Source organism: Oscillospiraceae bacterium MB08-C2-2 (genome assembly GCA_035621215.1).
Taxonomy (GTDB): domain Bacteria; phylum Bacillota; class Clostridia; order Oscillospirales; family Ruminococcaceae; genus WRAV01.
Window position 1 is genome coordinate 1787442 of sequence record CP141729.1, and the last position, 115343, is coordinate 1902784.

The 115343-nt window shown below is 51.5% G+C and carries 105 protein-coding genes, 1 tRNA gene, 2 riboswitches and 1 other annotated feature (2 of these 109 cut by a window edge); of the genes, 43 read left to right on the top strand and 63 right to left on the bottom strand.

What is annotated here, in order from left to right; all coding sequences use genetic code 11:
• From U6B65_07905 to U6B65_07970, 14 genes are all read right to left on the bottom strand, one after another.
• On the bottom strand, positions 1-973 hold the 5' portion of the coding sequence (locus tag U6B65_07905; GenBank protein ID WRS26277.1) for an ABC transporter substrate-binding protein. Its footprint begins 617 nt before the window's first position; the window shows 973 of its 1590 coding nt (coding positions 1-973); it begins with the start codon at positions 971-973; the stop codon falls past the left edge of the window.
• 18 nt (positions 974-991) lie between these two features.
• Positions 992-1822, bottom strand: a complete 831-nt coding sequence (locus tag U6B65_07910; protein WRS26278.1) for an ABC transporter permease — start codon at positions 1820-1822, stop codon at positions 992-994.
• The gene (gene nikB / locus U6B65_07915) at positions 1819-2757 is read right to left on the bottom strand and encodes a nickel ABC transporter permease (protein ID WRS26279.1); all 939 of its coding nucleotides are present in this window, start codon (positions 2755-2757) and stop codon (positions 1819-1821) included. Before nikB ends, U6B65_07910 begins: the two co-directional genes overlap by 4 nt.
• A gap of 194 nt (positions 2758-2951) precedes the next feature.
• Positions 2952-3128, bottom strand: a riboswitch (cobalamin riboswitch).
• A 118-nt stretch (positions 3129-3246) separates the two neighbouring features.
• Positions 3247-5280 carry an alpha-amylase family protein gene (locus U6B65_07920; protein ID WRS26280.1) on the bottom strand — a complete coding sequence of 678 codons (2034 nt, stop codon included), beginning with the start codon at positions 5278-5280 and terminating at the stop codon, positions 3247-3249.
• A 101-nt stretch (positions 5281-5381) separates the two neighbouring features.
• On the bottom strand, positions 5382-7439 hold the full coding sequence (locus tag U6B65_07925; GenBank protein WRS26281.1) for an alpha-amylase family protein: 2058 nt from the start codon (positions 7437-7439) through the stop codon (positions 5382-5384).
• 23 nt (positions 7440-7462) lie between these two features.
• Positions 7463-8650 carry an acetate/propionate family kinase gene (locus U6B65_07930; GenBank protein ID WRS26282.1) on the bottom strand — a complete coding sequence of 396 codons (1188 nt, stop codon included), beginning with the start codon at positions 8648-8650 and terminating at the stop codon, positions 7463-7465.
• A gap of 15 nt (positions 8651-8665) precedes the next feature.
• Complete coding sequence (locus U6B65_07935) at positions 8666-8845, bottom strand: fdrA domain protein (GenBank protein ID WRS26283.1); 180 nt, start codon at positions 8843-8845, stop codon at positions 8666-8668.
• The gene (locus tag U6B65_07940; GenBank protein WRS26284.1) at positions 8842-10392 is read right to left on the bottom strand and encodes an FdrA family protein; all 1551 of its coding nucleotides are present in this window, start codon (positions 10390-10392) and stop codon (positions 8842-8844) included. The genes U6B65_07935 and U6B65_07940 overlap by 4 nt, the downstream gene beginning before the upstream one ends.
• A gap of 1 nt (position 10393) precedes the next feature.
• Positions 10394-11653 (bottom strand): DUF1116 domain-containing protein, encoded by a 1260-nt coding sequence (locus tag U6B65_07945; protein WRS26285.1) that lies wholly within the window; start codon positions 11651-11653, stop codon positions 10394-10396.
• A gap of 53 nt (positions 11654-11706) precedes the next feature.
• Positions 11707-12657 carry an oligopeptide/dipeptide ABC transporter ATP-binding protein gene (locus U6B65_07950; protein ID WRS26286.1) on the bottom strand — a complete coding sequence of 317 codons (951 nt, stop codon included), beginning with the start codon at positions 12655-12657 and terminating at the stop codon, positions 11707-11709.
• Positions 12650-13639: an ABC transporter ATP-binding protein gene (locus tag U6B65_07955; protein WRS26287.1), complete on the bottom strand. Its 990-nt coding sequence runs from the start codon at positions 13637-13639 to the stop codon at positions 12650-12652. Before U6B65_07955 ends, U6B65_07950 begins: the two co-directional genes overlap by 8 nt.
• Before the next feature lie 12 nt (positions 13640-13651).
• Positions 13652-14542 carry an ABC transporter permease gene (locus U6B65_07960; GenBank protein ID WRS26288.1) on the bottom strand — a complete coding sequence of 297 codons (891 nt, stop codon included), beginning with the start codon at positions 14540-14542 and terminating at the stop codon, positions 13652-13654.
• A gap of 15 nt (positions 14543-14557) precedes the next feature.
• Complete coding sequence (locus U6B65_07965) at positions 14558-15487, bottom strand: ABC transporter permease (GenBank protein ID WRS26289.1); 930 nt, start codon at positions 15485-15487, stop codon at positions 14558-14560.
• Between the two features lie 89 nt (positions 15488-15576).
• A complete protein-coding gene (locus tag U6B65_07970) occupies positions 15577-17181 on the bottom strand; it encodes an ABC transporter substrate-binding protein (protein ID WRS26290.1) in 1605 nt (534 codons plus the stop codon).
• 329 nt (positions 17182-17510) lie between these two features.
• On the opposite strand from U6B65_07970, the gene U6B65_07975 reads away from it, so the two are divergent.
• The 10 genes from U6B65_07975 to U6B65_08020 all read left to right on the top strand — a co-directional run bounded on the left by U6B65_07975 (position 17511) and on the right by U6B65_08020 (position 27204).
• A complete protein-coding gene (locus tag U6B65_07975; GenBank protein ID WRS28926.1) occupies positions 17511-18218 on the top strand; it encodes an FCD domain-containing protein in 708 nt (235 codons plus the stop codon).
• A 376-nt stretch (positions 18219-18594) separates the two neighbouring features.
• The gene (locus U6B65_07980) at positions 18595-18906 is read left to right on the top strand and encodes a hypothetical protein (protein ID WRS26291.1); all 312 of its coding nucleotides are present in this window, start codon (positions 18595-18597) and stop codon (positions 18904-18906) included.
• Positions 18907-18966: 60 nt separating this feature from the next.
• A complete protein-coding gene (locus U6B65_07985; GenBank protein ID WRS26292.1) occupies positions 18967-20955 on the top strand; it encodes a V-type ATP synthase subunit I in 1989 nt (662 codons plus the stop codon).
• A 3-nt stretch (positions 20956-20958) separates the two neighbouring features.
• Complete coding sequence (locus tag U6B65_07990) at positions 20959-21441, top strand: V-type ATP synthase subunit K (GenBank protein WRS26293.1); 483 nt, start codon at positions 20959-20961, stop codon at positions 21439-21441.
• An 18-nt stretch (positions 21442-21459) separates the two neighbouring features.
• Positions 21460-22035, top strand: coding sequence for a V-type ATP synthase subunit E (locus U6B65_07995; GenBank protein ID WRS26294.1), 576 nt, complete (start codon positions 21460-21462; stop codon positions 22033-22035).
• A gap of 17 nt (positions 22036-22052) precedes the next feature.
• Entirely contained in the window at positions 22053-23018 is a 966-nt protein-coding gene (locus U6B65_08000; protein WRS26295.1) for a V-type ATPase subunit, read from the top strand.
• Complete coding sequence (locus U6B65_08005; GenBank protein ID WRS26296.1) at positions 23011-23334, top strand: V-type ATP synthase subunit F; 324 nt, start codon at positions 23011-23013, stop codon at positions 23332-23334. Before U6B65_08000 ends, U6B65_08005 begins: the two co-directional genes overlap by 8 nt.
• 39 nt (positions 23335-23373) lie before the next feature.
• The gene (locus U6B65_08010; protein WRS26297.1) at positions 23374-25140 is read left to right on the top strand and encodes a V-type ATP synthase subunit A; all 1767 of its coding nucleotides are present in this window, start codon (positions 23374-23376) and stop codon (positions 25138-25140) included.
• A gap of 3 nt (positions 25141-25143) precedes the next feature.
• A complete protein-coding gene (locus U6B65_08015; protein ID WRS26298.1) occupies positions 25144-26514 on the top strand; it encodes a V-type ATP synthase subunit B in 1371 nt (456 codons plus the stop codon).
• Between the two features lie 18 nt (positions 26515-26532).
• Positions 26533-27204 carry a V-type ATP synthase subunit D gene (locus U6B65_08020; GenBank protein WRS26299.1) on the top strand — a complete coding sequence of 224 codons (672 nt, stop codon included), beginning with the start codon at positions 26533-26535 and terminating at the stop codon, positions 27202-27204.
• 94 nt (positions 27205-27298) lie between these two features.
• On the opposite strand, the gene U6B65_08025 is transcribed toward U6B65_08020, so the two are convergent.
• Positions 27299-27895, bottom strand: a complete 597-nt coding sequence (locus U6B65_08025; GenBank protein WRS28927.1) for a GNAT family N-acetyltransferase — start codon at positions 27893-27895, stop codon at positions 27299-27301.
• A 119-nt stretch (positions 27896-28014) separates the two neighbouring features.
• On the bottom strand, positions 28015-28197 hold the full coding sequence (locus U6B65_08030) for a YlcI/YnfO family protein (protein ID WRS26300.1): 183 nt from the start codon (positions 28195-28197) through the stop codon (positions 28015-28017).
• Positions 28198-28322: 125 nt separating this feature from the next.
• Between U6B65_08030 and U6B65_08035 the strand changes: the two genes are divergently transcribed.
• Genes U6B65_08035 through U6B65_08045 form a run of 3 tightly spaced genes read left to right on the top strand, consistent with a single transcriptional unit; the run spans position 28323 to position 29366 of the window.
• The gene (locus U6B65_08035) at positions 28323-28499 is read left to right on the top strand and encodes a hypothetical protein (GenBank protein ID WRS26301.1); all 177 of its coding nucleotides are present in this window, start codon (positions 28323-28325) and stop codon (positions 28497-28499) included.
• Between the two features lie 4 nt (positions 28500-28503).
• On the top strand, positions 28504-28989 hold the full coding sequence (locus U6B65_08040; protein ID WRS26302.1) for an N-acetyltransferase: 486 nt from the start codon (positions 28504-28506) through the stop codon (positions 28987-28989).
• Positions 28990-29033: 44 nt separating this feature from the next.
• Positions 29034-29366 (top strand): DUF3784 domain-containing protein, encoded by a 333-nt coding sequence (locus tag U6B65_08045; protein ID WRS26303.1) that lies wholly within the window; start codon positions 29034-29036, stop codon positions 29364-29366.
• 275 nt (positions 29367-29641) lie between these two features.
• Here U6B65_08045 and U6B65_08050 read toward each other — a convergent pair whose 3' ends face one another.
• From U6B65_08050 to U6B65_08120, 15 genes are all read right to left on the bottom strand, one after another.
• Entirely contained in the window at positions 29642-31090 is a 1449-nt protein-coding gene (locus U6B65_08050; GenBank protein WRS26304.1) for an FAD-binding oxidoreductase, read from the bottom strand.
• A gap of 229 nt (positions 31091-31319) precedes the next feature.
• Positions 31320-31862, bottom strand: coding sequence for an FUSC family protein (locus U6B65_08055; protein WRS26305.1), 543 nt, complete (start codon positions 31860-31862; stop codon positions 31320-31322).
• Between the two features lie 119 nt (positions 31863-31981).
• A tRNA-Gly gene (locus U6B65_08060) sits at positions 31982-32055 on the bottom strand.
• 139 nt (positions 32056-32194) lie between these two features.
• Positions 32195-32986, bottom strand: coding sequence for a bifunctional 4-hydroxy-2-oxoglutarate aldolase/2-dehydro-3-deoxy-phosphogluconate aldolase (gene eda, locus U6B65_08065; protein ID WRS26306.1), 792 nt, complete (start codon positions 32984-32986; stop codon positions 32195-32197).
• A gap of 51 nt (positions 32987-33037) precedes the next feature.
• The gene (locus U6B65_08070) at positions 33038-33418 is read right to left on the bottom strand and encodes a UTRA domain-containing protein (protein WRS26307.1); all 381 of its coding nucleotides are present in this window, start codon (positions 33416-33418) and stop codon (positions 33038-33040) included.
• Positions 33390-33773 (bottom strand): GntR family transcriptional regulator, encoded by a 384-nt coding sequence (locus tag U6B65_08075; GenBank protein ID WRS26308.1) that lies wholly within the window; start codon positions 33771-33773, stop codon positions 33390-33392. The genes U6B65_08070 and U6B65_08075 overlap by 29 nt, the downstream gene beginning before the upstream one ends.
• A 195-nt stretch (positions 33774-33968) precedes the next feature.
• Positions 33969-34889, bottom strand: coding sequence for a ribokinase (gene rbsK / locus U6B65_08080; GenBank protein WRS26309.1), 921 nt, complete (start codon positions 34887-34889; stop codon positions 33969-33971).
• Positions 34890-34902: 13 nt separating this feature from the next.
• Positions 34903-35547, bottom strand: coding sequence for a deoxyribose-phosphate aldolase (deoC, locus tag U6B65_08085; GenBank protein WRS26310.1), 645 nt, complete (start codon positions 35545-35547; stop codon positions 34903-34905).
• A gap of 53 nt (positions 35548-35600) precedes the next feature.
• Complete coding sequence (locus U6B65_08090) at positions 35601-36878, bottom strand: L-serine ammonia-lyase, iron-sulfur-dependent, subunit alpha (protein ID WRS26311.1); 1278 nt, start codon at positions 36876-36878, stop codon at positions 35601-35603.
• Between the two features lie 252 nt (positions 36879-37130).
• A complete protein-coding gene (locus U6B65_08095; protein WRS26312.1) occupies positions 37131-37841 on the bottom strand; it encodes an ABC transporter ATP-binding protein in 711 nt (236 codons plus the stop codon).
• Positions 37834-38628 carry an ABC transporter ATP-binding protein gene (locus U6B65_08100; protein ID WRS26313.1) on the bottom strand — a complete coding sequence of 265 codons (795 nt, stop codon included), beginning with the start codon at positions 38626-38628 and terminating at the stop codon, positions 37834-37836. The genes U6B65_08095 and U6B65_08100 overlap by 8 nt, the downstream gene beginning before the upstream one ends.
• The gene (locus U6B65_08105; GenBank protein WRS26314.1) at positions 38625-39641 is read right to left on the bottom strand and encodes a branched-chain amino acid ABC transporter permease; all 1017 of its coding nucleotides are present in this window, start codon (positions 39639-39641) and stop codon (positions 38625-38627) included. Before U6B65_08105 ends, U6B65_08100 begins: the two co-directional genes overlap by 4 nt.
• On the bottom strand, positions 39641-40516 hold the full coding sequence (locus U6B65_08110; GenBank protein WRS26315.1) for a branched-chain amino acid ABC transporter permease: 876 nt from the start codon (positions 40514-40516) through the stop codon (positions 39641-39643). Before U6B65_08110 ends, U6B65_08105 begins: the two co-directional genes overlap by 1 nt.
• A gap of 129 nt (positions 40517-40645) precedes the next feature.
• A complete protein-coding gene (locus U6B65_08115; protein ID WRS26316.1) occupies positions 40646-41866 on the bottom strand; it encodes an ABC transporter substrate-binding protein in 1221 nt (406 codons plus the stop codon).
• 391 nt (positions 41867-42257) lie between these two features.
• The gene (locus U6B65_08120; protein ID WRS26317.1) at positions 42258-42752 is read right to left on the bottom strand and encodes an L-2-amino-thiazoline-4-carboxylic acid hydrolase; all 495 of its coding nucleotides are present in this window, start codon (positions 42750-42752) and stop codon (positions 42258-42260) included.
• 412 nt (positions 42753-43164) lie between these two features.
• Here U6B65_08120 and U6B65_08125 point away from each other — a divergent pair, with 412 nt between their 5' ends.
• The gene (locus U6B65_08125; GenBank protein WRS26318.1) at positions 43165-43836 is read left to right on the top strand and encodes a GntR family transcriptional regulator; all 672 of its coding nucleotides are present in this window, start codon (positions 43165-43167) and stop codon (positions 43834-43836) included.
• Between the two features lie 78 nt (positions 43837-43914).
• Here the strand turns inward: U6B65_08125 and U6B65_08130 are convergent, their stop codons facing one another.
• From U6B65_08130 to U6B65_08205, 16 genes are all read right to left on the bottom strand, one after another.
• Positions 43915-44553, bottom strand: coding sequence for a precorrin-8X methylmutase (locus U6B65_08130; GenBank protein ID WRS26319.1), 639 nt, complete (start codon positions 44551-44553; stop codon positions 43915-43917).
• A 5-nt stretch (positions 44554-44558) separates the two neighbouring features.
• Positions 44559-46052 (bottom strand): cobyric acid synthase, encoded by a 1494-nt coding sequence (locus tag U6B65_08135; protein ID WRS26320.1) that lies wholly within the window; start codon positions 46050-46052, stop codon positions 44559-44561.
• Positions 46037-47119, bottom strand: a complete 1083-nt coding sequence (locus tag U6B65_08140) for a threonine-phosphate decarboxylase (GenBank protein WRS26321.1) — start codon at positions 47117-47119, stop codon at positions 46037-46039. Before U6B65_08140 ends, U6B65_08135 begins: the two co-directional genes overlap by 16 nt.
• 14 nt (positions 47120-47133) lie before the next feature.
• Entirely contained in the window at positions 47134-48090 is a 957-nt protein-coding gene (gene cbiB, locus U6B65_08145; GenBank protein ID WRS26322.1) for an adenosylcobinamide-phosphate synthase CbiB, read from the bottom strand.
• On the bottom strand, positions 48078-49466 hold the full coding sequence (locus tag U6B65_08150) for a cobyrinate a,c-diamide synthase (protein WRS26323.1): 1389 nt from the start codon (positions 49464-49466) through the stop codon (positions 48078-48080). Before U6B65_08150 ends, cbiB begins: the two co-directional genes overlap by 13 nt.
• On the bottom strand, positions 49459-50673 hold the full coding sequence (gene cbiE / locus U6B65_08155; protein WRS26324.1) for a precorrin-6y C5,15-methyltransferase (decarboxylating) subunit CbiE: 1215 nt from the start codon (positions 50671-50673) through the stop codon (positions 49459-49461). Before cbiE ends, U6B65_08150 begins: the two co-directional genes overlap by 8 nt.
• On the bottom strand, positions 50670-51434 hold the full coding sequence (gene cobK, locus U6B65_08160) for a precorrin-6A reductase (protein ID WRS26325.1): 765 nt from the start codon (positions 51432-51434) through the stop codon (positions 50670-50672). Before cobK ends, cbiE begins: the two co-directional genes overlap by 4 nt.
• A complete protein-coding gene (gene cobJ / locus U6B65_08165; protein WRS26326.1) occupies positions 51431-52180 on the bottom strand; it encodes a precorrin-3B C(17)-methyltransferase in 750 nt (249 codons plus the stop codon). The genes cobK and cobJ overlap by 4 nt, the downstream gene beginning before the upstream one ends.
• On the bottom strand, positions 52177-53187 hold the full coding sequence (locus U6B65_08170) for a cobalt-precorrin 5A hydrolase (protein WRS26327.1): 1011 nt from the start codon (positions 53185-53187) through the stop codon (positions 52177-52179). The genes cobJ and U6B65_08170 overlap by 4 nt, the downstream gene beginning before the upstream one ends.
• On the bottom strand, positions 53184-53948 hold the full coding sequence (gene cobM / locus U6B65_08175) for a precorrin-4 C(11)-methyltransferase (protein WRS26328.1): 765 nt from the start codon (positions 53946-53948) through the stop codon (positions 53184-53186). The genes U6B65_08170 and cobM overlap by 4 nt, the downstream gene beginning before the upstream one ends.
• A gap of 17 nt (positions 53949-53965) precedes the next feature.
• Positions 53966-54658 carry a precorrin-2 C(20)-methyltransferase gene (gene cobI, locus U6B65_08180; protein ID WRS26329.1) on the bottom strand — a complete coding sequence of 231 codons (693 nt, stop codon included), beginning with the start codon at positions 54656-54658 and terminating at the stop codon, positions 53966-53968.
• Positions 54655-55794: a cobalt-precorrin-5B (C(1))-methyltransferase CbiD gene (cbiD, locus tag U6B65_08185; protein WRS26330.1), complete on the bottom strand. Its 1140-nt coding sequence runs from the start codon at positions 55792-55794 to the stop codon at positions 54655-54657. The genes cobI and cbiD overlap by 4 nt, the downstream gene beginning before the upstream one ends.
• Positions 55795-55954: 160 nt before the next feature.
• Positions 55955-56734, bottom strand: coding sequence for a sirohydrochlorin cobaltochelatase (locus U6B65_08190; protein WRS26331.1), 780 nt, complete (start codon positions 56732-56734; stop codon positions 55955-55957).
• Between the two features lie 24 nt (positions 56735-56758).
• A complete protein-coding gene (locus U6B65_08195; protein WRS26332.1) occupies positions 56759-57517 on the bottom strand; it encodes an ABC transporter ATP-binding protein in 759 nt (252 codons plus the stop codon).
• A complete protein-coding gene (locus tag U6B65_08200) occupies positions 57510-58535 on the bottom strand; it encodes an iron ABC transporter permease (GenBank protein ID WRS26333.1) in 1026 nt (341 codons plus the stop codon). The genes U6B65_08195 and U6B65_08200 overlap by 8 nt, the downstream gene beginning before the upstream one ends.
• Positions 58495-59496, bottom strand: a complete 1002-nt coding sequence (locus U6B65_08205; GenBank protein WRS26334.1) for an ABC transporter substrate-binding protein — start codon at positions 59494-59496, stop codon at positions 58495-58497. The genes U6B65_08200 and U6B65_08205 overlap by 41 nt, the downstream gene beginning before the upstream one ends.
• Before the next feature lie 155 nt (positions 59497-59651).
• Positions 59652-59782, bottom strand: a riboswitch (cobalamin riboswitch).
• A 276-nt stretch (positions 59783-60058) separates the two neighbouring features.
• Here U6B65_08205 and U6B65_08210 point away from each other — a divergent pair.
• The gene (locus U6B65_08210; GenBank protein ID WRS26335.1) at positions 60059-60847 is read left to right on the top strand and encodes a C39 family peptidase; all 789 of its coding nucleotides are present in this window, start codon (positions 60059-60061) and stop codon (positions 60845-60847) included.
• 189 nt (positions 60848-61036) lie between these two features.
• Here the strand turns inward: U6B65_08210 and tsf are convergent, their stop codons facing one another.
• Together tsf and rpsB are read right to left on the bottom strand one after the other, a co-directional pair.
• Positions 61037-61951, bottom strand: coding sequence for a translation elongation factor Ts (tsf, locus tag U6B65_08215; GenBank protein WRS26336.1), 915 nt, complete (start codon positions 61949-61951; stop codon positions 61037-61039).
• Positions 61952-62244: 293 nt separating this feature from the next.
• Complete coding sequence (rpsB, locus tag U6B65_08220) at positions 62245-62973, bottom strand: 30S ribosomal protein S2 (protein ID WRS26337.1); 729 nt, start codon at positions 62971-62973, stop codon at positions 62245-62247.
• Positions 62974-63701: 728 nt separating this feature from the next.
• On the opposite strand from rpsB, the gene U6B65_08225 reads away from it, so the two are divergent.
• From U6B65_08225 to U6B65_08260, 8 genes are all read left to right on the top strand, one after another.
• Positions 63702-66125, top strand: coding sequence for a chemotaxis protein CheA (locus U6B65_08225; protein ID WRS26338.1), 2424 nt, complete (start codon positions 63702-63704; stop codon positions 66123-66125).
• A gap of 5 nt (positions 66126-66130) precedes the next feature.
• Positions 66131-66643, top strand: coding sequence for a chemotaxis protein CheW (locus U6B65_08230; protein WRS26339.1), 513 nt, complete (start codon positions 66131-66133; stop codon positions 66641-66643).
• Positions 66644-67085: 442 nt separating this feature from the next.
• Positions 67086-67892 (top strand): protein-glutamate O-methyltransferase CheR, encoded by an 807-nt coding sequence (locus U6B65_08235; protein ID WRS26340.1) that lies wholly within the window; start codon positions 67086-67088, stop codon positions 67890-67892.
• A gap of 4 nt (positions 67893-67896) precedes the next feature.
• Positions 67897-68934 (top strand): chemotaxis response regulator protein-glutamate methylesterase, encoded by a 1038-nt coding sequence (locus U6B65_08240; GenBank protein WRS26341.1) that lies wholly within the window; start codon positions 67897-67899, stop codon positions 68932-68934.
• Positions 68935-69042: 108 nt separating this feature from the next.
• Positions 69043-72081: a flagellar filament capping protein FliD gene (fliD, locus tag U6B65_08245; protein ID WRS26342.1), complete on the top strand. Its 3039-nt coding sequence runs from the start codon at positions 69043-69045 to the stop codon at positions 72079-72081.
• 28 nt (positions 72082-72109) lie between these two features.
• Positions 72110-72520, top strand: coding sequence for a flagellar export chaperone FliS (fliS, locus tag U6B65_08250; protein ID WRS26343.1), 411 nt, complete (start codon positions 72110-72112; stop codon positions 72518-72520).
• Entirely contained in the window at positions 72517-72903 is a 387-nt protein-coding gene (locus U6B65_08255) for a hypothetical protein (GenBank protein WRS26344.1), read from the top strand. The genes fliS and U6B65_08255 overlap by 4 nt, the downstream gene beginning before the upstream one ends.
• Before the next feature lie 287 nt (positions 72904-73190).
• Entirely contained in the window at positions 73191-74558 is a 1368-nt protein-coding gene (locus U6B65_08260) for an extracellular solute-binding protein (GenBank protein WRS26345.1), read from the top strand.
• Here U6B65_08260 and U6B65_08265 read toward each other — a convergent pair.
• Positions 74479-75624 (bottom strand): AI-2E family transporter, encoded by a 1146-nt coding sequence (locus U6B65_08265; GenBank protein ID WRS26346.1) that lies wholly within the window; start codon positions 75622-75624, stop codon positions 74479-74481. The two genes, U6B65_08260 and U6B65_08265, sit on opposite strands and share 80 nt — an antisense overlap.
• Before the next feature lie 871 nt (positions 75625-76495).
• On the opposite strand from U6B65_08265, the gene U6B65_08270 reads away from it, so the two are divergent.
• From U6B65_08270 to U6B65_08285, 4 genes are all read left to right on the top strand, one after another.
• Positions 76496-76936 carry an ACT domain-containing protein gene (locus U6B65_08270; GenBank protein WRS26347.1) on the top strand — a complete coding sequence of 147 codons (441 nt, stop codon included), beginning with the start codon at positions 76496-76498 and terminating at the stop codon, positions 76934-76936.
• A 69-nt stretch (positions 76937-77005) separates the two neighbouring features.
• Positions 77006-78244, top strand: coding sequence for a homoserine dehydrogenase (locus tag U6B65_08275; protein WRS26348.1), 1239 nt, complete (start codon positions 77006-77008; stop codon positions 78242-78244).
• A gap of 11 nt (positions 78245-78255) precedes the next feature.
• The gene (gene thrB, locus U6B65_08280; protein ID WRS26349.1) at positions 78256-79167 is read left to right on the top strand and encodes a homoserine kinase; all 912 of its coding nucleotides are present in this window, start codon (positions 78256-78258) and stop codon (positions 79165-79167) included.
• A gap of 108 nt (positions 79168-79275) precedes the next feature.
• Positions 79276-80481, top strand: a complete 1206-nt coding sequence (locus tag U6B65_08285; protein WRS26350.1) for an aspartate kinase — start codon at positions 79276-79278, stop codon at positions 80479-80481.
• Positions 80482-80590: 109 nt separating this feature from the next.
• On the opposite strand, the gene U6B65_08290 is transcribed toward U6B65_08285, so the two are convergent.
• A complete protein-coding gene (locus U6B65_08290) occupies positions 80591-82378 on the bottom strand; it encodes a PrpR N-terminal domain-containing protein (GenBank protein ID WRS26351.1) in 1788 nt (595 codons plus the stop codon).
• Positions 82379-82641: 263 nt separating this feature from the next.
• On the opposite strand from U6B65_08290, the gene U6B65_08295 reads away from it, so the two are divergent.
• From U6B65_08295 to U6B65_08345, 11 genes are all read left to right on the top strand, one after another.
• Positions 82642-83907 (top strand): four-carbon acid sugar kinase family protein, encoded by a 1266-nt coding sequence (locus U6B65_08295; GenBank protein WRS26352.1) that lies wholly within the window; start codon positions 82642-82644, stop codon positions 83905-83907.
• Between the two features lies 1 nt (position 83908).
• The gene (locus U6B65_08300; protein WRS26353.1) at positions 83909-85063 is read left to right on the top strand and encodes an iron-containing alcohol dehydrogenase; all 1155 of its coding nucleotides are present in this window, start codon (positions 83909-83911) and stop codon (positions 85061-85063) included.
• Between the two features lie 20 nt (positions 85064-85083).
• Positions 85084-85989, top strand: a complete 906-nt coding sequence (gene dapA / locus U6B65_08305) for a 4-hydroxy-tetrahydrodipicolinate synthase (protein WRS26354.1) — start codon at positions 85084-85086, stop codon at positions 85987-85989.
• Positions 85990-86011: 22 nt separating this feature from the next.
• Positions 86012-87097 (top strand): 4-hydroxythreonine-4-phosphate dehydrogenase PdxA, encoded by a 1086-nt coding sequence (gene pdxA / locus U6B65_08310; GenBank protein WRS26355.1) that lies wholly within the window; start codon positions 86012-86014, stop codon positions 87095-87097.
• 34 nt (positions 87098-87131) lie between these two features.
• A complete protein-coding gene (locus U6B65_08315; protein WRS26356.1) occupies positions 87132-88367 on the top strand; it encodes an ABC transporter substrate-binding protein in 1236 nt (411 codons plus the stop codon).
• 156 nt (positions 88368-88523) lie between these two features.
• A complete protein-coding gene (locus U6B65_08320; protein ID WRS26357.1) occupies positions 88524-89402 on the top strand; it encodes a branched-chain amino acid ABC transporter permease in 879 nt (292 codons plus the stop codon).
• 13 nt (positions 89403-89415) lie between these two features.
• Positions 89416-90321 carry a branched-chain amino acid ABC transporter permease gene (locus tag U6B65_08325; GenBank protein WRS26358.1) on the top strand — a complete coding sequence of 302 codons (906 nt, stop codon included), beginning with the start codon at positions 89416-89418 and terminating at the stop codon, positions 90319-90321.
• Positions 90302-91078 carry an ABC transporter ATP-binding protein gene (locus U6B65_08330; GenBank protein ID WRS26359.1) on the top strand — a complete coding sequence of 259 codons (777 nt, stop codon included), beginning with the start codon at positions 90302-90304 and terminating at the stop codon, positions 91076-91078. Before U6B65_08325 ends, U6B65_08330 begins: the two co-directional genes overlap by 20 nt.
• On the top strand, positions 91065-91766 hold the full coding sequence (locus U6B65_08335; GenBank protein WRS26360.1) for an ABC transporter ATP-binding protein: 702 nt from the start codon (positions 91065-91067) through the stop codon (positions 91764-91766). Before U6B65_08330 ends, U6B65_08335 begins: the two co-directional genes overlap by 14 nt.
• 13 nt (positions 91767-91779) lie before the next feature.
• Entirely contained in the window at positions 91780-92535 is a 756-nt protein-coding gene (locus U6B65_08340) for an SDR family NAD(P)-dependent oxidoreductase (protein ID WRS26361.1), read from the top strand.
• 41 nt (positions 92536-92576) lie between these two features.
• Positions 92577-93740, top strand: a complete 1164-nt coding sequence (locus tag U6B65_08345; GenBank protein WRS26362.1) for a sialidase family protein — start codon at positions 92577-92579, stop codon at positions 93738-93740.
• Between the two features lie 147 nt (positions 93741-93887).
• On the opposite strand, the gene U6B65_08350 is transcribed toward U6B65_08345, so the two are convergent.
• Complete coding sequence (locus U6B65_08350; protein ID WRS26363.1) at positions 93888-95024, bottom strand: DegT/DnrJ/EryC1/StrS family aminotransferase; 1137 nt, start codon at positions 95022-95024, stop codon at positions 93888-93890.
• Positions 95025-95233: 209 nt separating this feature from the next.
• Here U6B65_08350 and U6B65_08355 point away from each other — a divergent pair, with 209 nt between their 5' ends.
• From U6B65_08355 to U6B65_08365, 3 genes are read left to right on the top strand one after another with little or no spacing between them, the layout of a single operon-like run.
• The gene (locus U6B65_08355; GenBank protein ID WRS26364.1) at positions 95234-96409 is read left to right on the top strand and encodes an exonuclease SbcCD subunit D; all 1176 of its coding nucleotides are present in this window, start codon (positions 95234-95236) and stop codon (positions 96407-96409) included.
• Positions 96406-99336 (top strand): SMC family ATPase, encoded by a 2931-nt coding sequence (locus tag U6B65_08360; GenBank protein WRS26365.1) that lies wholly within the window; start codon positions 96406-96408, stop codon positions 99334-99336. The genes U6B65_08355 and U6B65_08360 overlap by 4 nt, the downstream gene beginning before the upstream one ends.
• 28 nt (positions 99337-99364) lie before the next feature.
• Positions 99365-100297: a hexose kinase gene (locus tag U6B65_08365; protein ID WRS26366.1), complete on the top strand. Its 933-nt coding sequence runs from the start codon at positions 99365-99367 to the stop codon at positions 100295-100297.
• A gap of 57 nt (positions 100298-100354) precedes the next feature.
• On the opposite strand, the gene U6B65_08370 is transcribed toward U6B65_08365, so the two are convergent.
• The 4 genes from U6B65_08370 to U6B65_08385 all read right to left on the bottom strand — a co-directional run bounded on the left by U6B65_08370 (position 100355) and on the right by U6B65_08385 (position 105188).
• Positions 100355-101545: a cation diffusion facilitator family transporter gene (locus tag U6B65_08370; GenBank protein ID WRS26367.1), complete on the bottom strand. Its 1191-nt coding sequence runs from the start codon at positions 101543-101545 to the stop codon at positions 100355-100357.
• Between the two features lie 211 nt (positions 101546-101756).
• Positions 101757-102275 carry a nitroreductase family protein gene (locus tag U6B65_08375; protein WRS26368.1) on the bottom strand — a complete coding sequence of 173 codons (519 nt, stop codon included), beginning with the start codon at positions 102273-102275 and terminating at the stop codon, positions 101757-101759.
• A 544-nt stretch (positions 102276-102819) separates the two neighbouring features.
• Positions 102820-103332, bottom strand: coding sequence for an amidase domain-containing protein (locus U6B65_08380; protein WRS26369.1), 513 nt, complete (start codon positions 103330-103332; stop codon positions 102820-102822).
• 179 nt (positions 103333-103511) lie between these two features.
• The gene (locus U6B65_08385; protein WRS26370.1) at positions 103512-105188 is read right to left on the bottom strand and encodes an AMP-binding protein; all 1677 of its coding nucleotides are present in this window, start codon (positions 105186-105188) and stop codon (positions 103512-103514) included.
• Between the two features lie 173 nt (positions 105189-105361).
• Positions 105362-105616 (bottom strand) — a binding site (T-box leader).
• 123 nt (positions 105617-105739) lie between these two features.
• Between U6B65_08385 and U6B65_08390 the strand changes: the two genes are divergently transcribed.
• A complete protein-coding gene (locus U6B65_08390) occupies positions 105740-106468 on the top strand; it encodes a hypothetical protein (GenBank protein ID WRS26371.1) in 729 nt (242 codons plus the stop codon).
• Positions 106469-106645: 177 nt separating this feature from the next.
• Here U6B65_08390 and U6B65_08395 read toward each other — a convergent pair whose 3' ends face one another.
• From U6B65_08395 to U6B65_08405, 3 genes are all read right to left on the bottom strand, one after another.
• Entirely contained in the window at positions 106646-107116 is a 471-nt protein-coding gene (locus U6B65_08395) for a hypothetical protein (GenBank protein ID WRS26372.1), read from the bottom strand.
• A gap of 481 nt (positions 107117-107597) precedes the next feature.
• On the bottom strand, positions 107598-108365 hold the full coding sequence (locus U6B65_08400) for a nucleoside phosphorylase (GenBank protein ID WRS26373.1): 768 nt from the start codon (positions 108363-108365) through the stop codon (positions 107598-107600).
• 192 nt (positions 108366-108557) lie between these two features.
• Entirely contained in the window at positions 108558-109895 is a 1338-nt protein-coding gene (locus U6B65_08405) for a DEAD/DEAH box helicase (protein ID WRS26374.1), read from the bottom strand.
• A gap of 334 nt (positions 109896-110229) precedes the next feature.
• Between U6B65_08405 and U6B65_08410 the strand changes: the two genes are divergently transcribed.
• On the top strand, positions 110230-111222 hold the full coding sequence (locus U6B65_08410) for a choloylglycine hydrolase family protein (GenBank protein ID WRS26375.1): 993 nt from the start codon (positions 110230-110232) through the stop codon (positions 111220-111222).
• 204 nt (positions 111223-111426) lie between these two features.
• Here the strand turns inward: U6B65_08410 and U6B65_08415 are convergent, their stop codons facing one another.
• The 4 genes from U6B65_08415 to U6B65_08430 all read right to left on the bottom strand — a co-directional run.
• Positions 111427-112605, bottom strand: coding sequence for a GGDEF domain-containing protein (locus tag U6B65_08415; GenBank protein ID WRS26376.1), 1179 nt, complete (start codon positions 112603-112605; stop codon positions 111427-111429).
• A 96-nt stretch (positions 112606-112701) separates the two neighbouring features.
• Complete coding sequence (locus tag U6B65_08420; GenBank protein ID WRS26377.1) at positions 112702-113211, bottom strand: GNAT family N-acetyltransferase; 510 nt, start codon at positions 113209-113211, stop codon at positions 112702-112704.
• Positions 113212-113607: 396 nt separating this feature from the next.
• Entirely contained in the window at positions 113608-113958 is a 351-nt protein-coding gene (locus U6B65_08425) for a DsrE family protein (GenBank protein WRS26378.1), read from the bottom strand.
• A 150-nt stretch (positions 113959-114108) separates the two neighbouring features.
• On the bottom strand, positions 114109-115343 hold the 3' portion of the coding sequence (locus U6B65_08430; GenBank protein WRS26379.1) for an MFS transporter. 49 nt of this gene lie beyond the right edge of the window; only the last 1235 of its 1284 coding nucleotides appear in the window; the start codon falls outside the window, past its right edge; the stop codon is at positions 114109-114111.

The following is a 115343-nucleotide window of genomic DNA, read 5'->3' on the forward strand; positions in this document are numbered from 1 at the left end:
CAGTTCCCAGTGCAGTGGCGTAACCATTGCCGGCCACCTTGGCTATGACCTCACGGTCCACACCATACGACAGGGCCTGACGCAGCAGCATATCAGAAAGAGGGCTGCCCTCACGACAATTCAGAAGCATATCGTTTTCACGGGTGCCGGTAACCTTCACCGCTTCGATTGCTTGGGTGTTGCCTTCAATGCGTGCAAGGGTGGTAGCGGCGGGGCCTTGGGCAAGGTCAATATCCCCGGCCAGAATGGAATCTGCCTTGGAATCACTGCCAATATTGCGCACGGTAATGGTTTTGATCTCGGGTGCGCCGCCCCAATAGCTTTCATTGGAGGCCAGCTCGATTCTTTCTTCCGAAACATATTCCTCCACGGAATAAGGGCCGGTGCAGACAGGCTTGCTGGCATAATCGCTTGTATCGGCTGTTGTATCCACAATGACAAACATAGGCTCGGTAATGTTGGCTAAGAAAGCGCTGAAAGGCTCTGTGGTTTTGCAGATCAGATACTCACCCTCCACCTCAGCGCTGGCCAGCTTAATGCTTTCACCCCGGGAGTTGGTGGCAACTGTCCGTTCAATGGAAGCTTTGACAATCTCGGGTGTCAGTGCAGTGCCGTTGCTGAACTGCACGCCCTGACGAATATGGAATTTATAGGTCAGGTCATCCAGCTGCTCCCACGAATCGGCCAGCTGGCCTTCAAACTCCATTTTCTCGTTGACTGTGATCAGCGTTTCACCCACGCCACAGCGGGTCAGGTTCCATCCGCACCAGTCAATGGCGGGGTCCATCCCTTCAATGTAGGTGAACAGGGCCACATTAATGTGTGTATCTTTGGGCTGCTGCTCTGTGGATGCCTCTGCCGCCGGGGCAGAAGCATCTGCTCCGGCGCTTTCACCTCCAGGCTGGGAACAGCCGGTAATCACGCTCATCAGCAGTATTGCCGCAAGCAGCATGGAAAGTACTCGTTTTTTCATTGATAAAGCCTCCTGAAATTAATATGTTTCCGGATCCATTCTATCTCTAAGGCTGTCGCCTAACAGATTGAAAACAATCACATTCACCAGTATGGTAAGCCCCGGATAAAAAAGCATCCATGGGGCCAATGTCATATAATTTTTGCCCTCGCTCAGCATAAATCCCCACTCCGGTGTGGGTGGCTGGGTGCCCAAACCAAGCAGCGAAAGCCCCGCAATGGTCAGCAGCTTGCCGCCGATATCCTGCACAATCAGCACCAGAAGTGTGGGAACAACGTTGGGGATGATGTAGTAAAGCAGAATACGGAAGGTACCTGCACCACCCAGCCGAGCCTGCTCGATATAATCATGATGCTTCACCGAAAGCACCAGAGACCGGCTGATACGGGCGTAGTGGGTCCAGCCGGTAAAGGTCATGGCAATGATGAGATTGGGCAGGCCCGTTCCCAAAACGCTGATGAGAGCCAGTATAAAAATACTGCCCGGAAAAGTCATGAGCACATCGGAAATACGCATAATGGCCGCATCGGCAATGCCACCGAAAAAGCCCGCCGCCGTGCCCGTCAGAGTGCCCACGGCGGAAACAATCAGAGTGACCACAAACGCCATCAGCAAGGAGGTTCTGCCACCGTAAAGAATCCGGGAAAGCAAATCCCGGCCAAGCTGATCGGTTCCCAGCAGAAAATCACTGCTGGGCGGCTCCAGCATATGGTCATAGTGGGCTTCCAGCGGATCATAGGGGGCAAGATAGCCCGCAAATAGTGCAAACAAAAGCAGAAGAAGTGCCAGAAAAAGATAAAGCCATAAATCCCACGAAGCAATCGTTCTTTTATCTCTCTGTTTGCTCATAGCGGCTCACCGATTCGGATACGGGGATCAAGGTAACGATAAGAAATATCCACCAGCAGATTGAGCAGCACATAGATGGTGCCCATCCACATCACATAGCCCTGAATTAGCTGATAATCCCGGTTGGCAATGGCTTCTACAGCGGCTCTGCCGATTCCGTTCCAGCCGAAAATTGTTTCCACGATCATGGTTCCCCCTAAAAGTCCCCCAAAGGACATGCCCAGCATGGTTACGATGCTCAGCAACGAATTGGGCAGGATATGGCAGAAAACAATCCGCATACGGGAGGCCCCCCGGGATAGCAGCCCCACGATATACGGCTCCCGGATCTGTTCCAACATGGCTGTGCGGATGCGGCGGATATAGGCGGAAGCCATTCCCAGTGCCAGTGTAACCGTGGGCATAATCAGGTGGGCTGTTGTTTCGGAGCCATTAACCGGGAGCAAACGCAGCCGCACAGAAAAAAGGTAAATCAGCATCAGGCCAATCCAAAAGCTAGGCAGAGAGATACCGATAAAAGAGAGAAAGCGTATGCAGTAATCCGCCGGACGGTTGCGGTAAAGGGCGGAAAGAATCCCCAAGGGGAGAGAAATCATGAGCATAAGCAAAAAAGAGGAGCAAGCCAGCTTGATGGTGTTGGGGAGCTTGCGACTCAGAATCTGTGAAACCGGCTGAGCGTATTTGACTGATTCGCCGAAATCACCGTGAAGGATACCGGCAAGCCAGCTTAGATACTGCTCCGGCAAAGAACGGTCAAGACCATATTGAGTGCGCATTTTTTGGGCAACCACAGGATCCTGCCCTGCTCCCATAGATTCCAAAAGCTGCTGAACCGGGTCGGAAGGCAAAATGTTGGTCAAACCAAAGGCTAAAACCGAAAGCCCAAACAGAATGATCACCAGCGCTCCAAGGCGCCGGACTATGTATTTACCCATAGGCTCCCCCTTTTGGTTCGTTCCCAATACCCAAGCAAATTCAATACAAATTTATCCGCAAAATAAAAAAAGTACCGAACAGGGTCGTCATTCCTGTTCAGTACGCATCAAAAAACACTTAATAAGCCATGGGGAGACAATACTCCTCAAAGCACTAAATGTGATACTTTCTCCCCGCACCCTATGACCCGTAGTGATGCAGAATTCAAACGCATTGGTATCCTGGCTCGAACTTCACCGCATCCACTCCGCCTTCCCGGTTTCCCAGTGGCATTTGGAGGGAGCTCCATTCTTACAGTAGCGGCACTGCGCAGGTTTTTCACCTGCTTCCCAATTTTCTTATGCAAGAAATGCGTTTGCTGATTGTATAGTATTTAATTGTCGAAGTCAGTATAGCCGTTTTGCCAAAAAAAGTCAATGCAGCGGCAAAATATGGTTTCTGAAAGCATCCGGCATAAACTGAAAAGGAAAAGATACGCTTATTCTCGGCTATAGAATTTTCACAGCCTCAAACAGCCCCATTTTATCCACTTGAATTGTAAGCTTTCCATCGGCCAGCTGATAAGGCAAGGGCTTTTTCTGCACCATGCTTTCCACCGACAGGGGCTTCTTTTCATAGGGAATTTCCACCTCAAGATCGTGTAGCTCTATCGGGTCAAAATAGGCATTGATAAAGTAACCGCTGCCATTAACCAAATGAACATAACGGGCATTGCCATCCGGTGCAGCACTGTAATTGACCTCCACCATAGGGGGCAGGTTGCCTGTAATGCGGCTTGTATGCAAAACATTTTCCAGCAGGTCAGCCAGAAAGCGGCAAGTTGCCGGAAAGCCATATCGATAATAATCCGCAGCCGGCTTCCATGGAATATAAACCCCATGCCCTTTGCCATGGCGGTGTATTGTTACAGCGGGATACTCGGTAATATTGGTATGATACGCCCGCTCGGGCGGTGCAAACATATGAGGCGGAATCAGCCGCATGTATTTCACTGTTTCGGAGGTGTAATCAGCATAAACATAATCCCCATACAGGTGAATACGGGTGGTGTTTTCTTTTGCAAACAGCGGGAATGGATCTTCCTGCGAAAGCTGAAAATAAGCCGCTTGGATATTGCGGGCAACAAGACCAACCCGCTCAATACCCAAACAGGCAAGACCCGGGGTATTACGGACTGCATTTTTTTCATCCCGGAGCCCGGCTTCCCCATCGCAGATGAGTGTGCCGCCCCGCTGGGCAAAGGCATCCAGCTTTTGGGTTTCCTGATCGCTGAGCATGGCAATATCGGGCAGAATCACAGTCGCGTATTTATCCAGGCTAATCTTTTCAAGGGCACCGTGTTCAATGCAATCAAACAGATAATGGTATTGGCTCAGAAAGCGGAACCACCCCATATAATCGGCCATCATGGCTCCGTTGCGCACATTAAAGCCTTCCAGCCTCGGCTTGATCAGGGCGATCTTTGCCAGTGACTGCACCCCTGTGGTGTAATCCGCCTCGTTTTCCGCAAGGTAACGGAACATCTCCTGCAATGGCCTGTGGCCGGATTTATCCGGATTGTTATCAAGGCGGGCCATCATATAATAATCCGCCACACCACCGTTGGCCACGGCCTCTGCAATGCGGAGCACCTGCTGCTGAGGAGCAACAGCCGAAAAGCGATAAATCATATCGATAAAATCCACCGTAGTGGAGGCAGGCACCTTGCCCGGAAAGGAGTATTTGGCGGCCTTTGTGATTTCAGCAGCCTTATAGTGGTAGTTCATTTCGGGGATTTCAACCCATGTACCCGCCTCAGTGCGCAGATAATCGATTTTATTCAGGCATATATCCGGCTTGATCGCCCGCATGGCACCGGCTATATCATCATAGTATTCCTGGGTGGTTTCACGCTGGTATTGCAGATATTTTTGATAGACAAGGTTGCTTTCATCCGGCTCTAAGGGGATACGATGGCCGTACCGCCTGAAAAAATCACGCTGGCAATTTTCGCACTGGCATATGCCCATCCATCCCCGGGTATAGTCATAGGACATTTGATACCCGGACATATTCATAAAAAAGCCATCCACATCCAGCAGCTCTACAATTTCCCGCATAATGCTCAGCGCATGAACTCTCTGGTATTCACTGTTGAAGCACATATGAACATCGCCATTGTAGTTGATGATCTCTCCCTTGGGGCTCAGGTATGCCCATTGGGGGTTCTGCTCATAGATCGCCATGCGTACCTTCGAAAAATCCACACGGGCAAAGACCCGAATCCCTGCACTGTGGCATGCTTTTATGATCTGCTCCAGCGAATCTCCCTGAAGATATGGATTCTTATAATGAAAGGGCAGCTGGGTGTTGTAATTAGCCACAATGCCGCCTGTGTTGATCATCACCGTGTTTGCGTGAAAGGACTGCAAATCCTGCACATATTGGTCGGCCGAAATATCCGCCATATCAATTTCACGCAAATTGGTCTGTACCATGCGCCATGCTCGGTTCTCCCACCAATGCTGCTTGTTTTTTGACATATTACCCCTCGCTTTCTTTACCGCCTGCTTATTGTATTCATACCAGAAAGGCCGCTATAAAGCGGCCTTTCTGGTTCTACTCTATAAACCTTGGTGTTCTGCTAACCCAGTGAAACCCGCAGCATATCCCATACTTCCAGAGAGGGGATGGTGATGCTCAGGATATCTTGGTTTGCCTCCCACTCTACTTTGCATCCAGCTATCTTGGAATGCACCCCAACGGCCTTTCGGCCATTCAGACGCAGGTGTATCCGCAGGTTATGGCAGGGAATGGTATCCTGCAAGGGCCGCTGCCCGATGCCGTTGATTAGGTGGAAAAGATAATCCCCCTCCTTTTCAAAGGCAGTCAGCATAACTCTTTGGGGACCTTCAAAGCGGAACAATCTATCCTCACCCAGCAATAGCTTTACATAGCCGCCCACAAGATCAAACATATCCCGCAGGGCATACTGAGCCACCAAACGGCTGGCCTCGTAAGAGATAAACATTATCTTACCCTTCTGGTATTCCCGCAGAGTGCACATAGGCACCTCGGTATGATCAGCAGGGAGGGACGCCCGCTCCGGCGGTAGACCGGAAACATTGGCGGGAGCAAAAGGAGGCACCCAGCTCACCAGTGTCTTTACACCCTCTCCGGGAGTATGGAAGCCCACTGTACCCCGCAAAGGAATATAAACGCTGTCTCCAATGATTTGCTGCAAGGCTTGGCCTTCCTTTTCAATGCGCAGATAGGTGGATTCAAGAGGATTGCTCTGGATAATGCTCTCTGCCTGTGCCCCGATCAAACCCTGAACGGGAGCCAGTGCGGCACCGGAGGTTCCCTCTATAATCAGGCGGCCGCCCTCGGCAACATAACGCTCAAGAATCTCTTTCGAGCCTTGGGGATAGGCAAACCCACGAGGCAGAATGACGACCTTATAACCCTGAATGCGTTCAAAAGTCATCTGGCTGTGGATCAGCATATCAAACTCAATATGCCCGCAGAAAAGCGCCTCTGCCCAGCCCTGCACATTGATGCCTCCATCACTGAACACCGCCACCTGCGCTATGCTTTTGGCACCATCCATATCCCCGGCTACACTTTTCATCATATTGTTCAGCTGGGTCATGGCCCGCAGCATGCGCTTGTCAGTCACTGTATCGGGGAAACCGGTCAGGGTGGTCCAATAAGAACCGCCGTTGGCCGGGATTTGGGCGGCCCAATACAGGAACTCCGCTTCTCCCATGCAAGCATGCCGCCAATCCATACCGGGGCAGGCATGAATAATGCCCACAGGCGGCGCAAAATCGGGAACAGATCGGCCCACCTTCATCCGCAGGGCCGGGGTGCTCCATTCCGGAAGATTGCGGGTGCCGAGGGAAAGAATATCCTGCGCCTCGGTAACCAGCATATTGCCTTCCTTCACGCTCTGCTGCACATCGGTTGCGTACATGGGAATATCACTGTGGCCCATTCGGTCAAAGGGCCAGAAATGCCGCATAATCGGCTTTGCAGGGTCAATGCTCTTCATCAAATCAAAGCACTTAGCCGCAATCTCCCCTGAGATATGATTGGACCAATCGGCCCAATGCTCACCAGTATCAGTAGTCAGCGGCATCTCGGTGCCATAATGCTCACGGTATTTGCGCCTGCAATCTTCACACCAGCAGGGCATTTTATAGCCGCCCATCCAGAAGACACCGTCAATGTCGTATTTTTCCATAGCTTCCCGGAAGATTCTCAGCCCTTCTTCCTGATAGCCGCCTGCGGGGCAGGCAACATAGATCAGGTTCCAGTTGCCCGGGCGCTCGGCTCCCACCAAGCGAGGTGAACCATCCGCCAGCCGGGATACCCACTGGGGCTTTTGGTGATAGACCGATTCTTCCATTAAGGTAAACTCGATTCTTGCAAACACCTTGATGTTACGGCTGTGGAATGCATCAATCAGGTCTTTTAACAGATCTCGTCCCTTTGGCAGAAAGGGGTTTATGGCATGGTATTTGGATACAGTGGGAAAGTAGGTCACCCCGCCGCCTGCCACGTTGATCACAACCGAATCGCCGCCCATTTCCTGTGTCTCCCGGGCAATCTTTTCGGGGTCCATCAAAGCACAGTCACGAGACTGCAAATTGTATTGTATGATGCGCAGCTGCTTTTGCCACCAAAGCTTTTCAGCCATAAAGCATACCTCCTTTTTTAGCCTCAGCGCTCAAATTCAAAGGTGCGCCGGGCAATGCCCAATTCTTCATCGGTGGGAATCACAAGTACCTTAACTTGGGAAGAAGGCTCCGAGATTTCCCCAAAGCCCTTGCAGGATTGGTTCTTTTCCTGATCCAGCACCACACCCGCTGCTGCAAGCTTTTCACAAACAAGGCGGCGAACGACATCAGAGTTTTCACCAATTCCTGCTGTGAACACCAGATAGTCAAGGCCTCCCAAATCCATATAAAAGGCACCGATATAATGAACGATACCACTTACAAAGACATCAATAGCCAGCTGTGCACGGGTATTGCCTTGAGCAGCTGCTTCTTCCACATAGCGCAGATCACCGGAAACCCCAGAAAGCCCCAAGAGGCCGCCGGTTTTGGTCATGCCGTCGTCAATTTCCTGCTGTGAGAGGCCCTCGGTTTCCAAAAAGCGGTAAATATCCGGGTCCATATCCCCCACACGATTAGCATGAATCAGGCCCGATTCCAAGGTCATACCGAAGCTTGTATCAACACTTACACCGTTCTCAATAGCACAAATAGAAGAGCTGCCGCCCAAATGGCAGGAGATGGCCCGGTATTCCCTGCCATACTCACGGCCCAGCCAATCGGCGATATAGCTATGGGAAGCACCATGATAACCAAGCCGCTGGACACCATGGTTTTCATACCACTCATAGGGAACGCCATACAGCCTGCGGTGCAGTGGGATATCGTGGTGAAAGGCTGTTTCAAAAACACCTAAAAAGATCACGCCGGGGAGCATCTCCCGCATGGTTTCAATGGTCTGTATATAAGCAGGGTTGTGTAATGGGGCAATGGTAATCCAATCCCGCATTCCCTGCAGCACTTCGTCAGTCAATTCATGAACGCCAAGGTGTCCTTTGGAAACGGTGGTTTTAAATCCCACCCGCTCCACTTCCTCAATGCTGGAAAGCAAGCCGCCCTCCGGAGCAGTCAGGCAATTCAGATAGTGGTTAATGCCGCTACGGTAATCGGGTATATCCTGCTGCTCAAGCTTTAGGTTAAACCCGGTTTTTAAATTCTGGTACTGAAAAATAGCGTCGGCCTTGCTGCCTACCCGCTCAACTTTCCCTTGGGAAAGCACCGTATCTCCGGGCATTTCGTAGAGTTTGAATTTCAAGGATGTACTGCCTGTATTGCATACCAGTATCTTCATTAAAGGCTCTCCCCGTTAATATTCTCCCAGAAGCTTTAAAATCTCCTGCATATTCTTATCTCCACCTGCCGGAGGTTTCCAATCCACTTGTATAACGGTGGCCTGCTGCCGCTCAAGAGCGTTTGTAAACACTGCGGGACCCACATTCATAAACACAAGAGGTGAGCTAAACAGTGTAAGAATCGGGTTTATCATTTTAAGTCACGCTCCTTTTTCTGGCGAATAATCTCCCCGGCCAAAAGGGCTGCCCGGTAGTTTGTGCCACACACCAGCACCCCGGCCTGCCGCAGAAGCTGCACCTGATGGTGGCGGTTCTGCAAATCTGCATCTGTGCCCAGCACCGATGCCACCACCGCCAAATCGCCACCCCGGCTCTTGGCCTGTTCCTTGGCCGCCAAAATATCCAGAATAACAGAGCCAACCGGCTCATCAGGGCCTGCGGGAGTCAGGATGAAATCCATCAGCAGTACCGCTGTTTCGGGGTCGGCGGCTTCCCGCAGAATGGCTGGCTTGCGCACACTGGGGTCAATGGTAGGATGGGGCCTGCCCAGTGTAAATTCCTCCTCGCCGTAGTCAATCACGGCGTTACCCACGCTTTTGGCGGAATCGGCCAGCTTCAGTTCGGGGGAAAGGGGGCAGTTAGAGTGGATGCCGCCGATTTTTTCCTGCATCGCTTTCATGGCTTCATCGCAGTAGGTACCGCCTAAATAGGCACCCCGCACATATTTTTGCTCCGGGCTCATATTCTGAATGGCTTTTTGGGCCATCTCCAGAATTTCTTCCTCGGTTTCAAAACGGTTTTCCTTGCCAATCAGAGCAAGCGCCTTTTGTGCACAATCATCCAGATCAGAGGCCCAGACTGCACCTGAGGCCTGCACCATTTGAGCATCACTGCCCATCAGGCAGGCTACCACCGGCTTTGTACACTGCCCAATGCGGGCAAGGAGCTTTTGAAGCACCTCTTGACCCGGACTGCGTGAAATCAGCACAATATATTTAGTCTCGGGGTCTTGTTCCAGAGCATCTATGCCCATAAGCATGGTAATGCCGCCCACTTCATCCTTCAGGTCACTGCCGCCTGTGCCGATGCCTTGAGAGATTCCGCTTCCGCATTTATGCAGAATAGCCGCCACATGCTGGATACCGCAGCCCGAAGCACCGCAGATACCAAAGGGCCCCCGGTTGGTAATGCTGCCAAGCACCATGGCATAGCCGTTGATATTGGCTACACCGCAATCCGGCCCCATACACAAAAGCCCCTTTTCTCTGGCCAGTTCTTTCATGGCACGCTCATCGGCTAAAGAGACATTGTTGCTGAACACAACACAGTGAAGCCCTGCATTCAAGGCTTTTTCGGTCTCTTCACGGGCATATTCGCCCGGCACGGCAATGGTGCATATATTCACATTTGAATGCTGCTCCAAAGCCGCCGAAGCAGAGGTATAGGCCGGGCGGTTCTCACCGGCAGAAACCTTTTGGTTTTGCCCCAACACAAACTCCACTGCCGCTAAAAAGGCTTCCTCAGAGTGAGCGCGCCCCGCAAAGATCAAATCCATATCCCGTGCGGTGCCCGCTTCTTTGGTCAGCAAATCCAATTCTTCAAGGGCGGCTTTTCCAGCCGAACTGCCCATAATCACAAGCCCTGCCTCAATTCCTTCACACTCTGTAAAAATCGAGGTGGTGTAGAGCACCTGCAAGGAATCCCAGTAAATATTTTTCTTAATGCTCGTAAACACCGGCATGTTATAGGGTACTCCTTTCCTGCACAAGCTTGCTCAAGGCCACCAAGCCCTTTTTAAAGCATTCCAAGGGCAGCTCCGAAGAGCCTGCTCCACCCTGCCCGCCTGCAATCAGGGTTGACCCACCGTGGCTGGTGGGCAGAATGTTGAGCCCCACAACACGGCGCATATCAATGCCCACCGGGAAGCCCCGGAAATCATCCCACGGAATGGGCGCAAACATATGCTCACCAAGGCAGATTTGCCTTGCATTGTCTGTGCGGCGCTTGGCCTCGGCAAAGCTTCCGCCGGTGAGCCTGACATAAGAAGGCCCGGCTACGGCGGAAATACCGCCCAGACCATAAATTTCAGTGACACAGCTATCCCCCAAGAACCCGAGAATATCATCCTCTGTATAAGCGGGATTGAGGAACTGGCCCAGAATCTTGGGTGCTTCAACTGTAAACCATTCGTTGCCTGTGCCGCTGAACTGCAAGCCAAATTCTACACCATTGCCGCCCATTCCCACCATAATGGTGGACATGGGAACGTTCTTGGCAGAAGCCAGCACACTTTCTACCCCGGCCATCATGATGTGCAGAAAAAAGCGGTCATTTGCAGCAAATTCTTTCATGATGGCATCCTTCTGGGGTGTTTCAATATCCATCATAAAAGGGATCATTTGCAGAGCCATAGCCATAGAGGCGGCAGGCTGGCGGTTGTGGTTTTCATCCCCCATACCGGCTGTCTTGGAAAGAATGGATTTCAGGTCTATGCCGCCCGCTTTGCGCACGGTCTTGCCAAGAGCAGGACCGTAATGATCCCGAAACCATACCAGTTCCTTTTCGATCTCATCGTCATAAAAGCCCCAGCGCAGCACATGCTGGCGATTGCCGGGGTGGGGTGTGCAAAAGCCAAAGCCGCCAAATTCCTTATCCTCACAAACCACCACCGGCATAGAGGCCGAGGTAGCCATAGCAGCGCCGCAGGCACAGGAATAATCCTGCCCGGAGGCAATCTCAATTTCACCGCTGATCACCATCTCCCATGCCTCTTCGGCGGTTTTGGCAAGCCCTTCATGGATAGCGGCTCCGCAGATGGTTACACGAACCGGGGGAACGATATTTTCTGCGGCAATGGGTGGCCCCGCAACCAAAATGGTATTCTTTTTCATGTTGGGGATCACGGTTCCGGCCGGCTGCACATCCACCCAAACCGGGCGGCCTTGCAGCATCACATCTATGACCTTTTGATTTGCCTGTTCAATTATTTCTTCTATTTTCATTGCCAATAACTCCAATCGGTTTTCCTTCTCTCCCTACCTTGGGAGAGCATTCATCAATCCACCAGCATGCAGCGCACAAAATGGCCGGGGGAGACCTCCCGCAAATGCTGCGGCTCCTTACATTTTTCGGTGGCGTATTTGCAGCGTGTCACAAAGCGGCACCCGGGGGCGGGATCAATGGGGTTGGCCACTTCGCCTGTGAGTATCTGCTTAGGGCGGCCCCGCATGCTCAAACTGGTGGAGGGTATAGCAGAAAGCAGTGCCTGTGTATAGGGGTGCAGCTGGTTTGAAAACAGTTCATCCCGGGGCGCATATTCCACCTCTTGGCCCAGATACATCACAACGACATAGTCACTGATATGGCGCACAACGCACAAATCGTGGGTAATGAACATATAAGCCAGATGCTTATGCTCCTGCAAATCCATCAGCAGGTTGAGAATCTGCGCCTGAATGGAAACATCCAGAGCGGATACAGGCTCATCGCACACAATAAATTCAGGGTCCACTGCAAGGGCTCTGGCCAGGCCAACACGTTGGCGGCGTCCTCCATCCAGCTCGTGAGGGTAGGTGTTTACATACCGCCGGGGTAAGCCGCAAAGCTCCATCAGCTCATGGGCCTTCTGCTTCTGCTGATCTCTCCCCTTGACCACGCCGGTTACCTTCATAGGCTCAAGAATAATATCCTCAATGCTCAGGCGGGGATTTAACGAGGTAAAGGGGTCCTGAAAGATCATCTGCATGGTGGAGTGCATCTTTTTCATCTGCTGCTTGTTGTAGGTTAAAATATCCTCGCCACGATAAAGCACCTTGCCACCGTTGGCATCCAGCAGACGCAGGATGGTTCGGCCCAATGTGGATTTTCCGCACCCTGATTCCCCCACAACACCCAGTGTCTGGCCCTCATTGATCTTGAGGTTAACTCCATCCACGGCATGCAGCGTGCCTCTGGACGTCTTAAAATACTTTTTAAGATCCTGCGTCTCTAAAATAACGTTAGACATCCGCTGTTTCTCCCCCTTCGCTATACAAATAGCATTTGATGCCATGGCTGCCCTTGGTATAAAGCTCCGGGGCCTTTTGACCGCAGATATCCATACAGCGGGGGCAGCGGTCCGCAAATTTGCACCCTACCGGCAGATTGGTGGGATCAGCCATAAAGCCCGGTATGGGGATCAGACGGTCTGCGGTGCTGGTCAGCTCGGGAATGCTGTTAAAGAGCCCTTGGGTATAGGGGTGGTTGCGCTCACGTAAAAACACATCCTCCACCCGCCCACGCTCAATGATTTCACCGGCATACATAACCGCCACATTTTCACAAAACTCATTGACTACACCAAGATCGTGGGTAATCATAATCATGGCAGAGTTGTATTTCTCTTTCAGGTCCTTCATCAGATGCAAAATCTGCGCCTGAATGGTCACATCAAGAGCGGTGGTAGGCTCATCGGCAAGAAGCAGCTCCGGCTCAGCAACCAGCGCCATGGCAATGCCGATGCGCTGCTTCATTCCGCCCGAAAACTGGTGGGGAAAATCTTTTTTTCTCTGGGGCTGGATGCCCACCAGCTTTAAGACTTCATCCACACGCTGCTCTGCTTCCTGTATGGGCATCTCGGGAAAATGCAGCTGCAGCACTTCACGAATCTGCTTGCCCACCGTGATGATGGGGTTCAGGCTGGTCATGGGGTCCTGAAAGATCATAGAAATCTTGGCACCCCGCAGCCGCAGCAGCTCCCCTTTTTTGGCTTTGAGAACATCCAAGCCGTTGTAATGGATGCTGCCTCTGGTAATTTCCCCCACATAATCCGGCAAAAGACGCAGCGTGCTCAGGGCCATTGTGGTTTTACCGGCACCGGTTTCTCCCACAAGCCCTAGAACCTCTCCCCGCTCCAGCTCCAAATCCACTCCGTTTAAGGCGTGAACCGTTGCATCGTCGGTGTTATACTGAACATGCAGATTTTTAATTTCAAGTAGTTTTTCACTCATATTTCCGCCCCCTTAATGCTTTGTTCTTGGGTCGAGGGCATCACGCAATCCATCGCCGATAAAATTCAGGCACATAACGGAAAGACAGATGAAAAGCCCGGGTATAAAGCCAAGATACGGATAATAGCGGATGTTTACCCTGTTTTCGGAAAGGATGGTTCCCCATTCGGGTGTGGGGGAGGCAACGCCTATTCCCAAAAAGCCGAGGGAAGCGATATTCAGTATAGTCAGGCCAAGGCCAAGGGTGGCTGTTACAATAACAGGCCCCAAACCGTTAGGAACAATGTGCTTAAAAATAATGCGCATAGAGCTGGTTCCGCAGCACTTTGCGGCTTCTACAAACTCAAGATTGCGTATGGTTAAAATAGAAGAGCGCACCACACGGGCATATCGAGGAAAGGTGGCAATAGCAAGGGCAATCAGCATCTTGATCGTCCCCTGCCCCAGTGCCGCCACAACCGCCATAGAAAGCAGCATATTGGGAACCGCCATAAAAATATCGCAAAAGCGCATGATGATATTGTCAACACGTCCGCCAAAATAGCCAGCGGCTCCGCCCAAGGCAACGCCCATGGTCAAGGCAAGCAAAACGGTGACAACGCCGGCAAACAGAGAGATTCTGCCGCCATAAATAATACGGGCGAAAAGATCCCGGCCGTATTGGTCGGTGCCAAAGGGAAATTCGGCAGAAGGAGAGATAAAGCGATTGGCCATGCTCTGCTGATAAACCTTGCTGTAATCAATATACAGCGGTGCGGTGAGGCACAAAATCGCCATGATCACCAGCATAATCAGCCCCAGCATTGCAAGCTTATTTTTGCGGAAGCGAAAAACCACTAAGCCCCATTGACTGCGGCCAACAATATCCTCGCTTCTCGTTTGTTTCTGTTTTTTAGTCTTCATTGCGTTTCCTCCCATTTAGGATTCAAATCCCAGCTTAACACGGGGATCGATGACAGCATACAGCAGGTCGACAAGCAAATTGACCACGCCAACAAAGATCGATATGATAACCAGCACCCCCATGACAATGGGCACATCACGAATCTTGACAGCGTTAATCAAAAAGGAGCCGATTCCTGAAATGGAAAAAACGCTCTCTGTAACAACGGAGCCGCTGATCAGGCCAGCATAGCTGATGCCCAGCTGAGTAACAACCGGAAGCAGGCCGTTGCGCAGTACATGCCGGGTGATAATCTGGGTTTCGTTTGCCCCTTTGGAGCGTGCCGTGCGCACATAATCCTGCTTGATGATTTCCAGCATACTGGACCGGGTCATACGCACCTGTGTGGCCATCTGCCCTGCTGCAAGGGTGCAGGCGGGCAAAATAAAATGGGCCAGGGAGCCTGTGCCTGTTGCCGGGAACATACCCAGTTTAAGCGCAAAATAAACCTGCGACATCAGGCCGAACCAGAATGCGGGCATGGCCGATAAAACCATTGCCAGAACCAAGGAGGTGTAATCCACAATGTGGTATTGGCGTACCGCCGCCATAATGCCGATGGGGATACCCAGAATTGCCGCAATGGCAAAAGCCATCGTGCCCAGCGCCAGCGTATTGGGCAGGCGTGAAGAAAATTCTGTGAGCACATCAAAGTTGCTGTACCAGGATTGTCCGAAATCCCCGCGCACCAAATTGCCGAGATAGGTTACATACCGCACAAGCAGGGGGTCATTAAGCCCCATCTCTTCGCGCAATGCCTCTACCTCTTCCACCGTGGCTTCTGCACCAAGAATGGTACGGGCTGGGTCTCCGGGAGCAATATCCATAATAATAAAGATAAACAGCGTTATGCCGAGAACAACGGGCACCAGCATGAACAAACGCCGAATAATAAATTTAAGCATGTTTTCCCCCCACTAATAAAAAGGGCCTTCGCAAGCTGATGCACTTTTCGGAAGGCCCCTTTGCTTAATTCAAACCAATATACTGAACCTTAGCTCCAGTCGTGCATGTAATACAGGCCAACCAATGCACCCGGTTCCACACCGTTCATTTTTTCGTTGAAAGCAACCACATTCATATCGTAGAGAGTCGGAATAGCCAGAGCCTGATCGGTAACAATGTTGGCGGCTTGGGCATAGATTTCCCTGCGCTTTTCAGCGTCGCTTTCAGTACGTCCGGTCACCAGCAATTCATCCAGCTCAGGCAGGTGGTTGCCGATGTGGTAAGTCTCTTTGGAAAGATAGGTGCTGTTGAAGTTGAAATACATGATATCTGCGTCCAGAGTGGAGCTGGAGGAAGGCCGCAAATGAGCGCCAAAATCGCCGGACTGACGGGTGATAGCAGTCCAAGAAACAGAATCCACCGCATTGACTGTGCAGTTAATACCAACCTCAATCAGCTGGCCCTGTATAATCTGTGCCGTTGTTTCGGCTCTGGTTCCGGCTGTTACGCAGATGGAAAATTCCTCACCATTGTAGTTGGCGGCTTTCAGGAATTCCTTGGCCTTTTCAACATCCCGCTCAATAACATTGAAGTTACCTTCTCCGGGATAACCGGTAAAACCGGGAACAATAACAATGGGGGCAGGCTGAGCATAACCCTCATAGGTACCAATGTTGATCTCTTCTTTATCGATGGCATACTGAACAGCACGGCGGAAATTGATATCCTTGGTAATGCCGGCCTTTTCACCCATGTTAAAGTGCATCGGCATCACCGAAGCAGCGGTCTGCACCTTATATTTGACCGGGCTGGATTCGGGAAGCTTGAGAAGCGGCGCAATGTTGGTATTGATCAGTACATCGATTTCGCCGTTTTCCAGAGCCATAATCTGTGCGTTGGGATCGGAGATCACCTTGTGATAAATGGTTTTAATCGAGGCTTCCCCTCCCCAGTAATCAGGGAACGCTTCAAGAGTGATGCTGTCTCCAGGGGTACGGTCTGCGAAGATATAGGGGCCGGTTCCCACAGGCTTTTCAGCGTAGCCCTCTTCACCCACCTCATCAAAATACTTTTTGCTGACCACAAGGCCATAGCGGGAGGCAAGGCTGTTTAAAAATCCGCCGAAGGGGGCTTTCAGATGAATGACCACAGTGGAATCATCGATGATTTCGCAATTATCCACTGCAAACATCAGCGAAGTAGCACCCGGTGTTTGACTGCCATAGTTCAGTGTGAAAGCAACATCCTCCACAGTGAGGGGATAACCGTTATGGAAGGTAACACCCTGCCGGATTTTCATGGTATAATCCATGCCGTCCTCAGAAATTTCCCAGCTTTCAGCCAGCAGAGGGGTGATGGAGTTATCCGGGTTGAGCTTCACCAAAGTGTCGTATACGTTATGTAGAATAGGCACCTCATCCATATTGGTGGCGGCGCCTACCGTGTTGTACATAAAGAACAAATCGGCCTCGGAAGCTGCGGCAGAAACAATGCTTTCCTTTCTGGCCGGGGCTGCCCCCTCACCATTGCCAGATGCATCGGGCGAGCCGGACGTACCGGGTGTGCTGGGTGTGCCCGAGGATGTGCTTCCACACGCTCCAAGGGAAAGAACCAGGCAAACCATCATAAAGAGGGCTATTGTCTTTTTAATCATCTTTCATTCTCCTTCATTTAAAGGCTCAGGTTCTAGCTTCAACATCCTAAAAAAGCTTTTTTGTTCTATAATCTCCTCCAATCGATGATTTAAATGCAAGAGGTTAGTGGACTGACCAGTTAAATTATAGCATAGGCCTTACCAGAATAAAACTGGCATTCCCTCTAAAGTAATCGACAAATAATTATCAATTTATAACAATTATTGTTTTGTGACCACAAATAAATCGATTAATTTGTATATAAAAATTTCAAGTGGTATCTTGTCAGTCCAGTTAACTATCATCTTGACAATACAAGATTTAAGTGATAGAATTACCAGATAGAGCAGTGGAGGGATTTATCATTTTTAAGAAAATTGGACATCGAAAAGTATACTTAAATATCCTCGAGCAATTAAAGGAGTTAATCGGGCAGGGTGTTCTGTCCAAAGGCTCCAAGCTGCCCTCCGAGCGGGTTATGTCGGAACAAATGGGGGTTTCCCGCGCCACAATCCGCGAAGCTATCCGTTCTCTCGAACTGATCGGCTTGGTTCGGTGTGTGCAGGGAGAAGGCAACTATCTTGTTGATGAGCTGGATGAATGCTTGCTGGAGCCTCTTTCCATTATGTTTTCTCTCAGCGGCAGCAATGTCCGTGAGGTTCAGCAGCTGCGCCATGCACTGGAAGTGAAAACGGTGGAGCTGGCCACTCTGCTGGCCACCGATGAGGATGTGGATGAGCTTAGGAATCTTGCTACACTGATCCATACTGCCCCCAATGACCGCAGCCGGGCAAGATATGATTCTGAATTTCACTACAAAATAGCCGAGATTTCAGGCAATCCTTTTATCTGGTGCGTATTAAAGGCATCCTCTAATTTAATCAACGAGCTTATTTCCGGTATCAATGTCAGCGTCATTGGTGCCGAAACCATTGACTGCCAGCATTCTGAAATTGTATCCGCATTGGAAAAGCGGGATGCCAAAGCCGCCGCCCGTGCAATGGGCGAACACATGCAGTTTATTGATGATTATCTGATTAAGCGCATCGGCGAATAATCCGGGTTCTTTTTGCCAGCTACTTTGTCTCGATTATATATGCCTCCTTAATTCCCCTGTCTTATACGAAAAATGCTCCAGCAAAAAAAGAGCCGTGACACCTCCGGGTAGTCACGGCTCTTTTTATTTCATCAATAAATGCCCTCAGCAAAAACGAAGACTGCTATTATCCAAACTGCCTATATCTAACCTGAAAAATTTATACATATTATAAATAAACCAGACCTAGCCTGTTTGCTGTTAGGAACAGGTTAAATCCCCCATTTTTTGCAATAAATAGGGGCAAAAGCATTGAATATAGGTTGCAATCTATAGTATGATAGAACTTATAGATAAAAAGGCATTGATCTAAAATAAAAAAGAATAGGGGATATGTATGGCAGAAGATACCATTCAGACGGTCCGGCAGGCCGAGCTGGATGCAGCCCGGCTGGAAAGGGAAACAGTCGAAAAAGCAGACCATATGCTGGCACAAGCACGGCAGGATGTTGCCCAGAGCCTTGTCAGGCTTAAAGAAGATTTTGCCAAGGAAGAAGAAGCCGCTTTAAAGGAAGCTTCCGGTCAAAGCGAGGCAATGCTTAGGGAAGCAGTTGCAAACACTGAAAAGTGCATTGTTGATCTGCGCCTGCATGCCGAAACCAAAAAGGCCGAAGCAATCCGGCAGATCATTAGTGAGCTTTTAGCTTAAACTTTCAGGTTTCTTCGCAGGCAAATCAAATTCTTATAAGAAAAGGAGGTGTTTTGGTTTATGGCAGTGGTGGCAATGGAGCGCATTCAAATCTGCGGGCTCAAAAAGGAACGAAAGCCTATTTTGGAAGCCATGCAGAGACTGGGTGCGGTAGAGCTTTGCGACACTCCCGAGGATGAGGCCGTTTTCAAAAAAGTGGATGTCTCAGAGCCCGCATCTTATCTTTCAAGGCACCGGCAAATGGCTTTGCAGGCTCTGGAAATTCTGGATCAATATGCGCCGCAAAAGAAATCTATGTTTGCGGCGCTATTGGGAAAAACGGCGGTTACCGCTGATCGTTACGATGATTTTGTTAACCTCAAGCAGGAAGCTAAGCTTACCGCTAGAAAGATTGTAAACCTTTCTAAGAGTATGCACGAAAACAAGGCCGAAATCATCAAGCTTCGCCTTCAACAAGAGGCACTGGAGCCATGGAAAGACCTTGATGTCCCCCTGAATTTTTCAGGAACAAAGTCAACATCGGCTTTTATCGGGGTGTTACCCGGTACATGGGACCAAAGCCGAATCTATGAAGCCTTTGCGGAGGTTGTTCCTCTCGAGTCGGAAATATTCAGTGTTGTAAAAGAGCAGACCTTTCTGTTTTTGCTTTGTTTAAAGAAACACGCCCCGCAGATGCTGGAGCTTCTGCGGATCAACGGCTTTTCGAAGCCCGGCGTGCAGAGTGTTCTTCCTCCCTCCCAGCAGTTTGAACAGTATGACAAAGAAGCGGCGGCTCTGGAGGCGGAAATAAGCAAGGCACAGGCAGAGCTGAAGAGCCTTTCGGAAAAGCGGGAGCTTATAAGCTTTTATGCGGATTACGAAGCGATTCGGGAAGAAAAATACTCTGTAATTAGTCGACTTTGGCAATCCAATCACATATTCCTGCTGACCGGTTACATACCAAAACGGGATTCCCAGCGGCTAAAGGCATTTCTGGAAAGTAAATATACAGTGGATATACAGCTGTTCTCCCCCGGGGAGGATGAGGATGTTCCGGTATTGCTTGCCAACAACGGCTTTGTGGGCTCACTGGAAGGAATCACCGAAAGCTTCAGCCCACCCGGCAAGGGCGAAATGGACCCCACAGGCATTATGTCCGTGTTTTATTACATGCTGTTCGGCATTATGCTTTCCGATGCCGGCTATGGCGCTATAATGGCCCTTGCCTGCGGGTTGATTTTGCTCAAATTTAAAAACATTGAGCCCTCTCTCAGGCGCAGTGTGAAAATGTTCTTCTTCTGTGGGCTTTCCACGGTTTTCTGGGGCATTATGTTCAGCAGCTATTTCGGCGATGTGGTGGATGTGGTTTCTGCTACCTTCTTTGGAAAAGCCGTTACCGTTCCCCCGGTCTGGTTCTCGCCCACAGCGGAGCCTATGCGGATGCTGGTGTTTTCCATGATTCTGGGTCTTATCCATTTGTTTGCGGGCCTTGGAATGAAGCTTTATCAGTGTATCAAAAACGGGGATACCTTAGGCGGCATATACGATTCCGTTTTCTGGATTGTGCTGCTGGTTTCCAGCGTGGTGCTGCTGATGTCCAGCTCTCTGTTTATGGAAATTGTCGGTGCTGGTTTTACTGTGAGCAAAATGGCCGGAAATATTGCGGCGGTCATTGCCCTTGCAGCATCTGTGGGAATTGTGGCTACCAATGGCCGGGAATCCCGCAACCCCTTCAAGCGCTTTTTAAAAGGGGCTTATGCTCTTTATGGCATTACCGGATATTTAAGCGATGTGCTCTCCTACTCCCGTCTGCTGGCTCTTGGTCTGGCTACCGGCGTTATCGGCACCGTTATCAACAAGATGGGGGCTATGACCAACAACGCTGTTATCTTTATCGTGGTTTTTCTGTTGGGCCACGCCCTCAATATGGCCATCAATGTGCTGGGTGCCTATGTTCATACCAACCGTTTGCAGTATGTTGAGTTCTTTGGCAAATTCTATGAAGGCGGCGGACGCAAATTTGAACCCTTCAGCAATAAAACAAAATTTTATAAAATTGAGGAGAATTAGTTTATGGATCAGTATGGTATTGTATTGGCAATTATCGGTGCAGTGTTAGCGGCTCTTTTAGCCGGTATGGGCTCTGCGAAGGGTGTTGGCATGGGTGGCGAGGCTGCCGCAGGCGTTATCACAGAAGATCCTGCACAGTTTGGTAAGGTGCTTATTTTGCAGCTTCTCCCCGGCACACAGGGCATCTATGGTCTTCTGATTGCTTTTATTACTTTTTCTCAGATTGGTGTTCTGGGCGGAAGCTCAGATATTTCTCTGATCAAGGGTGCCATGTACCTTGTCGGCTGCCTGCCTATGGCCATTGTGGGTTATTACTCCGCTTTAAAACAGGCTCGTTCTTCTGTCTCCAGTATTGCCGTTGTAGCAAAGCGCCCCGATCAGTTCGGTAAAGCTATGATCTTCCCTGCAATGGTTGAAACGTATGCCATTCTTGCTCTTTTGATTTCGATTCTGGCGGTTACCGGCATCAGCGGCCTTAACGTATAATTGTTTAGGAGAGTGGCCATGACTGGACTGGAAAAAATAGTAGCGCAGATTGCAGACGAGGCAAAGGCTTCCTCTGAAAATGCGCTTGCACAGGCCCAAGCCCAAGCGGATGCTGTTTATGCCGAAGGAAAAGAAAAGGCAGAGCAGCAGCGCGCCGCATTTCAGGCCGGGCTGGATGCTGAAATTGAACTTGTTTTAAGCAGAGGACATTCTGCGGCCAAGCTGCAGGAGCGCAAGCTGCTGCTGCAAGCCAAACAGGAGACCATCGGTGAAATGCTGGAAGCCGCCAGAAAGCAGCTCTGCCTGCTGCCGGAGGATGAGTATTTCTCTGCCCTGCTCAAGCTGGCGGAAAAATCCGCAAGACCCCAAGCCGGGGAGATTTTGTTTTCCCAAAAGGATTTGCAGCGGCTCCCCGCTTCCTTTCGGCAAAAGCTGGGGGAATATTCTCTGAGTGTTTCTGAAAGCACCCGGGAGCTGGATGGCGGCTTTGTTCTGCTTTATGATGGAATCGAAGAAAATTGCTCCTTTGAATCTCTGTTTGCTGAAAAAAAGGAAAACCTGCAGGATAAGGTGTGCAGCCTGTTATTTAAATAAGGGAAGGATGATGCGTTATGGCCGACCAGCAATATACCTATGCCGTCGCCCGCATTCGTTCCCGTGAGCTGGCACTGTTCGGCAAGCAGATTCTCGATCAGCTGATGGCATGCAAAAGCTATGAAGATTGCCTTCGCTTTTTGGCAGATAAGGGGTGGGGTGATCCTTCCGGTTCACCAGAAGAGCTTTTGAGTGCCGAACGAGGCAAAATGTGGGCCTTGATGCGTGAATTGGTTGAAGACACCTCGGTGTTTGGTGTTTTTCTGTATGAAAACGACTACCACAACCTAAAGGCGGCCATCAAGCAGGTCTGCACAGGTCAAAAGGTCCCCGGTATTTTTATGGATAAGGGGCTGCTGGAACCCTCTCTGATTTTCGAAGCAGTTCAGGAAAAGGATTTCACAAAGCTGCCGGAGGAAATGCGGCAGTGTGCCGAAGAGGCTTACGAAATTCAGCTGAAGACCCGGGATAGCCAGCTTTGTGACGTTGTGATCGACCATGCGGCTATGGAAGCCATTTTAGCCGCCGGAAAGCGTTCCGGCAACGAGCTGTTTGCAGGCTATTCCCTGCTCAAGGTTGCCGCGGCGGATATCAGCATTGCTATCCGGGGCTGCCGCACCGGCAAGAGCCGGGATTTCCTCAGCCGTGCTCTGGTGCCCTGCGAAACACTGGATATCTCGGTGCTGATACAGGCGGCTCTGGAAAGCGAAGAGGCGGTTTATGCCTATCTGAAGGGAACTGCTTATGCCGACGGCGTGGAGCCTCTGAAAAAGTCCCTCTCCGAGTTTGAGCGCTGGTGCTCCAATCGGATCATCCAGCATATCCGCCCTCAGAAATACAATCCTTTTACCATTTCCCCGCTGGCTGCTTATATTTTGGCCCGGGAATATGAAATAAAGGCGGTCAGAATCATCCTTTCAGGCAAACGGAACGACCTGCCCGAAGAATCTGTCCGGGAAAGGCTGACGGAACTGTATGTATAAGATAGCGGTATTGGGCGACCGGGATAGTATCTATGGCTTTGCCGCACTGGGGCTGGAGATCTTCCCGGTCAGCGGCAAGGAAGAAGCCGCCGAAGCCTTTAAAGCCCTGACACAGGGCACTTATGCGGTGGTTTATATAACCGAGGCCACACACCTGCTGCTCTCGGAAGAAATCGAGAAGCATTCAGGTGCTCTGCTGCCTGCCGTTATTCCCATCCCGGGGGTCTCCGGCAATACAGGTGCGGGAATCCGGCGGGTGAAAAAAATGGTGGAGCAGGCTGTGGGCTCGGATATTATCTTTGGCAGCGAAGGTTAATGCGGCATCCAATTAAACAAAAAGCAGGTGAAAGTGAAAATGAGCAAGGGCTTGATAAAAAAAGTAGCCGGCCCTTTGGTGATCGCAGAGGGAATGCGTGACGCCAATATGTTTGACGTTGTGCGTGTCAGTGATCAGCGTTTGATCGGCGAAATTATTGAAATACATGGTGATCAGGCTTCCGTTCAGGTTTATGAGGAAACCTCCGGCCTTCGGCCGGGCGAACCTGTGGAATCCACCGGCGCCCCTCTTACAGTTGAGCTGGGCCCCGGCTTGATCGGCAGCATTTTTGACGGAATCCAGCGCCCCTTGGTTGAAATTATGAAGCAAGAGGGCAACAACCTCACCCGTGGTGTGGAGCTCCCCTCCCTCAGCCGGGAAAAGGTCTGGCATTTTACCCCCACCGCTGTGGCGGGCGCAGCCGTTATTGGCGGCGATATTATCGGTATCGTGAAAGAAACCCCTATCGTTGAGCAAAAGATCATGATCCCCAACGGCGTTTCCGGCACATTGGCCGCTATCCGTGAGGGCGATTATACCCTGAGCGATGTTGTCGCTACAGTGGAAAAGTCCGATGGTTCCCGGGTAGACATTACCCTGATGCAAAAATGGCCTGTCCGTGTGGGCCGCCCCTATCAGGAAAAACTCTCCCCCGAAATGCCGCTTATTACAGGCCAGCGGGTCATCGATGCCCTCTTCCCCATTGCCAAGGGCGGTGTTGCGGCTGTTCCCGGCCCCTTCGGAAGCGGCAAAACCGTTGTGCAGCATCAGCTTGCCAAATGGGCCGAAGCGGATATTGTGGTTTACATCGGCTGCGGTGAGCGTGGCAACGAAATGACCGACGTTCTCAACGAGTTCCCTGAGCTGAAAGACCCCAAAACCGGCTACTCCCTCATGGAGCGGACTGTTCTGATCGCCAACACCTCCGATATGCCGGTGGCCGCCCGTGAGGCCTCCATTTATGTGGGAATCACCATTGCGGAATATTTCCGTGATATGGGTTATTCTGTGGCTCTCATGGCGGATTCAACCTCCCGCTGGGCAGAAGCGCTTCGGGAAATGTCCGGCCGCTTGGAGGAAATGCCCGGTGAAGAAGGCTATCCCGCCTATCTGGGCAGCCGTTTGGCTCAGTTTTATGAGCGGGCCGGCCGGGTTATCTCCAACGGAAGCGACCGCCGTGAAGGCGCTTTGTCGGTAATCGGCGCTGTGTCCCCTCCCGGCGGTGATATTTCGGAGCCTGTTTCGCAGGCTACCCTGCGCATTGTCAAGGTGTTCTGGGGGCTGGATGCCAGCCTTGCCTACAGGCGGCATTTCCCGGCTGTCAACTGGCTCACCAGCTACTCCCTCTACATAAAGAGTATGTCCAAGTGGTTTGATAAAGAAGCTGGCGGTTCGTGGATGGAGCACCGGGGCCGAATCATGAGCCTTTTGAGCGATGAAGCAGGCTTACAGGAAATTGTGCAGCTGGTTGGTATGGATGCCCTTTCGGCTCCTGACCGCCTCAAGCTGGAGGCCGCACGTTCCATCCGTGAGGACTTTTTGCATCAGGATGCTTTCCATGAGGTGGATACCTATACCTCCCTCAAAAAGCAGTTCAAGATGATGACCCTGATGCTGGATTACTACGATACAGCGCTGGATGGACTGCAAAAGGGCGCCGATATTGAGGAGCTTGTGCAAATTCCCGTGCGTGAGCGCATTGGCCGCTATAAATATACACCGGATGCAAGTTTGGATGCCGAATACAATTCGATCCTGCATCATCTGCACAATCAGGTTGCCGACCTGATTGGAAAGGAGGACTAAACCATGCCGAAGGAATACAAAACGATTCAGGAGGTTGCCGGTCCTCTGATGCTGGTTCGTGGGGTTGAGGATGTCGCCTTTGACGAGCTGGGTGAAATCGAGCTGGCCAGCGGCGAAACCCGCCGCTGCAAGGTGCTGGAAATTGACGGTGGAAATGCCTTGGTGCAGCTGTTTGAAACCTCCACCGGCATCAACCTTGCTATGAGCAAGGTACGCTTTTTGGGCCGCAGCATGGAGCTGGGTGTATCGGAGGATATGCTCAGCCGTGTGTTCGACGGTCTGGGCCGCCCCATTGACAAAGGCCCCGAGATTCTGCCCGATAAGCGCATGGATGTCAACGGCCTGCCCATGAACCCCGCCGCCCGGAACTACCCGCAGGAGTTTATCCAGACCGGTGTTTCCGCCATTGACGGCCTGAACACGCTGGTCAGAGGGCAAAAGCTGCCGATCTTTTCGGCCAGCGGTCTGCCCCATGCCGATCTGGCGGCGCAGATTGCCCGTCAGGCCAAGGTGCGTGGCACCAGCGAGCCTTTCGCCGTTGTGTTCGCCGCTATGGGCATCACCTTTGAGGAGGCAAACTTTTTCACCGAAAGCTTTAAGGAAACCGGCGCTATTGACCGTTCAGTCATGTTCATCAATCTGGCCAGCGACCCGGCTGTTGAGCGTATCGCCACCCCCCGCATGGCGCTGACAGCGGCGGAATATCTGGCTTTTGAAAAGGGCATGCATGTTCTGGTTATCCTCACCGATATCACCAACTACGCCGACTCTCTCCGGGAGGTTTCCGCCGCCCGCAAGGAGGTTCCCGGGCGCAGAGGCTACCCCGGCTATATGTATACCGACCTTGCCTCCCTCTATGAGAGAGCGGGCAGGCAGAAGGGCAAAAATGGCAGTATTACCATGATCCCCATACTTTCCATGCCCGAGGATGACAAAACCCATCCGATCCCCGACCTGACCGGCTATATCACAGAAGGGCAGATCATTCTCAGCCGTGAGCTTTACCGGCAGGGAATCGCACCGCCCATTGATGTGCTTCCCTCCCTTTCCCGCTTGAAGGATAAGGGAATCGGCGCAGGCAAAACACGGGCTGATCACGCCAACACCATGAACCAGCTTTTCGCCGCCTATGCCCGCGGCAAGGAGGCCAAGGAGCTGATGGTGGTTCTGGGTGAGGCTGCCCTGACCCAGATCGATAAGCTCTATGCCCTGTTTGCAGACCGCTTTGAGCAGGAATATGTATCCCAAGGCTATGAGACAAGCCGCAGCATCGAAGAAACCTTGGATATCGGCTGGAAGCTGCTTTCCATCCTGCCCAGATCAGAGCTCAAGCGCATTAAGGATGAATTCCTTGATGAATACTACGGCAAATAAAGAAAGGGGCGCTGAAGGTTGGCAGGAACACACGTGAATCCGACCCGCATGGAGCTTACCCGGCTGAAAAAGAAGCTTACCACAGCTGTGCGAGGCCACAAGCTGTTAAAGGATAAGCGGGATGAGCTGATGCGCCAGTTTCTGGATATGGTGCGGGAAAACAAATCGCTTCGTGAAAAGGTAGAGGCCGGGATTATCGCCTCCAACAAGAACTTTGTTCTGGCGAAAGCCGGGATGGAGGAGGCCGCTATGAATGTGGCCCTGATGGCCCCCCGGCAGGAGGTCTATCTGGAGGCATCCACCAAAAATGTTATGAGCGTGGATATCCCGGTGTTTGAGTATAGCACCCGCACCTCCGACCCCAACGACATCTACTGCTATGGCTTTGCTTTCACCTCCGGCGATCTGGATAGTGCCGTGAAATCGCTGGCGGATATTCTGCCCGATATGCTGCGCTTGGCCGAGCGGGAAAAAGCATGCCAGCTGATGGCCTCGGAGATTGAAAAGACCCGGCGCCGGGTGAATGCGCTGGAGCATGTGCTGATTCCCGATATCCGCACCAAAATCAAGTATATCGTGATGAAGCTGGATGAAAACGAGCGCAGCACTCAAATCCGCCTTATGAAGGTCAAGGATATGATGCTGGAACAGGCTCACCGCTACAAAGAAAGGCAGGATGCGGCCCTTTAAGGGTAAGGCCTCCTTTTCCAAACATGAATTGAGGGTGCCATCGTTTTATCAGAACGATGACACCCTCTTTTTATTCCCTCGCCAAGGCAGAGATTTATTCAATTCCAAGAGCATGCAGAACTTCCGGGCTCAAATCGGGGAACGAAATCACAGGGGCGGGATCGGCGCTGTGTTCGCCCAACAGCTTTTCCATCCAGATCATGTCGTACCATCTTCCGAATTTGTAGCCGCATTTGTGAAAACGCCCGACCAGCGCATACCCCAAATGCTCATGAAACTGTGCGCTGTTCTGGTTTAAGTATTCATCCTCCACCTCTGGGTAGCCGATGCAGGCATTTAAGTTCAGGATATTCTGCGCTACAGAAACCCTCTCCAAAGCATGGTAAAGCTTTTTGCCAAGCCCCATTTTCTTTTTGTTTTGTTTGAGATAAATGGTCAGCTCTGCCCCCCATGCATAGGCTGCCCTTCCCACAAAGGCACCTGTATAGGCATAGCCGAGAATTTCGCCGTCTTTTTCCGCCACAAGATAGGGGTATTTCTTTAAAGTATTCTGTATTCTCGCCTCAAACACCCCTACACTCGGCACCTCATATTCAAAGGTAATGGCCGTGTTTTTAACATAGGGTGTATAGATTTCCAGAAGCTCTTTTGCATCGTCCGGGGATGCCACCCGGAGCCGTAATTCATTCATTTCCACTTGCTTTTTCCTCTTTATTTTAGGGATATATAAAATTGCCGTTATATGTTACAATAACATAAAATAGTCTTACTATCAACCATGTCAAGGCAGCAGAAAATCGACCTTTTTACCTAATCCTGTGTGTCATCGGCCGCAATATCTTGCAGCGCAATGCGAACCGCCTCAATAACAAAGGCGGAAAAGGTGCATTGCTTCCCTGCGATTGCGGCCTCCACCTGCTCAATTACATCGTTGGGAAAGCGTATGGGTTTGTTGGTTGTTGCCGGGATACGGGGAATTTTAAATTTACCCACACAATCATCTCTGCATTCCAATTCATAAGATTGATTGTAATACACTTTCGAGATAAAGTATGCACGGCAAATGCAATGCAAAACTTGAGGAATATAATGGTATACTTCTATTGAGGTGATACCGAATGGATTTTGAAAAATCTTTCGAGGAATTTATTGATGGGCAGGAATACGACCGGGCCGCAGGCACACTGTTTGCCATGACCAGAATTGCTTTCAGAGCCGGGTGGATAGCCGCAGAGAAAGGTATCTCTGCTCAGCCGGTTGTGCAGCTGATACAGACTAAACCAGAAGAGGAATGATAACATGGAGATCGTCAAAGCCCAGCCCCAGCATCTGGATCGGATCATGGAGATTTATGCCAGCGCCAAGAGCCATATGGTGAAAAACGGCAACCCCACCCAATGGAACGAGCACTACCCCACCCGTGACCTGCTGGAAAAGGATATCGAGATTGGGCATTGCTATGTCTGCCTGCAAGACGGCGAGGTTCACGGGGTCTTTGTGCTCCTCTCCAGCGAAGAGCCTACCTATGCGGTGATTGAAGACGGCAGTTGGAAGAGTGACACCCCCTATGGCACCCTGCACCGAATCGCCGGGGATGGAGCGATCAAGGGGCTGGGCGGTCTCTGCCTTGATTTTTGCAAGCAGCTTTTTCCTCATATGCGAGCGGATACCCACGAGGATAACAAAATTATGCAGCGTCTTTTGGAGCAAAGCGGCTTTGAGCGGCGGGGTATCGTTTGGATGGTGGATAACACCCCCAGAATCGCCTATGAATACTTAGACTGAAAGTGTTAGCTCAAGGACAAGAATTTATATTAAAGGTGAGTATTATGAATGTGGGTGCAGCAGCCTGTTTATTTATGGCAGGAATATTCCTGCTTCTCGCTGTTATTTTTGCCTTGCTTAAAGAAAAAGGCGCAGTGTTAATCAGCGGGTTCAATACACTGCCAAAGGAACAGCGTTTAAACTATGATCAGGCAAAAATGAGCAAGGATATGCGAAACTCATTGATTATTTGGGTCACTATATTTGCAGTTGGCGCAATTTTATGTTATTTTCTTTCACCCTATTTCGCCATTGCCTCGTTTGCTATCTGGCTGGTACTGTTTTTTAAAGAGGTTCATTCCGATCCAGAAAAAGCCTTTGGTAAATACAGGTTATAAAGTCAAACATAGCATAGGGCCTCACCGTTCTAACCAACAGTGAGGCCCTGAGGGTGTAGACAAAAGTCTACACCCTTTATGGGGGCATCCAATGCCCCCATATTCCCCCGGATTGCGCCGCTCCGGCGCAAAAAGTGGGATTCCTGCGTCGAAATCAATTCGACTTCGGAAAAATTACGAATTAAAATCATAAAGCCCTCAAGTTAAAGGCATTTATGTCTACAGTCTGAATTGACCCAGCCAAAAGGCTGGGTCAATTTCACGCTTAAATGGTATCATACATACCGGAAGCCACGATACAGCGCAGAACCCTGCTGCACCAAAGGAGCCTCCACCGGGTATTCGGCGGTTCCTTTCGGGCTTTCCAGCGAGGGCGTTGCGGCCCAGATTCCCTGGGGGAAGGTGAAAATGTTATAAGGGTCATAGCGCTGTTTGATTTGCATGAGCCGGCCGACATGTGTACCATAATATTCTTCCAGATAATTTGGCAGACAGCTATAGGGGAAATTGACATAAGAACCGGCTGTAACACTGGCTAACGCCGGGAATCGATTGTTGATCCATTTCTCATTCTCTCTGCGGAAGGCAGGGTCCTCCCAGATAGTTTCGAGCCAGACAATGAAGTGGGCATTCCGGTAATAAAAAGCCGTTTCATCCTGTGGAACCGCCTCCACCCTGCCGCCCAGAGCATACAGGGAAAGCCCGGCAAACACAGAGCCTTGGGCAGGTTCCTGAATCAGCCCAGCCAGCTCCGCAATTTCAGAGGGATTCCACTCCCGCAATGCATAGCGGCTCACTGCCTGAAACTTCTCATAGGGCGGATAGCTGCTGCCCAGAATGGTCACCGCTTCCAGAAAGGTTGTATACAAAAAGCTTGGGCGAGCACCGGGAAGCGCCAGAAAAGGCTGCATAATCGCCTGTGCCTCCTGCTCACTGCCATAGAAAATGCCACGCACCAGCATGGCTAGGCCATCCGTTTCGGAATGGTAAATCCGGGCAACCAAGGTCACCCGAGGGTCAGCCTGCGCCAGCCAGCTTTGCCATGTTGCAAGAAACGCCTCCTGCTCCAAAGAGGTCACGTGGAGGTAGTCAATTTCAATGAGGGTAACAAAATCGGTTTTGGGTGGAAGCCGGAAGGTCATGGAGACTACAACGCCGAAGTTTCCGCCACCGGCTCCCCGGCAGGCCCAAAACAGATCACTGTTGCAGCTGCGGCTGGCCTTGAGGATATCGCCCTCGTAGTTGACCAGTTCGATTTCCTCGAGGCTGTCGCACCCCAGGCCCAGCATACGGCAGGAAAGCCCCCAGCCGCCGCCTGTGGCGTATCCGCTGATGCCTACCGTGGGGCAGGTTCCCCCGGGGAAGGGATACCCCTTAGAGGATACAAAATCATAAATAAGGCCGTTGGTTGCGCCCCCCTGCACAGACAGCAGGCTGCGGCTTTCATCCAGCGTAATGCGGGTCATTTCGCTGATATCGATCACCAACGTGCAGTTGCCGTTGGAATAGCCTTCGTAGTTATGGCCGCCGTTTCGGATGCGCAGCGGCACATTATAGGTTCTGGCCCATGTGACAGCGTTGGAAACATCACATTTGTTCCGGCAATACACAATAATAAGGGGGTATTGCTGGATGGCCCGGTTGAAGTCTCGCCTCGCCTCGTTGTATAAGGGATCGGCCGGGATTACAACACGGCCGGTCAAGTCACAATTACAGCAATCCAATATAAAGCACCTCCTTTTAAAAAGGGTTGAGGTGTAAAGTTTTATCTTTTGGGTAGGTGGACTATTCCAATATATGAGAGCATCAACCCGAAGGTGCGGCTGCTTGCCCCTTTGAGCAGGAAGATAATGAGCCGCTATGAAAAAGAGCATAAAAAATCCCGGAGCAGGCCAAAGCCGCTGCCGGGAAGAGGCTGTTTTGAGCATGGGATAAAAAAATAGAAACCGGGTCTTATTCACTGGGATTGGCTGCAACATCTCGCTTCAGCCACTTATCCACCCGCTCCCGTGTGAAGAGAGCGTTTACCACGATGGCAAAAACAACACCAATGCCGGTATCCAGCATTCTGCTGAAGGCATAGGAAATGTGATGCGCAGGAGTGTTGAACAAAATAATGCAAAGCACCACCCCACCAGGCTGAACAGCACCGGGCCATTTGAATACAACAGAAAGACAGACCAAAAGGATAACACCAAAAAAGATCAGCAGAACTCTTAGGTAATAATGCCCCCTTGGAAAAAAGGAATGTTCCAACCAAAAGATTGCCATACCCAAAAGCCCGCCGATGATGGTTCCAATAAGCCGGTTGCCGCCGTTCTTTTTTGAATCCTCCATATCGGCACCCAAACCGAATATCACGCCAATACAAGCAAAAGTGGGGTTCCTTTTCAGGGGAAGATACAGCAGAGCGAGAATTGCGGTTGCCAGAGCAGTTTTAATGCTTCTTTGCCCAAAGCCGGGTATGATGGCATGGATGGGCTTATGATTGTTCATATTGAAATCCCTCTACCGATTGTGATTTAATGGGCACTGAACTGGTTTTCCTTTTATTGTATATCCGGTTCTTGCACAAAAGAAAGACATAGCACCACCTTAGTGGATACTATGTCTTGTGGAGCGGGTGATGGGAATCGAACCCACGCAGTCAGCTTGGGAAGCTGAAATTCTACCATTGAATCACACCCGCGAATACTTTCTAATTATAGTCCAAAATCCCGAAAAGTCAAGGCCTTGTCCGCATATTCTGCACTTTCTGCCGCAAAAAAACACCCCCAGAGAAAACCTTCTCCGGGGGTATTCACATATCCTTTTAAACAGAGCCTTGTTTAGGCAAGGGTTACCACAATGCCTTCACGGCTGAGGGTACCATCGGGATTCTGAACAAAGCCACGGCGGGAAAGCTGGGAAACGGTGCGGTTCTTGTTGATGGTGGTGACAGTGCCACCCTTGGCCATCAGCTCATCCAAAGTGATGGCAGTGTCCCCGCTCTTGAGGCCCAGCAGAACATCAATGGACTTTTTGCAAATTTCGGTGATGGAAGCAAAATCGCCCTTGTTGATGGCGCTACGGTCACAGAGCCAGCCGCCGCCGACTGCATACACAGAAGGATCGATAAAATCCACAAGATTGTTCAGCGCCACGCCGCCGGTGGGGATGAACTGCACGCCGCCAAAAGGGCCAGCCAAGGATTTAATGGCCTTGATGCCGCCATATACATTAGCAGGGAAGAACTTGATAACCGAAATTCCGGCCCGGATGGCGGTGTCAATTTCGGTGGGGGTTACACAGCCGGGGCATACACTGATGCCGTTATCAAGGCAGTAATGAACAATTTCAGGGTTATAGCCAGGGGATACAATAAACTTGGCGCCCAGCTTGATGGCTTCTTTGCACTTATCCAGAGTCAGCACAGTGCCGCCGCCCACCAGAATATCGGGGCATTCTTTAATGACATTGGCGATGGATTCCATGCCTGCTTCGGTGCGCAGGGTGATTTCCATAATATCCACACCGCCTTCAGCCATAGCACGGCCGGTGGCCACTGCTTTTGAGGCATCGTCGATGACTACAACCGGCACCAAGCCGGTATCTGCTATCCGCTTCATCGTGTTGCTCATAGTTTTTCTCCTTGCATCGTATCGTTTTAGTGTATGTTCGGCCGGTAGAAGCTACCGGGAAAGCTTAAAGTGAAAACGACTTCCCTTGCCTCTATACCGGGCATGGGAATACTCAATGGGGGTGTTATCCTTGAGATACCCCACACTTTCAAAAAACTGGATGGGATCGCCCTTGTGAATGCCCAACAGCCCGGCCTCGTAATCACCGGCCAGCGTGGCCTCCAAGGTTCGGGACATCCAATCCACCTTTTTGTCATAGCGGGTTTCAAGCAAATAGTAAAGTGAGCTATCCTTGAAATCCTCCTGCTCAAAATCCGGGAAAAGCACCCGGGGCAGATAGGTGATAACAAACACCATAGGCTGTCCATCCGCATAACGGAGCCGCCAAAGCTCATAGATTGGGTCACCCACCACCGGCGGCAATGCGGGCATCCGCCTGCTTGGCCACAAACTTAAGCACATCGGTTTTGGGGATCATCCCTTTGCGGCGCAGGCTGTTTTCGTAGCTATCCACCCGCATAAGCATGTTCAGCTCAATGCTGGGGGTGCAAACAAAGGTACCCTTCCCCTTGATTCGATAGAGTCGGCCTTCCACCACCAGTTCGTTGATTGCCTGACGCACAGTGGGCCGGCTGATACCGAAATCTTCACTGAGAGATTGCTCGGTGGGAATGGGCAGGCTGGGATCAGGGTGCCCCTGCTCCAAATATTCCAGCAAAATCTGCTTGAGCTGAAAATACAGCGGCACTGTGGAGGCTTTGTCAATATGCCGATCCTTTAGTTGCAAAGAAACCCTCCTCTCATCAAATATGTCCTTACATTTTATATTTTATCACTCCTTTGACAAAAAGTAAACAGGTTCATGGAATTTTATCCTGTTTAATATTTCGCCTCTTAGAAGCGGATGAAAAAAGGCAAAGACCTGCGGAGCTTTCCGCCTGACTTTGCCTTTGAGTCTATATTCTGGTACCTTTTCTGCTCTCTAAAGCAGCGTGCCTGCATCGATTTCAGCCCGGGTGGGCATCGCCACCGAGGTTCCCATCCGCTGGATGGAAAGTGCGGCCAGCCGGTTGGCAAACTCCGCCGCTTCCCAGATATCCTTCCCCTCGGTCAATGCGGTAAGGAGGCCGCCATTAAAGGCATCTCCCGCCCCGGTGGTATCCAATACCTTAACCTTGGGCACCGGCAGGATACCACGGCGATCCTTTGTATCCACATAGGCGCCTCGGCTCCCCAATGTGATAATCACATTTTCCACGCCCTGCTCAAAAAAACACTGGGCGGCTTTTTCAGCACTGGCTTCATCCGCAATCTCAATGCCGGTGAGAATCTGCGCCTCCACCTCGTTGGGGGTGATGAGATACACCCGGGAAAGAAGCTGTGCACTGACCGGCTGAACCGGCGCTGTATTCAGAATCACCTTAGCTCCGCTTTGGAAAGCGATTTCCACTGCTTTTTCCACGGCGTCCAGATTGGTTTCCAGCTGGGTCAGCAAAAAATTACAACCTGCCAGAACCGGGGTAAGCTTTTGAATGTCATCGCTGGTAATATCACCACAGCTTCCTGCTACCACCAGAATGGAGTTTTGGCTGGTTTGCTCATCCACCAGAATCAAGGCCGTGCCGGTAGGCTCGGTGGGGTGCACCAGTATATGCTCAGTGGACATGCCAAAGTTCTGCATGGTATCCAGCGCCATTTGGCCAAAGGCATCCTTACCCACCTTGGTGATCATGGTAACATCCGCCCCCGCTCTGTGAGCGGCCACCCCCTGATTGAAGCCCTTGCCGCCCGGCCCCATTTTAAACAGGGAACCCCGAACGGTTTCGCCGGGCACCGGGAGATGAGGGGCCCGGGACATCAGATCCACCACGTAGCTGCCAAAAACAACTGCTTTGTGCCCCATAATGCCCTCCTCTTTAGCTTTTCACAAAGGAAACGCCTGCGCTGGCTCCAATGCGGTCAGCTCCGGCCGCAACCATCGCCTGTGCATCCTCCAAGGTGCGAATGCCGCCGCTGGCCTTGATTTTCGCCTTATCCCCCACTGTTTTGCGGATGAGGGCGATATCGGCCTCTGTGGCCCCCCCGGTGCTGAACCCGGTGGAGGTTTTCACAAAATCGGCCCCGGCTTCTACACACAACAGAGAAACTGCCGCTTTCTGCTCGTCGGTAAGCAGGCAGGTTTCAATAATCACCTTGACACCGGCTCTGCCTGCGGCGGCTTCCACCACACGGGCAATATCCTGGCGGACATAATCCAGATTGCCCTGAACCAGAGCGCCCACATTGATGACCATATCCACCTCCCCGGCACCGTTCTTAATGGCTTCCACCGTTTCGTTAACCTTGCTCAGGGTGGTGGTGGCCCCCAAAGGGAACCCAATGACCGTGCAGGTTTTAACCGCACTGCCCGCAAGCTGTTTCGCTACCAGCGGCACCCAGCAGGGGTTAACGCAAACCGAGGCAAAGCCATAGGTCAGAGCCTCCTCACAGATGCGCAGAACCTCCTGCTCAGTGGCATTTTGCTTGAGTATTGTGTGGTCAATGATGCTTGCAATGCTCATTTTAAAACCATCCTTTCTCTGAAAACAGGTTGGCGAAGCAATCTGCCACAGAATTATTTTTCCAGCATAATGTTGAGAATCTCAATATCGGTGCCGCGCATACCTTCACGGCCCATACGGCCAAAGCTTTCGATGGTGCGCTCCACATTGTCTTTTACAAGGCCCTCACCGGAATTGAAGGAATTGCCCTCCTCGGTGCTCATGATAAAGCCAAGAATACCTGCATCCACAGCCGAGGCAATTTTAGCCGCGCAGGAGGATTTTGCTCCGTCGCAGACAATGCCGCCCACATTGGCTAGGGTATTGGTGATGGTTTTGGAAATTTCCTCGTAGCGGCCGCCATGGAGATAGGTGATGCCGCTGGCGGCTCCGGTTGCGGCACAAACAGCGCCGCAGAAGGCCGAAAGACTGCCCAGATATTTCTTCTGCAAAAGGGCAATCAGGTTGGAAAGCACCAGCGCACGAATCAGCTCCTCGTGGCTTTTATTCCACTCACGGGCATATTCCACAACCGGCAGAGAAACGGTCATACCCTGATTGCCGCTCCCGGAATTGATGACCACCGGCATGGCACAGCCGTTCATGCGGGCATCCGACCCAGCGGCAGCAGCGGCTCTGGCTCTGATCTGCACATCCTCTTTGCCATAATGCTTGAGAAGTGTTTTGCCGATCTGGGCGCCCCAGCTCCCTGCAAGGCCCTCCTGCGCAATAGCACTGTTGAAGTTGATCTGGCGATTGATGACATCGTCCACATCTTCCAGCCGAACTGTATCTGCAAAGGTGATGATATCCGCCACATCCAGAAGATCCTTATCCGCTGCCGGGTTCTCGTGACCATCCGGCGCCGGCTGGGTAAACAGAACCTCACCGTTTTTCTCGATTTTAGTGATGTAGGTGTGCTTGCCGGTAATCTCCACCGAGACTGTATCTTCTCCGGCCTTTGCCTCCACCCATATGTAAAGGCCCTCTACGCCTTCCACCAATCCGCAGGTGCAAAAATCCTGCTCCATGAGCTTCTTTGTCTGCTCAATATGCTCTGGCACAATATCGGCCAATACCTCCAGCTCCTTGGATGCATTGCCCCCCACCACTCCGAGAATGGCGGCAACATTGATTCCGACCAACCCGTCGGAATTGGGTACTGTGACCCCCTTGACATTCTTGATAATGTTCCCACTGCTGTTGACTACGATGGCCTGCGGCATTTTGCCCAGTATCTCTCTGGCCTTAGCGGCTGCGTAGGCAATTGCAATGGGCTCGGTACACCCTAATGCTGGAACCAGCTCATTTTCCAAAATAGCAACATAAGCATTATACACCTTCTGCTCCATTTTAGATCCCCCTTCTTGTCAAATTATTGTTTTTTCTGCAAATGGCGTTGTCGGATTTTCCTGCTTCAAACCGGCAGGCAATCACTGATTAAGCGCTAGTATGCTTTGTGATATGATTATAACATAAAGTGAAAAGCTTTTGGATATTTTCCAATATTTTATTCTGCTTCTGTGCAGTGGTTCCGCCTGCTGCCTATACCGCCAACCGGAATGCTTTGTGTGGTTGGCGGTGTGTGGCAACAAACCTCTGTTTTATCCGCCCAAATAGGCCTTGATAACCTCAGGATTTTGCAGGAGGGAACGGCCCTCCCCTTCCATGATAACCTTGCCGGTTTCCAGCACATAGCCCCAATCGGCAATGGAAAGTGCCATGGAGGCATTTTGTTCAATCAGAAGCACTGTTTTGCCATCCTTGCGGATTTCCATGATCAGCTCAAAGATTTCCTCCACAATGATGGGGGCAAGGCCCAACGAAGGCTCATCCAGCATAATCAGCTCAGGGTCCATCATCAGGCCCCGGGCAATGGCCAGCATCTGCTGTTCACCGCCGGAAAGGCTGCCGCCATTTTGCTTGGTGCGCTCCTTGAGGCGGGGGAAAAGCTTATAGTTGTATTCCAACAGGCGCTCAATATCCGTTTTGCTCAGACCGGGATTGCCCAGCGAGCCGGCGATCAAATTCTCATAAACCGAAAGGCCGGGGAATATCTTGCGGCCCTCGGGCACATGGCTCAGGCCCATTTTTACAATCTTTTCCGGCGAAAGGCGGGTGATATCCGTTCCTTTAAAGCTGATGGTTCCCCCATCCTTTTCCACCAAATTGGAGATGGACATGAGAGTGGTGGTTTTTCCCGCGCCATTGCCGCCGATCAGGGTGATAATCTGGCCCTTTTCCACATGCAGGCTCACATCGGTGAGAGCTGTGATGTAGCCGTAATTTACAGAAAGATTCTCGATTTTAAGCATTGGTGCGCACCGCCTCTCCTGCAATGGTTCCCTTGCCAAAATAGGCCTCCTGAACATCCTTGGAGCATTTAACCGTATCCGGGCCACCCTCACAGATTTTCTGGCCGAAATTCAGCACCAAAATCTGGTTGCAGGAATTCATTACAAATTTCATATCATGCTCAATAACCGCAATGGTATAGCCCTTGGCGCTCAGTTCCTTGATCAGCCCCATGAGAGACATGGTCTCGTTGGGGTTCATACCAGCGGCAGGCTCATCCAGCAAAAGAATGCTGGGATCAAGTGCCAGTGCCCGGGCGATTTCCACCTTACGCTGAATACCATAAGCCAGATTGCCCGCTAAGGTATCCTTAAACTCGCTGAGCCCAACCAGCTCCAGAATCTCCAGCCCCTTTTGGGTGGCGTATTCCTCGTCTTTGCGGAAGGTTTTTGTGCGCAGGATTGCATCCCATATACCGGTGGAGGTTTTGTTGTGGAACCCGATCTTTACATTTTCCAGCACCGACATATAGTTGAACAGCTTGATGTTCTGAAAGGTTCGGGCCATTCCCCGTTCGGCAATCTGCTCCGGCCGCAGGCCGATCACGCTTTTGCCGTGGAGAAGAATATCGCCGGAGGTGGGCTGATAAATGCCTGAGCATACATTGAAGAAGGTGGTTTTTCCAGCGCCGTTGGGGCCGATGATGCCGAAGACATCGCCTTGGCTGACTGTCATATTGACCTTTTCAACCGCTTTCAGGCCGCCGAAATACATGCAGATATCCTTTGCTTCCAAAACAGCACTCATACTCTTGCTCCCTCCTTCTTCTTATCCTTGGAGACCTTGCGGCGAATGCTGCGTCCGGCAAGAATACTGTCCGAAGAGCCAACCAGACCCTGGGGGCGGCACCACATGATCACAATGATCAGCAGAGCATAGGCCACCATTCTCCATTGGCCGATGGGCCGCAGCCACTCGGTGAGGAAGTTGACCAGAACCGAGCCCACAACCGGGCCTACGAGGGTTCCCTGCCCGCCGATGATTACCATGGAAAGAATGTTCCAGCCCTCATCCAACGTGAAGAAGGTTGAATCGATAAACCGCACATAAGGGGCGTAGCAGGCACCGGCCAACCCAGCCCAGAAAGCGCCGTAGGTAAAGTTGAGAGCCTTGTAACGGGAGGCCTGCACACCCAGAGAGCGAGCGGCCAGCTGATCCTCACGGATGGAAATCCAAGCCCTTCCCACCCGGGATTTGATGACCCGGTTGGTGACAAAAATAAACAGCACCGCAAGAGCCAGAAAGATGTAGTAATAGGAGCGGGAATTCTTGATCTCAAACCCAAAGAAGCTGGGAACCGGAATGCCCTTGATGCCCATAGGCCCACCGGTCAGGCCGGTCCAGTTCAGGGCAATAAGACGAACAATCTCGGAAAAGCCCAGCGTTACGATGGAAAGATAAATGCCCGACATTTTCAGAGTGGGGATCGCCAACACAAAGCCAATGGCAGCAGTAACAATACCCGCTATGGGCAGAATCATCCAAAAGTTCCAGCCTGCTTTAACGGCCAGAATCGCCTCGCAGTAAGAGCCAATGCAAAAGAAGCCCGCCATGCCCAAACAGGTCTGGCCGCTGTAACCATTAATGGCATTGAGAGCACCCGCCAGCACCGAATAGATCAAAATACGGCACATGACACCCATAAAATAGCTTTTCGGGAAAAGAACAGGCAACAAAATCATCACTACCAGAAGGGCCAGAAATACCAAAACCCTGTGCTGACGATAGAAGCCTTTGAGTGTATCCAGCACTTGACGCATTATACCTTGGCCCCCTTCTTCTTAGAGAATCCTTCCGGCTTGAGAACCAGCACCAAAATCAAGAATCCAAAGGCAAAAACATCCCGGAAGCTGGCGGAGGAAATGGTAATGCCGAGGTTTTCAATAATACCGATCAAAAGGCCGCCTAAAGCGGAGAAACGCACGTCGGTGAGACCGCCCATAACCGAGGAGGCAAAGGCCTTCATACCCAGCGAGCCACCCATGGTTGCCTGAAGTGTCTGGTAATAAATAGCCAGCAGCAAACCGGCCACACCACCCAAGCCGCAGCCCAGACAATTGCCCAGCATAGCGGTGCGCTTAACGTTGATGCCCATCAGGTAGGAAGCGCTCTTATCCTGACTGACCGCCTTGAGCCGGATGCCGAACTTCGTTTTGTTAAAGAGCAGAGAAAGCAGCACAGCCAGCACAATAACTGTGGCGATGATCACCAGCTGAACAAGGGTGATCTGGGCACTGCCCAATTCGTAAAAGGTGTTATCCACCACATCCAGCATCGGTTTCTGGTTGGGGCCGAACACCATCTGCGCAAGGTTTTTCACCAGCATACTAAAACCGATGGTGCACAGAAGGGAAATATGCCGGGGCGCATTGAAGAACCGCTCATAGCATACCTTATACACCAGCATGCCCAAAACCCAGGAGGCGGCAAAGCTGACAATAAATCCGATGAACAGGTTGTTCCCGCAGAGTAAGAAGGTGTAGTAGGCGGCGAAGGCCCCAATCATAATAACCTCACCATGAGTAAAGGTTACCATGCCCACCACACCAACCACCACAGAATATCCGATGGCCATCAGGGCATAAATGGCACCCTGACATAGGCCGTTAATTAGCTGATTTAAAACATAAACCATATTGGCCTCCCCAATTGAAGCTTAAAGCAAAAGACGCTCTACAATTTTAATCCAATCGCAAAGCGCCTCCCACCTATTTCAGAATCAAAAAGCACAGTACCTTGGGCTTAAAGAAATCTCGGCCCAGTCTTAGGATTTGGAATAATCAAAGCCTTCCTTGATGACATACTTGCCGTTTTCAACGCCGCAAATCAGGTATTGACGGGTAATATCGCCAGCTTCATTAAACTTGATGGGGCCGGTAACACCGGTCATCTCAACAGCGGCCAGATTGTCGCGGATAGTCTGGCGGGTTACCTCGCCATCGCCGCTTGCTTCGATTGCTGCTGCAATCAGGTTCACGGTGTCATAGGCGCAGGCAGGGTGAATGGTAGGCTGGAAACCGGCTTTGGAAACAAACTCTTCTTTCCAAGCCATCAAATCTTTGTCGTCCTCGTTGAAGAAGAAGGGAGAGGTCAGCAGCAGGCCTTCGGCATTGGCACCGGCCAAATCAAGAAGCTGCTGAGAAGTTCCAGGCCCCAGTGTGGTGATGGGAATATCCCAACCGGTTCCACGAATCTGGTTGATAACCTGAGGAACAGCACCCTGATCCATGATAGCGATTACTTCAGGGTTCGCTGCTTTCAGCTTGGTGATCAGGGAAGAAAAGTCCTTTTCATCCTGCACATAGCTGACAGTCTCAACAATTTCCAGACCGATTGCATCGGCTTCTTTCTTGAAGTTATCATAGCAGGATTGGCCCCAGTCACTGTTTATGTAGATAACGCCAACTTTTTTCATGCCCATATACTTCTGAAGAATGTATTTGGCATAGAAAGGAGCCTCGCCGTCCTGACGGCCCATGATGCTGAAGCAGTAGGGGCTCATAGCAGCATAATCCGGGTTGGAGGCGGTGGGAGAAAGCTGAACGATACCGGCCTCATCCACGATAGGCGCATTGGCCATGCAGCTTCCGGAGGTGAAATCGCCTAAAATAGCCAGAACGCTTTCATCATCGGCAAACTGGCGGGCAAGGTCGGAGCTTTCTTTTGCATCACCCTTGGAATCCTTCACAACCAGCTCAAGCTGGTAGCCATTGGCGCCGCCGGCTGCATTGATCTTATCCACAGCCATCTTCATGCCAACTTCAAAGCCTTTGCCGTATTCGGCGTTGGTTCCGGTCAGCGGGGCCAAAACGCCCAGCTTAATGGTTCCCTTTTCAGCAGGAGCGGGTGTATCGGTTCCGGCGGTTGAAGCTTCTCCCTGAGAAGCGGCGGGGGTGCTGGATGCCGGGGTGCTGGAGCTTCCGCAGCCGGCAAGTGTTCCCAGTGCCAGAACTGCAATCAACAGAAGTGATACTATTCTTTTCATAAAACTTCTCCTCTTGTTTGTGTCGCATATGCCTGCAACCGGCCCAGGCGGGCCACAGGCGGTGTGAATGCCGTCTCTATTTCATTTTGGAAAGGCAGGCCAAGCCATTTCAAAATCAAATCATTATGAGTATATTTGTATGTATAGTCATTTGCACATAAAACAAATTCCTGTTTTATGTGTGCGGGGCAGGCCCGCAGGAGAAAAAATATCCCAAATCACTATAAAGAACGAATTCATGCGGGTGCATCCGCACCGCATTACAGCCCTTTGGGCCTGTTGTGTCAAACACTCATAACTGTTTGACACGAATTCTACTATAAAACAATCCCTATGTATCACATATGGGAACAGCCTATAGACCAGAGAGCACCACAAATAACAAAATTTCTTACTTGTGGAAGTGGAGCACGCAGCTGGAGCAGCCCTGTGCAATGGTCTCTTTCAGGTCAAGGCTCAGGCCCATAGCATCGGCAATACCGCGGTCGCCTTCCATAGCCATGTCGCAGAGGAGATCGATGGTGGCATCATCAAAGCCCTGCTTCTGCCATGCATTGACCAGTGCGCAGTAATGGAAATCTACGTTGACATTGTCACTGTCGGCGCCAATGTTATCCATATTGAAGGTGTTTACGCCCAGATCGCCCAAAAAGGCTTCACGGAAATCGCCGCAATTGCTGGGATCGGCACATTTGGATTTGAAGATTTCGCCATGAAAACGGCCGCAGCGGCGAATGGCACGGCGGATAATGGGCTCTGCGTCGATTCCGGCTTTAACCATCTCATCATAGATCAGTGCCATCCAAGTAGCGCGGTGCTCAATCTGGTCACGGTTGACCTGAACAGGCTCAGAAACCTTGTTGGCGTTATTGGTAATTTTAGACATAGTAAGTTACCCCTCTCATCATCAATCATATTTTCCCTCACCGGAAGCATCCCCTGCAAAAACAGAGTATGTTCCAGATTATTTGGCTTTATGGCTTGGTATGTTTCTGATGTATTATTAATCATACCAGAGCTTTTAAAAAAAACAGCCTGTCTTTCTGTATTGCATTTTTCCGCAATTCGTGATATCTTACTGGTATTATCAGTTGCGTTATGGACTGATAATACCAGCATGGGACAAAAAAATCAATAGAGTTTTTAATATTTTGTGCACCCACCCAAATCTTTTTACTATTTTCATTGAAATAGACCAATAGCCGGTTCTGGCCCTGGCCCGGCATATTTTTTGGCCTCTCAGCCAGAATTTTTACGGCAATACATTCTTTGTTGATTCACAGAAGGAGACTGGTATAATGCCTGTTCAAAGCCTTAAAGAACGAATTTACAGCCAGGTACTGGAAAATATTATTCAAGGGAGCTATCCCCTGGAATCTTTAATTAACGAGAAAGCTCTTGTAGAGGAATTCGGGGTCAGCAAATCCCCTGTTCGTGAGGCTTTGATCGAGCTTTGCAACGAGGGGGTTCTGCGCAGCATTCCCCGGTGCGGCTACGAGGTTGTGCGCATTACCGACCGGGATGTGCAGGAGATTCAGGATTTCCGCATGATTATCGAGGTTGGCGCATTGGATACCTATTGGTCCATGCTGGATCAAACCCATGTGGAACGCCTCCAGCAAATGCTGGACCAGCACTATCAGGAGGGCAAGGAATACAATGTTTTGGAGCACTGGCAGATGAACACAGAGTTCCATACCGAGCTGATGTCCTGCTTCCAAAATCGCTACCTTTATGACCGCATCAGCGAAACCCTGCGGGTTCTTAACCGGGCCTATGCTCAATTTTACTGGGATAAATGGCACCAAACCACTTCTTTTCTCAGCTCTGCGGGCTGCCACAGAAAAGTGGTGGACTGCATCCGCACCGGCAGCAAGGAGATGGCTTTGGAATACCTGCGGCAGGATATCAGCACCTTTGACGGGGCAGAATCCGGGCTTCGCCCCAATTTTTCCCGCCTTCATAAATAGCGGGGTTTCCCACAGAAAAGGAAGTGCCTTCCGGTTTTTTAACCGTGAAAGCACTTCCTTTTTTTAACCCTTTGTTGTTCACTTGGGCTGTGTATCTCTGGGAGCTGCCTGATACAGCATGGCGTTGATAATGGCGGCGGCTACCGTGCTGCCCCCCTTGCGGCCACGAGAAACAATATAAGGGGTTTTGCTCTGCAAGATCAGCTCTTTGCTTTCCACCACATTCACAAAGCCTACGGGAACGCCCACAATCAGGGGTGGGAAGATCTTTTCTTCTTCAATGAGCTGGTGCAGGCGAATGAGGGCGGTGGGGGCATTGCCCACCACATAAATTCCTACAGGCCAAAGGGAAGCGGCTTTATCCATAGAAACTTTCGCCCGGGTGGTCTGCTCTTCTTCGGCCTTTTTGGCCACATCCAAATCGTTCATATAACAGCAGATGGGGCATTTCAGCTCACCTGCTGCTTTTTTGTTAATACCTGCTCTGGCCATCTGGGTGTCGGTGATGATAGCTGCACCCCGCCGCAGAGCCTTAATGCCCAGCGAAACAGCATAAGGGGAAAACTCCAGAATATCCGCAAAATCAAAATCAGCGGTGGTGTGAATCACCCGCTTGATCACGGCTTCGTTTTCCTCATCCAGAGTGTAGTCTCCCAGCTCTTCGCTGATGATCTCCATACTGCGGCGTTCAATTTCTTCCGGCTTCATAATCTCCATACAGGTCAGTCCCCCTTCTTTTCTAATATCCGGTATATCTGTTCCATATCCAAGGCCCGACGCAAAGCCTCCGCCAGCAGATCATACTGCTGTTCCTTATAGGCGGCAAAATCCGGCAGTCCCTCTTGCTGTGCGCCAAGACCCTTGGTTGTCAAAAGAGCCCCGGCCAGCGCCTGCACCATTTCCCTTGACTCAAAAAGCCCGTGAATATAGCATCCAGCCACATTGGCCAAGGCAGTACCATCCAAGCTGTCTCCCTCTAAGCGGACAAAAGGCAGAGCCTGCGCCAGCCGGGCGGTCTTGCCCATATGAATTTCATAGCCGGTGAGCCCACAGCCGTTCAGGCAGGAAAAAAAGCCCTCCTGCGGCTGTATTTCCCCTTTGACCTGCCTACGGGTTTTACTGGCCTCAAACACGGTCTCCACCGGGAGAAGCTCCATGCCCCGGAGCTCCCCCCCATTTTCCACATTGTGGGGATCACTAAGGGTATTGCCCAGCATTTGATAGCCGCCGCAGATACCCAGCACCGGGGTTCCCGCCGCCTGTTTTTTGATGGCGGCCTCCAGCCCATTTTGGCGCAGCCACAGCAAATCCGCCATGGTATTTTTGGTTCCGGGCAGGATAATCAAATCGGGATAGCCAAGCTCCCGGGGACTGCTTACATACCGCACCCCCAGAGCCGGGTGCTTCTCCAACGGGATAAAATCGGTAAAGTTGGAGATGCGGGGCAGGCGGATAACCGCTATATCCACCGGCTTTGGGGCCTGCTGGCTGCGGTTTTCCAGCGAGAGGCCGTCCTCCTCCTCTATGTGTACATTCAGCATGGGCACCACACCCACCACCGGAATACCGGTCATCTCCTCCAGCATAGCCAGCCCGGGCCGCAAGATTTCAACATCGCCCCGGAATTTGTTGATCACAATTCCCTTGATGCGGGCCTTTTCTTCCGGTTCCAGCAGGGCCACCGTTCCATAAAGGCTGGCAAACACCCCGCCCCGGTCGATATCCCCCACCAGCAGAACCGGGGCATCTGCCATTTTGGCCATGCCCATGTTGACAATATCGCCGCTTTTCAGGTTGATTTCCGCGGGGCTTCCTGCACCCTCCAGCACGATCACATCGTGAGTACGGGCAAGCTCTGTGTAGCATTCCAAAATAGGCTCCCGGAGCCGATGCTTGTAGGCATAGTATTCCGTGGCCTTCATATCCCCCAGAACCTCACCCTTTACAATCACCTGACTGCCGGTTTCCCCTGTGGGCTTGAGCAGGATAGGGTTCATCAGCACCGAAGGCTCTACCCCCGCCGCCTCTGCCTGCGTTACCTGCGCCCGGCCCATTTCCAGCCCTTCCCGGGTGATAAAGCTGTTGAGCGCCATGTTCTGACTCTTAAAGGGGGCCACCCGGAATCCATCCTGCTTAAATATTCGGCAGAGGCCGGTGGAAATTAAGCTTTTTCCGGAATCCGACATGGTACCCTGTATCATTATGGATTTTGCCATCCGCCATCCTCCTGCCCAAGTATCGTTTGAAGCTCCTGCAAAAAACGCTGGTTATCGGCTCTCGTTTTGATTCCAATGCGGAAATACCCAGCGCTCAGGCCGGGAAAGTTCTCACAGCCACGGATGAGAATGCCCTCCCGGGCCATTTTCTCCCAGAAATCTACAATGGGAGACTTGAAAAACAAATAGTTTGCCTCCGAGCCCAGCACCATTATGCCCGCCTCCGCAAGCCCCTGGCGCAGATATTCCTTTTCGGCGGCAATCATCTCACGAGTTCTGGCAAGGTAGTCTGGTTCCTCCAAAGCCGCCAGCCCCGCCGCCTGCGCCACTGAGGATACCGGCCACGGCTGGGAGGCTTTTTTCATCCCCTCCAGCAGGCTTGGATCGGTGCAGAAGCAGGTGCCAAGGCGAAGCCCCGCCATGGCATACAACTTGGTGAAAGCCCCCAGTATCACCAGATTGGGGTATTCCGTCAAATACCCTTTTAGGGTATGCTCCTGCGGGTTTTCCAAAAAGCCCACAAAGCATTCATCCACCACCAGCCGGGTGCCGGTGCGGCGGCACCGCTCTAAAGTCGCTTTTAGCAGGGATGGCTCTGTGGTCTGCCCAGTGGGGTTGTTGGGCTCGCACAGAAAAAGCATCTCCAGCCCCGGCTGTATTTCTTCCAACAGGCGGGGTGTAACGCAAAAGCCCTCATCCTCCCGCAGGAAATGCCGCTGTACCGGGCATCCCGCCGCCCCCAACGCCAGCGCATATTCCGCAAAGCCGGGGGCGGTGACCATGGCACTTTTGGGGCGCAAAGCGTAGGCTAAGCGAAAAATCAGGTCGGCGGCCCCGTTGCCAAAGAGAATGGCTTCCGGGGGAATCTCCTCCTTTTTGCTCAAAGCCTCGGTCAGCCTTCGGCACAAAGGGTCGGGGTAGGCGCCCGCCTCCTCCAGCGCCCGGGTGGCGGCGGCTTTAGCCCCCGGGGGCATCCCCAAGGGGTTGGTGTTCACCGAAAAATCCAGCGGTTTGCGGCCATACTTTTCCTCAAAGCCCAGCACATCACCGCCATGCACCAGCTTCATCAGAGCATCCCTCCCTACCAAATCAAGACCAGCCCCCCAAGGCACAGGAGCAGGCACAAAAAGCTTGTGGCATACAAAAGGCGGCAGGTGCGTGGGATATCCTCTTCTTCCAAGGGGCGCAGAGGATCACCCAAGGTTTCCTTTTCCACCATCTGCCCGAAATACCGGGCATTTCCCCCCAGCTGTACCCCCAAGGCTCCGGCACAGGCCGCCTCTGGGTGGGGCGCATTGGGGCTTGTGTGCCTGCGATGATCCCGCCGCCAAATTTTATAGGCGTTCCCGGCATCCAGCCCGGTGAGTGCCGCCGCCGGAATCATCAGCAAGGCGGTCAGCCGGGCGGGTATCCAGTTGGCAAGGTCATCCAAACGAGCCGCCCACCGGCCGAAGTATAGGTATCGTTCGTTTTTATAGCCCAGCATGCTATCCATGGTGTTGACCGCCTTATAGGCCAGCGCCAGCGGAGCACCCCCAAGGGCAAAGAACAGCATAGGCGCCACCACACCATCGCTGGTGTTTTCCGCCACTGTTTCCACCACTCCACGGAGGATTTCCTCCCGGTCAAGCTCCTTGGTTTCCCGTCCCACCACCTGACCCAAAGCCAGCCGGGCGGCGGGAAGATTACTCTCTTTCAGCGCCTTGAAGATGGGACGTACCGCATCTCGCAGGCATTTTGTGGCCAGCACTTGATAACAGAGGAAAGCCTCCCCTATCAACCGGGCTATGGGATGTACCCTGCCCATCAGCCAAAGAAACACCCACCCGGCACCAAAAGACACTGACGGCAAAAGACCCGCCAGCATAGCCCCGCCTGCTAACTCCCCGGCTGGGGTTTTCGGGAAAAGCCTGCGCAGAAGCTTTTCCAATCGGGAAATGGCTTTGCCCATGGCCACCACCGGGTGAGGCATCCAGAGTGGATCACCTAAGAGCAAATCCAGTGTATAGCCCATGCAGAGTGCCGCTATTCGTTCCAAGTTTGTGCCTTCCTTTCGCTCCAACGGGCGGCGGTTTTGACAAACCGCTCCGCCATTTGGGGCCTGCCCCAGAAATAAAGATGCGGAAAGCCCCCATACAGGCTTTCGCTGACCTGCCCGCAAGACCACTGACGGCCTGTTACCGGCTTTTGGGCAGAAAAAGCCCCCCCGCAGAAGTCGCTGTCCCAATAATGGAACTCGTGAGCGGGGGCCGTTTCCCCTTGCCGAAGCAGGAGACTATCCTCTTTTGCGGTGAGGGCAATGTACCCAAACCGCCCCAGCTTTCCTGTAGGAAAGCCCTTTCCCGGCAAGGCTCCTGCCATCGGGTAAGACTGATTTTCTGCATCCTCAAGGCTCGCCTGTAAATAGAGGAACCCGCCGCATTCGGCCACAGTGGGCATCCCCGCCGCTACGGCATTGGCAACCGCCTGCCGCATGAGAAGATTTTCCGAGAGCTGTTTTGCATATAGCTCAGGGTAGCCGCCCCCTAAATAGAGCGCCGCTGTCCCCTCGGGCAGAGCGGTATCCCCCAAGGGGCTAAAAAAGGCAAGCCTTGCCCCCAGCTTTTCCAACAGCGAAAGGTTTTCCGCATAATAAAAGCAGAAGGCCTTATCCCGTGCCACGGCAATGACCGGGGAACCGCAAACAGCAGGCTGTATAGTGGGCGCATCCACCTCCAAGGGAGGAGCCGATGCGGCAATATCCAAAAGGGCGGAGATATCCACCGATTGCTCCAGCTGGGCGGCAAGGCGCTCCAGCCGGGTGCGAATATCCGCCACCTCATCGGCGGTTACCAGCCCCAAATGGCGGCTCTCAAAAGCAAACTCTGCCCGCCGGGGCAGATACCCCAGCACCGGGAGGCCGGTTTCCCGCTCCAGCACCGGAGCCAGCGCCTCAAAACGGGATTTTTCACAGCGGTTGAGCAAAATCCCCCGCAGGCCGCTGTTCTCCCGGAAGGTGGCAAAACCCTTAACCAGCGCCGCCGCTGAAAGAGCCATCCCCCCCGGCTCCAGCACCAGAATGGAGGGGGTGCGGGTGACCTGCGCCATATGCCATGCACTGGCTGTATCCGAGCCGCCGGAAAGGCCGTCGTAATAGCCCATGGCCCCCTCCAGCACCCCGATATTCCCCTTGGCCGCACCTTGGGCCAGAAGTGAAAGCGTTACCTGCTCCGAGGTGAAAAACAAATCCAGATTGTGGCCGGGAACCCCCAGCACCCTTCGGTGGAACATAGGATCAATATAATCCGGGCCGCATTTGAAGGAAACCGGCTTTTTCCCCCGGCCAAGCAAAGCCTGCAAAAAGCCGCAGGTGACAGTGGTTTTGCCGGTTCCGCTGGCGGAGGCGGTGAAAAGCAGACGAGGTAAATCAGTCATTGGCCCTTCCTCCCGCTGAAAGAATGAACACCGGATTCTGGGCCTTGAGCATGGTATAGCTTCCCAGCGGCTCGCTCCGGCTCACCGAAAGCTGGCAAACCTCCGGATTCCGAAAGCCCAAGCTTTTCAAAGCCTGAGAGGCTTGGGTAAAGGTTTCAAGGGTAACAGCCGTGATCACCACCCGCACGGCCGGGTTTTTAGCCAACAGCTTTTTCAGTATCTCTAAAAGCTCACCCCCACTGCCGCCGATGAAAACGGCATCGGGCGAGGGCAATTCCTCCACCAACGCTTCTGCCCGACCCTCCAGAATATGCAGATTGGGGGTGCCAAAGCGAGCCTTATTCTGCCGGATCAATTGGCAGGCTTCGGCATTCTGCTCCATGGCATACACCCGGCCCCACCGGGCCAGCAGAGCCATTTCCACCGCTACAGAGCCAGTGCCTGCCCCGATATCGTATAGGGTATCCTCCGGGCGGATTTCCAACCGGGAAAGGGCGGCCGCCCGCACCTCCCGCTTGGTCATGGGGGTCTTTCCCCGGATAAAGGCTTCATCCTCAATGCCAGTGGTGACAGCGGCACGGTAAAAGGCAGGCTCACCCTCGGCCAGCACCACGCTCAAGGAAGCAAAGGCCTGCCCCGACAGCTCCCGGGCGGTGCCGTGGATGATCTCTTCATGGGGGTAGGAAAGGTTTTCTCCCACCCACACTTGGGTATCCCCCAGCCCGGCTTCGCACAGGGTACAGCAGATTTCCGCCGCAGAGGCCCCGGCTCCGGTGAGGAAAAATACCTCCCGGTGGTTGATCACATGGGCGGCAATGTCGCAAGGGCCGCCATGGGCGCTGACCAGATGAAAGCCCTGCCACGGACGGCGCAGCAAGGCGGCAAAATACTGCACGGTGGAAACACCGCAGACCGTTTCCACCTCATAGCTCTCCAAAAAAGGGTAAAGCCCAGCGGCACCGCTGTAAAAGCCCACATCCCCGCTATAAAGGATACAAACTTGGTTCCACTGGGGATTCTCCCCCAGATGGCGTGCGATCTCTGCCGCCGCAATGGCTCCAATCGTCTGCTGACCCGGCAAGAGGGTAAGACTTTCCAACAGGCGGGTCGCACCAAGCAAAGCATCCGCCGATTGGATGGCAGCTTGTGCTTTCAGGGTAAGGGTTTCGCCCCCGCCCATTCCCATGGCAACAAGGGTAATTTTCACGGTGACACCTCCAATCGGCTCAGCAGTTGATCAAGCAAATCTTCAAAGGCAAGGCCCTCTCCTTCGGTGGGGCGGCCAATAACCACCAGCCTTGCCCCGGAGGCCTCGGCCGCCTCCTGCTTCTGGGCAAATCCCCCTTGAGGGCCGCCATCCTTGGTAACCAGAAGGCCGATGGAATACTGCTCCAGAAGCGCCTTATTCAAGGCTATGCTGAAAGGCCCCTGCATAGCGATGATGTTGCTCCGGGCAAAGCCCAGCTCCCGGCATTTTTCCAACGCCTCCACAGTGGGGAGAACCCGGGGATAAACCCGGCTTTCAAAGCCAGAAATGCGGGTGTAAAGCTCCAGCTCTTTACTGCCGGTAGCGGCCAAGATGTTCCCCGGCAAGGCCTCCAGCCCTTCCACCGCCTCTGCCAGTGAAGAAAAATACAGGCAGTCCCCCACCATGCTTTGCTCTCGCAGAAGGCGCAAATAGGGCACCCCCGCCCGGCGGGCGGCCTCTGCAATGTTGCGGGTAGCCTCATCGGCATAAGGGTGGGTGGCATCCACCACACAGGCAAAGGCTTCCTGACGCATCAGCGCTTCCATTTGAGCACAGTCAAGGCGCTCCGTGAGAATCCTCAGCCGCTTCCCGGTAGGAGGCAGCAGCTCCCGGCCATAGTCGGTGGCAACACATACTGTCAGATGAACAGGATACGCGGCAAGGCGCTGGGTTAAGGCCCGCCCCTCGGTGGTACCGGCGAAAATCAGCAGGTTTTTCACGGGTTCTCTCCCTTTTGCTCCACAGGATAGCCCCGGGGGGTCACCATACGGCCGCCAATCAACCGGGTGGTGCTTTTGCCCACAAACACAGTGGTGAACATATCCGCCGGAAAATCCCGAAGCTGAGCAAGGGTTAAAACGCCGCTGTCACAGCCCTCACGGCCGATATTTTTGGCCCAGCCGCAGACGGTTTCACCCGGCAGAAGCTCCAGCAGAATATCCACTGCACGGCACAGATAATCCTTCCGCTGGCGGCTGGAGGGGTTATAAAGGCAGAGGGAAAAATCCGCCTGCGCCGCCAAACGCAGCCGCTTTTCAATATCCGCCCACAGTGTCATACGGTCACTGAGGGATATGACGGCGAAATCGTGCATGAGGGGAGCGCCCAGCAGAGCCGCCCCGCTCAGCGCCGCCGTAACCCCCGGCACCACTTCAATATCCACAGGAGGATACTGCTCTGAAAGCTCCAGCAGAAGCCCTGCCATGCCGTAAACACCGGGGTCGCCGCTGCAGAGCATGGCCACGGTTTTGCCCGCCACCGCCTGCTCCAAAGCCGCCCGGCACCGCTCCACCTCCTTGGTCATGGGGGTGGAAAGCATCGGCTTTTCCGGATACCGCTCCCGCACCAAGTCAATATAGCCCTGATAGCCGCAAAGCAGCTCTGACTGCTCCAGAGCCGAAGCGGCCTGCGGGGTCATGGTCTCGGGACTGCCGGGGCCGATTCCGATTACATACAGCTTGTTCATTCTTTCACCTCAAATTCCAAGGAAAACTCCCCCACTGCTATCGCCATGGTTACACCTTCGCCAGCGGTTTTAGGCACCGCAAGCCGCCCTGCACTGCCCAAAACGGCACTGCGCTCACACACGTTATCCACGCCGGTGGTGCGGCGCACAAACTCGGAGGCGCAAAAGCAGCCTTCCACTTTTTCAAGCTGTTCCAGGGAAAACACTTCCAGCGGCAGACCGTGGTTCTTACAAAATTCCACCAGCCCCGGTTCATGCTGTTTCATGTTTATGGTGCAGACCTTGCGGATAGCGGCAGGGTGCAGGTTATGCTCTTTCAGAAGGCGCTGGTACCGCATCTCGATAACATCGGCAGGGATGCCTTTTTTACAGCCCACTCCCAGCACCGCCACACTAGGAACAAGATGCAGAGCATCCCCCGGTGGTAGGTGGATGCCAATGTAAACATCACAGCTTTCCGTTTCTTCCGCCAAGAAAACCGGAGGGGGAAAATGCCCCACCACCAGCATTTCGCTATAAAGAGAAACCGGGTTCCCCTCCAATATTTTGGAAGATACCGCCTTGATTCGGCTGGGATTGGCGATGCAAAGCCGCTGGGATTTTGCCCAGCTATCCACAGCCCAAGCACCGTGAAGATCGGTGGCAGTGGTGACCACCGGGACTGCACCAGTGATATGGCTAAGGCGCTGTGCAAGCCGGTTAGCACCTCCCACATGCCCCGAAAGGAGAGGAATTGCAAAGCCTGCCCGCTCATCCAGCACCACCACAGCCGGGTCGGTCAGCTTGGAGCGCAGGTGGGGTGCAACCGCCCGCACCGCTATGCCAACAGCCCCCACAAAAACCAGAGCCTCCACTTGATTGAAATGGCGGCTGACCCAATCATAAACCGAAACATCTTCTCCACACCGTGTCAACTCCGCTGTATCCCCCATCCCCTGCAAAGCGGCTTGGAGCTTTTCGCCCAAAGCATAGCCGGTTTGGGTGAAAGAGGCTATTTCGATCCTCATTCCTTCGCCTCCCGGTAACCGGTGGAAAAATCAGGGGCATAAAGGCGGGAACGTCCAAAGGAATCGCCCAGAAAATGCCCCACCAAAATCAGGGCGGTCTGGGTAATGCCGTTTTCCTCTGCCGTCCGGGCAAGGTCGGCAATGGTGCAGTGAAACACCTTTTCCTCCGGCCATGTGGCCTTATATACAATGGCGGCAGGGGTTTCAGGGGGTCGCCCTCCCGCCAATAGCTGCTCCTGCACCTGCCCCAGCATGCCCGCACTGAGGAACAGCGCCATGCTGCTGTCGTGAGCCGCTAGGCCAGCCAGTGCTTCCTTTTCAGGTACTGGGGTGCGGCCCTCCATCCGGGTGATGATCAGAGTTTGGCTGATCCCCGGCAGGGTATATTCCGCATGCAGAGCGGCGGAGGCTCCACAAAAGCTGGAAACCCCCGGCACCACCTCATAGGGTATGCCTTTTGCCTCCAACAGGGTCATCTGCTCCCGTATGGCCCCATAGAGGCTGGGGTCACCGGTATGCAGACGCACAATGCATTCCTCTCCCCGGGTGGTCGCCTCCTCCATCTGCCCGATGACCTCCTCCAGCGTCATTTTGGCGCTGTTGAAAATCCGGCAGCCCGGCTTTGTATATTCCAGCAGAGCGGGGTTCACAAGGCTTCCCGCATAAATCACCGTATCCGCTTTTTCCAGCAGGGCCTTGCCCCGCAGGGTGATTAAATCCGCCGCACCCGGCCCGGCTCCTACAAAATATACCTTTGCCATGGCTGTTCTCCTTTTCCTTAGCCCTTCACCACAAGGGTGCTGAAATAGGCTTCTTTGTCGTATTCCTCCCGGTCAAGCTCCCGGACAATGCGCTGACCCGGCAGGCCGCAGTTCTGCACCATGGCCGAAGTGGAAAGCTTGCCCCGCTCTTTCAGCTCCGCAATAACCCCTTCCAGCTTTCGGCCGGATTTCATGAGGATTTTTGTCCCCTTTAAGTCAAGGCAGGGGGCTAAAGCCTCAGTATCCGCCGGGATAATATGCAAAGGGGAATCCATGGTGGTCAGGCTGATGCCCAGCTCCGCCGCCACGGCGCAAAAGCTGGGAATACCGGGCACCATAACCGCAGAGTAGCCCTCTTTTTCCAGAATGTTCTTCCAGTAAGCAAAGGAGGCATAAATGGAGATATCCCCCAGATTGAGCACCGCCACATCGTGGCCCGCATCCAGCTCCTGCCGCAGAAGAGCGGCGGCCTTTTGGTGGCTTTCCTCCAGTTTGGCCGCATCCTTCTGCATCAGGGTGGGGAGCATCAGCTGCTTTTTGCCTGAAAGCTCCACCGCCTGTGCGGCAATATCCAGCGCCGTGGTACGCCCGCTCCCCACCACCGGGGCCGCCACCACCGGGCAGGCGGAAATAATTTCCACCGCCTTGAGGGTCAGAAGCTTGGGGTCACCGGGGCCTACGCCGATTCCATAAAGGGTTCCTTTTTTCATGCTGTTTCTCCTATTTTGCCAATGATTTCTTTTCCCTGTGGGGTGATGCCCAACAGCCCCCACTGGTTGCTGTAGACAGCCGCCCCCACCAAAATACCGCTCCCCACACGCATCTCCAGATGCCGCTGTATCTCAGCCAGCAGGCTCTGGAGCACCGGCTCCCGCAGTCCGATGGCTTCCAGCCTTTCGAGGACTTCATCCAATGTGATGCATTCCAGCAGCCGGGGCAGTTCTTCGGTCGGCGCACCCGCCAAGGCGGCGTGGAGAGCCACCAGCTCCATGCGGCAGTCGGCTGTGCGGGAATGGGTATTCATAATCCCCCCCGCCACCTTCACCAGCTTGCCGATATGCCCGGCCACCAGTACTTTTTCAAACCCCAGCTCGGCTGCAATATCCAGCGCCTCCCCTATATAATTGGAGCATTTCACGCTGGGGCAGCCAGTGAGATGGGGGTAACTTTCCAAAAAAGCCTGCCCGTAATTGCCGGGGGTGATGATCAGGCTTTTGGCTCCTACCTCTGCCTGCACCTTAGCCTCAAGGCGGATGGTATCCACCAGCGCCTGTGTGCTCATAGGCTCCACAATGCCACTGGTTCCCAGCACCGAGATGCCCCCTTCGATGCCAAGGCGGGGATTGAAGGTTTTCTTGGCCAGCTCTTCCCCGGCCGGGATGCTGATGGTCACCCCAAAGCCGCCGTCATAGCCCAGCTCCTCGCTGACCTCCTCCACGGCCTGCCGAATCATTTGGCGAGGAACCCGGTTGATGGCCGGTTCTCCTACCGGCTGCTCCAAGCCCCGGCGGGTCACCCGACCAACTCCCTTGCCGCCTTCCAGCCGAACGCCCGGCTCTTTTCGCCGAGTGACCGCCGCATAAACCAAGACCCCGTTGGTGCTGTCCGGGTCATCTCCCGCATCTTTTTCTACAGCGCAGATGGCGCGCTCTCCTTGAAAAAAGGCCTCCCGGGTTTCCACCTCAACGGTCAGCCCCTTGGGGGTCACGATGGATACCGAAAAAACCGCCTCCCCCGTGAGCAGCATACGGCAAGCCGCCTTGGCCGCCAGAGCGGCGCAGCTGCCGGTGGTATAGCCACAGCGAAGGCGCTTCCCGCCGCTGTAGATGTAATGCTCAAAGGGCATAGGGTTCCTCTCCTTCCGGGAAAAGCCGATGCATATTCTCAACGGTCAATCAAAGGGGATAGACACCGCCAATTTTCCCGGTTCTCTGGGGAGAACCGGGAAGGGGCATTCCCCCTCACTCGGCAAAGCCGAGTGAAATTGGCGGCCTGCCGGGCCTCGGCTATTCTGCCAAGCCGGCCGCCTGCCTTGCATGCTCCAAATACAGCCGCCGAATCGCTGGATATTCGCCCAAACCTCTCAGCACACACTCCACCTCGAGGCCCTTGGCCTCCAGAATGCTTTTCCAGCTTTCGGGTTCCTCCCCCGCCATATCGTTGCGGGCATGATCTCCTGCAACCAGCATGAGGGGTGCCAGAAGCACCCGGTCAAAGCCTTCCTTGCAAATGGTATCCGTAATTTCCTCGATGCCGGGATAGGCTTCCACTGTGCCCACCAGTATATCCGGGCGGCCCATCTGCCGAAACATCATGCCCAGCGCCCCATACACCGTATTGACAGTGTGCTCGGTGCCATGGCCCATGAGAGCCACACAACGGCCAGTCTCAACAGGGAATGCCTCTGCAACAGCCTGCGCCACTGTGCGCATATCCTCTGTGGAGGCCAGCAGGGGCGGAGCAATGGTCAAGCTTTCAAAAAGGTTCTTTTTACGGTCAGCCTCGGCCAGAATCCGTTCGTATTCCTCACCATAGAGAAGATGAGTCGGCAGAACCACCACATTCTGCACTCCAGCCTCCTGTGCCTTTTGGAGAGAAGCAGCGAGATCATCGATCTCCACTCCCCGTTTTCGCCAGATCGACCGAATAATCGAGCTGGTAAAAGCCCGCATCAAGGTATAATCCCCCATATTTTCGGCAACAAACGCCTCCACAGCCTCAATACAGCGGTCAAGGGTCTCTTTATGGGTGGTGCCAAAGCTGGTTACAATCAGGGCTTTTTTCATATGTTAATCCTCCAAGGGGTATTTTCAGGAAAAATAATACTGAGTGCCATCGGTTTCAGTCTGGTAACATCCGGAGCGAACACAAAACACCTGCTCCAAAATGCCGGATGCAAACGCCTCCTGAGGGGTACCGGCAAACCGGATTTTGCCCGCCTGCATCACGGCAAGCCGATCGGCCCAGCGCATGGCTAAATTCAGATCATGCAAAATCAGCACAGGCGTTTTTCCCATCGCCTTAAGCCGGGAAATCACCGACATAACCTCCAGCTGATGGTTGATATCCAGGTAGGTGGTGGGCTCGTCCATAAACAGGAGCTCCCCGCCCTGAGCCAGCAGCATAGCAATATAAGCCTTTTGCCGCTCGCCGCCAGAAAGCTCGGCCATACTGCGCCCGGCCAAATGGCCAATCTTCATCTGCTCCATGGCGGCCGCAGCAGCCTCTGTATCCTCCCGGCGGTAATGCCGGGGATATCCGAGATAAGGAAAACGTCCATGGAGCACCAGATTTTTCACCAGTATGCCCGGAATGTTCCGCCCTTGGGCCATATAGGCCACCCGCCTTGCCAGATGGGTGGGCTTCATCCCGGAAATATCCGCCCCTTCCAGCAAAACACGCCCGGTATAGGGGGGCATCAGCCCGGCGGCGATTTTCATCAGGGTGCTTTTGCCGCAGCCGTTGGGGCCCACCAGCGCTGTGATCTGCCCCTTGGGCAAGGTGATGGAAAGGGGGCCAATCTTGGTCTCGCCCCGATAGCCTCCTGTAATGCCCTCAAGCTCAAGCATGGTTTTTCCTCCTCTTCTGCCGCAGCAGCAGCCATAAGAAAAACGGCCCGCCCAGCACCGAAAGCACCAGCCCCACCGGCAGCTCAAAGGGAGCAAACATCAGACGGGCCAGCAGGTCACAAAAGGTAAGGAAGGCTCCCCCCATCAGAGCGCAAAAGGGGATCAGATACCGGTTTTCATTGCCTGCAATCCGGCGGGCGGCGTGGGGTACCAGCAGCCCTACAAACCCCAAAAGTCCGCTGAAGCTTACCGCCGACCCGGCCAATACAGCCGCCAGAAACAGCAGTCCAAACCGAATGGGGGCCACCCGCATTCCAAGGCTCCGGGCGGTTTCCTCCCCCAAAGCCAGCACATCCATTTCATTGCGCAGAAGCACAACTGCAACAAGGGCTAGCAGAATAAACCAGCCCGCCGGGAAAATGCGGCTCAGCGTAACCCCGGCCACACCGCCCATACGGAAGGCATTGCTCCCAATCAGCGCCTCAGGAACAAAGGTGACCACCAAATCGATGCCTGCGCTCAGGATGCTGCTCACAGCCACACCCGCCAGCACAATGGTCATGCGGGAGGCCTGCGTGACCCGCCCTAGAAAATACACCAGAAGCACAGCCAGCATAGCCCCCAAAAAGGCGGCAGCCGGGACCAGCGCACTGCTGTAAGGGAACAGCACGCCGCAAAGAGCCACAAAAAGCCCCGCCCCGGAATTGACACCAATAATGTTCGGCCCGGCCAGCGGGTTATCCAGCACCACCTGAATCACAAGCCCCGCCACAGCCAGCGCCATACCCGCCAGAACAGTGGCGACTGTTCTGGGCAGGCGCACATAGAGCAGAATCCGTGCCTCCGGGGTTTCTCTCGCACCGGCTATCACCGACGCAAGTTCCCCAAGGGAAAGGGGTGCCGCACCAAGGCATAGGCTGGCGGCGGCAAACAGCACCATGGCCGCTCCGGCAAGGGCCACAAGCAGCCAAGGGCTTTTACTGCGCATCGCCGTAGAGAAGCTGCCCCAGCATTTCATAGCTTTCCCCCCAACGATTGTTTGGTTTTAGATGAAACAGCTCCTTGGGAAGCACCACATACCGCCCATTTTTCACAGCGGAAAGCTGGCTCCATGCCGGGTTGGACATAACACTCTGCTCCAGCGACTGTATGGCCTTTTCACTGGACTCGCCCATGGTGACCACAAAGATAAAGTCCGGGTCCTCCCGGATAATGACCTCCATGCTCAAATCCTCCAGCAAGCTGCCCTCCCGGTCGGCAATGTTGATACAGCCCATGTCCCGGAGCATGGCGCCGGTCATATTGTCGCTGCCTTTGGCCTTGGCCCCGGTGGAAAAAGCACGGATAAACAGCACAGTGGGAGGTTCCTTCCCCTCCTGCATAGTCTTGGCCGCATCAATCTGGGCCTGCACAGCGGTTCCATTTTCTTCATAAAGCTCCGGCTTTCCGGTAATCTGGGTGCATATTTTCAGCATATCCAGATAATCCTCAAATACTTCCACCGCAAAGTAGGCGCTGGGAATCCCAGCCTGCTCCAGCTGCTCCCGAAGGGCAACATGCTCCTCCAGCTTGGCGGAAAGAATAACAAAATCAATTCCCTGTGCCAGCATGGTTTCCACGCTGGGGGCTTTCATGGTACCCAGGTCAATGACTTCTGCGGTTTCCGGCAGAATACCCTCTTGAAAGACATCCCTTGTCACAGCCGCCAATTCACCGCCGGCAAGGAGCCATACCTGGGCAAAGCTGCCCATCACTGCTGCCGCCTTTTTTGGGGTACCCTCCAGCTTCACCTCACGGCCAAGAGCATCGGTAAAGCGGATTTCCTCTGCCGGAGCCGCCTGCTGGGAAGCAGCCGCCTGCTCCATGGGAGCAGATTCATCTGTGGGGAGTGATTGGCTGTGCCCCTGTGGAAGGCAGCCGGTGAATAAAAGGGCCGTAATCATGACCCCGATCAAAATTTTAACGCTTGTGGTTTTCATGAAATCTCCTTTTGGATGTTTTTAGCGCTTGACAGACCTCTGGGCATAAAAAAACCTTCTCCCGCTGACGGAGAAGGAATCATACCCCGACCAGCGGGGCTGCGCATGATTACACCTGCCAATGGGCCGTTAGCTGTGCAAGCTTGCCGGAAAAGCCGGCTCTAAGCAGCAAAGGTGGGTAATCTGGCTCAGGCCGCTGAAAGCTCGGCCAATACAGTGGCGGCACCGCACGGGAATTTCACCCGGTTTCCCCCATTTTAAGAATACCTGCGAAAGAAACAGATATTCTATTTGGCAGCTCAAAAAGCTGCTCCTTAGCTCCTGTTTAAGGTTCTGAAAAAGCGCCCGGCATAAGGCTCCCCAGCCGCTTTCCAGAGGTTCTTTACGGTTTTCAGTATACCTGAGAATGGCGGCTGTGTCAATTGGGCCTTTCTGGTGCAAAAAATATTTTCCAAACCTATTGCTATTTGGAATGTTTATGGTAAAATTTCATCTCAGAGCCAAAAGGCTCGTAATAATGAAAACCCTCCCGGAAAATGGGAGGACGAAAGGTTGCTGAGATATGAAAAAGACGGTTTTACTGGTTCTCTCACTTTGTGCGGCACTGATTTTGCAGAGTGCTTGTGCTGGAGGGGAAACGGCAGGGCCAGCTTCGGCGCAAGGGGCCGAAACCAAACAGGCAGAGGTTTTTACCGATGCCAACAAGATTCCTTATGGCGATAAGCTCGAATTGGAAGGCGCAGCCGGCGTCGAGCGCAGCGGCGATGTAAAAGATTCTCCCTATTATAAACACCCGGATTTTTATAACATGAAATCCAGCGACACCCTGACCATTCTGGAGCAGTTTAAAACCATCCAGCAGGCCACCGAATGGACCTGCGGGCCCACCTCGGCTTTGATGGTGTTGGAATGGTATGGCAAACGGGGAGAAATGAACGAGATGGATTTAGTCGCCCTGCGGCAAAAGGATGAGCCCGGCGCTACCGATTTGCAGCAAATGATAAATATTTTTGACGGACTCGGCGGTTGGAAGGTGGAGAGCACCTACGATCTGGCCGATCCTGAGACAATCCCCCAGGATATGATTGCGAACTACTTAAAGGAAGGAAAACCCATTCTGCTGGGCTGGGACGATTGGGGCGGGCACTGGCAGGTCATCATCGGCTATGACACCATGGGTACCGAAACCACTGCCGATGATGTGCTGATTCTGGCAGATCCCTATGATACCACCGACCACAACCAGGATGGCTATTATCTTCTTTCCTTTGAGCGGCTTTATTACAACTGGAGCAACCGCTTTGACAAAGACTTTGATAAGAATGTCTTTGTGGTGGCCTCCCCGGCATAGTCAGCGAGGGTGTTACACATAGCTCTATAGCAGTTAGAGAAGCTCGGCCCGGCCTTCTTTCAAGAAGGCCGGGCCTTTTTGTATGTTTACGGGCAAAACAAAAGGAGCCCTCCTTGGAAGGGGGCTCCTTTACACCATCAAAAGCAATTCACCCATCTGGCAAAATGCCCAATGCGGTTTTTCTTTGCTTTACTTGTTCATGCCGGCTACTTCAGCGGCAAAATCATCCTCACGCTTCTCAAGGCCTTCGCCCTTTTCAAAGCGGACAAACTCAAGAATCTTGATATCGCCGCCCAGCTCCTTGCCAACCTGCTCGGTATACTGGGTGATGGAAAGATCGCCGTTCTTTACAAAAGCCTGCTCTACAAGGCAAACCTCCTTATAGTACTTGGCAATACGGCCCACAACCATTTTTTCAGCGATGTTAGCAGGCTTGCCCTCGTTGATAGCCTGAGCAGTGAGAATTTCCTTCTCCTTGTCCAGATTCTCCTGAGGAACATCGACCTTATTCAAATACAGAGGGCTGGCAGCCGCAATCTGCATGCAGATATCCTTGGCATAGGGCTTGAAGCCTTCGTTTGCAGCAACTGCATCGGTGGTCTCAAACTTAGCCATAACGCCGATGGCGCCGCCGCCATGAACATAGCTGCCCAGAACGCCTTCCAGACGGGCAAAACGGCGAACCTTCAGGTTCTCGCCGATAACCAGAATCTTCTCCTGCAAAGCAGCGGTAACGGTGTTGCCGGTGCCGGGAAGTTCCAGAGCCATCAGAGTGTCAACATCAGCAGGGTTCTGATCGATAATCACATGGGCAACAGCCTCAACAAAGGCTACGAAATCAGCATTCTTGGCAACAAAATCGGTCTCGGAGTTAACCTCCAGAACCACGCCAACCTTTTTGGCATCATCCACGATGGAAACAACAATACCTTCGGCAGCAATGCGGCCGGATTTCTTGGCAGCAGCAGCCAAGCCCTTTTCACGCAGCAGCTCCACTGCTTTTTCCATATCGCCGCCAGCTTCGGTGAGGGCCTTTTTGCAGTCCATCATGCCAACGCCGGTTTTCTCTCTCAGGGCCTGTACATCTTTTGCAGTAAATGCCATAATAGTTTCCTCCTGTTTCTCGTAACCAGCCGCAACCTGGGCGGCCGATCCTCAATTTCGGTTTTATAGTAGAATTTGTGTTAAACAGCTGTTTAACACAGCAGCCTTGAGGGGCTGTAATGCAGTGCAAAAGCACAGCATCAAATTCGTTCTTCATAGTCATTTGGGATAATTTCTCTCCTGCGGGCTTTGCCCGCCATATCAAGCAGAACCCTGTTTGATGCGCAAATGGCTATATACAAAAAGTATGCCCATGACAGCATCCGCGCCCGGGCATACCACATCATAAAAGCTTATTCAGCAGCCTGCTCGTTTTGGGCGGCTTCCTCGGGGGCATCCATACCCTGACGGCCTTCGATGATGGCATTGGCCATAACCTGGCTGATCAGCTTGACAGCGCGGATAGCGTCGTCATTGCCGGGGATGACATGATCGATCTCATCGGGATCGCAGTTGGTATCAACAATGGCCACAATGGGAATACCCAGCTTCTTGGCCTCGGCTACAGCGATTCTCTCTTTGCGGGGGTCAACAATGAACAAAGCGCCGGGCAGGCGTTCCATGGTTTTGATACCGCCCAGGAATTTTTCCAGCTTTTCGATTTCCAGATTCAGCTTAACCACTTCTTTTTTGGGCAGGCGCTCAAAGGTGCCGTCCTCTTCCATGGTGCGAAGCTGAGCAAGGCGATCGATACGAGTGCGAATGGTGTTAAAGTTGGTCAGCATACCGCCCAGCCATCTTGCGTTCACAAAATGAGCGCCTGCACGGGTGGCTTCCTCACGGATGGAATCACCGGCCTGCTTTTTGGTTCCTACAAACAGAACCTGCTTGCCTTCTTCGGAAAGCTGGCGAACAAACATATAGGCTTCTTCCAGCTTGCGAACAGTCTTCTGCAAATCGATGATGTAGATGCCGTTACGCTCGGTGAAGATATAGGGAGCCATTTTGGGGTTCCAGCGGCGGGTTTGGTGTCCGAAATGAACACCTGCTTCCAACAATTGTTTCATAGATACTACGCCCATTACTAAAAATCCTCCTTGTTTTTTCCGCCGTTTTACGCATTTTGGCCCGGCAACCTTCCCCAACAACAGAAAAAGCAACCTGCCGGTCAATTGTAAAACGTGTGATTTTGGTGTTTACCCGCAATATTATAGCACAGAACAAATCTTTTTGCAACTGATTTGGTTAATATGTTTTTGCGGGGCACCAGCGGCCTGAAAATAATTTCTATTTACATTCAATCGGCAAACTAGCTTTAGAACATTCTATAAAAAGTCTCTGGAAAATCATTGCATTTATACAATTTTTTAAAAATAAAGTATAAAAACTTCATTTCAAGTTCTATCGCTAGCTTTGAATCGGAGACATTTTCTGTAAAAACACATTATTTTCAGCAATAATTTTACACAAATTCAGAATTAACATAAGCAAAAATTAGCATTTTATGGTATACTATTTGCAGATGCTGATGGTATACCTCTTTAATATACAGGCTAATTACTTCCTGTGAAGGCAGTCATTCATCTGTGTCAGAAGAGGATTTTTAACTGCTAAATTTTTTTTCCATTGAGCCGAAGTACATAGTATTGGTTCTCTGTTCTTTGGCAGTGCTCAAAACGGCTTTGCGGCCGTGCCCCGTCCGATACAGTTCCTTTTATGACAAACCGGTGGAAGCTCCCGGTTTGTTGTTATACACAAACGCCGGTCCAGAGTAGCGTCACAAAAATACTGATGATAGAGTGTGATTTGTATGAGTGATATGAGATCAAACGATTCTATGCTGGAAATGTTTCTTTTTGAGATGTCTTCCCTGCTGGAGCAGTTGGATGAAATTCTGCTCAACAGCGAGAAGAGCCAGCAGCTTTCCACCGATGATGTCAATGAGATTTTCCGGATCATGCACACCATCAAGGGTTCCTCCGCCATGATGGAATTTTCCATTATCGCCACTGTAACCCACCGATTGGAAGATACCTTTTATTATATCCGGGAAAACGGCATTGATCACGCGCTGTTCACCCATTTGTTTGATCTTATGCTGGATGCTTCCGATTTTCTGCGCAGTCAGCTGGAGGCCATTCAGAATGGCAACGCTTTGGCCGAGGGCAACGATGAACTGATTGCCCGGGTGGAATCCTTTATGAATGAATTGCGTGGTGAGGCCCCTGCCCAACCGGCCGCCGCACCCCAGGCACCGGTTCCTGACCTGTTTGCCGATGTTCCGGCAGCCACACCGGCCCAGCCGGATTCTCCCCCCAAATATCATCTGCATGTACTGTTTGAAGAAGACTGCGGGATGGAAAACCTTCGTGCCTTTATGCTGGTCAATGCATTGGCACAGCGGGGCTCCATTCTGTGCACCGAGCCTTCTGATATCGAACGCAATCCCGCCAGCGCCAATGTGATTCTGGCCTCTGGCTTCGAAATTGTTATGGCCACCGATATGCCGCAGGCAGTGCTGGAGCAGATGGTATCCCAGTTTGTACATGTGGCTTCGGTTGAGATTTCACCCATGTCTGCGGAATCCTTCCAGTGTCATATGAACGCCCAGTCTGCCAAGGAAGGCGGCTCCCTCTATCACGTGGAGGTTCTCTTTGAAGATGACTGCGGAATGGAAAATCTTCGGGCCTTTATGCTGGTGAACTCCCTGCGCAGCAACAGCCGGGTCCTGAGCTTTAACCCCCCTGATATTGAATCCAACCCCGGCACCGCTACTGTTATCATGCAGAACGGCTTTAGCCTTGAGCTGGAAAGCCTGTTGGATCAGGCCGATCTTCAGGCCGCAGTTCAAAAAGCCCTGCATGTCAAGAGCGCCCGGGTCACGCTGATCTCCCCCGCCAAGACAGCTGTGGCCGCTCAACCGGCCGCCACCCAAGCGGAAGCCCCCAAACCGGCTTCCAGCACACCGGTACCTGCCAAGGCTGCCGTTTCGGCTCCCGCCGCCCCTGCTTGGGAGGCTCCTGCCGCCAATCACACCAACAAACCTGTTAAGCAGAATCTGATCACGGTGAATCTGGAAAAGCTGGATGCTTTGATGGATATTATGAGTGAGCTGGTGATCACCGAATCCATGGTTACCCGCAGCCCCGATCTGAACGGTCTGGCCTTGGATAACTTCAATAAATCCGCCCGCCAGCTCCGCAAGCTGACCGATGAACTGCAGGATATGGTGATGTCCATCCGTATGATTCCCATTTCCGCCACCTTCCAGAAAATGCAGCGCATTGTCCGGGATATGAGCCGTTCACTGGGCAAGGATGTCAATTTGACTACCATGGGTGAGGAAACGGACATTGATAAAACCATCATCGATGGTGTTGCAGACCCCATTATGCATCTGGTGCGCAACTGCATGGATCACGGTATTGAAACCCCTGAGGAGCGTGTTGCCGCAGGCAAAAACGCCAAGGGCAACATCACCCTTTCCGCCCAAAACACCGGCGGCGAAATCCTCATCACCGTTTCGGACGACGGCAAGGGACTGGATACCGAAAAGCTGCTGAAAAAAGCCAAATCCGCCGGTCTGCTCACCAAGCCTGAGAAAGAATACACCGAGCGGGAAATTTTCAATATGCTGACTCTCCCGGGCTTTTCCACCAAGGAGCAGGTTACTGAATACTCCGGCCGCGGCGTAGGCATGGATGTGGTCAAAAAGAACGTGGAAAAAATCGGCGGCCATCTGACCATTGAGAGCAAAAAGGGTTATGGCACCACCGTTTTCTTAAAAATCCCGCTGACCTTGGCCATTGTGGATGGCATGGATATCACCGTGGGTGATGGAATCTACACGCTGCAGATTACCTCCATCAACGAATCCTTCAAGGCCAAAAAGGAGCAGGTGATTCACGATACCAGCGGCAATGAAATGATTATGCTGCGCAACAACGTGTATCCCATTATTCGCCTCAATGAGCTTTACAGCGTGCCGGATGCCATTACCGACATTGAAGAGGGCCTGCTGATCTGGGTTTCCGATTCAGATAAATCAGTCTGCCTGTTTGTGGATAAACTCATTGGCGAGCAGCAGATTGTTGTCAAGCCTCTGCCGGTTTATCTCAATCGGTACGAAGTCAAGAGCCGGGGAATCGCTGGGTGCACCATATTGGGTGACGGCAGCATCAGCCTGATTCTGGATGTAGGCAATATCATCGACACTGTCATGGAAAAGAGGTAACTGAGATGACTGAAACGTATTCCGGCGGTGCCGCCACCGCCTATGCAGAGGCTCAGGAAGAGGATACCCTTCGAAATAAATATCTGGTTTTTGTTCTGGATGGTTTGGAATATGCCGTAGCGGTTGCCCATGTGGTGGATATCATCAACATCCTGCCGGTTACCAGAGTTCCCAACTGCCCTGATTATGTCACCGGCATTACCAATCTTCGGGGCAAGATTATCCCGATTATTGATATGCGCCTTCGCTTTGGAAAAGAGCAGAGCACTTATACCGAGCGCACCTGCATCATTGTGGTGGAATACGAGCTGTTTGTGGTGGGCCTGATCATTGATGAGGTTTCTGAAGTAATTGTTTTTGAGGATTCTCAGATTGCCGCACCGCCTGTTTATAACGACAATGCAGGCAGCCGCTTTATTTCCGGTGTGGGCCACAACGGGGATGGCGTAACCTTGATTCTGGATTGCGAAAGAATCCTCAGCGATGCCACAGACAGCCCCGTGGAAGAGCTTCACTAAAAGTGCTCAATCCACTTTTCCCGATGGTTTACAACTGAAAATTGCGGATGCTCCGGGCCGGTCAAAGTCTTTTAACAAGCAAGCGGCGTCCGGCCACCTCCGAACACTTCTCGCGAAGGTGGTATTATACCACCTTCTTTTTCTGTATCCCGGCGCTAACACAAAATGCGATCTTGCCATATAAAGCAGTGTCCTGTATGATGTGTTCATGCAAAAATGCAGGAAATGCCTTTCACCCAATGGCGCTCGTTGCTGTTTAATACGAATCCGACTATAATGCCCACTGAACAATTCAAAAAACAACCTAACAAAATCATGTATAATATGTTTTTTGAATTGCATCTGCAAAGATACTTCTGGACGAATAATGCGGCCTTTGGCCCCATGAACAAATCGTATACGATTTGTTCAGTCGACATTACTATAAGGCAGGTACCGTTTTATGATAAAACTCACGGATCAGGAATTTATTACACTGGTTAATTTTATCAAAAGCAATTATGGAATCAATCTGATCAACAAGCGGGTGCTGCTGGAAGGCCGCCTGGGAAATTATCTCATTGAGCGTGGCATTCTCAGCTACTCCGATTATCTAAAGCTTCTTGAAAATGATACCACCGGCAAGGAGGTTGGCATTCTCCTGACCCGGGTTACCACAAATCACACTTACTTCATGCGGGAGGCTGAACATTTCGCATACTTTAAAAACACCGTTCTGCCCCAGCTGGAAAGCCGAATCACCGACCGGGATTTACGCCTTTGGTGCGCCGCCTCTTCCACCGGGGAGGAACCTTATACATTGGCTATGATTCTGGAGGATTACTTTGGAGCCAGCCCGGGCTGGAACAAGCAGATGCTGGCCTCGGATATCTCCAGCAAGGTCATTGAGCTGGCACAAGCCGGTGTTTACCATGCCGATTCTCTCAAGGAGCTGCCGGCTTCGTGGAAGACCAAGTATTTTACCAAAATAGACGAAAGCAGCTTTCAAATCACACCTAAGCTCCGTAAGGAAGTGGTTTTCCGCCTCAACAACTTAATGGAGCCTTTCCGCTTCAAACGGCCTTTTCATGCTATTTTCTGCCGCAATGTCATGATTTATTTCGATGCGCCCACCAAAGCCGATTTGGTGAATCGTATGTATGATATACTGGTTCCCGGGGGCTATCTGTTCATCGGCCATACAGAATCGGTAGCCAAACCAACACGGTTTAATTATATTATGCCGTCTGTTTATCAAAAGGGGGTATAGCAGTATGCCGAGTAATCCCATTAAAGTTCTGCTTGTTGATGATTCGGTCTTTTTCCGTGAGATGCTGAAACGGGGCCTTAGCGGCTACCCTGACATTCAGATTGGTGATTCGGTTGGGGATGTAGTTGCCGCTCGGGATAGCATTCTCTCCAACAAACCGGATGCCATTGTTTTGGATATGGAAATGCCCATTATGCGGGGGGCTGATTTTCTCAAGCAGTTTCATCCCCGCTACCCTGAAATTCCGGTGGTGGTTATCAGCTCTCAGCCGGCAAATGTTTTTGAGGCACTGAGTGCAGGGGCCGTGGATTTTGTCTCTAAGCCTGCCAGCGCCCGGGATGGCTCGGGGGAATTTGTAAACGAGCTGGTAGGCAAAATACGCATCGCCCGCTCCATGAACAAAAAAGTAACCTCCCCTGCCGTTTCTTCCCTTTTTTCCAAGATGAATGCCCCGAGGGTTTTTAAAAACCCGAAAGCAGTCATCGCTATCGGGGCTTCCACTGGTGGAACCGAAGCCATATTGGCCGTTTTGAAGGATCTGCCCGCCAACACGCCGGGCATTGTCATTGTGCAGCATATGCCTCCTGTTTTCACAAAAATGTATGCGGAACGTTTGGATAAACAATGCGCCATGCAGGTAAAAGAGGCTGTCAACGGCGATCGGGTAAAACCGGGTGTTGCTCTTATCGCCCCGGGCGGTGAGCAGCACATGCGCCTGATGGCCGATTCCTCCGGTTATTTTGTGCGGCTTTCAGAAGGTGAAAAATACAGCGGCCACCGCCCCTCGGTGGATGTGCTGTTTGAATCCACAGCCAAGGCGGCCGGGCCAAATGCCATCGGGGTTATTCTCACCGGCATGGGCGCCGACGGAGCCCGGCATCTGCTGACCATGCGCAGCGCCGGTGCCCATACCATCGGGCAGGATCAGGCCTCCTGCATCGTTTATGGCATGCCTATGGCCGCCTACAATCTGGGCGGTGTAAAGGAGCAGCTTCCTCTTGGGGGGATTGCCCCCGCCATTCTCCGGCAGCTTACAAAATAGTGCCTCTGTTTATTTAAGTTCTCACGCCTTCTGCCGATATTCTATGTAGAAGCTGGAATCGTTAGGGCCCCTTTTAGGGGCGAGTATATATAAGGGAGGTATGTTTGTATGGCTTCCGTTTCATCGACCAATATGTTCAGCCAGTATGGCATTCGAAACAAAGGTGTTGGAGGGCTCGCCTCCGGGTTGGACACCGACAGCCTGGTGGAATCCCTCACCGCCACTACCCGTTCCAAAATTGCCAAGCAGGGCCAGACCAAGCAGCTTTTAAACTGGAAGGTCAGCGCCTACCGGGGCGTCGCCAACACTCTGCGGGCTTTTCAAAGCAAATATCTTTCCTATTCGGCCGGCTCCAACACAAATTTGGCCAGCGCGGCGTTTTTCAACACCTATAAATCCACCACCAGCTCCGATAAAGTCACCGTAACCCCCGGCACCGGTGCTACCATAGGTGATATCACCATTGATAAAATCACCTCTTTGGCTCAGCAGCAAACGGTTAGCGGCGGCGTTACCGTCTCCAGAAAGCTGGAAGGCGGTGTAATCCCCACTGGTGAGGATTATACCGATAAAACCCTGCTGCTCAATGTAAGCGGCACAGTGAAAACCATCAAGCTGGATACTTTAAACGGCAAAACCGGAGCTGCACTTCAGACCGAACTGCAAAGTCTGATTAACAATACCTTCGGCTATGAGGGCCAAACCACCAACCCGGTGGTCAAGGTTACAGTCAACAGCTCTGGCGGCCAAGATACCCTTGGGTTTGCTTCCCAGAGCGGCAACAAAATCACGGTTGCGGGCGGGCATGTGGCTGCTCTCGGCTTTGAGGGCGGCGAATCCAACCGGGTTTCCCAAAACGCCAAGCTTTCTGAATTGGGGCTGGCTGACCAGTTGGTGGGTAAGAACTTCCGCTTTTCCATCAACGATGTGGAGTTTTCCTTTGACCAGAATTCAACCATCAGTGATATTATGTCCAAGGTTAACAACAGCAAGGCCAATGTAAAAATGACCTATTCTGCTGCTACCGATAAATTCACCGTTACTGCCAAAACCGGCGGCGGCGGTACCAATAACATTGTGATTAAAGATGTGGAGGGCAATCTGCTCAACACTCTTATGGGCGCACAGGCTGGTTCTGCGGTTGGTTCCCAAACCCTGAACGAAACCTCTATCCGAGGCGGTGCTTTTAACTTTGATAACACCAAGCTCACCCAGCTGGGCAGCAGTTCCTTTAAGCTGACGGTGGATGGAACCACCAAGACAATCAGTATCAGCTTGACCAACGAGGAAAAAACCGCTCTTTCCTCCTCCACCAGCAATGAAATCGCCCAAGTGGTCATTGCCAAGGTCAACGCCTCTATTAAGGAGCAGTTTGGCGATAAAATTGCCGGCAGCGTGAAGCTGGAGTTTGATCCCCTCTCCACAGACGGCAATAGCGCCCTGCGGCTGGCAACCACCCGGGAACATACTGTTTCTGTGGCTACCGGCACACTCAGCTCCACCACCTACGATGCTCTGGGTTATATGGGCTTTACCCACGGCCAGAACAACAGCCTGAATCTGGGCTACGACAGCTCCATTGAAGCAGGCAGCAATCTGGCTGGTGATCTGACGTCTTTGTTCTCACAGCTTTCCGCCGAAGGCGGCTCCTTTATGATGACTGTCAACGGTGTCACCAAAGAGGTTGCTTTTAAGATTTCCTCCGGCGCCGAGGCCACCCCCGAAATACTGGCCAAAGCTCTCAACGAAAGCATAAAAACTGCTTTTGGGGCCGACATTGCCAAGGATATTACCGTCAGCGCCGAGGGCGGCAGCAAGATTGTATTGACCATAGCCTCCAATAAGAAAGGCACCTCCGGCGGCAACACACAGGTTTCCCTTGCCGCAACCGACGCAACAAAGCGGGGTGATAAGGCTGATCTTTTTGCCGCTATGGGCTTTACCGGTTCCGCGGTAAACAACGGTAATTCGGCTCAGGGCACCAAGCTTTCCGATTTGGGTATCGGTTCCGGCTCCTTCACCATTGATGATCCTGCCAATCCCGGTAACCCTTTTGTTATCAGCTATACCGGGAACGAAAACGTCATGTCCTTTATTGACAAGATCAACAGTGCGGTGGGCAGTCAGGTCGCTTCCTTCAAGGATGGCCACCTTGCCGTTGATATGGGCAGCAATCCCCTGACTATCAAGGAAGACCCAGCTTTGGGTGCTGCCGGGGCATTGTCTGTTCTTTTCGGAACCGATGATGAAGGTATAGCCTATGATTCCACCCGCTATGCCACCAGCCTGACCAACACAGCGGGCAAAAATGCTGAAATCGTGGTCAATGGCCAAACCATCTACAGCTCCTCCAATACTTTCACCATTGACGGTGTTTCCATTGAGATCAACGCAGAAAGCACTACACCCATCAAAATCGGCACCAGCTACGATACAGATTCCCTTGTGGAGAAGCTGGAGGAGTTTGTTGGTGAATACAATGTGTTGGTTGAATCGTTTCACAAAATGCTCAAAGAGGAAAAGGTCAAGGGCTATGAGCCTCTCACCGATGAACAAAGGGCGGATATGACCCAAGACCAAATCACCAAGTGGGAAACTGAGGCCAAAAAGGGTTTGTTGCGCAGTGACAGCACCATTTCCCGCATTGTGGGTCAGCTTCGCAGCTCCCTTGTAGAAAAGGTAGACGGAGCCGGGATTTCTCTTTCTGATATTGGCATCACCACCATGTCTCTGTTGGATTCCAGTGCCACCAACGGTGTGAACTACAAAAACGATGGTAAGATTAAGCTGGATACGCAAAAACTTAAAGCTTATATTGATAAAAACGGCCCTGATTCTGTTCAGGCCCTGTTTACCGATAAGACCAACGGTATTGCCAAGCGTTTTGATAATGTGATTACAGGCGCTGCCAACACCAGCAGTGTCAACAGAGGTACTCTGGTGGAGCTGGCGGGCACCGAGACCCTCACCGGTAACAACACCAGCGTTCTTGGCAAACAGATTGAAAATGTAGATAAATTGGTCACCAATCTTAAGAGTCGTTTAAAAAGCGAATACACTCGATATTGGAACAAATTCTCTGCCCTAGAAAAAGCAATCTCCCGAATGAATTCTCAAAGCTCTTGGCTAACCCAAAACAATCAGTAATTCTGAGCAATTAAAACGAGGTGACCACATGCTAACTGGCGATCCTTATGCCCAGTATAAAAGCCAGTCGCTGGCAACTCTGGCTCCTGGGGAGGTCCTGGTCAAACTGTTTGATGAATGCATTAAGCAAATGCGTTTAGCCTCTATCGGCATCAACCAGCGCAATTTCGCAGCGACCAACGACAGTCTGACCAAGACCCAGGCTATTTTGACAACCTTGGCAAGCTCCTTGGATATGCGTTATCCCATTGCCGGGGAGCTCAAGCCTATGTATATTTTTTTGGCCCAGCAGCTTTTGAAGGCCAACTTGAAAAAAGACAGCCATATGATTGATGAATGCATCTCACTCATCAAAGATCTGCGGGAAGCCTTTTCTCAGGCCGAGAAAATAAGCCGCCAGAAGCATCATGCCGTTATGGGGGGGAAATCCGCCGTATGAATGCTACACAAGCTCCCCAGCACCGCAATAAATCTGTAATTGTGCAGAATATGTTCGATCTCACCTGTGAAATGATCGGCCACTTGGAGGATTACGAGTTTCTGGTGGACGCCATTGATCGGCGGCAGGTTTTAATGGATGAGTTTGATCGGGTCAAGAATTCCCCTGATTTTCTCTCTGGTATGGATGGTACCCGCACAGCTGAGGTTTCCAACATGCTCTCCAACATGCGGGATATGGATAAAACCGTTATTCAGGCTTTGAGCCGTATTCTTTTGGAAGCCAAGAAGGAGCTGGCAGCCAACAACAACCAGCAAAAAGTAATGGGGTACATGAACAATATGGTCTCATCCTCCGGGAGCTATATGAACTATTCCCGGTAAGTTTTACACCCTGTTTTCGGGTGTCTCCAATGCCCCCTATGTTTTTCCTCGGATTGCACCGCTCCGGCGCAAAAAGTGGGCTTTTTGTGTCGAAATAAATTCGGCTGGGTCAGAGTCACCAATCAAAACCAGAAGGTCTCCAAGTTAAAGGCAATTACGCCTACAGTGTGGAGTGGGCAGAGAAAAAACTCTGCCCGCTCTTTTTTGTTTACACAGCATAAATTCATCCTTGGGTTCCCATACTTTTTCTGAAGGAAGCTCTCTGCCCTCTGGAAAGGATGAAATATATGTCTGGCATTACCATAAAAGTACTCTCTAGTTTCTTTGCCATTGCTATCGCTTTTTTCTCTATCTTCACCGCCCCGGCCTCCCCCCAGACACAGAATGTGCTGACCCCTGTTGACGACATGCCCCTCAAGGAAGATGCTGAAAAAACGGTGACCATTCATCTTCTCTCCTCCTTGGGGGAAAACAGCCAGAGCATTCAGCAGGCGGCGGATATGTTCTGCGCCGACCGCCCGAATATACGCATCCACATACACACGGTGGCCAGCCAGAGCGATTACCGTTCCACTCTCCGCTCAAAGCTCCTTTCCGGCGAGCAGGTTGATCTGTTTCACATATTCAGCCAGACCGAGGCCAGAGAGCTGCAAAAATATCTGGCCCGGCTTTCCCATTTGCAGTGGCTGAAAAAGGCTCGCCCTCAAAGCCTTGCCGGCATCACACTGGATGATGGGCTTTACGGCGTTCCTTACAGCTTAGAGGGCTACGGCCTCCTGTATAACACCGCTATTTGGGAAGCCGCAGGCATCAACATTCGGAACATTCAAAACTTTGAGGAGCTGGAAAAAGCCTTTGAAGAGCTGCGGGTTCAAATTCGGGATAACAAACTGCGGGAAGAGTTTCCCCATTTGCGTGCGGTTACCGAATTTCCGGCTCAGGATCGCAGTTTTTTAGGCGAGCAAATCAGCAACATGGCCCTATTTCCTGATCTGCTGGATTCCCCCACAGCCCTTGCCACCCAGATTCTGCCTTTTACCGGGGCGCAGCACGCCAAAGACTATGTGGATTTAATGGTCCGCTGTTCCTCCAGCCGGGGAGAGCCTGCCCTTTTGGCCCAGATTCCCCGCAACCGCCAGCTCCAAACAGGGCTGGCCGCCGGCCGCATTGCTGTTATTCAGGATGTAACCGGTGTTTACAAGGAAATCCGGGCGGTAGACCCTCAAATTGCCGATACCCTCTCCTTTCAGCCGATCCCTTTTCCCGGTGAGGAATCGGCTGCTGTCTATGCCGATTCCCCGCTTTACTGGGGGGTGAATCAAACCTCTGCTCCCGAAGTACAGGAGGCCGCCGCTCAGTTCCTTGAGTGGCTCTATACCTCCCCTCAGGGAATCTATCTTACACAGAATGGCCTTGGCATTCTCTCCCCCTTTCCCCAATCGGAAGATCAGGAAGTGGCTGCATCCAATCCTCTGCAAAAACAATTGGAAGGCTACATCGATGCCGGGCGCAGCCGTGGCTGGATTTACCGGGAATTTCCCCAAGGCTTTACCCAAGAGGTTTTCGCTACCGAAATCAAGGAGTATCTTGCAAATCAATCGGTGTGGAAGAGCTTTGCCCAGCACTGTCAGGAGCAGTGGTACCGTCTGCGGTAAAAGCTTTCCACAAAGCCTCACGGTTCCGGTGGAGATGGCGCAGCACCAGCACAGCAAGCGGGGCCAGAAGCAGGCCTAAAAAGCCGCCCACACGCAGGCCCGCATACATGGCAATTAGGGCGGTTAAAGGGTGCAGTCCTGTTTGCTTACCCAGTATTTTTGGCTCCAGCACCTGCCTGCCGATTCCGGTTAGCAAGGCCAGAACAATCAGCCCGATTCCCTGAAAATAGCTGCCCGCTATCAGCTCAAAAACACCCCATGGGATCAGCAAAACCATACTGCCGAGGGCAGGCAGCATATCCAGCAGAGCCACGCCAAAGGATGTGGCCCAAATGGGGCGAATCCCCAGTATCCAAAATCCCAAAGCCAGAGCAGCAAACAAAATTACAGCGAGAATCAGGTATCCCCTCGCCATTTTCAATAAAGTGTCGGTAATAAAGACTCGAAGGCTGTCCACCACGGGCAGCCATTTTTTTGGTATCTGCCTGTGGAGATAGCCCAATACCCCGGCAAAATCCATGGAAATCATCACAGAAGCCAAAACCGAAAACAGCAGTGTAAGCAAAAAGAGCGGGAGCCCCTGCACCATCCCTCCCAACAGCTCTGCAAGCTTTTCCCAGAAGTGGGTCAGCAGGCTTTGGAGCGCACCATCCAGAATGGCAAAGGCTTGCTGGACGCCGGTTCCCATACCAGGGGCAATGCGGGTAATCCAAAGGGTGATGCGGCTGTTGACCGCTTGAAAAAAAGGCCCCAAATGGGTGCCATAGCTCCCGGCCAAGCGTTTTGGCCAATCCCCCGATAAAAGCAGCAGCGAGGTCGCCCACAGAAGAAACCCCACTACCAGATAAAAAAATACGGAGCAGAAAATACCGGCTGTTTTTTCTCCCATACGTGTGCCCCGGGCCACCGCCTTAATGAACGGACGTATCAGAAAAGCCAGCGCCAAGCCGATCAGCAGCGGCATCAAAATGACCGGCAGCCACCGCAGGGCCAGATACGCCGCCAACCCGGATATTCCCCAAAAACCAATTTCAATGAGCACTTTCTTTTTTAACTCCAGCGGCATTTTTTAAACCTCCAGCAAGATTCCTTTTGTTAGAACCTGTATTTAAATGAATATTTCAACGAGTATAGTAAACGCTGACCTGCTCACCGAACAAGCCTAGTGGTCTCAGAGGAACTGCGACCACAGTCAAAGGAAGAGCTTAGCCTTCGGCGCTATGGCTTAATCTGCCGTCAGTGATGCTGTTTTTCTTTGCATCCTTTCTTTTCTGCAAAAATAAAGGATGTGCCTGTGTGGCATGAGCACGGGGACTTCGTCCCTTTCGTCGGGCTTAGGCTGATTAAAAGCATTCTCTTTGCACACGATGGCAGAGCCAAGGAAAAAGAAGGCTGCCTCTTTTCCCTGTCGGAGGCTGGAGGGGGTTCATAGGGGAACTAGTTCCCCTATGAGGCGCTTCGTGGCTATAGCATGCGAAAGCCACCTATGCATTTTCCGCAGAAAATGCAAGCGCCTGAAAGGATGTGCCCAGCACGGCATAAGTGCCAAGTTTTGAAGCTTCGCCTCGTGAAAATCAAGAAAAATGCAGTTATGCTATAGATGCGTGAATTTTTTTATCATCCGCATCAACTAGGTTTGTTGAATACAGATTCTTAGTCTGCCCAATAAACTCTGCAACCTTCGCCCTATTTATAATTACACAAAACAAATTGTGCATTTTGCTGTGTAATCGCCTCAATCAACTGACAAAACAATTAGAACAGACCTTTACTGGGCGAAAATACCAGTATATATCAGAAAAAAGCCCTCTATATTAAAAAAACCGCCAAAATTGACTTGTTTTGGCTCAATACCTGCTATATCGCTCTTGTAACCTGGGGCGTATCATGGTATAGTGTGTTTTATTCGAGTACAATCGTGTTTTGGAGGTGGAAACATGCCAGATACAACCCTTTACTATCTGGTTGAAGCCAAGGTTCTGCCAGAGGTTTTCACCCGGGTGATGACAGCCAAGCGTTTTTTGGCCCAAGGCAAGGCAAAAAGCCTTTCCGAAGCGGCAGAGATGGCCGGGATTTCCCGCAGTGCTCTCTACAAGTATAAAGATTCGGTTTTTACTTATGACGGTGAACAGGCCAATCAAATCGCCACTATTTATGCGGAACTGGAGGATGAACCAGGTATACTTTCCAGCTTGCTTTCCCAGATGTATGAGCATGGAGCAAATATCCTCACCATCAACCAGAACATCCCGGTGGATGGCGTGGCGCCGGTTTCCATTTCCATGCGCACCGATAATCTCCGACTACAGCGGGGGGAACTGGTGCTCTGCCTGAAAAGACTGCCCGGTGTGGTAAATGTAAAGCTGATCGCCAACTGATTTTTTATTCGTGTCTTTATCAGCCGCCCTCAGGGTTTCGGCGTATCTATAGAAAGCGAGGCATTGACTTTGGTTAATATTGCAGTTTTAGGACACGGCGTCGTGGGCTCCGGCGTCATGGAGGTATTGGCCTCCAACGGAAAAAACATCGGTAAAAAGGCCGGGAAAAACATTGAGGTCAAAAAAATACTGGATCTCAGAGAATTCCCTGACCTGCCTTATGCCGATCGGTTCACCAAGAATTTTCAGGAGATCCTTTCGGATGACAGCATCCACGTGGTGGTTGAGGTCATGGGCGGCGTCAATCCCGCTTATGAGTATGTGAGTGAAAGCCTGAAAAAAGGCAAAAGTGTCGTTACCTCCAATAAGGAGCTGGTAGCAGCCAAAGGAGCCGAGCTGCTTAAAATCGCCAATGAGCACAACGTCAACTTCCTGTTTGAAGCCAGCGTAGGCGGTGGCATCCCCATCATCAAGCCTCTGCACCTGTGCCTTGGCGCCAACGAAATCTTTGAGATTGCTGGTATCCTCAACGGCACCACCAACTTTATCCTCACGAAGATGATTCGGGAAAGCATGTCCTTTGCCGATGCTTTGGCTATGGCTCAAAAGCTGGGCTACGCCGAAGCCAACCCCGCCGCCGATGTGGAAGGCCACGATGCCTGCCGCAAGATCTGCATTCTGGCTTCCCTTTCCTTTGGCCGCCACATTTACCCCGAGAGTGTCCCCACAGAGGGCATCACCAAGATTACGCTGGAAGATGTAGCCTATGCTGAGAGCTTTGGCCGGGTGATTAAGCTGATTGGCCACGCCAAAAAGCTGGAGGATTCCGATCAGGTTTCCATTATGGTCAGCCCCATGATGGTTTCCAAAAGCAGCCAGCTTTCCAGCGTGGATGACGTTTACAACGGCATTCTGGTGCGTGGCAGTGCCACCGGTGATGTGGTCTTTTACGGCAAGGGTGCCGGCAAGCTCCCCACTGCCTCCGCTGTGGTCAGCGATATCATCGACTGCATCCGTGCCGATGGCACCATCAAAAGCCTGCAATGGCAGGATTCCACCGAGAGCAGGGTAGCCGATTACAAACAGCAGCCGGTTCGGGCTTATGTCCGGTATTTGGGCGAAAAGGGTGCTGAACTGGCCGCTTCCCTCTTTGGTGAGGTTGAGTTTCTTTCCCGGGAGGGCCGCCCCATGGAGGAGGCTGCTTTCGTAACTCCGTTGCTTTCTGAAGAAAAGCTGGAAGAAAACCTTAACAATATGCGCCGGCAGGGTGTTGAAATTCTCGGCAAAATCCGGCTGCTGGAGGAATAGGGGGCGGCTTTGTGATTAAGGTACGCATCCCGGCCACCAGTGCCAATTTAGGCGCCGGGTTTGACTGTTTGGGGCTGGCTTTGTCCCTTTACAATGAAATTGAGGTTGCAGAGGCACAGGGTCTGCATATAACCTCTAAGGATGATACTGAGATTCCCACAGGGGAAGATAATCTGGTTTATCAGACCGTTCGGCACCTGTATGAGCTGTGCGGAAGGCCGTTTCCGGGGCTTTCCCTTTTGCAGACCAACCGTATTCCCCTTGCCCGGGGGCTGGGCAGCAGCTCGGCCTGCATTGCCGGAGGGCTTATTGGCGGCAATGCTCTGCTGGGCAACCCCTTCTCGCTGGATGAACTGATCGTGATAGCGGCTCAGCTGGAAGGGCATCCCGATAATTCCACCCCTGCCTTGCTGGGAGGCCTGGTCACCGCTGTCATGGATGGGGAAAAGGTCTACTATACCCACCAGCGGCTGCCGAAGGATTTGGCTTTTGCCGCCATTATTCCGGATTTTGAGCTAAGAACCAGCTACGCCCGCAAAGCGCTCCCCGATGCTGTTTCCCATATGGATGCCCGGTTCAATGCAGGCAGAGCCGCTTTGATGGCTACCTCACTGGCCACCGGCCAATACCAGAATTTGGCGGCAGCCTGTCAGGATCGCCTTCACCAGCCCTATCGCATCGGGCTGATTGATCGAGGCAGCAAAACCTTGGAGCTGTGCCAAAGCAGCGGTGCCTTGGCTTCTTTTATCAGCGGCTCCGGTTCCACCCTTTTAGCCATTTTTGAGAAAGAAAATGCTGATTTTCCGACAAAAATTCGGGAAGGCCTAGCGGATTTAAGGATTTCTCATTGGGGACTGCATATACTGGAGGGGGATAATAAAGGCGCTTGCCTGTTGGATGAAGCAGGCACTCCCTTGGCATAAAGCAAAGCTGCAATTGCAAACGCCTATCCCGTTTTTGCCTTTGGCAAACGAAGATAGAGCCCACACGCAATGCTTTTGATACGAGAACAAAGATTTGGAGGCAGTTTCATGGGACTCATTGTACAAAAATTTGGCGGCAGTTCAGTCGCAAATGCCCAGCGCATATTCAATGTGGCCAAAATTATTACCGATACATACGATCAGGGCAACAACGTGGTTGTAGTGGTTTCGGCTCAGGGCGATACCACCGATGACCTGATTGCTAAAGCAAAGGAAATCAACCCTTCCCCCAACCGCCGGGAAATGGATATGCTGTTGTGCTCCGGTGAGCAGATCAGCATTTCTCTGCTGGCCATGGCTCTGGATAAAATGGGTTACCGTGCCAAATCTCTCACCGGATGGCAGGCCGGCTTTCTCACCGATTCCAACCACACCGTTGCCCGTATCCGCCGCATCAACAAGGAGCGGTTGGAAAACGAGCTGGCTAAAAACAACATTGTAATTGTGGCGGGCTTTCAGGGCCTTAACCGCTACGACGACCTGACCACCTTGGGCCGGGGCGGCTCGGATACCAGTGCCGTTGCCATTGCCACTGCTCTACATGCCGATAAGTGCCAGATTTTTACCGATGTAGACGGCGTTTATACCGCTGATCCCCGCGTTGTGCCCACCGCCAAAAAGCTTAAAGCCATCAGCTACGATGAAATGCTGGAGCTGGCCTCTCTGGGCGCTCAGGTGCTCAACAACCGGTCGGTGGAAATGGCCAAAAAATACAATGTCCAGCTGGAGGTTCTTTCCAGCCTTGATCCCAAGCCCGGAACCATAGTCAAGGAGGTTGTCAAAATGGAAAAACTGCTTATTAAAGGAATCGCCAAGGATGACAGCATTGCCCGTATTTCAATTATCGGTCTGGCCGATAAGCCGGGCATCGCTTTTAGAATTTTCTCTCTTCTGGCCAGTGCCAAAATCAACGTGGATATCATTCTTCAATCCGTGGGCCGGGATGGCACCAAGGATATTACCTTTACCGTTTCCAGCGGAGACAGCGAAGCCGCTTTGGCCGCTCTCAGAGAGCATCAGGAAAACATCAGCTTTTATGACCTTCAGGCGGATAACAGCGTAACCAAGGTTTCCATTGTGGGCGCCGGTATGGAATCCCACCCCGGTGTTGCCGCCACTATGTTTGAGGCTCTTTCCGAAGCCAACATCAACATCCATATGATCTCCACCAGCGAAATCAAAATTTCGGTGCTTGTGGATAAGGAACACGGCAAAAAGGCAGTTCAAGCCATTCATGAGGCCTTTGCCATCTAAGCATCCATATAATCTTTAATGGGATATGAGCATAACCAATAAAACAGCGGGGGACAAATGCGGCTTTGCCTTTTTGTCCCCCGCTGTTTTATTGTGCATTCTACTATAGTTATTTTTCCCGCAGCAGTCTCCAAAGAGTTGTACGGCTGATCCCCAATTGCTTGGCTGCCAGCGTTTGGTTACCGCCGATATCCTCCAAAACCCGCAAGGCAATATCCTGCGTAATTTCATCCAGAGTACGGGTTAAATCCAAAGGACGAGTTGCATTTTCAGAATAATGGGAGAATGCCGCCGTGTTTTTCTCTTCCCCCAGAAGGCTTGCCACTTTTTTGGCGGTGATAACCTGATTTTCTGCCAAAACGGCAAGTTCCTTAATGACACGCTTAAACTGGGCATAGTTATAGGGCCAATGATAATGCTGCAGCAGACGCACGCCTTCCGGCTCAATGGAAAGCACCGGCATTGCCATATTCACATTCATATGATTGAGTGAAAGACCAATAAAGCCTGGAATGCGCTTCGCCTGCTGCCGCAGGGCAGGCAGCTGCAACACAGTGCAGCCAAGGGTGTTGACAAACCGCAGCCCTACCTCGGATATAACATTCTCTCGCTGTGAAAGGCAGGAAAAAACAGTGCGGTTTCGCTGGTGAACATCCATTTCTTCCAAAACAGCCAACAGCTGCCTTTGTTGTTCCGGTAAAAGAGCATCGATGTTGCTGAAATATATGGTGCTGTTGGTATCGGCGAAAGGAGAGTTGTGATTCTCAAACAAGAATTCCCAACTTTTTTTATTTAGAAGGCTGCAATTGATCTGCACCATAGGATTGTTTTTCAGGCTGCTGCGGGTATATAAAATGCTGGCAACCTGATCTTTCCCGGTGCCATCCTCGCCACAGAGCATCACAGGCAAAACAGACTGATTCAGGGTGATGAGCTCCTTTTCTAAATCAGCCAGCACACCGGTAATATTCAAAAAGCTTTCGTAAAAAAAGGTTTCGCTTTCTTGCCTGGTAAAAAAGCGGATTCCCTGCTGATTAGGGGCAAGGGATGCTTTCCGCTCAAAAAAGAAAAACACCGTGTATGCCCGACTGCCTGAATTCATGCATTCCGCCCGAATGGAGTAGGTCATCCCATTCAGGTTTTTGATCATACGCCGCTGGCCTTCCTTTTGGGTTTCCGCAATTTCATGGTAAAGAATATCCAACAGCTCCGGCTCCAAATCACTTTGAGAAGAAAAGAAAAGCTCTCCATTGGTGTGAAAAATCACAGTTTGGCCCATTTGTCTGCGCACAATCTCCCGCAGAAAGCTGTTTTCCTCTCGCAGGTAACTCTGATTAGCAAAAAGTTGAACAATGTGGTTGAGCGCTTGGCGGATGCTGTCAATCCCCGAGGAAATCAGAAAGGCATTGAGCCCCAGCTTTTTGGCAACATTGGAAGCAATAACATCGCACAAAACCATCTGGTAGCCTTTTCTTTTAACCTCCTGCAAGGAGGCCTCTACCTCATTTTCCTGCTCCACTGTTACAATATGTATCTCGTAGTTCAGCAGTGTGCACAGGCGTTTGGCATTTTCAGTAATATTGGAGAACGCAACCATTGCCACAGGCCCGGGCAGGCCATCGGTCATTTTAAGCGCACAGAGAATGTCATAGGATGAAACAGTAACCTCTACAACCGGCAGAGATATGCGGCTTTGCAGCAGGCGAGCTGTTCCTCCTCGGGATACAACAACATCATATTCAGAGTGGAAATTGCGCTGGGCAATCTCAACCCCCTCCTGCAGGTTGCCTACAAAGAATGAAAAATCGATCTCAGGATATTCCTCTGATAATAAGGAGAAGTGGGCTTTCATACCCTCGTAGGGCGCAATTCCCAATACTTTTATTCTATTTTTCATGGGATCCCCTTCCATATTGCCCAATTTTTAAACACATTATAACATTTATACGAAAAATCGTCAAATATTTTTACGACAGTTTCTTTTATGAACACTAAAGACAACTTTGTAGTGTTGCATACTTTATGAACCTTTAGTAAACTAAGTAATGCAAGGATTTAACTTCAAAAACGATTGTTTTTTTGCAGTCCCAGCCGTTTGCAGTACAATTTCGGGGCTTGATCGTTTCATATTTAAACTATCTGCGAACTGGAGACTACGGAATGATTAAACTGCTCATTATTGCGGATGACTTTACCGGTGCGTTGGATACCGGCATCCAATTTGTTAAGCATGGTGTAAAAACCAAAGTATTGGCCACCCCCACCTATAGCATCCCAAATGAGAAGCAACAGGATACTCAGGTGTTTGTTATAAATGCAGAAACGCGGCATTTAAAGGCTGACCAAGCATATGATGTTGTTTTCAGAGTGGTGCAAGCCGCCCACCAGGCCGGCATACCACACATTTATATCAAAACAGATTCCGCTCTCCGGGGCAATGTGGGCAGCTCACTGGCAGCGGCAATGGCCGGTGCACAAGCTGAACAAATTATCTTTGTGCCTGCTTTTCCGCAAATTGGCCGATGCACGCGGGATGGTGTCCACTATATCAATGACATTCCGGTTCATCAAAGCGTTTTTGGGCAAGATTTATTTGAGCCGGTAACCTGCTCGGATGTGCGGGAAATCATTGCACTGCAAAGCCCGGTTCCTGTGGTTCTTCATCCAGAGAACCAACCGGTTAACCCTCACGCACAGCCGGGCATACAGCTTTATGATGCTTGCAGCGAAGCCAGAATGCAGGAAATCGGTGATGGTCTTGATGAAAAGCAGTTGCATCTTTCGGCCGGATGTGCGGGTTTTGCCGCTATCTTGCTGGGGTTATTCGGCTTGGAGGGTGCGAAACAGCCGCTTCCGGAGCTGAATCCGGTGCTTATGGTGGTGTGCGGCAGCATCAATCCGATCACCACAAAGCAATTGGAATATGCCGCTGAACAAGGCTTTCATCGATTGACACTAACCGCAGCGCAAAAATTCACTTCCCGTTGGGGAGAAAGCGCGGAATGTGCCCAGCTGCTTCAAAACTTTTATCCCGGAAAAAACCGCCTGATACTGGATATTAACGGTCCGCTGGAAACCCACAGTGTGGAAACCGCAGCCTTTGTAAAGGATCTGGATGTTGAGCAGGTTCGTGTTATGGTGGCCACCAATCTGGGCAGCCTTGTAAAACAGCTGCTGGATCAGGGATTTGATGGCACTTTAATGCTGACAGGCGGCGATACTTTGTTGGGAGCCACCAAAGCGCTGGGTGTACAGGAACTTAGCCCCATTGGAGAAATCTATCAGGGGGTCATCCTTTCCAGCTTTACATACAAAGAGCAGACCTTTCACCTCATATCAAAATCGGGAGGCTTTGGGGAAAAGGATATTTTACCCAAGCTGGCAGCTTTTGTTGCCGGAACCTCTCAAAGGCAACAAGGAGAATGAAATGAACAACTATCAGTTGAAAATGCCACCTGTTGTTTTTGCCGGAACCGGCGCCTTGGTTCACATTGGCAGCATTGTGGCAGAAAATAAGGCGCAGCGAGTGGCTGTATTTACCGATAAAGGCATTGCAGGAGCCGGTATTTTAGATTTGGCGCTGGCCCCTCTTCGTGCCAGCGGTATAGGCTACAAGGTGTTTGATGATTTGGCCCCGGAGCCTACCTACCAACAGGCACAGGCGCTAATTGATCAAAGCAGAGCCTACCAAGCCGATTTTATTATGGCAGTGGGCGGCGGCAGCGTTATGGATACCGCCAAGCTTGCCAGCCTGATGCTGACAGATGAATATACTGTAAAAGATCTGCTGGATAATCCCGCACAGGCCAAAAAACAGTGCAAGACTCTTATGGTTCCCACCACAGCAGGCACCGGAGCTGAAGCAACCCCCAACGCTATTGTAGCTGTTCCCGAAAAAGAGCTAAAGGTAGGCATTGTAAATCCCATTATGATTGCGGATTATGTTATTCTGGATGCTGCCATGATTAAAAAGCTGCCCCGCAAAATTGCATCAGCTACCGGCATCGATGCACTGGCTCATGCCATCGAATGTTTTACAAGCAACAAGGCCACTCCTTTCAGTAACATGTTTGCCTTGCAGGCTCTGGAAATTATCTTCCGCAACATTGAAGCAGCTTGCGATGAACCGGACAATATGGATGCCAAAAACGCCATGCTGCTGGCCAGTTTTTATGCCGGTGTGGCTATCACTGCTTCCGGCACCACCGCTGTGCACGCTCTCAGCTATCCCTTGGGAGGCAAATATCACATTGCTCACGGTGTTTCCAACGCTATCCTGCTGGCACCGGTTATGCGCTTTAATCAGCCTGTGTGCAAGGAGCTTTTTGCCGCTGCTTATGACCGCTGCTTCCAAAATCACGCTCTCTCCACAGAAGAGAAAAGTGATTTTCTGATTACCCGCATGGAAGAAATCATCAAGCACTTGGAGATTCCCACAAGCCTTAAGGAATTCGGAGTGCCATCCGAGGATCTGGAAACTCTAGTGGAGGCAGGCATGCAGGTGACCCGGCTTCTGCAAAACAATATGCGCACAGTCACCGCCGATGATGCACGAAAAATCTACTTACAAATAATCGGTTGAGCAAATACAGGAGGCAAAACATGAAAAAAATCAATATGTCGGGTGTGATCCCAGCACTGATTACACCGATGCACGAGGATGAATCGGTGAATACCACAGAGCTGTGCAATCAGGTAGATCGTATGATTGAAGGCGGTGTGCACGCCATCTTTTGTCTTGGAACCAACGGCGAGGCCTATATCCTTTCCCAAGAGGATAAAATACTGGTGATGGAAACTGTCATACGCCATACAAACGGCAGAGTACCGGTTTATGTAGGCACCGGCTGTATCAGCACCAAGGAAACGGTAGAGCTGAGCCGCCGCGCCATGGATGCAGGGGCAGATATTTTGTCTCTCATCACCCCCAGCTTTGCCAGCGCCAGCCCCCAGGAGATTTATTCCCACTATGCCGCTGTCGCAAAGGCCGTGGACATTCCCCTGGTGCTGTATAACATTCCGGCTCGCACCGGTAATACCCTCTCCCCCCAGCTCATGGGGCGCCTGGCCGGGGAATTTGAGAATATTGTGGGCGTTAAGGATTCCAGCGGAAATTTTGACAATATGCTGCAATATATAGAAGCCCGCCCCGCCAATAAAGATTTCAGTGTGCTTTCCGGCAACGACAGCCTGATTCTGTGGAATCTTTATGCTGGTGGAAACGGTGGTATTGCCGGTTGTGCCAATATTTATCCCCACACCTTATCCTCCATTTACAACTGCTTTATAAACGGAGATCTGGCACAGGCAAGAGTTTATCAGGACAGTATTCGTTCCTTGCGGAACTGCTTTAAATATGGCAACCCCAACACAGTGGTGAAAACAGCCGTGGCCTTGCTGGGACATCCGGTAGGAAAATGCCGCGCTCCCTTTAACCAGCTTTCGGAAGAAGGCATTCAGGCATTGCAGAAGGTGCTGGATGAAAACCGTGAAAAGGGAATGTGTTAATCTCTCGCACAAGGAGGAAAGCATGTATAAACCAATTGTTGGAATAACCATGGGGGATCCGTTTGGCAACGGCCCTGAGCTTACAGTAAAAGCCTTGGCAGACCGGAGTGTTTACCAGCGGTGCCGTCCTATGGTGGTGGGGGATATAGCAAGCCTGCAATATGCCATAAAAACCGTAGCGGCACTGCATGGCATCACCATCAGGCTCAACCCCATCTCGGCTGTAAGCGAAGCCAAATATGAATACGGCGTTGTTGATGTCCTGAATATGGGCATGATTCAGCCTCATGATATCCCGGGCGACCCGGAACACCCCCGCCCATTTGGCCTTGGTGCCACTAAGCTGGGAGGGGAAGCTGCCTTCTCCTATGTGGAAAAGGTAATTGAGCTGGCTATGGCAAAGGAAATTGATGCCACAGTTACCAACTCCATCAGCAAAGAAGCCATCAATATGGCCGGTCATCATTTCAGTGGTCACACAGAAATCTATGCCCACTACACCGGTACTGAAAAATACACCATGATGCTGGCGCACGATGACCTGCGGGTTGTGCATGTTTCCACCCATGTTTCTCTGCGGGACGCCTGCGATAAGGTAACCAAAGACCGTGTGCTGGAGGTTATCCGCATTGCACATCAGGGTTGCTTGGAAATTGGCATCGAAAACCCCAAAATTGGTGTTGCAGGGCTTAATCCTCATTGCGGGGAAAACGGCATGTTTGGCCGAGAAGAGATTGATGAGATTCAGCCGGCAATTGATCTGGCTTTGGCCGAAGGAATCAATATCCCCGAGAAAAAGCCAACGCCGCCCGATACCATTTTTTCCAAAGCCTTAGGCGGATGGTATGATATGGTGGTTGCAATGTATCATGACCAAGGGCATATTCCCCTGAAAGTAAAAGGCTTTGTATACAACAGAGCCGAGGGGCACTGGGATGCCGTTGCCGGTGTGAACATTACATTGGGGCTGCCCATTATTCGAACCTCCGTGGATCACGGCACAGGTATAGACAGGGCCGGCGATGGCCGTGCCAACGAACTAAGCCTTGTGAACGCCATTGATTATGCCATCGTGATGGCTAACACCAAAAAAGCAGCGAAGCTTTAAGACTTCCGCTTTGTTATTAAAAAGGAGAATAAAAATGAAAAGGAAATTTGCATCCGCTCTATTGGCACTGTCTTTGATTTTGTCTTTGGCTGCTTGCGGAACCCCCTCCGGCAGCAGCACTTCCGCCTCCACCAACAGCACACCTGCTGCCTCTGGTGAGACCAGCAGTTCAACCACCAGTGGTGAAACCATTAAAATCGGCACAATACAAGATACCACCGGCAAGGGCTCCGTTGTTGGAAACGCCATTTTGCAGGGTCATCAGCTTGCAGTTGAAGACATCAATGCAAGAGGCGGCATCAACGGCAAGAAGCTTGAGTTGATTGTTTACGATTGCAAAAGCGATCCCAACGAAGCAATCAACGCCTTTAAACGTCTGGCAGAGGTAGATAAGGTCAGCGCTGTTCTGGGGCCCAATATCTCCAATGTTGGCCTGGCCGTGGCACCTTACAGCACCGAACTGAAAATGCCTTTCCTTGGACAGTTTGGCGATCCCCGCTGCATGCTGGGTGAAAATTTGGATACCCTGAACCCTTACATGTTCCTTATGCAGCCCTCCGCTGCACAGGCAGGCATCATTTCCGGCCTTTATATGATGGAAAAACTGGGTCTTTCCAAGCCTGCTTTCTTGGTTGCACAGGATCACAGCTACAATTCCTACATGGCCAACACCTTTATCGATTATTGCAAAGCTAATAACATTGAAATTGCAACTGTTCAGTATAACAAGCAAAGCGACATCGATTTTAAAACACAGCTGACCAACATCAAAAACAGCGGTGCAGACTTTATCTTTAACGCCAACCCCAGCCAGTCTCTGGTTATTTCCACCAGCCAGATTTATCAGTTAGGTATTGATCTGCCTCAGACCGGTGGCCTTGAGTTTGCTATTCCCTTTAACGAGCTGGTGAGTGATCCCGATATGGCCCGCAATATCTATGTTGCCACTAATCTGGATATGTCAGCTGATTCTGTTTCCAGTGTTTTCAACACCTATGCCGAGCGCTTCGGTGAAACCCCTGGCCCCAAATCCTTCCTTGGTTATGATCAGGTTGTGCTGGCAGCCCATGCCATTGAGCAGGCCGGAACCGACCCTGTAGCTGTGCGTGACGCTCTTGAAAACCTGAAGGATGTTCCCACTCTGATTACCCCCACCTTTAATATGAACCCCGAAACCCATATGCCCGATGGTCTTGGCATGTTTATGTACAAGCTGGATAAGGGCGAGTACACCGGCCTTGAAATGTACTTCCCCGCCGCTGCTCAATAAAACAGTTCCTCGGACTATATTTTAAACGATCTCAGGTGAAGGTTGGGTAAAAGGTTTGGCGGGGCAGAAACCGCCAAACCTTTCTATACAAGCTATTCATACCTTTAAAAAATACATGCGTGAAGCAAAGTGAATGGTGCCTGATGGAGGAGTAACATGTATTTATTTCAGCTACTTATAAACGGAATTTCAAACGGAGCGGTATATGCCATTATTGCAGTTGGCTGGGCTCTGATATTCAGTATTCTCAAATTTTCCAACCTGGCCCACGGCGGAACCATGGTGTGCGGTGCCTATATAGGGTTGCTCTTTGCGCGTTTAATAGGCGGCAACCTCCTTCTGGTGCTTATTGCTTCTGCTTTGTTTAGCGGCATTTTGAATATGGGTGTTCAATTGGTGGCTTTTCACCGTTTGCGCAAAAGCTCCAAACAGGTTTTGCTCTATTTTGTATCGTCTATCACCATGGGCATGCTCCTGCAAAATCTGATTTCCCTGAAGTTTTCAGGTGTTATGTATTCGTACCCGAAGTTTTTTGAAACACGCTATATCAACGTTGGAAATCTCACCTTCGATGTGGCCGATCTTGTTATGCTGCTGATTGCAGCCGTTATTATCGGCGCTTTGGTTTTTATTCTTCATAAAACCCGCTTGGGCATTGCTGTGCGGGCCTTGAGCATGGATCCCGGTGCCACCTCGCTAATGGGCATCAATGTGGATTTTGTTGTTATGGCAACCTTTTTTCTTGCCGGTTCTTTGGCGGGGGTGGCCGGTGTATTTGTTGGCATCCGCACTGTTCTTTCCCCTCAGCTGGGCAGCTTGTTTACTGTAAAAAGCCTTATGGTCAGTGTTGTTGGTGGCCTTGGGAGCCTGAACGGAGCCCTTTATGCCGCATTGCTGCTTGGTCTTGTGGAAACCGGCCTGACAGCAACAATCGGTTCAGCAATGACACCCGTTGGAACCTTTTTGTTCATGCTGCTGTTCCTTATTTTCCGGCCGCAGGGTATTGCGGGTAAATTTGTGGTAGACAAAGCGTAGGAGGAGATATTAAATGGGAATGCTACAATTTCTGCTTTCCTACCTCATCAATAATACTTTTATTTTGATGATTGGAATGCTGAGCGTTTACCTGCTCACCAGCCTGACCGGTATGCTCTCGATGGGGCAGGCATCTTTTATGGCAGTGGGTGGATACGCAGCAGCAATTGTTTCAAAATATTTGCACATGCCTTTGATTGTTTCTATGATAGTGGCCATGGCGGCCGGTGCACTGTTTGGCCTGCTCATCGGTTTGCCGGCTGTGCGCTTGCGGCGCGACTATGTGGCGATTGTAAGCCTTGGCTTTGGTGAGGCTCTGGTTGCCTTTCTGAATAATTTTTCCACTTTCACCGGTGGTGCCATGGGTATAACAAATATTCCAAAATACACAAATAAAACTATTATTTGTGTGGTTTTAGTGGTTCTGGTGGCTCTTATCTGGAACTTTAAAAAATCCCGTTTTGGCCGCTTCTGCATAGCCATCAAGGGGGATGAGCTGGCAGCAGCCTCTATGGGTATCAACGTGGCGCGCATTAAACTGCTGATTTTTGTAATGGCTGGTGCCATTTCAGCTTTGGGCGGCAGTATTTATGTGCACACCACCACTTATCTGGATCCCGCAGCCTTCGGCTGGGATCAAAGCTCTATGTGGATCATTATGGTGTTTTTCGGCGGTGTTAACAGCTTGACCGGTTCTTTAGTGGCCGGAATTGTTTTGGGATTGATCCCGGAGCTTTTGCGTTTCTCCAATGAGCTGAGAATGATTATTTACTGCGTGCTGGTGCTTCTGGCTGTCAACTTCCGTCCTCAGGGCTTATTTGGCACCACAGAATGGGATATTGCAACTATTCGTCGTGGTTTCAAAAAGCTGGCAAACCAATTGGGAAGGGGGAACCGGAATGCTGTTGGAAATAAATAATCTTGCAAAAAGCTTCGGCGGTGTGCAGGCTGTTAAAAATGTTTCACTTAAAGTGGATTCCGACCAAATCATCAGTGTAATTGGCCCCAACGGCGCAGGTAAAACCACTGTTTTCAACCTGATTTCTGGTATCTATAAAGCGGATGCAGGCCAGATTTTGTTTGAAGGCCAAGAACTTATCGGCAAACCTCAGCATGAAATTGCTCTTGCCGGTATTGCCCGTACCTTTCAGAACATTCGCTTATTCCCCGGCCTTTCGGTTACTGAGAACATTATGATTTCGCTGGATCCCATCAGCCATTATAACGTGCTCAGCGCTATGATGACGCTCCCTGACAAGCGGCGCATGGAAAAAGAGAACCGCGCACGTATCCGTGAAATTCTCAAAGTGGTGCAGTTAGAAGAATATGCCGATGAAAACCCAAAAAACCTGAGTTATGGTATCCAGCGCCGTGTTGAACTGGCTCGCGCCATTGCAAACAACCCCAAGCTTCTGATGCTGGATGAGCCTGCCGCAGGGCTGAACCCAAGAGAGGTTCTGGAATTCATCGCTATGATTCGTGTGTTGAAGGAACAATACCACTTTGGTATCCTCATCATTGAGCACCGTATGCAAGTGGTCAACGACCTGTCGGATCATGTCTATGTGGTAAACTTCGGCAACCTGCTTACCCACGGCACTCCTTCTGAGGTTCAGAACAATCCCGAAGTCATCAAAGCCTATATTGGAGAGGAAAAGAACAATGCTGGAGATTAAAAATCTTTCGGTTCGCTATGGGCACATCGAAGCATTGAACGATGTTTCCTTTCAGGTGAACAAGGGCTCTATCGTATCCATTATCGGCTCCAACGGAGCTGGAAAAAGCACTCTTTTAAACACCATTTCGGGTCTAGTGAAACGCTGTGGCGGCGAAATCCTATTGGATGGAACCCCCCTGCCTACAGCCTCTCATAAGGTCGTTCGACGCAATCTTGTGCAGGTGCCGGAAGGCCGCCGGGTATTCCCCGGGCTGACCATTACTGAGAATCTGATCATGGGCGGGTATCGTGTAAACGCTGCCAAAAGCCGAAAAAAGATTCCGGAAATGTTCTCGCTCTTCCCCATCTTAGGCACACGGTGCAACCAGATGGCCGGCACCCTTTCGGGCGGTGAGCAGCAGATGCTGGCCATTGCCCGAGGCCTGATGGCAGAACCGGAAATCCTGCTTTTGGATGAGCCTTCTCTGGGTCTTGCCCCTATTATTGTGACCCAGATGTTTGAAATCATTGAAGAAATCAATCGGAAAATGGGCATTACCATTTTAATCGTGGAACAAAATGCAAGCCAGGCAATGGATGTTTCACACTATACCTATGTTTTGGAAAACGGAAAAGTTGTTACGCAGGGGCCTTCTGCTGAACTGAAAGCCAGCGACGATATCCGTAAATCCTATCTTGGTGGATAAAAGGAGAGTTTTTATGTTGGATCAATTGTTGCAGGATAAAGTTTCACTGGTTACCGGGGCAGGCCGTGGCATTGGCCGCAGCATTGCTGTAACTCTGGCCAAGGCAGGCTCGGATATTATTGTCTTTGATGTCAACGAAGCCGATGCCAAAGAGGTACAGGCTGAAATCATCGCATCAGGCCGCCGGTGTGAGATTCTGGTGGGTGACATCCGCAATCCTCAAGTATGTGAACAAGCCCGCACACTGGCAGAGCAAGCCTTCGGCCGAATCGATTTGTTGGTCAACAACGCTGGTATTATGGACCGGAAGGGCACATTGGATATGGCTCTGGAGGATTGGCAGCGTGTGATAGATATCAACCTCAACGGCTTGCTGTATATGTCCCGTGCGCTGCTTCCGCTGATGGTAAAGCAAAACAGCGGTAATATCGTCAACATCACATCGGCCAACGGCAAAACCCCTCACCCCAATGCTGCACCCTCTTACGGTGCTACCAAGGCTGCTGTTACGTATCTGACCAAGCATTTTGCACTGGAGTTTGCAAATCACAACATCCGCGTCAACGCTGTGCAGTGCGGCCCCATTGAATCCCTTATGACCCAGCAATGGTCAGAGGAATACCGCAAGGCTGCTCTCTCTAAAATACCGCTGGGCCGCCTCGGCTTGCCGGAGGATGTGGCCAATGCGGTGGTTTATCTTGCATCGGATTTGTCAGCCTTTGTTACAGGCGTCAGCCTCAACCTGAGCGGCGGAAAGCTGATGGAATAAGCCCTCTATAGTATTGCTTCTGAGAAAGGACGTATCATTTAATGACTTATAAAAAACTACCTGGTATTACACCAGACGGCGTTGTCTATGAAAACGAGCTTTTGGGTACTCTAGAAGCACTGGTAACACCGGGTCATTACAGCACTGCTCATGCCCCGGCTCTGTTGGAACTGCCCAATGGCGATATGCTGTGCGCTTGGTTCGCCGGTTCCTTTGAGGGCAGCACCGATATCAGCATCGTGTGTGCCCGCCTCCCCAAAGGGGCAGACCGCTGGGAAAAGCCTGTTCAGGTATCCCACGATCACACCAGAAGTGAACAGAATCCTTCTTTGTTTCTGTTGCCCTCCGGTGAGATCTGGGTCATGTATACCGCACAGATCGCACGGACACCCGGCAAACCCAATATGCAGTTCACCTCCTTTATCCGCCGTCAAAGAAGCTTGGATAACGGTAAAACCTGGGGAGAGCCTGATGTAATGTTCCCTCGTGAGGGTTCCTTCTGCCGCCAGCCCATTCAGGTGCTTTCCAACGGGAGATGGATTTTCACCCATTGGTTCTGCCTGGATGACGACAGCAGCAATGGCAGCGACTATACCGCCTTCCAGCTTTCTGATGACCAAGGTAAAACATGGCGGCTGGTGGAAATGCCTCAGAGCGCCGGCTGTGTTCACGCCAATGTTGTGGAGCTGGAAAATGGCCGTTTGGCGGCCTTTATGCGCACTCGAATGGCAGATTTCATATACCGCAGCGAATCCTCCGATTGGGGCGAAACCTGGAGTGCACCGGTGCCCACCACACTGCCCAACAACAATGCCAGCATCAGCGCTGTGAAGCTGAAAAGCGGCCGCATTGCGATTACCTATAACCCCACCAGCAGCATTTATAAGGTTGAGCAAGGCGTTTCCGTATGGCCCGGTCTGCGCAGTCCTGTTGCCGTTGCTCTTTCGGAGGATGGCGGCTTAAGTTGGCCTTTGATCCGCCTGATGGATATGGGCGAAGGCTTTGTAGGCCCCGAAAACAGAAGCAACAACCGGCAGTATGAATATCCCTTCATCATGCAGAGCAGCGATGAAAGAATCCATCTTGCATTTGCGTATCATGATCGCATCGGTATCAAGTATATGAGCTTTACCGAAGCGGATGTAGCAGGCAAAAAGAGAGAAACCGAGGGTCTCTATAACCCCACCGCCGCCCAGACCCACTAAGCAAATAAAAAATATTTATCCACACTGAATATCCCCTGCCTCTGAAAAGACGGCAGGGGATACTTTATTTGTATCGCCAATTTGCTTCAAACAGCTGTAACGCTATTTTGAAGCAGGAATTCAGAGTGCAGCTTATACAATGGAGTTTTATACCGCAATTTTGGTTGCCGCCACTGTATCCAGCACCACCGAGCAGATATAATCCACCACCTTTTTGGTCAGGTAGGGGTGCATAGGCAGTGAGAGAATCCGCCGGGACATATCTTCCGCATTGACAAGGCTGACCCGTGGCAAATCGCAGAAGGCCGGCTGGCGGTGCACCGGCACAGGATACGGCACATGGCAGGGAATCTGCGCCTCCCGCAGGGCTGTAACCAGCTTTTCACGCTGTGCGCAGCTTTCCAGTATCACCGGGAACTGGGCCCATCCGCTGGTATAATCGGCACCCACCCACTGTGTTTTTATTTTTCCGCCCAGCTGTCGGTTATAATAATCCGCCAGCTTTTGGCGGCTTTCAAACTCTTCGTCAAAGAAATCCAGCTTACAGCTGACCACAGCGGCTTGAATGGTATCCAACCGCCCGCCAATGCCAATGTGCAGGTGATAAGGGGTTCCCTTTTGTGCGCCGTGGTTGCGCAGGGAACAAAGCATGGCCGCATCCTCATCAGTATGGCAGAAAACGGCTCCGCCATCGCCGAAGGTGCCCAGCGGCTTGTTGGGGTAAAATGAGGTCACCGCAAACCGGCCAAAGCTCCCGGCCATGCGCTCCCCAATACGGGCGCCAAAGGATTGGGCCATATCCTCAATCAGCTGGATGCCATAACGGCTGCAAATTTCCTCCATAGCCCGCAGATTGCAAGGCAGGCCAAACAAATCGGATGCAACCAGCGCCCGGGGCAAGGGTTCTTCCCGCCTGAAGTGACGTTTAAGCACCATTTCAAGGCAGTAAGGGTCCATATTCAGGGTGTTGGGGTTAATATCCACAAACACCGGGGTGGCTCCAATAAAGGAGATGGCCTCGGCAACGGCAAAAAAGCTGAAGGAGGTGCACAGCACCCGATCCCCCGGCTTGACACCGGCGGCCAGCAGCGCCAGCATAAGCCCCGCCGAGCCGCTGGAAACACTGACACAGTGGGCTGTCCCTATTTTTTCCGCTAAGCGGCTTTCCATATGGGCCACCTCTTCGCCAAGAATAAAATCGCCGTTTTCCACAATGGAATCCAGAGCCTGATGGAGCTGCGCCTTCATCCGGCTGTATGGAATTTTGTAATCATAAAAATCCATGACCCTCACCCTACCTTATTTTGACGTTAATGGAATAGCCAAATTATACTATTTGTTTAAACCAAAAGATGTCGAAGGCGGCACGAAATTCTTGCCGAGTGGGCAGGAATCCTGTCGGGTTTTTCGATTTCTTTCTTTTGACGAATGCTGTGAAAAGAGTTACAATAGATTCGCTGAGCAGTATTACACGAGGAAAACGAGGTGATCTCATGCGGTTTTTACATACCTCCGACTGGCACTTGGGCAAACGGCTTTATGAGTTTTCCCTGCTGGAGGATCAGGCTTATTTCTTGGAGGGGCTATACCCTCTTTTGAAGGAAGAAAAGGTGGAAGTGCTGGTGATTGCCGGCGATATTTATGACCGTGCCCTCCCCCCTTCTGAGGCGGTGGAGCTTTATGATACTGCCCTTTCCCGCATTGTGCGGGACCTTAAAATTCCGGTGCTGGCGATTTCCGGCAACCACGACAGCCCCAGCCGGTTGGATTTCGGCAGCCGCCTCTATGAATCCAGTGGCTATTATATGGCGGGGCAGGGCCGCCCTGCCGTTAAAAAAATCACCTTAACCGACCGGCACGGCCCGGTGGTGTTTCATCTGCTGCCCTATTTGGAGCCTGCCGCTGTTCGCAGCTTTTTCCCCGAGGCAAAAGCCCGCACCTTTGATCAGGCCTACGAAGTGATGCTGGAGCAGCCTGCAAATCAGCCCCAGCCGGGTCATCGCCATGTGTTGGTGGCCCATGGATTGTTCGGGGCGTTGGGGGAGGAAGGCCGGGAGCTGCTCACCAGCGAATCGGAAATTCATGTGGGCGGTGTGGATATTGTGGATGGGGGCCGCTTTCGCTCGTATCATTACGGGGCCTTTGGGCATCTGCATGCTCCCCAGCGGGCAGGCGGCGAGCATCTGCGCTACAGCGGCTCCCCTTTGCCTTATTCCGTTTCAGAGGAGCACCAGAAAAAATCCTGCACCTTGGTGGAGTTGGATGCCGCCGGGCAGGTCAAGCTCAGCTTTCTCACCCCACCCCGGCTGCGCAATGTCCGCACCATCCGTGGCAGTCTGGAAGAACTTCTCCGCCGGGATTTTCACACCGGCTCCTTTGAGGATTATGTTTTTGCCGAGATCACCGACCCCCAGCTTGTTCCCTACCCTATGGAAAAGCTGCGGGTTCTGTTCCCCCATTTGTTGGGCCTTCGGTTTGTCACCCTCACCCAGCAGCAGGGCTCCCCTTCCTTCAGTGCTCAAAAGGTGGTGGCCAAGCAATCTATGGAGGAGCTTTTTTCCCGCTTTTACAGCGAAGTGCGGGATAAGGAGCTAACCCCGGACCAGAGGGAGCTTTTGCAGGCGGCCATTGCCCAGACCGAGAACCCCGCAGAGGAGGAAAGCCTATGAAGCCCACACGATTGGAGCTGTGTGCCTTCGGCCCCTTTGCCGGGGTGGAGATAGTGGATTTCACCCGTCTGGATGGCAGTGTGTTCCTCATCACCGGGGATACCGGGGCAGGCAAAACCTCGCTGTTTGATGCGGTTTCCTTTGCCCTTTACGGCGCCGCCAGCAGCCAGAATCGCAAAACTTATACCCTCAAAAGCCATCATGCGCCGGAGGATACCCTCTGCTATGTTGACCTAACCTTTTCTCTTCACGGCCAAACCTACCGGATTTGGCGCTCTCCCCTGCAAACCGGACGCAAGCGGGATGGCTCCCCCAAGGAGCTGGGAGAAAAAGCAGAACTGACCCTGCCGGATGGCAGTATCCTCACCGGCGCCTCCAAGGTTAACACCAAGCTAGAGGAGCTTTTGGGGCTGGATTACCAGCAGTTTAAGCAAACCACCATGCTGGCGCAGGGGGAGTTTCGCCGCCTGATCGAAGCCAACAGCACCCAAAAACAGGAGATTTTCTCCCAAATTTTCGGCACCGCCGCCTACAACCGGCTTGCACAGGTTCTCAGCCGTCAGGAAAGCGCTCTTTCCGCCAAGCTCCGGGAAAACCGTGATGCTGTGGTGCAGGCCGCCCAAGCCTTGGTGGAGCTGGGGCATGACGGAATCTCCCCGCAGGAAACCCCTTTTTCCGATTCCGCCGCTGTTTTAGAACAGGTTTATCAAGCAATTAGGGCTAAGGAAACGCTCTATCAAAGCAATGAAAAGGAAATAGTCCGGCTGGAGCTACACCGCAGCCGCCTGAACCCGGAGGAAGCCCGAGCCTTAAATCAGCAGTTGGAGCGGCTTTCGCTTCTAACTGCCCAGTTAACACAACTGGAAGAGGAAGCACCTGCCCGAGAGGCCCGGCGCTCACTGCTGGAAAGGCTGACTGGGGCCGATTCCCTGTTTGCCCGGGAGAAGATTATACGCTCCACCCAAAGCAGTGCCAAGGAGGCCGCAGAGACAGTCACAGCTCTCACCCTTGAGGCAGAACAGCTGGAAAAGCGCCTTGGCGAAACCGATTCTATGCTTCGGGAATTGCCCTCCCTGCGCAAACAGCAGGAACAATCCCTGCTGCTGATCCAGCGGCTGGAAGCGATGGGCAAAGCGGCGCAGGAGGTAGAAACCCTTGCACAGCGCCTTCGCCAAAATATCGCCCAAGAGGATTCCCTGAAAAAACAGCTCGCCTCCTTGGAAGGCTCTTTCCGATGGGCTGAGCTGGAACAGGAAAGAGCGGTTTTACAGCATCAGCTGGGCCTTGGCCAAGCTCTCAGCCATTGTATGGGGGAGTTTGAGGGGCAGCAAGCCGCCTACCAATCCGCAAACGCCGCCTATTTGGAGGCCAACCGCCTATTTCTGGATGGACAGGCCGCCCTCATAGCCGGGGAGCTGAAAGAGGGCTCACCCTGCCCCGTTTGCGGCTCTGTGGATCACCCCAACCCCGCCGTTCCAGCGGAAAATCTCCCCAGCGAAAACGCGGTGGAGCAGGCCAAGGCCAATCGGGAACAGTCTCTGGAAACTCTCGGGCAGCTCCGTACCAAGCGAGATACCCTCGCCGCCGCCCTCAACTGGCCGGATCAACCAGATCAATGGGATAACGCCTCTCTGGGAAAGACACTGGCCAGCTTTACGCAGGGCCTTTCCCATCAGGCAACCGCCTTGGAGCAGGAGCAGGCTGGTCTTTCGAATTTTAAAACAACACTGGCTCCGGCGGCAATCAGCGAAAGCCTGCAAAAGGCTCGAATGGAACTAGCCCAAGCCAGTCAACAAACAAAGTCGTTGGAGGAACAGCTTGCCCACCAGCGCCAGCAGCTGCCGCCCGAAGCCGCAGACCCCGCAGCCCTTAGCCAGCGTATAGAACAAACCAAAGCGGAACACAGCCGCCTGACCGGGCAGATTGCTGACTATGAAGCCCGCTGCGGACAAGCCAAATCTGCCGTGGAGCAGGCCGGTGTGCGTCTGGAATCCGCCCAAGCCCATCAGACCCGGCTGGAGGAGCAGTTTCAGCGCCTGCGCAGTGAATTTATTGGCCAGCTCAAGGGCTCCGGCTTTGGGGGCTATAAGGATTACGAAAGCTATATCGGGCGGCTGGGCGAAATTGCCGGGCTTCGGGCTCAGGTGGAGGCCGAACAGACCCGCTTTCAGAGCGTTAAGGCCCGTCAAGAGGCTTTGGCCGGGGAGGTTGGTGATCGAAAGCCCTTTGATCTGGAAGCCCTTGAGCAGGAAGTCGCTCAAACCGCAGGTATGCTGGATGCACTAAAAAAAGAGCAGGCCACCTTATCGGTGTTCCTGCTGGGCACACGCCGCCATGTAAAAGAGCTGGAAGCATGCTTTGCCCATACCCGGGAGCTGGAAAAAACCTATGGCACTCTCAGCGAGCTGGCCGGGCTTGCCACTGGGCAAAAGGCACCTAATATTTCTTTTGAGCGGTATATTCTGGCCGCTTATCTGGATGATATCTTACAGGTGGCCAATCTGCATCTGGGGCGCATGACCGATTCCCGCTATACTCTGCGGCGGCAGGAGGATGGCTCCAAGAGCCGCACCGCAGGCTTGGATATGGAAATTTTGGATAGCTACACCGGCACCCGCCGGGCGGTGAGCACCCTTTCGGGCGGCGAGGGTTTTAAGGCGGCTTTGTCGCTGGCACTGGGCCTTTCAGATGTGGTGCAGATGTATTCCGGCGGCGTTTCCATTGATACGATGTTTATTGACGAGGGCTTTGGCACACTGGATGCAAAATCCTTGGAATCCGCTCTGGATACCCTGCTCTCACTGCGGCAAGAGGGCCGCATGGTGGGAATCATCTCCCATGTGCCCGAGCTGCAAAGCTATATTCCGGCCAAGCTGCGGGTGCTCCGAAGCGGCGGCAGCAGCCATACCCACCTGGATATTCCATGACTGAACATATTTTAGAGGAGGCTCCCCTATGATTCGTTCCATCTGTCTCAACCCGGTTATCGACCGGATGTATTACATCGATGATTTTATAGCCGGAAAGCTCCACAAGGGCATTGCTCCCTTGGCATACCCCGGCGGCAAGGGTGTGAACATTGCCCGGGTGGTTTCTCTTCTTGGGGAGCCCTGTGCACTCTACGGCTTTTTAGGCGGCTTAGGCGGCCAGCTTATCGCCCGGGAGATGGAACAGCTGGATGTTCAGCTGCGCACCATCTCTCTGGAGGGCGAATGCCGGGTCACCATCAACATTATGGATCGGAAAAACAACCGGGAAACCGAAATTACTGAGCCCGGCCCGGCGGTCTCCCCCCAGGAGCTGGCCCGGTTCTTTGCGGAACTGGAACAGGATACCCAGCCCGGGGATGTGGTGATTTGCTCCGGCTCTGCTGTGGCTGGGATGCCGGAGGATGTATACAAAACAGTCAGTGAAATTTGCGCCCGCAAAAAGGCTGAGTGTTTTCTGGATACCTCCGCCCAGTATCTTTCCGGCGCTTTGCCGGGAAACTACCGCTTTGCCAAGCCCAACGCCAATGAGCTGAACTTTCTGTTCGGCCTGAGCGGCAAGCCGAATCTGGCTGAAATGGTAAAGCTGGGTCAGAGAGCCCGTGAGCAGGGAATCGGTCAGGTGCTCATCTCCATGGGCGGTGAGGGCGGCCTGCTGGTGGAGGAAAGCCGGGCCCTGCTGGCCGAAATTCCCCCAGTGGAGACAGTTTCCACCATCGGCAGTGGGGATTCCACAGTGGCCGGTTTTGCTGTGGGCGTTTCCCGTGGCCTTGCCCCGGAGGATTGCCTGCGTCTGGCCATGGCCTGCGGTGTCTGCAACGCCACCTACAGCAAGGTGGGGTTTGTGGAAAAGGAGCAGGTGAAACAGCTCACCGAAAAAATTCGGCTAAAAGCGATTTAGCCTTGCTTTCGAGGATAAAAAAACACCCCGCATCAGCGAGGTGTTTTTTTGCGCCTGCTATTCTTCATCCCTCTGTGTGGAGATGGTATAGCTTCGATCCAGCGTAATGACACAGAAATATTGTCCCCCCAGCTCCCGCACCTCCTGCGAAATCTTCTGGCGCAGCTGGTTGTTGGTCATTTTATATTTTGGCGGCACTGTAATATCAAATATCAGGTTGGAGTGGCTGGTTCCCTTGACCATGCGAAAATCATGCATGGAAAGGGCTGAATCCACTCGGGCCACAATCTCCCGCAGCTTTTCCCGCATTTGGTTGGTTTCCGGGTCATCCACCACAATGGGGTCCATGTGGATCACCAAATCAATGGCCAGTTCGCAGGCCACATCCCGCTCGATGCTGTCTACAATATCGTGGCTGATCAGGATATCCTGACTGGCCGGCATCTCCACATGAGCCGAGGCATAGCTTTGGGTGGGGCCATAGTTGTGCACCACCAGATCGTGCACCCCCAGCACCGAAGGGTAGCTGAGGATTTTTCCTTCAATAGACTGCACCAGCTTGTGATCGGGCGCCATCCCAAGGAGAGGGTCCAGCGTCTGGCGAATCAGCCCCACGCCTGACCACAAAATAAAGAGCGCCACCGCCGCACCCACATACCCATCCAGCTCAAGCCCGGTGAAATAGGCTACTAAAGCGCTGACTAGAACCGCCAGCGTGGTGTAGACATCATTCATGCTGTCAGCGGCTGTAGCAATGAGCGCCGTGGAGCCAATGCGCCTGCCCACCTGCCTGTTGAAACGGCCCTGCCAAAGCTTAATAAGGATGGATAGAGCCAAGACCCCTGCTGTCACCCATGAAAAAGCAACCGGCTGGGGTGCCAGTATTTTCTGGAAGGAGGATTTAAGGAAATCCAAACCGATGACCATCACGATCATAGCCACCGCCAGCCCACTGAGATACTCTATGCGGGCATGGCCGTAGGGGTGCTCCTCATCCGCCGGCATACGGGAAAGGCGAAAGCCCACCAGCGTAATCACCGATGAGCCACAGTCGGAAAGATTGTTGACAGCATCCGCCGTGATGGCGATACTGCCGGCAAGGGTTCCAATCACCATTTTTGCCGCAAACAGCAGGAGATTGGAAACGATTCCCACCACCCCCGCCAAGCGGGCATAGCCCTCCCGGACTGCGGGATTCTCAGTTTGGGAAGGGTTTTTCACCAGCAGTCGGATCAAGAAATCAGTCATGTTCAAACCTCCCAACTACAAGCCTCTCAGTAGATTCAACTAAATAGAGTATACCTAATATTTTATACAGATAGTAAATAAACAATTCCCATTATTACAGGTTTTCCTGAAAAGTACATCCTGTCGGTTCCGGAAGAAGAAAAAAGAATAAACAAGGCTCATTCTATTTACAGTCGGAATACGAGCCTATAAAATATACAAATTGTATTGATTAGAAGTGATCGTAGAACACGGTTTCAGTAAGGGGCTTACGGAATTGATCGTGGCGATCGGGCAGGCGAACCTTACCGTCCGCATAGCCAAGAAGCAGAATGTTCACCGGCTCCCACTCCTGCGGGATCGCGAATTCCTCCCGAATCACAGTGGGGTTAAAGGCGCAGACCCACACACTGCCTATCCCCTGATCGGCGGCGCACAAGCACATGTGATCGGTGACGATAGAGGCATCAATCTGAGCGGAATCCAAACCATCGTAGGAGCGGCGCCATGATTCCTCGTGATTGGCGCACACAATGAGGGCAACAGGAGCCCCAAAGGTTTTGTAGCCCTTGCTCAGTTTTTCCATACCCTCGGGTGTACGCACCACCAAAACCCGCTGGGGCTGGTTGTTGCAGGCTGTGGGTGCTACACGGCCAGCCTCTAAAATAATATCCAGCTTTTCCTGCTCTACCGGCCTATCCTGATATTGGCGGGCGGCGTATCTGGTTTTTGCAAGCTGTAGAAAATCCACTTTGCAGTCCTCCTGTTTTTTATCCACATTTGCGCTGTAAAAGCGTTTGGCTTTACAGCCTAAAATCCCTTTATTATGCCATTGAGAGCATCCAATAGCGCTTTATGTGCTTCGTTATACCATAACGCATCTCCTGCGGTTTAATAAAGCCGATATTTTCAACTCCCGCACTCATGCCGTGCGGCTGGCACATCCTTTCTCCACGATGAGAAAGGATGCAAAGAATCGCCAAGGGGGCGCTCCCCCTTGGTACCCCCCAGAGCCTAAACAAAGCAGTGTGTAAATCCCTAAGCTGCGGTCGTGCTGTTGTCGCACAGGCACATACTTTCTTTTTGGCTGAAAAAGAAAGTATGCAAAGAAAAAAGCCTTCTCTGGCGGCAGGCCAACTTCTTGGAGTTATGATGCCATGAACCCAGTCAATGGTATCATAGCCCTGCGCAATAAGGTGGTATACTGCCTACTATTGTAAATAGTATACCACAAATGCACACGCTGACGCAATGAACCACACCCCAAAGCCTGCAATATCCGTATAGTCTGTCTATCAGCCCCGATAGCCTTCAATATGTAAGAAGCGGATAGTCCGAATGCTGTAGGTATCCAACGGGCGGTAATCGCTGTCGTAGGAGTGGCAGGCGATCAGGGTATTTTGATAATCGGGCACCGAGCCGGTTTCCACCACAACAAGGGTATGGTGAAAATCCTCCCGATAAACCGCCAGCTGAATGATATCCCCCGGCTCCATGGCGGTAATATCGGTTTCCACGGCAAAAGGGCCGGGGCCGATGTTGCTGGTGAGAAAATTGTAAAGATACTTCACCCCAGACCAAGAAGGTGTTCGGTCGCTGGGGGAATTGTAATACCACCCGAACAGGGGCTTATAGTTCATCACGCCGCCCCCCGCATGCAGGCACTGAGAGGCAAAATTGGCGCAGTCTCCCCCTAGGCCCGTAAAATTATAATAGGCGGGGTTGCGCCCCAGCGCCCATTTGTGGGCATAAGCCACTGCCTTTTCCCGGTTATAGGGTATTTCTCTCGAACCCAAGGGCCTGCTCATATTCTACTCCGCCTTTCCCTTTTTTCTTCGGTTTTGTGTCACTCAAACCGCTTTATCCTTTAGTTTATGGAAAAAAGACGAAAAAGGTTCACAGAGAATGTTGAGAGGCTGAGCTTATGCAGACGTAAAAGTGCCGGAGCCTTTTCTTCAAGGCCCCGGCACTTTTAGGCGGATACAGTCTATCCGACTTTTTTATCCTTGTCATCCTCTTCATCCAGACCCAATTCCTTGGCTGCATAATCCCGCAGCTTGTATTTCTGGATTTTGCCGCTGGCGGTCATAGGCAGTTCTTGGATAAACAGCACATGGCTGGGAACCTTGTGGCGGGCCATATTTTCCCGGACGAACTCCTGAATTTCAGCCTGTGTGCATTCGGTGACAAAATGCCGCAGCACGATGCAGGCCACAACCTCTTCGCCGTAAACCTTGCTGGGAATGCCGATTACCTGCACATCCTGCACCTTTTTGTGGATATAGAGCAGCTCTTCCAGCTCCTTGGGATAAATATTCTCGCCGCCCCGGATAATCATATCCTTAATGCGGCCGGTGATTTTATAGTAGCCGTTTTCATCCACTGTAGCCAGATCGCCGGTGTGGAGCCAGCCCTCGGAATCAATGGCCTGTGCGGTGGCTTCGGGCATTTTGTAGTAGCCCTTCATGATGTTGTAGCCTCTGGCGCAGAATTCACCGGGGGTATCCACCCCCACCTCTTCGCCGGTTTCGGGGTCAACAATTTTGCATTCCACACCGGGCAGGTTACGGCCTACGGTGTGCACCCGCAGCTCAACGGGATCATCCACAGTGGTCTGGGTGCAGCCGGGGGAAGATTCGGTCTGGCCGAACACAATGGTAATGTCCTTCATGCCCATTTTCTCAATGACCATCTGCATGGCCTTGGCCGGGCAGGGAGAACCGGCCATAATGCCGGTGCGCAGCTTAGGGAAGCGGTATTTGCTGAAATCAGGATGCTCAAACACAGCGATAAACATGGTGGGAACGCCGTGAACAGCGGTGCATTCCTCATTCTGACAGGCCTGCATCAGCTTGACAGGGTTATAGTATTCCAGCGGCACCATAGAGGTGGAGTGGGTCACCGAGGCCATAACCGCCAGCACAAGGCCAAAGCAGTGGAACAGCGGCACCGGGATGCACAGCTTATCCTCCTCGGTGAACTTCATGCAGTCACCGATGGATTTGCCATTGTTGATGATGTTGTAGTGTGTGAGCATAACCCCCTTGGGGAATCCGGTGGTGCCGGAGGTATACTGCATGTTAATGACATCGTGGCAGTCCAGATCGGCCTTGACCGCCTCCAGCTCCGCATCCGAAACACCGCTGCCCATTTCCATCAGGCCATCCCACGGGGTCATGCCAGAGGGGCAGGCATCGTCACCGACATAAACGGCATTTTTAAAGAAAGGATATTCCTCACTGGAAAAGCTGCCGGGCTGGGAATTCTTCAGCTCCGGGCACATCTTATAGATGGTTGCGGGATAATCCACATCCTTGAAGCCCCGGGTCATAACCAACACCTTGGCATCCGACTGCTTCATGAGGTACTGCATCTCAAACACCTTATAGTTGGTGTTAACGGTAACCAGAACGGCACCAATTTTAGCCGTTGCAAAAAGAGTGACCATCCACTGGGGAACATTGGTGGCCCAAATGGCAACATGATCACCTTTTTTCACGCCCATGGACATAAAGCCCTTAGCGGCCCGGTCGCATTCCTCGTTGAATTCCTTCCAAGTGCGGCGGTAAGGGCGGTCAATGTATTTAATGGCTTCCCGATCGGGGTATTTCTTCGCTACATCCTCCAGCATCTGGCCTACTGTGCATTCCCAAAACTGTTCCATGGCTATAAATCCTCCAATAAAAATAAATTTGTTGGATACTCATATGGCAGCAGAGCCAATGCACGTTTTCTTGCAGTGGGGTGAAGTGCAGTATATGAGTATATGGAATTTAATATTTTGGCCGAAAGGATAAAGCAAAAAGACAATAAAAAAGCTCTCGTCTTTCTGTTTTATCAGAAGACGAAAGCATAAAACCTCCGCGGTACCACTTCTTTTGATGCCTCTAAAAATGCATCCACTCTGCCATGTCTTGTGCACCCGCACGCCAACATGCTCCTTTTATATCGGTAAGGACTCCGTTCAAACCTACTGTAAATTCAGTTGACTGCTCCGAGGTGAGTTCACCTGCTGCCCATCTGCCGCTTTTCAGCAACCGCGGCTCTCTGAAAGACCTGCACCAAGCTACTATTCCTCATCTACGCATTAAAATATTAAATTATGTTATAGTATAGCGTTCCTATCCAGTTTTGTCAACCTGTTTTTGCACAAAATTGTTTACCCAACCGCTGTTTTTTAGTATAATGAACAAAAAGCAAGAGGAGGGGCCTGTTGTGAACAGAAAAGCTGTCTGTATCGTTGCGATAAGCGTTTGTTTGATTGCTGCCGTGTTACTGCTCACACAGCTTGCTTTTCCCGATAAAAAGCACCCCACTAAACCAGAATACATTTGCAGCATCGATTCTCAAACTGTGGAATCCATCTATAGCCTGTCACATTTTATGCATCAGGAATTTGGCACCCAACAGACAGAGAGAACTCAAATTTCAAATTCCTTAGCCACCCAATATGTTCTTGAGCTGATGTTTGACGAATATAAAATAACGGTGCCGGAGAATATCCCAACACAAACGCAATTTCCATATGCTTCGGTACGCGAAGAATATGAGAAAGCCCTTTCCCGTGGAGATCAAAATGAAATTGAACATCTGCACCAAATACTCAGCATGATGGAAAGATGTGCCGAGGCCATGGGAGTCACAGTGGAAGAATATGAGCAATACACCGACTCCCAAATGCTATTTATAACCAAACGCCGAATTCTGTTTGAAAATGAATTTGCAAATGACATATCGGCCTTGGAGACAGCTATTTCCCGGTATGCGGATGAAAAAGGCATTGCCTTTACGCTGGATGGCCAGCCCTTGGATTTTCAGGTGCTGATTGATATAAAGCAAAATGCTGCAAGGCCCCCCTCTACCCTAAGAGGTCCAATACAGAGTTTTACGACTCTGCCACCTGTTACCTACGATCTGAATGAGTTTGCTTCCGACCAAGGATAAATTAAAAAGCCGCCGTATTGATACGGCGGTTCAGAGTGTTAAAAAAAGTTAAACCAAGCTGTATGCTGCTGTATATCTATTCAATAACAAGGGCGATGGAGTTTCCCGCGCCCTTGTTATTGAAGTAATTGCTCGTTAGCTTTGTTCGCCGAAGGCTAATGTAGTATACGCTGTTTATTATCTAGGCTGACTACTAAACACTAATTCTGCTATTTCTTTAGCAGATGGAGAATTTTTCAAATCATATCCCAAAACATCAGGATTAAAAATTAAGTCCCATGTATTTCCATTGGGGAAATTTTTTTCCAACAAATTAATGTAATAATGAATATCTTTATTACAAGGGTCTTCCATGATAAAATTTATTATATGAAACAGCTCTTCCTTAGTGATATCTTTAATAAGTTTAGGGGAAATAGTTAAAATGTCATCAATAAACTCATCAAGCGAACATACTCCTGAATAGCTTCTTATTTCCGACAAAGTAATACTTTTAGATGGAGGTAAAAGTTCATTTATCTGTAATAAAAATTCAGCATAATCCTGATTAAACTCATAAGCGTCTTCAACAGTCATAATTAATTGTTCAAGTTGCTTCTTATTTACTTTTTTCCTTATTGGTGGTTGTAGTTCGTTCCTTAATTCCATAGAAATCTTTCCTCCATTTTAGGTTATATAAGTTATCATCGTGACCTTATTCCAACAATCTTTATTAAGACTTATTTTAGCACATTCAATTTCAATAGAAAAGTCAGTGAATATCTATGCACTAGTATTCACTGTCAAAAAATCCAAACCAGTCGTATGCTACTGCATATCTATACAAAAGGGACGGTGTGGATTGGTTCCGCACCGTCCCTTGACCGGTTGCTATTCATTAACATTGTTTAACAATGTTTCATTTGTCGGATGTATGCTGTAAAGGGCGGATACCGTGGCAAACGGCTCATTTGCAGGGGTTCCGGGGCCTTGCGGGAAGTGGGTGATACATATGTGATTGAATGGGCAGGCATTATGCCGCCCATTTTTTGCAAATATATAGGCATAGCAGCGGCGTCACCCCGGAAAGTCTCAAAGAACAGGAACTTTGGCAACGGCATGCCCTGCAGTTTGCTTATAAGATATGGCGCTAAATTGACATACACGCATCAAGCGCAATTCTTAAAACAAATTCTCTGATATCGGTTTGATTGTCCCAACCTCTACTATCCCATTCGGCATGGGCTAAACTATCGCCTGCATAAAAGATTTGCCCGAAATCTACATCGTTATACTGTGAAACCGCTATATACGCAGAGGCTTCCATATCTACTGTTACACAGTTTTCGCTTATACGCTGACGGATTTTTGCGGGAGTTTCCCTGTAAAACGCGTCTGTTGTCCATGTTTTTGCCTTTATGTAGGAAACGTTGCGCTCAGCTAAAGTATTCTCAATTACTTGGACAACGCGTTCGTTGGCGGCAATCTGTCTTGCGGGCTTGACATAATGATACGATGTGCCTTCGTCTCTAACTGCTACCGTCGGTATTATTAACTGCCCGATAGCAATATCTTTCTGCAAAACCCCACAACCGCCGCAAGCAATGTATTTGCGGCACCCTAAAGCTGTCAATACTTCGATTTGAACCGCTGCTCCTGGCGCACCGACATATGCTTGAAGCAATACTATCTTTTCACCCTTATACTCTAATTCGTATATCGGTAATTTGATAGATTCCGCTTCAAAGTATGTGACTATCCTATGAGAATACTCTTCAAGAATTTTTTCAATCGCTTCACCAAAATTACAAAGGACACACCTTTCGGCAATATCCGTAGGTTGAAAAATGTGAAAGGGTCTAATTAAGGCATTCTTATCCCCATCAAATTCTAAAATGGGAAACTCCTTTTTCTGCATGCCGACACCGCTCCTTCTTATATCCTCTTACAGCAAAAATATCAATATGGTCCATTTGTCTTGTGTTTCCATCCCTTATCAAACATATTGTAGCATGGAATGTGGTTTCGGAGAAGGCGTTGTATACTTATACTTTGACATGCATAGCATTATTTACAGCCAGAAGCCGCCGTATTGATACGGCGGCTTCTTTTACTCTTCTCTTTCCTTACGGGGAGCGCTTTTGCGGCGGGGCGGGCGGTTAAAGCGGCTGCTGCTCTTGCCTGTTCCGGCTCCGGGAGCACCTTTCCCTCTTCTTGAACGCTCTGGGCGTGGCATAGCAGGTGCCTGCTCTGCCCGCTCCCGGCGGGGCGGACGGGAGGCCTGCGCTTCCTTGGGCGGAGGGGCCATCACTGTCATGGGGAAGGGATGAGCTCCAACCACCGGGATATCCTTGCGGATCAGCTTCTGAATATCCTTGAGGTAGGGCTTTTCGGTAACATCGCAGAAAGAAATAGCAATGCCGCTCAATCCTGCACGGCCTGTCCGGCCGATGCGGTGGACATAGGTCTCGGGGATGTTGGGCAGATCGTAGTTGATCACATGGGAGAGCTGGTCAATATCAATGCCCCGGGCGGCAATGTCGGTAGCCACAAGCACCCGCAGCTTGCCGTTTTTAAAGTTGGTCAGCGCCAGCTGCCGGGCACCCTGGGATTTATCCCCATGAATGGCAGCAGATGTAATGTTGGCCCGGCTCAAATCCCGTGCCACACGATCGGCTCCGTGCTTGGTGCGGGTAAACACCAGAGCGGTGCGGATGGATTTGTCTGCAAGCAGGCTCTGCAAAAGAGCGCGCTTGTTGATTTTATCCACAAAATACACCCGCTGGGAAATGGTATCCACCGTGGTGGCGGCAGGGGTAATTTCCACCTTGACCGGGTTCTGGAGCAAGGTATCCACCAAATGCTGAATTTCGGGAGGCATGGTTGCGGAAAACAAAAGGGTCTGCCGCTTGGGGGGGAGATAGGAAATAATCTTTTTCACATCGTGGATAAAGCCCATATCCAGCATACGGTCGGCTTCATCCAGCACAAATATTTCCACCTTGGCAAGATTCACCAGCTTTTGATTCATCAAATCCATCAATCGGCCGGGGGTTGCCACCAGCACATCCACGCCCCGGCGCAGGTTTTCCTCCTGCGGCTTTTGGGAAACACCGCCGAATACCACGCAGCTGCGCAGGCCGGTCTGGCGGCCGTAAGCCGAAAAGCTTTCCTGAATTTGCAGTGCCAGCTCACGGGTCGGGGTCAGCACAAGGGCACGGATGGGGCGTCTGCCCTCCGGTCTTTTGCCCTTCTCATACAGCAGCTGAAGAATGGGCACGGCAAAAGCTGCGGTTTTTCCGGTACCGGTCTGGGCACAGCCCAGCAAATCGCGGCGCTCCAGCACGGGGGGAATCGCCTGCTCCTGTATAGGTGTGGGGTTTTTATAGCCCTCCTTGGTTAAAGCACGAAGGATAGGCGGTATAATATTCAGTTCACTAAATTCCATAGTTTCTCCTGTCTTGTGTATAAAAGAGCCGGATATCTGCTTCGGACCCTCTCCAAGCTTCCCGCGGGTCTCGCACATCCAGGCAATTTTTTCTTATTAATTTATTTTTTCGTTTTTTTCAGCTTCCATACGGCGGCTCAAACGAATAATAGCTCACCGGTTGAATTGTTTTAAATTTCGAACCGAACACCCACCGCTTGCTGCTCTTCTTCTTGCGGTGCACCAGCCGGTTTCGCCTCTTAAAGTGAGCTTTTCATTGCCACCTGAAAACCATTCCGGCCACTGCAACATAAACTAGAATGGGATTATTTCAACTTTTAGGAGGCATGCTGTTATGTGTACTGCAATTACCCTGCAATCGGCAGGGGGAGAAAATGTTTTTGCAAGAACAATGGATTTTTCTTACGATATTCAGCCCCATCTTTATGCTGTTCCCAGAAATTTTGTCTGGAACAATGCCCCCAACGGCCGCTACAATCGAGATCGTTACAGCTTTATGGGCATTGGCCAGCAGTTGGGGAGCCTTCTGGGCTTTTTTGATGGTGTAAATGAAAAAGGCTTTGCAGCGGCATCCCTGTATTTTGCAGGATACGCCCAATATGCCACCGCCGGTTCCAATTCCTCCGCCATTCCTGTTGCCTCTTATGACTTCCTGCATTACATACTGGGAAGCTGTTCTTCGGTGGAAGAACTGATCAGCCAGCTTGGCAGCGTTCAAATTGTGGGTATGCCCGACCCGGTAACCCAAACGGTGGCGCCTTTACACTGGATCGCCACCGACCGAACCGGTCGATGTGTGATTCTTGAGCCTGCGGGAGATCGGCTCTTGGCATACAACAATCCCATTGGCGTTTTGGCCAACAGCCCCGATTTCCCATGGCATATGACCAATCTTCGAAATTATACGGAAGCCTCGCCCCGGCAAACGGAGGAGGCCTTCTGGGGCAGTGTGCAGCTTACCCCTTTTGGGCAGGGCGGAGGAACCGACACATTGCCGGGAGGATACACCTCGCCCCAGCGTTTTGTGCGCACAGCTTATCTGAAAACCCATATCCCCCAACCGGGAAATGGTGAAAAAGCTGTTCTTTCCTGCTTTCAGATCCTAAAAAGCGTATCCATTCCGAAAGGTGCTGTGGTTACAGCCCGGGGCACCGATGACTATACACGGTATACCGCCAGCCTCAACGCCAGCACCGGGGAATACTATTTCAACACCTATGAAAACCCACAAATCCGAAAAGCCCATTTTCATGCAGACAATGCCGCCTCGGGCAGCCTCATCGATCTGGGTAGTCTGGCTCAGCCCGTTTCTTTTGAGCAGATGTAAACAGGCGCGGTCCCCCTGATTTTTCGCTCAAAAGGCAGGATATATGCACAATATAATATCATAGCATAAAAATTCAGACTTTTCCACACGCTAAAGTAAACAACCACAGCTTAAATTGCAGTTATGAAATTGTTTTCAATTCACAGGTGCAATGCAGGGCTGCCATTTTCGGGAAAAGACCTGCACCGATTTGCCAATCCCTTATCAGTACTGAGAAGATACTTGGTGTGGGCCGGAAAATTCGCCCTCTCCAACATAAACCCGTATGCTTCCCCGCTGGGCCTTGGCCTGATACAAAGCCTGATCCGCCCGGATAAACAGCTCCGCTAGCTTCATTCCCTTATAGTACTCAGCCAAGCCAAAGCTGGCGGTCAGCTTTAAATCCGGATCTGTAATCACATACTGCTCTTCCAGCTTTTCCTGAATGCCTTGGCAGATCCGCACAGCCTGCGCCATATCGGTTTGAGGAAATAAAAGGCAAAATTCATCCCCGCCATATCGAAAAGGGATGGCATCTTCACATTGTTGGCTGAGCACCTGCGCAAAACCGCTAAGGCATTGGTCACCTGCCTGATGCCCCAAGGTATCGTTGATGTTTTTGAATTTATCAATATCAACCATAGAAAAAATGCATCTTTCCATAGTTCTTTTTACATCCATATCCCGCAGCATATCAAGCAGCGCTTTACGGTTGAATATACCGGTCAGCTCGTCCAACTGCAGGCTTTGCTGTAAGATCAGCCGTTCCCTTTCAATGCGGATGCTGACGGTGTTTTTCTTGCGCTCATACCGAACCACCACCATGGATATACCTGTAAGTGCCACGAGAATAGAAAGCGCAACCAGAAAATTGGCAAAGCGCAGGGAACTGTTGAAAATAGTCTCCTTATCTACATCCCAGACAATAAAAGCCTCCGAAACAATCAGCAGCAGGGTGCTTAAAAAAGCGGTGCAAAAGGTAACCCAATAGCTGGCGTATACAGTGGTCAGAATAACCGCACCGGAAAAAATGTAGTAGGTGGCAACAAAGATGCTGTGGGCCGTGAACAAAACAAAGCAAATCAATGTGAACATGATGGAGACAGCGTACATTTTGAACGTTCGAGAAAGTTTTCGGCTGCGAATCACCGCTGTACCCACCAAAAGAAGAAAAAAGTTGGTTCCGCTGGGAGCCGCTATATATTTCAGCAGATAGACCGGCACACTGGAGGTACGCATATCGGAGCTCATAACAAAAATACTGATAATCCACTCCAAAGCAAAAGCAAGCACAACTGCGGCCACTGAAATGATATAGTGCAGGTTGAGCCAATGGTTATCAATTTTATCGTATTCCTGCTGTATCTGGCTGACTTGGAATTGATTCATTTGGTCTTCTGACATCTTTCCACCTGTGCCGATAATAAATTAAAAAATTTTATAAAACCACGCCGTGGTTTTCCTATACAACTATAAAGCATAAACCCAGGTGTCTCCAATTTATTGTGCGGGTTGAATCAGCGGCTTTTCCATGTAGAAATCATCCATCACATAACCATTGCCAATATCATGATCAACCGAATCAACCACGGCAAAGCCCTTATGCTGATACACAGCGATTGCCTGTTGATTCTTTCGGTTTACATGCAGATGCAGGCGGTTTTTCCCCGCCTTGCGTGCCTCATTTTCCAGCCAATCAAACAGCCCTGACGAAAGCCCTTTGCCCCTCTGGCTGTTCAGCAGATATATTTTGCTGATAAACAGGTGATCGGCCCGTATTTCATAAGCAGTATAGCCCACACGCTCTCCATCCGCCTCAATAAGAAAATACTGTGCCCCATCTGTAATCTCATGCATAATATTGTCCGGCGATTGGTAATGGCACAGCATGTATTCGGTCTGTTCCGCTCCGATAATGGGTGGGAATACCTCACGCCAGATTTTTTGCAGCAGGGGCAGCAGCTCGGCTACATCCTGTTTTGTCTGAATGGATTTTAAACTCACTTTCATTATACATATTCTCCTGACACAAAAATGTTCTAAGGCTATTATACACGTTCCGGTACCTAAAACTCAACATATATGTCTGGTGTAATCCATATTCCCCAAGGCGTTTGTGCCCAGCTAAAGACATTTGGATGTGTGTTTTCCAACTTAGAATATACAACTGTAGACAGACAGGCCGGCTTTATGCCTGCCTGTCTGTCTCAGACTGTAGATATAACCAGTTTGAATTTAAGAGGGTATGGTTCTGATTCGGAATTTTCCGAAGTCGAATTGATTTTGATGCAGATTTGTGTAACACCATAGGAACAGAAAGGGAAAATCGGGATAGCTACAGCTTATTCACACAACCGGCCGTCTTTTCTCGTATTGCAGAATACAGAATGCATCCCGGCTGAGGATTTAAGGCTTGATATACGCATATCCTTCATTTTGCCTATCGATTAACTCCCTCACCCCCACAGGCACCACTTTGACAAAGGGGAAAATCTGCTCTGCCGAAAGCTTCATTCCAAGCAATGCATTCTTGCACGCAACAAAGCCAACACCTTTTTGTGATAAAGCTTCCAGCTTGCTTGTATCCATCAAGCCGCCGCTGTTTGCATAGCCTTTAACGGCTTCCGAATTAGCCAAAACCTCTATGGATACACCGAAGGGCGCACCCTCATAGGAACCCAATAAATTTTGAACGTTGTTCAGAAGCAGGTTCCACTTAGCAAACTCGTCTATATGAAAAATCACTTTAGCATCCATTTGTTCAGACCCTTATTTTATATTTTGTTCTCTTGATTACAGTATCATAATTCCGGCTTTATTGCAGCAAGAAAATAACCTTAATGGTTGATCAATTCGCTTTACTTTTCAACAACGGCACACTGCGCCGGCAGATGATTCACCTGAACATTAGCCGGCTTCTTTTTCCAGCCTTTGAATGGATTTAAAGCGGTACAGAAAAATGGAAGCAATGCACAGCAAAACCCCCGCTAACAGGATGAGAAGGCCCGATCCTCTGCCTGCCCCTGTTCCCAGCAGCTTACCCAGATTACCCGAGAGTCTTCCTCCTTCCAGCAGCAATGGTGTAAAGAAATAATCGGCGAGCAGGCCCGAAAGGCTATAGGCAACCACATAACCCATCTGGGAAATGAGCCCCACCAGCCCCCATGCACGTCCTTGAAATTCATTGTCAATGTTGGTGCGCAGCAGATAATCAAGGCTCATGTTAGCAAATGGCAGCATAGAAAAAAACAGAAACCCTGCCAAGGTGATCATCATAACATTTTCCCGCAAGCCAAACAATGCCATAAAAATGCCTGCGCCAAACAGCGAGCCGCATAGGATTTTTACATAGCCCTTTTTAACCGAAAAGATACCGAGCAAAACACTGGAGGCCAGCATCCCCATAGCCGCCAGAGACTGTATTGAACCCAACGCGCCGCTGTCGGAAAAGCTCAGAATCATAGGAGAAGCGAGTGTCTGAATAAAGCCGAGACATAGGGTTATAACAGAGCCAACCAAAACCAGCGTTAACACACCCTTGTTTTGCGCGACGGCTTTCCATCCATCCTGAAAGCTGACTGTAAAAGAAGCATCTTCTATTTGCGGTTTGGCGGTTAATCCCTTACGGACAGCCAGCGTTGCTGCAACGGTTACAAAAAAAGTGCAGATATCCAGAATAAGCAGCAGCCGTATATCCGATACCGCCAGCAGAAGCCCTGCCATAACAGGTGAAATCAAATACTTTGCAGAACCCGCTATTTGAACCAGACCGCTGGCTTTTGTATACTGCTCTTCTGTCAGCAAATCTGTTACAGTTGCCCGGTAAGCAGGCTCCAGCAATGATGAAAATACAGAGCTGATGGTCACGCCTACACAAATCTGCCAAAACGATGCCACCCCATCCCAAACAAAAAACAGGATAAGCAGCGGCCCGATGGCTGAAAGGCTGTCTCCCAATATCATAAGGAGCCTGCGGTCATAGCGGTCGGCCAATACCCCTGCAGGCGCGCTGAGCAGGAGAGAAGGCAGAAAAGCCAGCAACATAACCATTGATACCTGAGAGGCCATTCCCGACTGCTGATAAACATAAACACCCAGCCCAAAAGACGTGAGCCCGCCTCCCACAGCTGAAACAAGCTCAC

Coding starts and splice junctions, on each gene's coding strand:
- U6B65_07910 (WRS26278.1), bottom strand. CDS start 1,822: ATGAGCAAACAGAGAGATAAAAGAACGATTGCTTCGTGGGATTTATGG.
- nikB (WRS26279.1), bottom strand. CDS start 2,757: ATGGGTAAATACATAGTCCGGCGCCTTGGAGCGCTGGTGATCATTCTG.
- U6B65_07920 (WRS26280.1), bottom strand. CDS start 5,280: ATGTCAAAAAACAAGCAGCATTGGTGGGAGAACCGAGCATGGCGCATG.
- U6B65_07925 (WRS26281.1), bottom strand. CDS start 7,439: ATGGCTGAAAAGCTTTGGTGGCAAAAGCAGCTGCGCATCATACAATAC.
- U6B65_07930 (WRS26282.1), bottom strand. CDS start 8,650: ATGAAGATACTGGTATGCAATACAGGCAGTACATCCTTGAAATTCAAA.
- U6B65_07935 (WRS26283.1), bottom strand. CDS start 8,845: ATGATAAACCCGATTCTTACACTGTTTAGCTCACCTCTTGTGTTTATG.
- U6B65_07940 (WRS26284.1), bottom strand. CDS start 10,392: ATGCCGGTGTTTACGAGCATTAAGAAAAATATTTACTGGGATTCCTTG.
- U6B65_07945 (WRS26285.1), bottom strand. CDS start 11,653: ATGAAAATAGAAGAAATAATTGAACAGGCAAATCAAAAGGTCATAGAT.
- U6B65_07950 (WRS26286.1), bottom strand. CDS start 12,657: ATGTCTAACGTTATTTTAGAGACGCAGGATCTTAAAAAGTATTTTAAG.
- U6B65_07955 (WRS26287.1), bottom strand. CDS start 13,639: ATGAGTGAAAAACTACTTGAAATTAAAAATCTGCATGTTCAGTATAAC.
- U6B65_07960 (WRS26288.1), bottom strand. CDS start 14,542: ATGAAGACTAAAAAACAGAAACAAACGAGAAGCGAGGATATTGTTGGC.
- U6B65_07965 (WRS26289.1), bottom strand. CDS start 15,487: ATGCTTAAATTTATTATTCGGCGTTTGTTCATGCTGGTGCCCGTTGTT.
- U6B65_07970 (WRS26290.1), bottom strand. CDS start 17,181: ATGATTAAAAAGACAATAGCCCTCTTTATGATGGTTTGCCTGGTTCTT.
- U6B65_07980 (WRS26291.1), top strand. CDS start 18,595: ATGGCAGAAGATACCATTCAGACGGTCCGGCAGGCCGAGCTGGATGCA.
- U6B65_07985 (WRS26292.1), top strand. CDS start 18,967: ATGGCAGTGGTGGCAATGGAGCGCATTCAAATCTGCGGGCTCAAAAAG.
- U6B65_07990 (WRS26293.1), top strand. CDS start 20,959: ATGGATCAGTATGGTATTGTATTGGCAATTATCGGTGCAGTGTTAGCG.
- U6B65_07995 (WRS26294.1), top strand. CDS start 21,460: ATGACTGGACTGGAAAAAATAGTAGCGCAGATTGCAGACGAGGCAAAG.
- U6B65_08000 (WRS26295.1), top strand. CDS start 22,053: ATGGCCGACCAGCAATATACCTATGCCGTCGCCCGCATTCGTTCCCGT.
- U6B65_08005 (WRS26296.1), top strand. CDS start 23,011: ATGTATAAGATAGCGGTATTGGGCGACCGGGATAGTATCTATGGCTTT.
- U6B65_08010 (WRS26297.1), top strand. CDS start 23,374: ATGAGCAAGGGCTTGATAAAAAAAGTAGCCGGCCCTTTGGTGATCGCA.
- U6B65_08015 (WRS26298.1), top strand. CDS start 25,144: ATGCCGAAGGAATACAAAACGATTCAGGAGGTTGCCGGTCCTCTGATG.
- U6B65_08025 (WRS28927.1), bottom strand. CDS start 27,895: ATGAATGAATTACGGCTCCGGGTGGCATCCCCGGACGATGCAAAAGAG.
- U6B65_08035 (WRS26301.1), top strand. CDS start 28,323: ATGGATTTTGAAAAATCTTTCGAGGAATTTATTGATGGGCAGGAATAC.
- U6B65_08040 (WRS26302.1), top strand. CDS start 28,504: ATGGAGATCGTCAAAGCCCAGCCCCAGCATCTGGATCGGATCATGGAG.
- U6B65_08045 (WRS26303.1), top strand. CDS start 29,034: ATGAATGTGGGTGCAGCAGCCTGTTTATTTATGGCAGGAATATTCCTG.
- U6B65_08055 (WRS26305.1), bottom strand. CDS start 31,862: ATGAACAATCATAAGCCCATCCATGCCATCATACCCGGCTTTGGGCAA.
- eda (WRS26306.1), bottom strand. CDS start 32,986: ATGAGCAACACGATGAAGCGGATAGCAGATACCGGCTTGGTGCCGGTT.
- U6B65_08070 (WRS26307.1), bottom strand. CDS start 33,418: ATGCCCGCATTGCCGCCGGTGGTGGGTGACCCAATCTATGAGCTTTGG.
- rbsK (WRS26309.1), bottom strand. CDS start 34,889: ATGGGGCACAAAGCAGTTGTTTTTGGCAGCTACGTGGTGGATCTGATG.
- deoC (WRS26310.1), bottom strand. CDS start 35,547: ATGAGCATTGCAAGCATCATTGACCACACAATACTCAAGCAAAATGCC.
- U6B65_08090 (WRS26311.1), bottom strand. CDS start 36,878: ATGGAGCAGAAGGTGTATAATGCTTATGTTGCTATTTTGGAAAATGAG.
- U6B65_08095 (WRS26312.1), bottom strand. CDS start 37,841: ATGCTTAAAATCGAGAATCTTTCTGTAAATTACGGCTACATCACAGCT.
- U6B65_08100 (WRS26313.1), bottom strand. CDS start 38,628: ATGAGTGCTGTTTTGGAAGCAAAGGATATCTGCATGTATTTCGGCGGC.
- U6B65_08105 (WRS26314.1), bottom strand. CDS start 39,641: ATGCGTCAAGTGCTGGATACACTCAAAGGCTTCTATCGTCAGCACAGG.
- U6B65_08110 (WRS26315.1), bottom strand. CDS start 40,516: ATGGTTTATGTTTTAAATCAGCTAATTAACGGCCTATGTCAGGGTGCC.
- U6B65_08115 (WRS26316.1), bottom strand. CDS start 41,866: ATGAAAAGAATAGTATCACTTCTGTTGATTGCAGTTCTGGCACTGGGA.
- U6B65_08120 (WRS26317.1), bottom strand. CDS start 42,752: ATGTCTAAAATTACCAATAACGCCAACAAGGTTTCTGAGCCTGTTCAG.
- U6B65_08125 (WRS26318.1), top strand. CDS start 43,165: ATGCCTGTTCAAAGCCTTAAAGAACGAATTTACAGCCAGGTACTGGAA.
- U6B65_08130 (WRS26319.1), bottom strand. CDS start 44,553: ATGGAGATTATGAAGCCGGAAGAAATTGAACGCCGCAGTATGGAGATC.
- U6B65_08135 (WRS26320.1), bottom strand. CDS start 46,052: ATGGCAAAATCCATAATGATACAGGGTACCATGTCGGATTCCGGAAAA.
- U6B65_08140 (WRS26321.1), bottom strand. CDS start 47,119: ATGAAGCTGGTGCATGGCGGTGATGTGCTGGGCTTTGAGGAAAAGTAT.
- U6B65_08150 (WRS26323.1), bottom strand. CDS start 49,466: ATGACTGATTTACCTCGTCTGCTTTTCACCGCCTCCGCCAGCGGAACC.
- cobJ (WRS26326.1), bottom strand. CDS start 52,180: ATGAACAAGCTGTATGTAATCGGAATCGGCCCCGGCAGTCCCGAGACC.
- U6B65_08170 (WRS26327.1), bottom strand. CDS start 53,187: ATGAGGATCGAAATAGCCTCTTTCACCCAAACCGGCTATGCTTTGGGC.
- cobM (WRS26328.1), bottom strand. CDS start 53,948: ATGGCAAAGGTATATTTTGTAGGAGCCGGGCCGGGTGCGGCGGATTTA.
- cobI (WRS26329.1), bottom strand. CDS start 54,658: ATGAAAAAAGGAACCCTTTATGGAATCGGCGTAGGCCCCGGTGACCCC.
- cbiD (WRS26330.1), bottom strand. CDS start 55,794: ATGCCCTTTGAGCATTACATCTACAGCGGCGGGAAGCGCCTTCGCTGT.
- U6B65_08190 (WRS26331.1), bottom strand. CDS start 56,734: ATGAAAAAAGCCCTGATTGTAACCAGCTTTGGCACCACCCATAAAGAG.
- U6B65_08195 (WRS26332.1), bottom strand. CDS start 57,517: ATGCTTGAGCTTGAGGGCATTACAGGAGGCTATCGGGGCGAGACCAAG.
- U6B65_08200 (WRS26333.1), bottom strand. CDS start 58,535: ATGAAATGCTGGGGCAGCTTCTCTACGGCGATGCGCAGTAAAAGCCCT.
- U6B65_08205 (WRS26334.1), bottom strand. CDS start 59,496: ATGAAAACCACAAGCGTTAAAATTTTGATCGGGGTCATGATTACGGCC.
- U6B65_08210 (WRS26335.1), top strand. CDS start 60,059: ATGAAAAAGACGGTTTTACTGGTTCTCTCACTTTGTGCGGCACTGATT.
- tsf (WRS26336.1), bottom strand. CDS start 61,951: ATGGCATTTACTGCAAAAGATGTACAGGCCCTGAGAGAGAAAACCGGC.
- rpsB (WRS26337.1), bottom strand. CDS start 62,973: ATGGGCGTAGTATCTATGAAACAATTGTTGGAAGCAGGTGTTCATTTC.
- U6B65_08225 (WRS26338.1), top strand. CDS start 63,702: ATGAGTGATATGAGATCAAACGATTCTATGCTGGAAATGTTTCTTTTT.
- U6B65_08230 (WRS26339.1), top strand. CDS start 66,131: ATGACTGAAACGTATTCCGGCGGTGCCGCCACCGCCTATGCAGAGGCT.
- U6B65_08235 (WRS26340.1), top strand. CDS start 67,086: ATGATAAAACTCACGGATCAGGAATTTATTACACTGGTTAATTTTATC.
- U6B65_08240 (WRS26341.1), top strand. CDS start 67,897: ATGCCGAGTAATCCCATTAAAGTTCTGCTTGTTGATGATTCGGTCTTT.
- fliD (WRS26342.1), top strand. CDS start 69,043: ATGGCTTCCGTTTCATCGACCAATATGTTCAGCCAGTATGGCATTCGA.
- fliS (WRS26343.1), top strand. CDS start 72,110: ATGCTAACTGGCGATCCTTATGCCCAGTATAAAAGCCAGTCGCTGGCA.
- U6B65_08255 (WRS26344.1), top strand. CDS start 72,517: ATGAATGCTACACAAGCTCCCCAGCACCGCAATAAATCTGTAATTGTG.
- U6B65_08260 (WRS26345.1), top strand. CDS start 73,191: ATGTCTGGCATTACCATAAAAGTACTCTCTAGTTTCTTTGCCATTGCT.
- U6B65_08265 (WRS26346.1), bottom strand. CDS start 75,624: ATGCCGCTGGAGTTAAAAAAGAAAGTGCTCATTGAAATTGGTTTTTGG.
- U6B65_08270 (WRS26347.1), top strand. CDS start 76,496: ATGCCAGATACAACCCTTTACTATCTGGTTGAAGCCAAGGTTCTGCCA.
- U6B65_08285 (WRS26350.1), top strand. CDS start 79,276: ATGGGACTCATTGTACAAAAATTTGGCGGCAGTTCAGTCGCAAATGCC.
- U6B65_08290 (WRS26351.1), bottom strand. CDS start 82,378: ATGAAAAATAGAATAAAAGTATTGGGAATTGCGCCCTACGAGGGTATG.
- U6B65_08295 (WRS26352.1), top strand. CDS start 82,642: ATGATTAAACTGCTCATTATTGCGGATGACTTTACCGGTGCGTTGGAT.
- U6B65_08300 (WRS26353.1), top strand. CDS start 83,909: ATGAACAACTATCAGTTGAAAATGCCACCTGTTGTTTTTGCCGGAACC.
- dapA (WRS26354.1), top strand. CDS start 85,084: ATGAAAAAAATCAATATGTCGGGTGTGATCCCAGCACTGATTACACCG.
- pdxA (WRS26355.1), top strand. CDS start 86,012: ATGTATAAACCAATTGTTGGAATAACCATGGGGGATCCGTTTGGCAAC.
- U6B65_08315 (WRS26356.1), top strand. CDS start 87,132: ATGAAAAGGAAATTTGCATCCGCTCTATTGGCACTGTCTTTGATTTTG.
- U6B65_08320 (WRS26357.1), top strand. CDS start 88,524: ATGTATTTATTTCAGCTACTTATAAACGGAATTTCAAACGGAGCGGTA.
- U6B65_08325 (WRS26358.1), top strand. CDS start 89,416: ATGGGAATGCTACAATTTCTGCTTTCCTACCTCATCAATAATACTTTT.
- U6B65_08330 (WRS26359.1), top strand. CDS start 90,302: ATGCTGTTGGAAATAAATAATCTTGCAAAAAGCTTCGGCGGTGTGCAG.
- U6B65_08335 (WRS26360.1), top strand. CDS start 91,065: ATGCTGGAGATTAAAAATCTTTCGGTTCGCTATGGGCACATCGAAGCA.
- U6B65_08340 (WRS26361.1), top strand. CDS start 91,780: ATGTTGGATCAATTGTTGCAGGATAAAGTTTCACTGGTTACCGGGGCA.
- U6B65_08345 (WRS26362.1), top strand. CDS start 92,577: ATGACTTATAAAAAACTACCTGGTATTACACCAGACGGCGTTGTCTAT.
- U6B65_08350 (WRS26363.1), bottom strand. CDS start 95,024: ATGGATTTTTATGATTACAAAATTCCATACAGCCGGATGAAGGCGCAG.
- U6B65_08355 (WRS26364.1), top strand. CDS start 95,234: ATGCGGTTTTTACATACCTCCGACTGGCACTTGGGCAAACGGCTTTAT.
- U6B65_08360 (WRS26365.1), top strand. CDS start 96,406: ATGAAGCCCACACGATTGGAGCTGTGTGCCTTCGGCCCCTTTGCCGGG.
- U6B65_08365 (WRS26366.1), top strand. CDS start 99,365: ATGATTCGTTCCATCTGTCTCAACCCGGTTATCGACCGGATGTATTAC.
- U6B65_08370 (WRS26367.1), bottom strand. CDS start 101,545: ATGACTGATTTCTTGATCCGACTGCTGGTGAAAAACCCTTCCCAAACT.
- U6B65_08380 (WRS26369.1), bottom strand. CDS start 103,332: ATGAGCAGGCCCTTGGGTTCGAGAGAAATACCCTATAACCGGGAAAAG.
- U6B65_08385 (WRS26370.1), bottom strand. CDS start 105,188: ATGGAACAGTTTTGGGAATGCACAGTAGGCCAGATGCTGGAGGATGTA.
- U6B65_08395 (WRS26372.1), bottom strand. CDS start 107,116: ATGGAATTAAGGAACGAACTACAACCACCAATAAGGAAAAAAGTAAAT.
- U6B65_08400 (WRS26373.1), bottom strand. CDS start 108,365: ATGCAGAAAAAGGAGTTTCCCATTTTAGAATTTGATGGGGATAAGAAT.
- U6B65_08405 (WRS26374.1), bottom strand. CDS start 109,895: ATGGAATTTAGTGAACTGAATATTATACCGCCTATCCTTCGTGCTTTA.
- U6B65_08410 (WRS26375.1), top strand. CDS start 110,230: ATGTGTACTGCAATTACCCTGCAATCGGCAGGGGGAGAAAATGTTTTT.
- U6B65_08415 (WRS26376.1), bottom strand. CDS start 112,605: ATGTCAGAAGACCAAATGAATCAATTCCAAGTCAGCCAGATACAGCAG.
- U6B65_08420 (WRS26377.1), bottom strand. CDS start 113,211: ATGAAAGTGAGTTTAAAATCCATTCAGACAAAACAGGATGTAGCCGAG.
- U6B65_08425 (WRS26378.1), bottom strand. CDS start 113,958: ATGGATGCTAAAGTGATTTTTCATATAGACGAGTTTGCTAAGTGGAAC.